This window comes from Brevibacterium sp. Z349TD_9, from assembly GCF_056173565.1.
In genome coordinates this window covers 1371950-1485268 of the sequence record NZ_CM149680.1, presented here as the reverse complement: position 1 = coordinate 1485268, position 113319 = coordinate 1371950, and the positions used below count along the sequence as shown (strand labels likewise).

Here is a 113319-nt window from a genome sequence, read left to right as displayed (position 1 = left end):
CTCCGGGATGGAGGTCGAAGTCGAGACCGTCGAGCACCGAACCGCCTCTGCGCTCGACCCGGAGTCCGCTGACCGAGAGCACAGGCCGGATGGTCGCTCCCGGTTCCACCGGTACTGCCTCTGCCGTATCTGTCTCATTCGGCCATGGCTTCGCCTGCGCGGACCCAGCCGGCTCCGGCTCGACCCGCTCTGGATTCGTCGACCCACCAGCTGGTGTGATCGTGGGGAGAGCGCTCCAGACGCCGTGAGAAGCCAGCGCATGCGGGGTCACTTCTGTCGGCTCGAGCGTCGCTGCGATGCGTCCGTTGCTGAGGAGGCTGATCGCCTTGCAGGCGGCGACCACCTCGTCGAACTGGTGGCCGGTGACAAGCACGGTGCCGCCGCTGGCGCGATGGTCCTCCAGCGCCGAGACGAGACCGGCCCGCATCATGGGGTCGAGGGAGAGCCCCGGCTGGTCGAGGACGAGGAGCGCCGGTTCCAGGGCGAGAAGACCGGCCAGGGCGACGAGCTGTCGCTGCCCTCCAGAGAGCGTCTCGAGTCGACGGTCCCACAGCGCGCCGACACCGAGCGACACCAGTGCCCGTTGCGCGGCAGCCCGTGCTGTCGCCGGGTCACGTCCGCGCAGGCGGCTCGGCAGTTGGACCTCGTCCCCGACCCGGCTGGCCATCCCGCTCAGCTGCGCCTCGGGGTCGTCGCCGAGCATGACGGCGTCTTCGACGGCGCGTGCCTCACCGTGGACCGTGCCCCGGTCGGCGAGCAGCCCGACGGCCAACCGACACAGTGTCGACGTTCCGGAGTTCTGTGGGCCGAGCACCGCATGCATCTCACCGGGGCCGAGGCGCAGGTCGAGACCTGCCAGGACCGGACGGTCGACGCCGCGGCAGGTGACGTCGACTCCGCTGAGGTCGAGCACGTTCATCGCAGTCCTCCGAGCATCTCTTCGGCACCTGGAAGGGGAAGCAGACCGATCACGGAGAGGACGATGAGGATGAGCGTGAGGACGGGACCGCCTCGGCGAAGGAGGCGTTGCCAATGACTGTCCGAATGGTCCTGGAGGGACACGGAATGGTCGGAGGCCGCGAATCCGCGCTGGTCGAGGACCTCGTGTCGTTGGTCGACGGTGACGAGGAGGGACGTGAACAGTCCGGTGACGATGCCGGGCAGCAGGCGGACGCGCACGGACCAGCGGTCGACAGCCCAGCCGCGGGCAGCGCGGGCGTCGAGGACCGTTCGGACCCGGCCACGAACGAGAGGGATGAGGTTGAGCGAGGACGCGCACACGTAGGCGATCGACGCCGGCAGGCCCAGGGCGATGAGACCGTCGAAGAGTCTCGCCGCATCGCTGCCGAGGCCGATGACCGCGCACAGGGCGACAAGCGCCGTCACCCGCAGCCAGAGTTGGACGGCGATCGCGAGCCCTTCGACACTCAACCGCACGGGTCCGGCCTGCCAGAGCACATGGACCTCGGCGCCGGGGTAGAACAGGCCCTGGACGAGGCCGACGACGATGAGCATCGGCACGCACAGGGCGGCGACAGTCGCCGCCCACGTCGTGACTTTCACGGTCGGCGAGGCCACTGCCGCGACAGCGGACCCGACGAGGACGATGAGCGGGATGACCGGGGACGGAATCCCGAACACGAGCACGAGCGCGCATCCGAGGACGATGATCTCGGTGGCCGGGTGCAGGCGCCGGGATCCCGTCTCAGTCAGAGCCGACGAGCTCATTCAGCGCTGGTCAGCGGCGCGGGCACGGCGTGAGAGGCTGTGGCCGGTGAAGGGATAGCGGTCGAGGATCCGCCTGGGCAGGGAACGGACGATGACGTAGGCGAGAGCGAAGATGATCGCCTTGTCGAGCACATCGGAGAAGAGGCTCTGGGCGATGGTCGCGGCGAGCATCTCCTGGCCCGTGGCCTGGAGGATGGCGACGACGCTCCCCGTGCCCGTCCCGAGTCCGCCGCCGAAGACGTAGGCGGCGACCGGGGCGGCGAGGGCCGCGGTGGGCACACCGGCGATCGCTCCGGCCAGGACGGCGAACCATGGAGTGCGGAAGGCGCCGAGCCGGGCGGCCCATCCGGCGGCGGCACCGATGAAGGCGGCTCCGGTGGTGAAGGCGATGACGCTGGGGTTGAGGGTGACTCCCCAGATGAGGTTCGAGAGGATTCCGGTGAAGGCCCCTGCGGCAGGACCGGCGAGGACGCCGATCATCACGGTGCCGATGGAGTCGAGGTAGAGCGGGATCGTGGTCATCGTGCCGACGATCTGGCCGATGACGATGTTGAGGGCGATCGCGACGGGGATGAGTGCGAGGGTGCTGCGGGGAATGAGCGGCAGGGTGCCTGCCGCGAGGAGGCCGCCGCCGACGAGGTAGCCGACCATGACCCACAGAGTGGTGTGGCCGAGATCGATGCCGAGGTTCGCAGGCTGGGTGAGGAGAACGGCGAGGTAGGTCGTGACGATGACGAGCGTGCCGAGGAGCGTGAGGGTGAGCGCGAGTGCGGGGATGCGGGTTTGTCCGGGACCAGTCGGTGCGGCTGGCCCCTGCCCAGAGAGGCTACGTGTTGGGCTGTGGTCGATCATGGTGCGGTCCTTCCTTGAGGGTGGCGCCGAGGTGGTCGAGGAAGGCGTCGGCATCGATCGTGCGGATGATCTCGACGTTCGGGTCCCTCCCCCACCGCCCCAGCCAATCGGCGACGGTTTCGCCTCGTGTGAGTGTACCGGTGAGTTCGACGTCGACCGGCGCCGTCGCTGTCGTGGCCCAGGGCAGGTTGTCTGCCGGCTGGTCGGGGGTGCGTGCCCACGCGAGGGCGCACGCGAGGACGAAGGGGTCGTGGATATGGGCGAGGTAGCCGAGTCCGTCCCAGTCGTGGAATTCGAAGTAGAACCGCAGAGCCTCGCTCATCTGCTCCAGCCACGCCTGCCAGATCGGGTCGGCATCGGTGTCGAGGATGCCGGCGAGGCGCTCGGGGGTCATCGCCACGGCTTCGGTCGCTTCGATCGGGGCGATGACGGGCAGCGCCAGGTCGGGGTCCTCGCTGCGGGCACGGTCGAACGAGGCGAGGACTGTCGCCAGCGCTTCGGGGTCGAAGGTGACGTTCCATTCGGTCGTCGGGTGCGTGTTGCCGCGGTAGTTGAAGGCCCCGCCCATGATGAACAGGCGCCGAAGAAGGTGAGGCAGGCGGGGTTCGATCGCGAGGGCGAGCGCGAGGTTCGTCGAGGGGCCGATGACGACGCCGATGAGCCGCCCGGGGTGGGCCCGCGCGGCATCGACCCAGGCCTGCGCCGCGGAGGTGGCGCTTAATGGCACCGTCGGTTCCGGCAGAGTGGCGTACCCGGCACCGGTCTGGCCGTGGGTGAGGTCCGCGTACTCGATGTCGGCGGTGTCGGGCTCCCCCACCGCCGATCCGGATGGAATCTGTGTGGCCGCTGATCTCTGGCGAGCCAGCGGCAGGGCATCGCCCGCGTGGACGGGGATGTCGTCGCGTCCGGCGAGCGTGAGCCATCTCCGCGTGTTCTCGACGACCTGCGCGGTGGGAACGTTCCCGCCCGAGGCGGCGATGCCGACGACATCGATGTCGTCCTGACAGAGCAGGTAGCCGAGGGCGATTGCATCGTCGATGCCGGGGTCACAGTCGAGGAAGAGCGGCAGTATCATGCGTCCATTCTGCCGGACCGCTCAAAGGCACTGGCTTCTCAGAACGGAGCGCGGACGCCGGGTTCCTCCGGTGGCTCCGTGTACCATCCCGGAGGCTCGGGGTTCCACGACTCCGCTCCCCAGCCCGGTCCAGTCGGTGTGGTCCAGCGTGGAGGTCGCTTGCCCCGCTGCCAGTTTCCGCACGGCTGGGTGGAGCCTCGCCGAACATATTGGCAGCAGAGATAGATCGCTGCCGGTGTCGGGGCGTCGACTCGTCCACGCCCGAACGGGTATTCGTCCTCCGCGAAACCGCCGATGTCGGCGTATCCGGCGTCACCGTCCATGCCGGGGAATCCGACTCCGTCGTCGTACCCAGCGGTGTCGATGTACGCACGCCGGTCCGACCAGACGAACTGATCGACGGTTCGGCCCGTCTTCACGTGGCTGTATCCGATGCCGCGTCCATCCCCTCTCGGGTCAGCGAACACTCCGATGTCGGTCAGCTCATCGGCATCCAACCGGCCGCCGATGTTCGCGGCGAAGATGCCCCGAGCCAGCAGCGGCCGTGGCGCGAAAGTGAAGACTTCGCGGAACAATTGACAGTCGCAGTGCTCTGCTCCCATTCCCCGCAGTCGCGGGATCAGTGCGGTGGCCCTCGGTGCCGTCTGCTCCCGGAAGCGCTCGGCGAAGCGATGGGTATCGTCGCACCCGAACTCTCCGAGCTGTCGATGGACGAAGCAGACGACGCATTCCCCCGGCAGGGGGTTGAACCGAGACTCTGAATCGTCGTCGTAGTGTTGCCTGATCTCTGGGTTCTCCGTGATGTTGTCCATGACCTCACGTTGCCATCCGGCACTGACATGAGAGAGATTCAGGTCACAGGGAGTTTCGAGTCGCGTCCGATTCTCCTTCCCCCGTATGCGATTGCTCGAGCCGCCCGCACCGGCCGCTGCCCCGGACAGCGCACCGGCCGCTGCCCCGGACAGCGCATCGGGCGCGGTCCCCGCGCGATCTGAGGAACCGGCGTCGACGACCACCGCCGCTCCATACACTGAGGAGATGACCATCCTCGTCATCGGCGAAGCCCTCATCGACATCGTCACCACCCCGGATGCCGCCGACCGGTACGCCCCGGGAGGGGCGCCGGCGAACGTCGCCCTCGGCCTCGGCCGCCTCGGCGACGAGGTCGCCCTGCTCACCGACGTCGGGGACGACTTCCACGGCGGCTTCGTCCTCGCGCACCTGCGCGCCTCGAACGTCACGGTCCACGCCACTCCACGCGGGGCGACGTCGACGGCACGGGCCGTGCTCTCGGCCGACGGCTCAGCCGAGTACGATTTCCATCTGCGCTGGGCACCCGACCCCTCGCCGATCACCGGCGGGGCCTGGGACGCCGTCCACATCGGGTCGATCGCAGCCTTCCTCCAGCCGGGCGCCGCAACGATCGACAGCCTCCTCGACGACCGCGGGGACGAGACGGCGCTGATCACCTTCGACCCGAACATCCGCCCCTCCATCATCGGCGACCGGGCAGCGGCCCTGCCCCGATTCGAGGAACTCGCCGCCAGAGTCGATGTCGTCAAGCTCAGCGACGTCGACGCCGAATGGCTCTACCCGGACCGCACCCACGAGGAGAGGATCGCACACATCCTCGACCTCGGGGCGGGACTCGTCGCCCTCACCCGCGGCGGGGACGAGGCGATCCTCGCGACCGCCTCGGCGACGGTGCACGTCCCCGCGCGGCGGGCCGACGTCGTCGACACGATCGGGGCCGGGGACACATTCATGGTCTCCCTCCTCCACGATCTCTGCAGGGCGACGGGCGCGCCGGCCGAACTCGACCGCGAGGAGCTCACCCGCCTCGGCGAGAACGCGGTGGGGCTTGCCGCGATCACGGTCAGCCGTGCGGGCGCGGACCTGCCGTGGAAGCGAGAGGTCGAGGACCGGCGGGGCAGCGAGTCGGTCTGAGCCTCCGCCTCACTCCCCCACAGCGGACACGAAGGCACGCCGGAGGACCTCGGAGGCACGCGGCCGCGCCGGATCAGGGCGCGGCGTGCCGAGATGGACCTCGCGCAGCTCGTCGATGAGGTCGGCGACGAGGTCGGGCGAGTCTGCGAGGATGCGCGCGCGGATCGTCAGCTCGGGGCTCGTCTCCCTGTGGCTCATCCCCCACGCGCCGAGGGCCACCATGACGGGCACGGTCTGGATCCCCGCCTCGGTGAGGGTGTAGGTGACGCGCTGCCCGCGAGGAGCATCGCCGCGGGTGAGCAGCCCTTCGGCGACGAGGCGCCGGAGCCGGTCGGCGAGGATATTCGAGGCGATGCCCTCATTGTTCTGCGTGAGCAGCTCGCGGAAGTGCCGCCGATCGCCGAAGACGATGTCGCGGAGGACGATGAGGCTCCACGCGTCGCCGAGCACCTCGACGGCGGCATTGATCGCACACCCCGACCGCGGTTGTCTGGCCACTTTCCCTCCCTCAGGTGATTGCACTTTGCAAGTGCATCATCCTACGCTGGACCCACAACCCCCGCCAACCGCTTGAGGAGCAATGATGGTCCGTACACGCGTGCACAATCTCTTCGTCTCACTCGACGGCTTTGCCGCCGGTGATTATGTCACCTTCGACGAGCCGATCGGCGGGGCCCGGGCGCTCTTCTCCCGCTTCGACGGGCGAGTCATCGACGGCGTCCAGGGCGCACCCGACGCGCCGGTCACCGTCGACCGGGCGCTGTTCAGCATGTGGGGTCAGGGCATCGGGGCCGAGATCATGGGCCGGAGGAAGTTCGGACCGCAGACGGGACCGTGGCCCGACGACGGATGGCGCGGCTGGTGGGGCGAGCAACCGCCCTTCCGCACGCCCTGCTTCATCCTCACCCATCACCCCCGGGAGCCGATGGAGTTCGCCAACGGCACCGTATTCCACTTCGTCGACGCCTCCCCCGCCGAGGCGCTCGAGATGGCGAAGACCGCCGCCGAGGGACTCGATGTCCGGCTCGGCGGCGGTCCGACCTCGGTCAAAGAATTCCTCGACGCCGACCTCATCGACTTCATCCACACCGTGACCGTGCCGGTCGTCCTCGGCACGGGCGTGCGGTTATGGGAGAACCCCGAGGTGCTGGACGACCGGTTCAGTCTCGAATCGGTGAGCACGGAGAGCGGGCTCACCCACCGGCTGTGCAATCGGATCAGCTGAGCGCCTCGGCGACGGGAACCGATCCGTCGTAGAAGTTCACCGTCTCGCGCACGGCGGCGTCCTCGGCGATGACGAAGGTGATGACGTCGGCGACGAGTTCGCGGGAGGTCACGCCCTGCCCTTCGGCCGGGGCCCGGCCGTCGATGTCGCCGCGCTCATCGGCGCGCACGATCTCGCCCGCCGACGGGTCGAGCGTGAGCCGGCCGGGACCGAGGATCGTGTAGTCGAGGGAGCTGTCCCGCAGGTACGCGTCGGCGCCGTGCTTGGCCTCGACGTAGGGGTAGAAGGAGTTCGACGGGTCGATGCGGTCGAGGTCGATGCCGACGGTGGCGTAGGAGACCATGACGAAGCGCTTGACTCCGGCTTTCTCGGCGGCGTCGACGGCCCGCTTCGCCGCCTCATAGTCGACGGCCTTCGTCCGTTCGGGGCTTCCTCCCCCGGCGCCCGCGGAGAAGACGATGGCCTTGGCCCCGGCGAACACCTCGGCGAGGGCATCGACGTCAGCGGTCTCGATGTCGAGGACGACCGGATGGGCGTCGGCGGCTTCGACGTCGGCGGCCTGATCGGGGTTGCGGATGACGGAGTCGACGGCGAAGCCCGCGGCGGTGAGCTTCGGGGCTGCGAGCAGGGCGACCTTGCCGTGTCCGCCGAGGATGACGACGCGATCTGGATCCGACATGTGCTTCTCCTTCGTTGACGATCGGTGATGCCCACAACAGCCGCAAGCGGCGTTGATTTATTCCCTCGCCGAGGCGGCAGGACCGGTCCGTGGCTCGCGCGGTCCGATGGTCCGTCGGCTGCGTACGCCCGGTTCGGGGCGATTCGACCCTGACAACCGCGTGTCGGCAGAGCACAATGGGACCATGACCATCAACGAGCTGTTCGCCGACTTCGCCCAGCGTCCCATCGATGCGGCCAAGGGCCTCCCGACCCTCACGCCCGAAGAGCTCAACGCCCATCCGGGCTCCCACCCCAACTCGGTCGCCTGGCTGCTCTGGCACATCGGCCGCGAGGTCGACGCTCAGCTCTCCGACCTCACGGGGAACCCGCAGGTCTGGGAGCACTACCGCGACCGATTCGACCTCGGAAAGATCGGTGACACGGTCGGCTACGGGCACACTCCGGGGCAGGCGGCGGAGATCGTCGTCAACGATCAGGGTCTGCTCGTCGACTACCTCAGTGCCGCCCTGCGTGCACTCATCGACTATGCCAACGGACTCTCGGCGGACGACTTCGACGCCGTCATCGACGACAGCTGGAATCCGCCGGTGACGCGCGGGGTGCGGCTCGTCTCGATCGTCGACGACGCGGCTCAGCACATCGGTCAGGCGGCGTACGCCGCCGGCCAGCTCCACTGACGACGGTCGGTTGCCGGCTCAGCCCATGGCGGCTCAGCCCATGCCGAAGAGGGTGGGAATCGCGATCGGTCCGGCTCCGAAGACGGCGATGACCGAAGCCATGGTGAGCAGGAAGAGGTCGTACTCCCACCCGTTGTCGGCGGCCCAGTACCTGCTGTGCCACCGGAAGTTCTGCATCGTGATGGTGATGAGCATGAGGACGACGACGCCGATGCCCGCCCACTGCGCGAGCACACCGGTGGCGAAGGAGAGCGCTGCGGCGAATTCGGCCATCGGCACGAACCACGCCAGCGGGAGCGGGAGTCCGTCGTTCTTCGCAAACGCTCTGACGTCCTTGAGCTTGAGCAGGGACTCGTGGAAGAAGGTGAAGGCGAGCACTGCGCGGACGAGGAGGAGAACGACACCGACGACCAGTGCCGGGACTTCGATCATGGGAAGGTGCCTTTCTGCTCTGGACTCTTCCTGCGCTGACCCGACCGAGTGTACTCGTGCCCTCGGGCGCCGAACGGGCGTCCTCAGAGCTCGGCGGTCTCGCCCATCACCGTCGTCCGATCCGGGGGCAGGTGGAGGACCTGGGTGCGGTTGGCCGAGGCCTTCTCAAGCGTGCGGAAGAGACTCTTCTGCCAGCGCGGCATACCGGTGCCGCTGCCGGGTTCGATGCGGAAGACGGAGATGACGTACATCGCCGACTTGGGATCGAAGTCGAGTTCCGGTGTCCTGCCGACCGCCTGCCGCAGGGCACTCGGGACGTCTTGGGAGTCGTTGAACCCGATGCTGTAGAGGATATGGACGATCCCGTCGTCGGAACGACCGAGGTCCGAGACGAGGACCCGCTGATCGTGTGGGACGTGGGGAACGCCGAGGTTCTTGATCGTGACGATGACGACGTGTTCGTGGAGGACGTGGTTGCATTCCACGTTGGAGCGCAGCGCCAGCGGGGCGGTGCCGGGGTTGCCGTGTGGGTAGACGGCCACCCCGGGCACGCGAAGGACGGGCGCGCGGCCGATCTCGTCGACGAAGTCCTCGATCGGGCCTTCCATCTCGGCTCGTCGGCCGAACATCAGCGCCGAGCCCTTCTTCCACGTAAGCATGATCGTGACCAGGACTGCGGCGATCGCCAGCGGCAGCCAGCCGCCGGCGGCGATCTTGACGACGTTGGCGGAGAAGAGGGCGAACTCGACGCCGCCGATCGTCAGGCCCGTGAGGACGACCCACGGCAGTCTCCACTTCCACACCTCGAGGGCGAGGAGGAGGAAGAGCGAGAGCTCGAGGAGGAGGGTCGCCGTGACGGCCAGACCGTACGCGGAGGCGAGCGCCTGCGAGGACCGGAAGGCGAGGACGAGCGCGAGCACACCGAGGAAGAGGATGGCGTTGACTGCGGGCACGTAGATCTGGCCGCTCTCCTGCCGGGAGGTCTGGATGACTTTGAGACGAGGCAGCAGGGAGAGACGTGTCGCCTGACGGGAGACGGAGAACGCTCCGGAGATCACGGCCTGGGAGGCGATGATCGTCGCGGCGGTGGCGAGGATGACGAGCGGCATCTGCGCCCAGCCGGGGGCGAGCCGGAAGAACGGGTTCTCGATCGTCGTGGGGTCGGCGAGGATCATCGCCCCCTGCCCGAAGTAGTTGAGGATGAGCGCGGGGAAGATGATGCTCAGCCAGGCGATGACGATCGGGCGTCGCCCGAAGTGCCCCATGTCCGCGTAGAGCGCTTCGACACCGGTGACGGCGAGGACGACGGCGCCGGCGGCGATGAAGGCGATGATCGGGCGGTCGACGGCGAAGTCAACGGCATAGGTCGGCGAGAGGGCCCGGAGGATCGTCGGGTTGGCGAAGATCTGCGGTGTGCCGAGCAGGGCGAGGACGAGGAACCAGATGAGCATGATCGGTCCGAAGGCTCGCCCGATGGAGCCGGTCCCCCAGCGCTGCACGGCGAAGAGGCTGGTGAGGATGACGACGGCGATCGGCACCACCCAGGGGCCGAGGTCGCTGCTGACGACATGGAGGCCTTCGACGGCGCTGAGCACGGACACGGCCGGAGTGATGAGGGAGTCGCCGTAGAAGAGTGCGGCACCGATGATCGCGAGCACCATGACGACCTTGACCCGCGACGACGTCGATCCGAGCTTCCGCTTGATGAGCGCGGCCAGTGAGAGGATCCCGCCCTCGCCGTTGTTGTCAGCGCGGAGGATGAAGCCGAGGTAGGCGACGGTGACGATGAGTGTGAGACACCAGAACACCATGGAGACGACGCCGAGGACGTCCTGCTCGGTCGGGGCCACCTCGTTGTGGTGGATGCTGAAGACCGTCTGCAGGGCATAGAGCGGAGACGTGCCGATGTCGCCGAAGACGATGCCGAGCGCGCCGAGCATGAGCGCGGGCAGAGGCGTCGTGTGGCGCGGGTGATCACGCGGCTCCTCCAAATCGGGCAGAGCCTGCGCTCGAGGACTCGCGGGGTCCCCTCCGGAATCGCCTCCCACGAGGAGTGATCCTTGCACTCTCCCCCGCGGTTTTCAATGGTTGGTCACATTCGGGCCCGCACTGCAACCCGACTGTGCTGTCTTCGTCATAGTGCGCGGGCTTCGATGACGAAGAGCCCCTGTGTTCCGTCGAAGGGTGTGCGCTGCCAGTCGCCGTGATGGAAATCTCCGCTCATCCCAGCACCGCCGTCCTCGCTCATCCCTTCCACTCCCGCCTGAGCAGACCGAACACCCACGAGTCGGAGACGACGCCGTCGACGATGCAGTCCTCGCGCAAAGTTCCCTCCCTCCGGAAGCCGAGCTTCTCGAGCACTCGCGCCGAGGCGGCATTGCGGGTGTCGGCTTCCGCCTGCACTCGATTGAGGTCGAAGGCTTCGAAGGCCCAGCGCAGTACCGCTCTGGCGACTTCGGTCGCGTATCCGTGCCCCCAGGACTCCTCGGTGAAGCAGGAGCCGAGCGATCCGCTGCGGAAGGCGGGGTTGAAGTTGTTGAAGGTGCACCAGCCGATGAACGATGAGTCCTCGGCACGCTCGACGGCCACACGTCCACCGGTGCCCTCATCGGCCATCGTCCGGCATCCGCCCAGGAACCGCTCGATCATCGTCCGGTCCCTCCACGGCGGCGAATCCCAGAATTCGAGGACCCGCGCATCGGACTGAAGCGCGAACAGGTCGTCGGAATCGTCACGAGTGAAGGGGCGCAGGCGCAGGCGTTCGGTCACCAACGTCGGTGTCGGCACAGGCATGACCTCATCGTGCCACATGCGGCCAGGCGACCGCCCTTGTGCATTGCCGCCGCCTGGCATAGGTTGGGCGGCACCACCACGGCAAGCGCGCTTGCATGATCAGGCCGAGGGCCACCTCGGCGAGAAGTCCGGTGCATCGGCACCGGCGACGGAAGGAACGAGATGTCCGAGACGACGCAGACCACTACCTCCGACGACGACCGCCAGCCGAAACCGGACCCGGCGGAGAACAACGCCTACTTCCCCTCCCCGTACTCGCTGTCCCAGTACACGGCGGACCGCACCGACTTCGACGGGCTGAGCACGGATGAGAAGTACACCGGCGGACGGTGGAAGGTCCTCGTCATCGCGACCGACGAACGCTACATGCTCATGCAGAACGAGACGTTCTTCTCCACCGGCAACCATCCCGTCGAGACCCTGCTGCCCCTCCACCACATCGCCGAGGCGGGCTACGGCATCGACATCGCCACCGTCAGCGGTGAGCCCGGGAAGTTCGAATGGTGGGCCTATCCCAAGGACGACGAAGCGGTGGGCTCAGCGTGGGAGGCGACGAAGGAGCAGTTCAAGGACCCGAAGAGGCTCGCCGAGGTCATCGAGCAGGGACTCGACGACTACGCCGCGATCTTCATCCCCGGCGGCCACGGGGCGATGAACGGGATCCCCGACAGCGCCGTCCTCGGTGAGGCGCTCGACTACTTCCTCGACAACGACCGGCTCATCATCACCCTCTGCCACGGACCGGCAGGACTCCTCGCCTCCGGAGTCGGGCGGGATGAGAACCCGTTCTCCGGGTACCGCATCGTCGCGTTCCCCGATTCGCTCGATCAGGGCGCGAACATCGACATCGGATACCTGCCGGGGAAGATGCCGTGGGCGCTCGGCGAAGCCCTGGAGAAGGCGGGCATCGTCGTCGAGAACACGGAGATGACGGGCGCGACGACCCGCGACCGGAACCTCCTCACCGGCGACAGCCCGCTCGCGGCCAACCAGTTGGGCAAGGATTCCGTGCAGGCGCTGCTCGAGAAGTTCGGGAGCTGAGGGCGCGGCGGTTCACTCTGTGATCGGCACCGGCCCGGATCGGCACAAGATGCTGGTCCGGGCCGTCAGAGGGTTCGGGCCGGGTTGCCGCGGTCAGGACGGGGTCGGCCCGGCATTCTCCGCGAGCTGCTCATTACCGTCGCTCTTCTTGTCCCCGAGCGGCGGGCGCCACACGAGGACGACAACGATGCCGACGAGGATGACCGCGCTGAGTACGAACGGCACGGGCAGGAGCGGGTCGATGAGCACGAGGATGCCGCCCAGCGGCACCGCAATGTTGACGATCCGGTCCGCGTTGGGCCGGATCGCGAGCACCCAGATGCCGAGGATGAAGACGGCGATGGGGATCGTGTAGGCGAACGACGCATACGGCTGCTGGAGTTCGCTCTCACTGGTGATCACGGCGATCTCGACTTCGATGCCAGCGGAGAAGGCTCCCGCGGCTGCGAAGATGAAATAGTGCCCGTAGCCGTAGGCGAGTGAGCTCGCCAACCCACCGATGACATCGTGGTGCGGTGGCCAGAAGTAGATCCACCAGAGGGCCGCTGTGGCGACCAGGGTGAGCACGGCGATGGAGATGAGGGGTGCGAGGGTGTCGGCGTCGTGGATGGCTTCGATGATGGCGTTCGACGAGGCAAGGAGGCTCTCGCCGAGGAGGATGAGCGTGAAGAGGCCGTACCGTTCCGTGATGTGGTGAGGGTTCCACGGCGTGTTCCCGGTGCGTTCGGCGATGATGGGGACGGCCACCTCGGCGAGGATGAGCACGGGCAGAGCAAAGGAGAAACCTCCTTCCGGCAGCAGCAGGGTCGAGAGCCACAGGAGCTGAACGATGCTCACTCCCACGGCGTAGATCCAGCAGGCCGAACGCGACGAATGCGCCGTGCCCGCCGCACGGACCCACTGCGCGACGAGGGCCAGGCGCATGACGACGTAGCCGATGATGACCAGCGTGAAGTCGCGCTCTTCGAACACCGGCCGGATACCTGAGGCGATGACGAGCACGCCGCCCATCTGCACGACCGTGAGCAGACGGTAGAGCCAGTCGTCGGTATCGAAGGACGTCGCGAACCACGTGAAGTTCATCCATGCCCACCAGATGCCGAAGAAGATGATGAGGTAGCTGGTGATGCCGTCGCCGATGTGCCCCTCGGTGAGCTGTTCGGCCAACTGGACGGAGGCGATGGAGACGGCGACGACGAAGACGAGGTCGAAGAACAGCTCGAGCGTCGAGGCGGAGCGGTGGGGTTCGTTGGGGTCGCGCGGACGCATCGGAATAAGGCGGGAGCGCGTCGGCGGAGGCGGGGTGGCGGTCGTGGCGACGATCATAACCCCACGGGGTTAGTTTTGTTACAGTATCGCCGAATATCGATATATTGGGCGATCCCACCAGCGGTCGGGGTCGAGGCTGTAGGGTGAGGTCTCCGCAGTCTTCCCGCCCACGGTACGCTCGCTGTGGCAGGGAAGGTCGACTGCCGCCTCGGCGAGGGGCGCGCGGGAAGCATCCCTGCCAATTGGAGTTGCCCTTTGAACTCGTAATAGACTGGCGGTGCGCTCCGGGAACGGAGCGACCGATGCCGGTGTCGGTGAGCAGACACCTTGCTCTGGTCGCCGTTCCCGCCGGTCGGTCAGACGACGGAAGGATCCGAGCCATGTCGACCCAGTACGCATTCTCCAGCCCATCACGTTACGTCCAGGGCAAGAACGCCCTCGCCGAACTTCCCACCTACCTCGAACCGCTGGGCACGAAGCCGCTGCTCATCGCCGATGACACGGTGTGGGGACTCGTCGATGGGACGATCGAATCGAGCTTCGCCGAGGCGGGACTCGATGTCGTCCGCGAATCGTTCAGCGGATTCGCGACCCCGGAGACCATCGACGGCCTCGTCTCGACGATCGAGTCGGGCGGCCATGACGTCATCGTCGGACTCGGCGGAGGGTCGGCGATCGACTCGGCCAAAGCGGCCGGGCACAAGGCCGGCATCAAATGGGCATCGATTCCCACGGCCGCTTCCTCGGACGCACCGACGTCCGGCCTGTCGGTCGTCTACACCGCGGACGGCGAGTTCCTCGAGTACCGGTTCTTCCACAAGAATCCCGACCTCGTCCTCATCGACACCCAGCTCGTCGCCAACGCCCCGGTGAACTTCCTCGTCGCCGGCATCGGCGATGCGCTGGCCACGTGGGTCGAGGCGAGGGCGACGGCACGCGGAACCGGCGAGACGATGTCCGGCGGACGGCCGACCCAGGCCGGGACAGCGCTGGCCCACCTGAGCTGGGAGATCCTCCACGAGAACGCCTTTGCCGCCCTCGACGCGGTCGATGCGAAGACCGTGACGCCGGCGCTCGAAGCCGTCGTCGAAGCCAACACCCTGCTCTCGGGTCTCGGCTTCGAGGCCGGTGGGCTCGCTGCGGCGCATGCGATCCACGACGGGCTCACCGCGGTTCCGCAGACGCATGGCCTCGCGCACGGGCAGAAGGTCAACGTCGGCACCCTCGCGCAGCTGATCATGGAAGGCGCCGACAGCGACGAGATCGAGGACTTCATCGAGTTCACGACCCGTGTCGGTCTGCCCAACACCCTCACCGAGGTGGGGCTCTCCCCCGATGACGAGAAGGAGCTGCAGGCGGTGGCGAAGGCCGCGACGGTGCCCGAGGAGACGATCCACAACATGCCGTTCCCGGTGACCCCGGAGATGGTCGTCGATGCGTTGCGCGCGGTGGAAGCCGTGTCGCGCAGGGTCCGTGCCGAGCGCGGACTGCCCGAGCCGAAGAAGTACGAGGCGAAGGGGCACTGAGGGGCTGAGGCGGTTGGCCGGCTGGGTGGTTCGGCCGGTCGGCGGGGTCCGGTCGGTCAGGGCTGGTTGGTCGGGCCCGGGGTCGTAGCTGATGCGGCGTCGGGCCCTTGGCCTGCAGGGTTGGCGGCCCAGCCACCGGTCCTGCGAGACTGGGGCGCGTGGTACCCGGCACTGTCAACGAACTCTCCGCGCACGATCGGATGATCCTCGACTTCGAGCGCTCGCAGCCGTCGACGGCGGCACGCCTGAGACTGTGCCAGCACATCGACCTTCCTGTCGAGCGTTACCCTGCGGTGCTCGAGGGACTCGCCGACACGGACGCCGCGTACTGCTACGCCCCTGCCGTCGTCGATCGGATCCGGCGCCTCCGGGCGGAGCGGTTCGCGTTCGAGCGGCAGAAGCGCCGGTGGAGGTCGTTCCTGCCGTAGCCGGGGCCCCGCCTGCAGCCGGATCGCCCGAGGGCCCGACCCGTCGGCCCCATCAGCGGATCAGTCGAACGTCGGCCGGAGATCGTCGGCGATCGAGTCGAAGTTGGCCGGTATGACCTTCCATCGGTCACGGTCGGTGTCTTCGAACGTCACCTCAAACCTGCCCGATTCACGGTCGAACTGCAGGAGCAGACCGACGGGCAGCGCCTCCCCCGCCCGATACCTGTCGTCGGTGAACTCCTTGACTGCCGACCTGAGCTCATACGGTGATGCGGTCACCCCGGTGTCGATGCCCTCCGCATCGAAGACGAATCCGAGGGCGCTGTTGACCTTCTCGTCGTCGAAGCCGAGGACCATTGACAGCGACGTCCACTCCTCGGGCGCCTGCTGCAAGTTGTCAGTGAGGGCACGGATGAGTGCGGTCGCGCTGTCGGACATGAGAGGCTCCTTGCGGGTGGTGGATGCGGATCGAGTTCAGTCTTCCGCAGAAGCAATCTGGAAGGACGCGCACCATTGCTAGCCGTAGTGCTTACTTCTTTGCACGCTTCAGACGGTGGAAATTCGCATGGCTGACTCTGACTCCCACCCAATCGTCATAGGTCGAGCGCCAGATATGCGGTCCGCATTTCGTCAGTGACATCGTCACCGAGAGTGCGAATCTGCGACAACGACGGCTGCTTCCCGTTGGTGTGCGCGCTGTACCGGGCAATGGCGTCAACGTTGGCGGCGGCGACCTCGCGACCGAGCATGAGGTCAAACGACCCCGCCGCGAATATCAGGAAGATGGCTGTATCGAAGTTGAAACTCCGGAATGGACTGAACTTTGCCGAGACACCGGCCGATCGCGAGCCCATTGCCTTGACCTGGATACGCACGCCGGTAGGTGTCGTGACGTCGTGTGACTTGGTCGAGTTCGGCTCAAGCACGCCGCCGCGAGCCCGAAGAACGATCTGCTCCGCGATGTCACCCAAAGGTTTGTTACTCGTGCGGACAAGGCCTCGCCGTTTGAATTCGGCAACGATACCAGCCTCGAGCCTGAGAAGTGATCGCACCCCCATCCGGGTGAGGTCGATCTCCGGATCTTCTGACTGGCTGCTCATTCTCACACCTTATTGGACCTGAAATCGACCACGTCCCGATACATACCAACCTCTCGTGATTGCTCACCATGCGCGACCGCGCAGGTCGACCGAACCCCCAGGCCAAGCGGCGACCTCAACCTCGACCGGGAGGATCAGCAAGGGCTGCCCGGGCGGGTCTTGGCTCGGCCGGCCTGACCTATCGATCGAACGCTCGGCAGCAGAAATCCGAGTCCAGCCGCACGAGGTGTAGAACGAGACCACTTCTTCGCGACAGCCGAGATAACCGAAAGCGATGCCGCGGGCCGTCTTCATCAACTGCGCAGCACTGGCCATGAGCCGACTCCCGACGCGCTCACGCCTCACAGCATCCGAGATCAGCACACCCCCGACACCAGCTATCTCGACCTCGCCGTCGCCGACGCTTACCCTCCGTCTCGACCAGCCGACATGACCGACAATTTCGCTGTTGATCTGCGCGATGACATGAACAGCATGCGGCGCATATCCGTAAGGCATGTCGGGATCCCACTCGCCGAAGTCGTCCAGGTACACGGCGTCGAAGAGCCGGCGTAGCCCTACGAAGTCGCTCGCGGTCAGCTCGGCGTGCGCGATGACATTGATCGCAATGTCCCGCACGCGCTACGCAACCCGCAGCGGGGTGATCGCCGCGATCTGCTCGCCCGCGGCGTCCTCCGCACGATCCAATTCGTAGTGGCTCTGCAGATTGATCCAGAACTCCGGAGACGTCCCGAAATACTTCGCGAGCCGCAATGCGGTATCCGCCGTGATCCCACGCTTGCCGTGCACGATCTCGTTGATCCGGCGCGGAGGCACTCCGATCGACACGGCGAGCTTATTCTGGGTGATCCCGAACCCTTCGATGAAGTCCTCCATGAGGACCTCACCTGGGTGGATCGGTTCGATCTTGTCAGTGGTAGTCAACGATCTCCACCTCCTCTGGTCCGGCGTCCGTCCATACGAAACAGATCCGCCACTGGTCGTTGATCCTGATGCTGTGCTGCCCGGCGCGATCACCCTTGAGCGCTTCGAGCCGGTTGCCCGGCGGAACACTGAGGTCCTCGAGCACCTCAGCTGAGCCCACCTGACGAAGCTTGCGCAATGCGACCCGATGAATCCTCGGATCGATCGACCGCACGCGCTCACGACGCCAGAGCCGTTCGGTCTCCTTGCTCCCGAACGATCTGATCACACGAGCAGTATATAACGCGACCCGTCAATAACGCTAGACGTTAAACCGGAACTCCACCACGTTATGGACAGAACTATCGTCACGAGCGCTCAAACTTGCGCGCGCTTGACAGGCCGGGTAGGATCGCGTCAAGTCCTTGATCACCGCGACCGCAAGGTGTTCGAGGAGGGATCACCCCACGTGGGCTGTGGTGAGCAGCGCATAGTCAGCACCGGGTAGCGCCGGGAACCACGTCGAGATTGAGATACAGACGACCCGGCAGGGAGTGACTTCTCCCGTAAGGCACGGAGGTCCCTCAGGGCCCAGTGGAGCATCGCGCACGGCGACCGGGAAAGTAGCCGGACAACTATTCCCCCGTCTCCGGACAGTTCAAGCTGTCTGGAGTTGTCATGGGGTACTCCCCGCCTCCCTCGTCCGACCTCACCCACTACCTCAACCTCACCGATGCCGTCGAACTTGGCTTCGGCGCGTATCAGACCCTTCGGCGATACATCGCCCAGGGCAAGCTTCCTGCGGTCAAGGTTGGAGGCCGCATCAAGGTTCTGCGGTCTGACCTTAATGCCCTCGCGGTCCCGAAGCGCCAGCCCACCTTCGAGGAGGTCGAGGCCGCCGCAGAACGTCTCGCCAGCTCCGCTCCCCCGCTGAGCGACGCCCAGGTCCGCCGCCTCAGCGCGATCTTCGGCGGTGCGGCATGAGCGCCGGGCTCGCGTGCACGAAAGACCTCTTCTTCACGCGCGACACCACTGAAACCCCTGGTAGAACGGCAATGGCGGCACCGCCGTATGGGGAGCAGCCCCATGACGCCGCCGCCGCCGATGCTCGCGACCCGGTCGATGCGGCGGGCTGGTCTCGGACAGTGGTGGCGGACTCGGCGACGTCGCGGAAGCACCCGGCCGAGTTCGAGGTCCTGACTCGTTCAATAGCACGCGGAGCGCGCGGCGCTGCCGGCTTCGGGCAGTACCCCTCGGTGGCCGCGATGTCCACGGATCAGGATTCCATCGTCATCGGCTTCGACACCGAGTTCGTGACTGTCGATCTGATGGATGCCGACCGCGTATGGGTCGGCGAGGACGAGCACATGGTGCGGAAGATTGTGTCCTATCAGTTCGCCGCGATTGACCCTCTCGATGATTCCCAGCTCCGGCTCTGCGTGGTCATCCCCCGGAGCTACAGGGGGCCGCGCGGCTCTCGTACGGCGCGACTGTCCTTCGAGAAGGGCCTTGAGATCGCAATCATGAGCCTGGGTCTTCATGAGCACAGGCTCGCAGTTGGGTGGACTGACAAGGGCGTCTCGGCGCAGTCTGCCATCGGTGACGACGGCAAGTCCCACCCCTCGGTGTGGTTCAAGCACAGTCCCGAGGGGACGCCCAGGGCGTTGCCGATCACTTTGGTCGCGCACTACCAGCACGCCGACCTGACTACTTTCGTCGACCGCCGGAAGGCGATCAACGTCTGGAACCAGGCGTATCCCGGTCGGTCGAAGACGCTGTCTGATCGTGCGGGTTGGGACGGTCGACGTGCCCGGTGGCTGGACGGTCGCGCCCCGGACATTCTCCGCACGGTGATCTCGGCCAGCGCGGGCATGGTGTCGACCAAGCCCGCCCGCATGGTGCTTTCCGGCGAGAACTGGCGGTGGAAGCTGCCGGTGGAAGTCTCGATCCGCGACACGATGGCGCAGAGCGGTGCTGAGCCGCTCAAGGCACTCGGTGCGGCGATCGGAGCGCCGAAGCTGGATGTTCCTAGTGACTGGATCACCCGGATGGACGAATACTTCGACGTGCATCCTGCGGAGTTCCTCGACTACGCGGCGAATGATGCCGTGATCGCTCTGGAATACGTGAGCCAGCTATACGGCGATCACCGTGCTGTCCCGTTGACCTTGCCCACTGCTGCGGCGAAGGCGGTGAAGGGCCTTATCCAGGACGAGCTGGGCGAGGGGCGCGACTTCAATACCGTCTTCGGCGGACTCCACAAGGGGGACTGCTGAGGGTTTAGTTGACTTCACGACTGGATAAGTTCCAGGAAGGATGGAAGTCATGCCAAAGATCTACACCGATGAGTTCAAGCAATCAGCTCTCGAGCTCCTGGGCGAGGGGATGACCCAGAAGCAGGTCTGCGCCGACCTCGGCATCTCGAAGTCAGCTCTCCAGGCCTGGGTCCGTGACTCCCGCCTGCGCGAGCACGGCCTCGAGCCCTCCCGTGATCCCGAGGAGTCACGCGCCCAGGCAGCAGCACTGAAGCGGATCAGGGAACTCGAGCGGGAGAACAAGATCCTCCGCGAGGCTGCAGCGTATCTCTCGCAAGCGAACTTGAAGCTCGGTGGTCATCACCCAAAATGATGTACCCGCTGGTCCTCGACCTTGCTGCCGCCGGGGTGCCGGTGGCAGTGGCCTGCCGGGTACTCGGCTTTACCAAGCAGGGTTTCTACAAGTGGTGCGCGAAACCTGTCTCTGACCGGGAACTCGAGGAGGCGCACTTGATCAATGCCGCCTACGACGTTCATACGGACGATCCTGAGTTCGGGCACCGGTTCATCGCTGATGAGCTCCAGGCGTGCGGATACAGCGCCTCTGAACGTCGTGTGTGGCGGCTGTGCTCGCAGCAGGAGCTGTTCTCCCACACGATCAAACGAGCCCGGAAGCACGGTAAGAAGCCCGGCCCGCCAGTGTGTGATGACCTCGTCGAACGCGACTTCACAGCAAAGGCAGTCAACGAGTTGTGGCTGACCGATATCACCGAGCATCACACCAGTGAGGGCAAGCTGTATATGTGCGCGGTCAAGGATGTGTTCAGCAACAGAATCGTCGGTTATGCCATCGATTCGAGGATGAAATCTCGTCTGGCTGTGGCGGCGATTGATGACGCTGTGGCTCGTCGTGGCGGACCGCGAGCCGTGGCAGGGTGTGTCGTTCACTCGGATCGCGGGTCGCAATTTCGCTCTCGTAAGTTCCAGCAGGTTCTACGGCGTTACGGGCTAGTCGGATCGATGGGTCGGGTCGGCGCTGCTGGTGATAATGCGGCGATGGAATCGTTCTTCGCTGTGTTGCAGAAGAACGTCCTCGACCGGGGCCGTTGGGACACGCGAGCGAGGTTGCGGACATCGATCGTCCACTGGGTCGAGCGGACCTACCACCGGAAGCGTCGGCAACGGCGTTTGGGTAAACTGACTCCGGTTGAATACGAGCTTGTTCACCACAAGGCCGTCGCTCTGGCGGCATAAACCCCGGAGTCAACTAAACCGTCAGCAGTCCCAGGTGACGAAGACCCGCGAGGGTGCTGCCGGTGTAGACGAGCAGCAGCTCGACTTCTACCGCGTCCGGGCGCTGGAGCCGATCGACGGTGCTGCGGCGACGTGGATCCATGCTGCGGCGATGAGCTTTAGAGGCGGGTACAACATGTCTGCCGAGCTTGGGCTGTTCGCGCGCGTGATCAGTGACTTCGATCTTCAGTCCTGCTACCCCACGTCCAGTTCGACGATTTGGGATGTCGACTACCAGCATCCCGATGGCGTGATTCTGAAGACGGTGAACAACGCCGACCTCACGCTGTCCGACTTCAAGAGCCCACTCACGCCGTTCCTCGGGTTCGTGAGCTTCGAGTTCCCGAGCACGGTCGCGTTCCCTTCGTTGCCGGTTCCGGTCGAGGGATCGATGGTCTATCCGCTCACAAGCGGTGGTGCTCGTGGGGTCTGGGCAACCGGTCCCGAGGTCTGGCTCGCCCTCACGCTTGGCGCGACTGTGACCTGTCAGATCGGCCACTTCGGACGGGTCCTCACCGATGAGCATGGTGAGCCCTCTCGGCTTCTCCGGGGTGCGTACAAGCAGCTCCTCGATGACCGTGCGCGGGCCAAGGCGGAGTTCGGTGCGAAGTCGTTCGAGCAGAACGTCCTGAAGCTGATGGCGAACTCTCCCTACGGCAAGCTGGCGCAGGGAGTTATGGGCCAGCGGGGCTGGGATGCCTGGGCGCAGGAACGTGATGCGGTCGGCGGGTCCGCGATCACCTCACCCTGGCACGCGTCCATGACTACCGGCCTCGTGCGCGCGGTTCTGCTTGCGACGCTGAACCAGCTTCACAACCTGGGCTACAGCACGCCGTCCTGCACTACGGACGGATTCATCACGGATGCCGATCTGGACGTGGTCGACAGCCTCGACCTTTTCGGGCTCGGTCCGATCTGGCGTGAGTCCCGGCTCGCGCTGACCGGTTCGCAGGGGATGTGGGAGCGCAAGCACCAGCAGACCGACCTGCTCAACATCACTACCCGGGCGAACTTCAGCCGACAGCCTGCCGGCGTCCTGGCACACGGTGGCTACAAGCTTCCAGACGGCATCGAGCAGGACAGCCAGGCCGACCGCGAGCTCATGTACGAGCTCATGGCGAGTCGTGAGGGCGCACTCCCGGTGACGATGAAGGTCTTTCCCTCGGTGCAGGAACTGACCCGCATCGACAACCGGCTGGACTTCGCGCCGCGCGTGGTCCACAAGGAGCAGACCATCGAGTTCGACCGAAAGCGCCGCCCCGTCCCCGATGGGATGTCGGTCGACGTCATCGACATCGACGGCGTCCAGCATGAGGTCGCCCATGTGCACACCGTGCCCTGGGATTCTCCCGAGCAGGCCACGTTGGGGCGTTCGGTCGACCAGGGCCTCAAGGAGTGGGACGACGGCCTCGGCGAACCCGTGTGGATTCGCTCCCCCGTTCGGCGGACTGTCGAGCAGTGGAAGGACTACTTTGCGCGGCTCGACGCTCTGCTCGATGAGGACGGTTCGATCGCCCATGCAGAGCAGCTGGAGCACATCGCCAAAGGCATCGTGATCGCCTTCCGCCAGGAGATCATCGACATCCCTTGGCTCCATCCGGGACAGCCTCTGGCAGACAGGCTCGATGCGTTCGAGGCATTCGGGCTGCCTCGCGTGAAGGAGCGGTTCTGGTCGCACGCCCGGTCGAAGGCCGAGCGCCAGATCGACATCGACCTGGAGGCGATCCGCCCCTACGTCAAGTGGATGCAGGCGATCGACCCCTTTGACGAGTCGGCTTCTGCTGGCGCTTCGTGAGGTGGTGACGATGAGCTACAGCCTCGGAGGACTTGCCTTCGCCACCAAGCAGAAAGTCGCCAACCACGCCAGTGCCGTGCTGAACCGAGCGGGGCTCGGGGAGGTCCTGCGCGGTTCCGATGAGTCGTTCGCCCGTGACCTCCTCGCCCACCATCCAGAGGCCGACCGCAAGCACGGCGCTGGCGTCTTCTGGATCACCGTCGCCCTCATCCCTGAGTGGGGCACGAGGAACTTTCTCGTCTTTCGGGAGGACGGGTCGATCGACAACTGGTCGATCAAGAAGTGCATCAACAACTTGCGACCGGAAGGTCACTGAACCGAAAGGCACTGACCATGAGCAACAAGACCACGACCAATCTCGACGCGCTGATCGAGCAGGAGCGCCGCCGTGCGTCCGAGCGCATCACCAAGCTCAAGCGTGCCGTCGCTGCCGAGCAGCGCCGCATCGACGAGAAGGTCATCGATCTGCTGCGCGACCAGAGCCCCGACCTCTACGACCGGCTCTCCGAGGAGGCGGCCGATGCCTTGGAGGCAGAGAAGGCGAAGAGGTCGAGGCGTGCGAAGAAGGCGGCATCGTCTTCGGGATCGGTGAACGACGGAACTGCCTCGCAGACGGTCGATCCCGAGCATGAGGAGGCGGCACAGTGGAACGGCTGACGACTCCGATCCGGGACTTGCGTCAGTGTCCCGGGACCCCCTCGCCCGCAGGGAGCGCAGCGACCGAGGACGAGGGCCAGCGGTTCTTGGAGGACATGAGCGTCAGCGAAATGTCCGACAAAAACCCTGCTGGCCGTCTTCCGTACGCCCCGGAGAGCGAGCCCGACTCCCCAAGCAGCGCTGGTCGGGCTCGTGCGGAGGGGTGTGCGGAAGACCCGGCCCTGGCAGCGGAGCAGCACCACGACCCCCAGGTGAACACCGGTCGTGGTGCTGCGCAGAGGGCAGGGTCGGCCGAGGCTCCGGTGGAGCCTCGGAACAGCCGTCGTCGGGAGGTCTCTCTCGACGTCCGGCTGACGGTGGCTGATCGCGATGCGATCCGCCGCCGTGCCCACGTGCTCAGCGTCAAGCCGAGCGCATGGGCTCGTGCCGTCATGCTCGACGCGCTGGACTCTAGGTCCTCGAAGGTCGATCAGCTGGAGAACAACGCGGGAGTGAAGGTGACTGCGCCTACGTCTCTTGCTCCGGCAGTAGAGCAGCTGCGTCGAGTTGGTGTGAACCTGAACCAGGCGCTCCGCAAGGGTGCTGTCGTCGATGACAGTCTCCTTCACGCGGTGATGGTTGCGGTGGACGAGGTGCGCGCCTCGCTCGGCGATCGGACACGGACATGAGCACCGTGAACGTCCGTCCCTCGACCAACGCTGCAGGAGCCGTTGGGTACATCCTCTACGGGCGTGACCCTGAGGTGCGAAAGGAGCTCATCAAGGTCGGATCGACGCGTGCAGCCGCGTATGCGATGTCCATGGTCGACGGCGGGACGACCCCGTCGGAGTTCATAGCGTGTGCCGAGGCGCACGCTGCTGCTCATGGTCGGACGAACCAGCTTCAGAGCTATGTGCTGGCGTTCCACCCCGACGAGTTCGACGTAACCTCCCAAGCCGACCTTGAGCGCATCCGGGACGTGGCCGTTGAACTCGCCGAACGCATGCACAGCGCTGACTACATTGTCGCGGTGCACGCTGACTCTGCCGGAGGCCATGGGCACGCGCACATCCTCGTCATCAACCACGACAACCTCACCGGTAAGAGCCTCCAGCGGTACACATCGTGGAAGCACGGACTGCGCCAGCTGAACGACGAGCTGATGGCAGACGAGGGCCTGCGGGTGCTCCCCGATCCCGCGGAACCGAAGCCCGACTGGGAGCTGCGGCGCGAGGACTTCGCGCCGGGCGGATTCGAGCAGGCCCTCGGGGACAAGATCTATGACGCACTGACCGACTCGCGCTCAACGAATCGCGAGGCGTTCGAGCACGTCCTCGCCGAGCGCGGGGTCAAGCTCGCGGTGACGAACCGCGACGGTTGGAGTTACAAGATGCGCCGGGATGACAACGGGAAGCTCGGACGGAAGAAGGCCTCGGCGCTGACACCCGAATTCACAGCCGGAGGTGCTCAAGAGATCTTCGACTATCACGCACAGAAGGGACAGGCTCATGGGAGCGCTGGACAGGATCAAGCAGGCCGACGAGCAGCAGAAGACTACGGAGCTCCTGGAGAACTTGATCTCACAGCACGACGCCAACATGCAGCAGATCGCGAAGCTGACGAACACCGTCGCCGACCTGACCGAGTACGTGAAGGTGATGGACGAGGAGCAGATGACGCGGCTGGATCGCCTGTCGACCTCGCGGCAGCTCGAGCTGCCCTCCACTCTGCCGCTCGACGCCGAGACGAAGAAGCGGCTGAACGAGATCGAGAAGACGCTGAGCGCCGTCGCGCAGCAGCTGAGCAGCAGCGAGGTCGTGAAGCTGCCCGACGGGTCCTCGGTCACCAGGGCGGACCTGGCCGCATACACGATGACACAGAAGATCAGCGAGGAGCTGAAGACGACGACTTCAGCCTCGGCTGACCTCGCCGAGGCCGTCCGTAAGCGCGGCCACGTCCGTATCGACACGGGCAAGCTCACCGAGCACGCTGTGAAGGTACTCGATGACCGACTTGCAGAGGCCGTCGAGGTTCCCGTCCAGAGGGTCGAGAAGACCGTCGAGGGGCTCGAAGAGCGGGTGGTCAGGCTCAGCTCCGAGAAGCTCGCCGAGCTTACCGGCCGCGCCCACGAAGTGGTCAGCGCCGTCGGGCGGGCCGAGCGGCGAGTCGAGCGACTCTCGGCGAGGGTCACCTGGGCGACGGTCGGTCGTATGTGCCTTGCCCTGGTCCCGTTCACCGTCGCGTTCATCATGCTCTCGGGGATGGTTGGCGGGATCACGCAGATGCTCGGCCTCGGACCGCTGCTCGGATGGGCCTGGGACTCGTTCGCCACCGCGAGTGCCTGGTGGGCGAAGGCACTCATTGCCCTCGCCGCCCTCGGCGGATGCGCTCTGTTCGCCTGGCTGCTCTGGTGGCTCGGAAAGAAGCTGTACGAGAGCTACCGCTGCTGGTAACCAACGGAAAGGGAGTGCCCCGTAGCCGAAGCTACGGGGCACTCTGAACTCAGTCGACGTCTGGGTCATCGCCGAACAATTCGGCATCGGTGTCGTGGTACCCGAGAAGGTCCCGCTGCTGGCGGATCAGCTCCACGGTTGTCTTGTGCAGGGCGAGGAGGTCATGGAGGTGAGCCTCCTCACCGCTCATCTCGGGGTTGCCGACCCACCAGCGAAACGACTCGGCGTGGCTGTAGGCGTTGGACTCAGCACTCATGATCGTTCCCTTCACAGGTCCCCGAAGACGTACACGGAGATCGCGTCGGCTCGGACAACCGTGTAGTCGTGTTCGAGGTCGCGTGTCCAGGCATCCCAGTTGAAGTAACGCAGAAGCTGTTCCGGGGCGTCCTGCGGGATGAGGCCGATCTCCTCGGCGAGGGTCTCGGCGTAGTCCCGGAAGCTGCCCCAGGTTCCGCAGAAGCGCTCTTCGAAGTCGGGAACAGACGGCAGGTCTCCGGTGCCTTCTGCGACATAACTGCCGGAGGCCGTCCAGGCGCGCAGAGCATCGCGCTGATGCTCGGGGACCGCGAGGAGGACGCGCGCCCACTCGGCGGCCTCCGACGGACTCATCTCGCCCGGGGCGGGGATGTTCTCGTGGTCCATGACCCACAGCTCCTCGCATCCAGGGCGCACGCGGTGAGCGCCGCTGTGGACGTCAGCAAGGGTGACTTCGTCGGCGGTCTCGGCAGCGAACCATTCGCCGACGAGACGAGCGTTGTTGTAGCAGGCGAGACAGCCGATCCAGGCGCGGGGCGTGGTGTCGGTGGTCGTTCGGGCGGTCATTGCGGGTCTCCTCCGTGGTTGAGGAGAGCGGCGGGCGCGACAGGCAGTCGTGCTCGGTGAATCGACGCGCTTACGCCACGTCGCCGCTCTCAAGAGGTCTCCCGGCCACGCTCCGCGTGGCTACCCAACCAGGTGGTCTACCTCCAGTTGACGACGACGGACTCGGTCCTGAACCCCTTGCGCCCGCGCGGCTGCGGGAGAAGCGTGATCGTGGCGAGTGCGTCGATGGTCTGACGCCGGAGGTCAAGTGACGCTTCCCGGAATGCGGAGGCAGGGTCATCGACGCCCAGGATCGGCGACAGCGCGCCTGCGCGGCCTTGCATGAGCTTTTCGGCTTCCAGCTCCTGGATCCGCGCTTCTGCGGCGTCCCGTACGCGCTTGAGGTCGCGGGCCTCGATGATCTCGGCGTCGTAGTCGGCCTCAGCGCGCAGAATGCGCGCCCGCTGGTCACTGATCGCCGAGTCGATGCCTGCCGCGTGCGGCCCGCCGTCCGGAGTCTCGACCATGACCCTCGCGTCCTTGCGCGCCAGACGCTTGGCGATGACCGTCATGACGAAATCGTCGATGGCCGCGCCCGAGCGGACGATGTGCCCTGCGCACTTGTAGCCGCGCGGTGCTCCGGTCACTTTCCTCCCGCACACCTCGCCGGTCTCCTCGTCGGCGTATCCGCACCGGTAGAGCCCGCTGCCAAGGTGCTTGCGCTTAGTCGAGCCGGATGTGTTCGTCACTCGCTCCGTATCGTCGAGGACTTGCTGAGCCTTCCACCACGTCTCGTCGTCGACGATCTGCTCCCACTGCCCCCGGATCGGCTCACCGGCGTCGTCGCGGAGGATCTGTGCCTTCCACATCCGGCGGCGCTTCCCGTCCGCCTGGGCGAACTTCGGCGTGTACGTGCTGAGGGCCGCGTAGCGCGGGTTCCGCAGGATGCCCAGCACGGTCGAGGGAGACCACGGACCATCCTCAACGATCGGTCGAGGTTCGAGGCCCTGCTGCTCGCGGGCGGCGGCGCGCTCGACACTCACGGTGTGCGTGTGCTTGGGAAGAGGCGAAAGGCCATCAATCTTCTCGGAGCCGCCGAGCGCCCGCGCGAGCGAACGCAGCGACTCGGGGTGCTCGATCCTGGTGAACAGGTCGTAGATCGCCCTCACGGCCTCTGCCTCGTGGGGAATCACCTCGCCGTCTACGGCGTAGCCGAGTGGGCGCATGCCCTTCGGAGCACGCCCCTGCATGGCGCGCTGACGCTGGGCGGCGGACTGGCGGGCGCTCTTGCGCTCCATCTCCGCGCGCGCCACGGCGGCCTTGATGCGTGCATACATACGTCCACCGTCGGTGGAGAGGTCGGCATCACCGTTGGCCGTGACGAGGGCGAGTCCGCGCAGCTCGGCAGCGTCGATCCAGTCCTCCAACTGCCGGGGCTGCCTGGTGAGCCTATCGAGGTCGTAGCAGATGATCGCGTCGAAACGTCCGAGCAGGTAGTCCGCAACCATGCGGTCGTAATCCGGACGGATCGCGGTTCGGTCGGTGGCACTCTTCGACTGGTCCACGTAGGTCTCGATGACGTCCCAGCGCCGGAACTGGGCGAGGTTCTCGCAGTCCTCGCGCTGGCGGTCGATGGCGAGTCCGTCCATCTCGCGGTCCTGGCTGATGCGAAGGTAGATGGCTGCGTGGCGGGGTGCGATGGATGGCTCGGTCATGAGTCGAGGATACAACTAGACGTAAGCCCCATTCAGACGCGAAGATGTCTCGCTCTTACATCTGCTCGAAGCATCGCGCCACTCCGCTGCGTAGTAGAGATCACGAATTATCGGCAGCTGGCTCTGCGCTGTCGTCGCGTCGCAGCCTCTTTTCCGTCTGATGCAGGAGTTCCCAGTAGACAAGGTCTGAGATCTCCTTAACAACCTGTCCTCTGCGGTGAGGGCTCTCAAAGAACTTCTCCAAGATGGTGTTCTGGGTGTCCTGGTGATCGAGCACCGCGTTGGTGACAGCCGTTTCCATCGTCTGGGACTCGCGGAACTGCTCCTTAGAGTTGGCGTTGACCTGATCCTTAATCGCTTCGTTCTGTACGAGGATCGTGACTACGCCCTGCACCCACGACTCCACTGAGCCGGGGTCGAAGTCCTCATCCTCGAACAGTGAGTTGATGTTGCCGAGGATCTCTTGCCACGCCACCATGTGCGGGTCGCGTGAACGTCCGCCGCCAACGCCCATCGGATTGAGCTTCTCTCCATCGCCGACGAGCGGAATAGCTCCTTCACTCTTTCGGGTCTGTTTGATGTGGGTTAGCTCGATGTTGTTGAAGTCCAGCTCCTCTGGGGTCTTGCGACCCGTGAGGCGGGGCCGCAGGAGGCGGAGGAACAGCGCGAGCTTCTCCAGGTCGGTGTCCTGGTAATCAACGATCTGCGACAGGAAGTCGTAGAGCCGCACGAACGAGCCGACGTCTTTGCGAAACAAGTCGAGCTCGTCGACTTCAGCCTTGGCTTTGTCGATCACTGCTGCGACGTAGCGGTCGTTGAACCTGTCGGCTGCCCGCTTCAGCGGTGCGGTGTGCTTCCCGTGATCCTTGTCGATGATGAACGCTCGCGCGAATTCGTCCACGTCGTCGCTGGTGTAAATCCCGACGGTCTCGATCTTTCGTGCGAGGTCATGTACGAGATCAGGGTCGGTAGTCTCTACGATCTCAGCAGTCCGGTAGTACGGCAGGAACGCTTCGAGGATCGTGTCGGCGTCGTTGACGAAGTCGAGAATGAACGTGGTGTCCTTACCTCGGGCGGGCAGGGTGCGGTTCAGGCGTGAGAGGGTTTGGACTGCTTCGATTCCATCGAGGCGCTTGTCCACGTACATCGCGCATAGCAGCGGCTGGTCGAACCCGGTCTGGTACTTGTTCGCCACGATCAACACCCGGAACTGGTCCCCGGCGAATGCCTGCGGGATGCCACGCCCGCGCAGGTCGGGGTTCGTGTTCGCTTCGGTGTAGGGCTCCTGCACGCCCGGCATGGTGTCCTCGATCTGCTCCGAGGTCAGGCTGCCGGAGAACGCCACCAGAGTGCCGAGCTCGTAGTCGTGCTTGTCGATGTAGGCGTCGATCGCCATTTTGTACTTTAGCGCGGCAGCACGGCTCGAGGTCACCACCATGGCCTTCGCGTGACCGTAGAGCAGGTGCGCGACATTCTCGCGGAAGTGCTCGACGATGATCTGCACCTTCTGGGCGATATTCGTCGGGTGCAGGCTCACCCACCGCATCAGACCCTTCTTCGCGGCGCCCTCATCCACCAGGTCATCCCCGTCCGCAGCGTCGCCGGTCTTGCGAGCGAGCTGGAAGGCGGTCTTGTAGGTGGTGTAATTACGCAGCACGTCTAGGATGAAGCCCTCCTCGATCGCCTGCTGCATCGTGTACACGTGGAACGGTGCCGGTTTCCCGTCCGCACCGGGGCGTCCGAACATCTCCAGCGTCTTGCCCTTCGGAGTCGCGGTAAACGCATAGAACGAGATGTTCTGTGCCGTAGCGCGGGCAGCCATCTCGGCAGCGAGCACGTCCTCGACGCTCACCTCGCCGCCATCCTCGAGCGCCTCGACCTCGGCCTGCGAGAGGACTTGGCGCAGTTTCTGGGCGCTCGTACCCGTCTGTGAGGAGTGGGCCTCGTCCGCGATCACCGCGAACTTCCGATCCGCGAGCCCACCCTGCTCTGCGAGGGCCTCCAAAACGAACGGGAACGTCTGCAACGTAACGATGATGATGAGCTTGCCGCTACTGAGCTCCTGAGCAAGAAGCGCCGATTTCGAGGAAGCCGATGCCTTACGGACCTCGTCAGCGTTGACCGTTCCCACAACGCCCTTGATGTCCTCAATCGACTTGATGGCTTTCTGCAACTGATCGTCAAGCACGGTCCGGTCGGTGACAACGATGACCGAATCGAACGTCTTCGAGTTATCGCTGTTGTGCAGATTCGCGAGACCGTGCGCGAGCCACGCAATCGAGTTCGTCTTCCCTGAGCCTGCCGAGTGTTGGATCAGATACTTCTTACCGGGACCCTCAGCCTGCGTGATGTCCAGCAGGCTGGTGACCGCCTCCCACTGGTGGAAGCGCGGGAAGATCATCTGCTGGCTACGCGAGCGAGCGCCGGTAATCGGATCGACCTTCTCGGTGATCTGCAGGTTGACGAAACGTTCCAGGATTTGCAGCCAGTTGTCACGCTGCAGCACCCGCTCCCACAGATACGACGTCGCAGCACCCTCAGGATTGACCGGATTTCCCGCACCCCCGTTGTTACCGAGGTTGAACGGCAGGAACACGGTGTTCGCACCATCGAGTTTCGTGGTCATATGAATCTCGTCCGTGGAGACCGCAAAATGAACCAGCGCACGGGCGCCGAACTTCAACAGCGGCTCACCCTTAGGCGGGCGATCCCTGCGGTACTGACGCACCGCATCATCAATCGACTGCGTGTTGTCCGTCTTCAACTCAGCCGTTGCAATCGGCAGACCGTTGACGAAAAACACCAAGTCGATGGAGTCCTGTGGGCGCTTCGCAGAGTGGTGCACCTGCCGGACCACGCGGAGTCGGTTCGCCTCGTAGTGTTCTTGAGCCCTGGGGTTCATTGAGGTCGCGGGCTTGAACGCGCACATCGAGAACTTCGCTGGAGTCCTCCTAAATCCTCCACGCAGCACCGCAAGCAGACCGCCTCCATGTTCGAGGGGCTGATCCAGTTCCTTCACCAGTCGCTCGAGCAGTAGCCGCTTAGCGAGCTCAGTCTCCACTTGGGATTCGGTGTCCGGCACGACGCGCGCCCACTGCTCAGGCTGCGTCGCCTGCAGCCAAGCAAACACATCCTCCGGGATCAGAGCCCGCTCTTGGTCGTATCCAGCGAACCCCTCCTCGTACAGCCAACCGTGTGCCGCGAGGTGCTCGCAGATCTCCGTCTCGAAACTCTTCTCGTGCTGAACACCCATGATCTTCTCCCTAAGCCTCGATCTGCCCCGTCACCGCAGCTGTAATCAACGCCGAACGCCGCTCCTGTAAAAGTCCAATTGCCCGCTCGATGGTGACCTTGGCATCAGCGAGCGCTGCTGCGCTTGCATCAAGTTCCGCAACAATCCCTTGCTGTTCTCTCCCGGCTGGTAGCGAAAGTGGGACCTGCCCGAAGGTCTGCCAATTTCGGAAGTCCACTGCTCGTTGACGGACGCTGGGTGCCTGAGTAGACAAAAATCCGCTATGCCCAAGGTAACGAAGTGAGTAGGCGATGAAGCGGAGATCATCATCCTCGTCACGGAGTCGACATACGTGATAGACGGGCGTGGACTGCCCATCGCTATCGGAGACGCCGACAGCACCGGCGAAGCCATCGAGGCCGTGGAACACGAGGTCGCCCGCTGCAATCCCTTGATACCCGGCCTCAGTCTCGGAGAACGTGAACCCTTCTTCACGACGGTTCGAGCGCAGCGTCACCTCACCATCACGAAACGCAGTAACGACGCCAGCCCCCGCAACCACTGGTCGGTCCATTTTCACAAGCAACCGCTTCAACGGGCGCGTCTTCACGGAAGTAAAGCCGGTGAAGGCAGCATGCCAGCGAGCCTCATTCCGAAGGTGGAGCAGGCCCAGGAGTTCGCGTTGTTTGGTTATGAGGTGGTCGATCTTCACCGTCTCCACATCAAGGAACCGAACAATCTGGTGTTGCTTCTCGAACGGCAAAAGCGGGAATGGAAGCTCTTTCAGCCCCTCCCATCCGAGGGATGCTCTGACTCCGTCCTCACCGAGGTTATTGAAGACTCGCCGAAAGTAGAGGTCCATGAAATACCAGTATGCGTAACGTGGAAGAACCTTCTCGGAAGGTTGAACTACGATGTATGCGGGACTTACGAGTCCTTCGTCGTCGGACAGGCCGACACGGCTCGTAGAGACGTTCTGGAGGTCAATGAGTTTGAACACAAGTTGACCCGGCTTCAGCAGCTGGTAGGAAGGGACTGCTGACGGTTTAGTTGACTCCGGGGTTTATGCCGCCAGAGCGACGGCCTTGTGGTGAACAAGCTCGTATTCAACCGGAGTCAGTTTACCCAAACGCCGTTGCCGACGCTTCCGGTGGTAGGTCCGCTCGACCCAGTGGACGATCGATGTCCGCAACCTCGCTCGCGTGTCCCAACGGCCCCGGTCGAGGACGTTCTTCTGCAACACAGCGAAGAACGATTCCATCGCCGCATTATCACCAGCAGCGCCGACCCGACCCATCGATCCGACTAGCCCGTAACGCCGTAGAACCTGCTGGAACTTACGAGAGCGAAATTGCGACCCGCGATCCGAGTGAACGACACACCCTGCCACGGCTCGCGGTCCGCCACGACGAGCCACAGCGTCATCAATCGCCGCCACAGCCAGACGAGATTTCATCCTCGAATCGATGGCATAACCGACGATTCTGTTGCTGAACACATCCTTGACCGCGCACATATACAGCTTGCCCTCACTGGTGTGATGCTCGGTGATATCGGTCAGCCACAACTCGTTGACTGCCTTTGCTGTGAAGTCGCGTTCGACGAGGTCATCACACACTGGCGGGCCGGGCTTCTTACCGTGCTTCCGGGCTCGTTTGATCGTGTGGGAGAACAGCTCCTGCTGCGAGCACAGCCGCCACACACGACGTTCAGAGGCGCTGTATCCGCACGCCTGGAGCTCATCAGCGATGAACCGGTGCCCGAACTCAGGATCGTCCGTATGAACGTCGTAGGCGGCATTGATCAAGTGCGCCTCCTCGAGTTCCCGGTCAGAGACAGGTTTCGCGCACCACTTGTAGAAACCCTGCTTGGTAAAGCCGAGTACCCGGCAGGCCACTGCCACCGGCACCCCGGCGGCAGCAAGGTCGAGGACCAGCGGGTACATCATTTTGGGTGATGACCACCGAGCTTCAAGTTCGCTTGCGAGAGATACGCTGCAGCCTCGCGGAGGATCTTGTTCTCCCGCTCGAGTTCCCTGATCCGCTTCAGTGCTGCTGCCTGGGCGCGTGACTCCTCGGGATCACGGGAGGGCTCGAGGCCGTGCTCGCGCAGGCGGGAGTCACGGACCCAGGCCTGGAGAGCTGACTTCGAGATGCCGAGGTCGGCGCAGACCTGCTTCTGGGTCATCCCCTCGCCCAGGAGCTCGAGAGCTGATTGCTTGAACTCATCGGTGTAGATCTTTGGCATGACTTCCATCCTTCCTGGAACTTATCCAGTCGTGAAGTCAACTAAACCCTCAGCAGTCCCGAATCAAATGATTCCGGCTGCAGGCCGTCATTCGCCCCTCGCGATCTGGGAAGCACACCGTTCATGGTTAACGACAGGCGTTGGTATGCGTCAGCATCTCCTGCACCTGGGATTTCCCGGAACTTTTCAAACAGGTACCCCACCGGAAGGATCTCTAGCTCGGCGTCGGCTGATGGAGTTCCAAACCAAGCTGGGAGGGGTTCCCCTCGGAACTTCAACATCACTCCGTCACCTCGTTCAGTAGCTCAAGAATCTCGCGGGTGACCTGGTGGAGCTCTTTATCAATCTCCTCAAGCGGGCGTGGTGGCTGGTAGCGGTAGAAGTAGCGGGTGAAGGGGATCTCGTAACCTATCTTGGTTTTCTTCTCATCCACCCAGACGTCGGGTACATAGGGTTTGACCTCGGTATCGAAGTAGGCCTTGATGGTGTCCTTGCGACCCTCATCCGCGTGGGTATGGGACTGATGCAGGGTTTGGTGACATCTGATCTGGCTTGTACACAGGCAAGCCTGGAAGGATAGACACCATGCCCCAGCCCTATCCGAAAGAGTTCCGCGATGACGTCGTCCGCGTGGCCTTGAACCGCGACGAGAAGACCACGATCGGACAGATCGCCAAGGACTTCGGCGTCCACGAAGGCACCATCGCGAAATGGCTCCGCCAGGCCGAGATCGATGCTGGTAACAAGCTCGGCAATACCACCGACGAATCCGCTGAACTGCGGGAGCTGCGGCGGCGGACTCGCCTGTTGGAGCAAGAGAACGAAGTCCTGCGCCGCGCGGCTGCGTATCTGTCGCAGGCGAATCTGCCGTCAAAAGGCTCTACCCGCTCGTGAGAGAGCTCGCCGTCGACGGTATTCCCGTGGCGGTGTCGTGCCGGGTCTTGAAGCTCTCGCGCCAGCCCTACTACCGGTGGTTGGCCACGCCGGTCCCTGAAGCCGATATCGTCGAAGCGTACCGGGCCAACGCCCTGTTCGACGCCCACTGCGACGATCCCGAGTTCGGATACCGATACCTCGCCGATGAAGCAGAGTCGGCCGGCCATCCCATGGCAGTGCGCACCGCGTGGCGGTTGTGTTCGACCAACTCCTGGTTCTCAGCCTTCGGCAAGGGCCGGGGTAAGAATGGAAAGAAGCCCGGTCCACCCGTCCACGACGACCTGTGTGCCGTGGTCGACGAGGACGGTCGGACCCGGCACAAGTTCACAGCCGATGGCGTGAACCGGCTCTGGTTGACCGACATTTCGGAACACCACACCGATGAGGGCAAGCTGTACCTCTGTGCGATCAAGGACGTCTACTCGGGCCGGATCGTCGGCTACTCGATGAGTGCGCGGATGAAGGCCCGGTTGGCTGTTGACGCTCTCGAGATGGCGGTGGCCCGCAGGGGTGGTGATGTGGGCGGATGCACGGTACACAGCGACCGTGGCAGTCAGTTTCGATCAAGGAAATTCACTCAGAGTCTGGCTTGCCACGGCCTTGTTGGGTCGATGGGCCGGGTCGGTGCTGCTGGCGACAACGCGGCCATGGAGTCATTCTTCGCCCTGCTGCAGAAGAACGTTCTCGACCGTCGCCGGTGGGTGAGTCGGGAGCAGTTGAGAATCGCGATCGTGACGTGGATCGAGCAGACGTATCACCGTCGTCGGCGGCAAGCCCGGTTGGGTCGTTTGACACCTGTCGAGTACGAAGCAATTATTGAGTCACCTGCAGTCGCAGCGTGACACCCGAATTGTCACCTCTCCTTGCATCAGTCCCTATTGCCGTTATAGGTGAACGGGACCCGTTCGGTGTCGCGCAGGCTCGCGTCGGGCTGCTTCTTGCCTCGGGCGTTCGTGATGACCCCGCCGTCGTCGCCGCGTTGAGGGCGTTCCACGGTGATGCTCCAGTAGGCGAACTCTTCGATCGGGACGATCTTGCAGTGCTCGGTCTCGGCATAGTCGGCGTAGAGTCGCACGATCGTGGCGCGGTTGCCTTCGGTGAGTTCACGGCCCTTGTCGCCGAGCTTCTTGCGCATTTTGGCATAGAACTCGGTGCCGTCGATCAGCTGCACTTTGCCTTGGCGCTCTTCGGGCTTGTTGTTATCCACAATCCAGATGTAGGTGGCGATACCGGTGTTGTAGAACATGTCAGTCGGCAGCGCCACGATCGCGTCGATGAGGTCGTGCTCGAGGAGCCACTTGCGGATATTTGACGGGCCGGACTCTGCGCCTCCGTTGAACAGAGGGGAGCCGTTCATGACGATGCCGCCACGGCCACCACCCTTGATCTTGGGGCGCAGCTTGCTCACTACGTGTTGGAGAAACAGCATCTGTCCGTCGCTGACGGCGGGCACGTTCTGCTTAGGCTTGTCACCGCCAGCGTAGAAGCGGGATGCGTTGCCGAGCTCTTTAAGGTCGTCCATGACGGCGGATTGGCTGGCTTTCCAGTCGTCGCCGTACGGTGGGTTCGACATGCAGTAGTCAAACGTCTGGCCAGCCAACTTGTCGTCGGCGAGGGTGTCGCCGAGCTGGATATTGCTGGAGTCGTACCCCTTGATGAGCAGGTCGGACTTGCACACGGCGTAGGAGTGGTCGTTCCACTCCTGTCCATAGAGTCGCAGTTGCGCTTGCGGGTTCAGTCCGGGCTTGTCGGAGCCGCCGATCAGGTGCTCTTCTGCGATGGAGAGCATCCCACCTGTGCCGACCGTAGGGTCATAGATCGACCGGATAGTGCCCGGAGTGCTCAGCGCCTCGTCGTCACCTTCGAAGACAAGGTCCACAAGGAGGCGGATGGCATCACGTGGGGTGAAGTGCTCGCCGGGCGCCTCGTTGGAGGATTCGTTGAAGGTGCGGATGAGGTATTCGTAGAGGTCACCCATCTCGGCGTTGGTGACCGTCTTGGGGTGCAAGTCGATGTTGGCGAAGCGTTCCACAACGATGTACAGAATGTTCTTTTCGGCCATCGTGCTGATCTCGTCGGCAAGCTTGAAACGCTCGAAGACGTCCATGTTGTCGGAGAACCCATTGACGTACTGTTTCAGGTTTGCTTCGAGCCCTTTCGAATCCCCGAGCAGGGACTTCAGTGTCCAGGGACTGGTGTTGTAGAAGGGCAGGCCGGTAGCGCGCCGGACCTGCGCGGACAGCAGTTCGGGACTGCTGACGGTTTAGTTGACTCCGGGGTTTATGCCGCCAGAGCGACGGCCTTGTGGTGAACAAGCTCGTATTCAACCGGAGTCAGTTTACCCAAACGCCGTTGCCGACGCTTCCGGTGGTAGGTCCGCTCGACCCAGTGGACGATCGATGTCCGCAACCTCGCTCGCGTGTCCCAACGGCCCCGGTCGAGGACGTTCTTCTGCAACACAGCGAAGAACGATTCCATCGCCGCATTATCACCAGCAGCGCCGACCCGACCCATCGATCCGACTAGCCCGTAACGCCGTAGAACCTGCTGGAACTTACGAGAGCGAAATTGCGACCCGCGATCCGAGTGAACGACACACCCTGCCACGGCTCGCGGTCCGCCACGACGAGCCACAGCGTCATCAATCGCCGCCACAGCCAGACGAGATTTCATCCTCGAATCGATGGCATAACCGACGATTCTGTTGCTGAACACATCCTTGACCGCGCACATATACAGCTTGCCCTCACTGGTGTGATGCTCGGTGATATCGGTCAGCCACAACTCGTTGACTGCCTTTGCTGTGAAGTCGCGTTCGACGAGGTCATCACACACTGGCGGGCCGGGCTTCTTACCGTGCTTCCGGGCTCGTTTGATCGTGTGGGAGAACAGCTCCTGCTGCGAGCACAGCCGCCACACACGACGTTCAGAGGCGCTGTATCCGCACGCCTGGAGCTCATCAGCGATGAACCGGTGCCCGAACTCAGGATCGTCCGTATGAACGTCGTAGGCGGCATTGATCAAGTGCGCCTCCTCGAGTTCCCGGTCAGAGACAGGTTTCGCGCACCACTTGTAGAAACCCTGCTTGGTAAAGCCGAGTACCCGGCAGGCCACTGCCACCGGCACCCCGGCGGCAGCAAGGTCGAGGACCAGCGGGTACATCATTTTGGGTGATGACCACCGAGCTTCAAGTTCGCTTGCGAGAGATACGCTGCAGCCTCGCGGAGGATCTTGTTCTCCCGCTCGAGTTCCCTGATCCGCTTCAGTGCTGCTGCCTGGGCGCGTGACTCCTCGGGATCACGGGAGGGCTCGAGGCCGTGCTCGCGCAGGCGGGAGTCACGGACCCAGGCCTGGAGAGCTGACTTCGAGATGCCGAGGTCGGCGCAGACCTGCTTCTGGGTCATCCCCTCGCCCAGGAGCTCGAGAGCTGATTGCTTGAACTCATCGGTGTAGATCTTTGGCATGACTTCCATCCTTCCTGGAACTTATCCAGTCGTGAAGTCAACTAAACCCTCAGCAGTCCCTTCAGGATTGTTCCCGAAGCGCTCCACCAACGGTCCGATGATTGCTTGGTGTTCTGCGAGAACGCAGTCGAGACGGCGCAGGATCGTCATGGGCAGGACGACGTTGCCGTACTGGCTGGCCTTGTACGGACCTCGCAACACATCGGCGGTGCCCCAGATAAATGCCCCAAGTTGACTCATCCGTTTTTCTTCTTTCAGTCCACTAGCGTGTATGACGTCGACGATGTCACGACCTGGCAATCAAGCGGATCGCGTTCAGCGCACAAGGCTGGCGAGCTCAACCAACCTGCAGTTGGCCTCCTGTTCGCCCTCGATGCCTTCGATATCGCCGCGGCAACGGGCTCATCAACGACGTCGTAGTCGTCGAACGAGTAGCACCGTGCCTAACCGAGCCTCTGGCAACTCGCTCATTCACCATGACGGTCTACTTCTTGCTCGGAGACGGAAGTCCTGTCCTGAACTCCACGACATCCCCGTCGACCATGACGTAATCCTTGCCCTCCATCCGGACCTTGCCGGCCGACTTCGCGGCAGCCATCGATCCGTTGGCGTCGAGATCATCGAAGGACACGACCTCGGCCTTGATGAAGCCCTTCTGGAAGTCGGTGTGGATGACTCCGGCCGCCTCGGGGGCGGTGGCACCCTTGGGGATCGTCCACGCCCGCGATTCCTTCGGCCCCGCGGTCAGGTAGGTCTGCAGGCCGAGCGTATCGAAGCCGACCCGGGCGAGCTGATCAAGCCCGCTCTCCTCCTGGCCCGTGGACTCGAGCATCTCGCGTGCCTCGTCCTCATCGAGCTCAGCGAGCTCGGATTCGAACTTCGCATCGAGGAAGATCGCCTCGACCGGAGCGACGAGCGCGCGCATCTCCTCCTTCTTCGCCTCATCGCCGAGCACCTCGTCATCGACGTTGAAGACATAGAGGAACGGCTTCGTCGTCATCAGCTGCAGCTCCCGCAGCGGTGTGACGTCGAATTTGTCCGCCTGCATCGCCTGGTAGAGCGTCCGCCCGCCCTCGAGGATCTCGGTCGCGGCATCCATCGCGGTGAGCAGCTCGGCAGGGGCGCGCTTGCCCTTGACGTCCTTCTCGATGCGCGGACGCGCCTTCTCCAGAGTCTGCAGATCGGCGAGGATGAGCTCGGTGTTGATCGTGTCGATGTCATCGGCAGGGCTGATCTTGCCGTCGACGTGGACGACGTCGTCATCGACGAAACCACGGATGACCTGGCAGATCGCATCCGCCTCACGGATGTTTGCGAGGAACTGGTTGCCCAGACCCTCCCCCTCCGAGGCACCGCGGACGATGCCGGCGATGTCGACGAAGTCGACGGTGGCGTTGAGGATCCGCTCCGAGCCGAAGATCTCCGCCAGACGGGTCAGCCGCACATCCGGCAGAGGGACGACGCCCACATTCGGCTCGATCGTCGCGAACGGGTAGTTCGCCGCGAGGACCTGGTTCTTGGTCAGTGCATTAAACATGGTCGACTTGCCGACATTGGGCAGTCCCACGATTCCGATTGTCAGTGCCACGGTAGTCAAGTCTATCCCGGCGCCGAGGCGGTCCCCGAATTCCTGCGTCAGTGCCGTCTGTCACGCTGAACCCATGAACGCAATCCCTGCCGCCGGCGTCACCGCCGCCTTCTTCCTGGCAATCGTCCTCGCAGCCGCGCTCGGCTTCCTCCTCGGCCGTGCCCTCACCCGCGCGCGCTACGTCGAGCGGCTCACTCGGGCCGAGACGACCTCGCAGATCCTGACGAATCGGACCGAGGACCTCGAAGCCGATGCCCAGATGGCCGGTGAGCTCACCGCGGCCATCGGCCCGCTCGCAGCCAGCGTGAGGCACCTCCATGAGAGTGTGCAGACTCAGGATCGGGCGCAGCTCGAGCAGATCACCCGCCTCAACGCGCAGATCTCCCACCTCAGCCAGCAGAACCTCCGCCTGCAGGAGTCGACCGGCTCGCTGGCCACCGCGCTCAACTCGACGACGCAGCGAGGCGACTGGGGCGAGGTGCAGCTGCGTCGCATCGTCGAATACTCAGGCCTCCTCCCCCACGTCGACTTCGACACCCAGGTGAGCACCCAGCGCGACGGTCAGCGCCACCGACCGGACATGATCGTCCATCTGCCCGGCGGGGGCACGATCGTCATCGACGCGAAGACGCCGCTCTCGGCGCGCATCGGAGAGGACGCCGAGGCCGACGCCGACGGCAGCCATGCCCGCGCCCTGCTCCGCCATATTGACTCGCTCGCGTCCAAGGAGTATTGGAGGGCCTTCGATTCCGCGCCGGACTTCGTCGTCTGTTTCGTCCCCACCGACGGGCTGCTCTCCGCCGCGGCGGCGACGTACCCGAAGATGATCGACCATGCGCTCGGCAAGAACGTCGTCCTCGCCTCCCCGGCTACCCTCCTCGTCCTCCTCAAGACCGTCGCCCTCAACTGGCGACAGGCGGACATGAGCACCTCGGCCGCGGAGGTGCTCAAACTCGGCACCGAACTCTACGAACGGGTCGGCACCCTTGTCTCGCACCTGTCGAAGATGGGATCGAGTCTCGATCGCTCGGTCGAGGACTACAACCGGTTCGTCTCGTCGTTCGAATCGCGATTCCTCGTCACCGCGCGCAAATTCCCAGCGACCGGAATCGTCAGCGACGAGCTGAGCGCCGTTGCCGAACTGGATTCCCGCAGCCGCGGGATCAGTGCCGAAGAGCTCTCACGGCCGCGCTTCGGCGACCAGGATCCGACTGCTCTGAGGAGGCGGCATACCGGCACGGAATGACGACGATGTCCGGGTCGTCACAGATCAGCCCGGACCCTGGAGTCCGAACGAGCCCGGAGGAGTTCCAGACAAGCGACCGGGTGCACTGCCCCGGTCGGGGTCTCAGATGATGTCGTGCTGACGATCGGCGCCGTCGCGCTTGTTCGACGTCTTCTGACCGGCCGCTTTGAGGTCCTTGCGCAGCTCACGCGGCAGGGAGAACATGAGGTCTTCCTCCGCGGTGACGACTTCCTCGACCGAGGCGAAGCCGTAGTCGGCGAGAAGCCCGAGCAGATCCTGCACGAGCCCGTCGGGCACGCTCGCACCCGAGGTGACGCCGACGGTGGCGACGTCGTGGAACCAGGTCTCGTCGACCTCGCGGGCGAAGTCGATGCGGTGAGCGGCCTTCGCCCCGTGTTCGAGGGCGACCTCGACGAGACGCACGGAGTTCGAGGAGTTCGCGGAACCGACGACGAGGACGAGGTCGGCCTGCGGAGCGATCTTCTTCACCGCGACCTGACGGTTCTGGGTCGCGTAGCAGATGTCATCGCTCGGCGGATCCTGGAGCTGGGGGAAGCGCTGCCGGAGGATGTCGACGGTCGCCATCGTCTCGTCGACGCTCAGCGTCGTCTGCGAGATCCATACGAGCTTGTCCGTGTTCTCGACCTCGACGGTCTTCGCTTCCTCAGGGTTCTGGATGAGCGTGATGTGCTCGGGAGCCTCGCCCATCGTGCCCTCGACCTCTTCGTGGCCGGCATGGCCGACGAGGAGGATCTGGTACCCGTCACGGGCGAAGCGCACGGCCTCCCGGTGGACCTTCGTCACCAGCGGACAGGTCGCGTCGATCGTCGCAAGATCACGGGCGGCCGCCTCGGCGTGGACAGCTGGGGAGACGCCATGGGCGGAGAACACGACACGGGCACCCTTGGGCACCTCGTCGGTCTCGTTGACGAACACGGCACCGCGCTCGGACAGCGTCTCGACGACATGGCGGTTGTGGACGATCTCCTTGCGCACGTAGACGGGTGCGCCGTAGTGCTCGAGGGCTCGCTCAACCGCGATGACAGCGCGGTCGACTCCGGCGCAGTACCCGCGCGGAGCGGCGAGCAGCACCTTCTGGTCGCTGCCGGCAGGCGTCCGGATGTCCTCCGGGGCGATGCGCTTGCGCGGGATCGTGGGCATGGGAACAGATACGGCAGTCACGGTCCCAGTCTAGGTCTCCTGTCTGAACGTCGGCCACAAAGGTGAACCATTCCACACGCAGGCCACACGCACAGGCGGGCAGTCCCCTCATGTCCGCACCGTTCGCTAGGCTGGGCCGGGACAAGGAGAAGTGATGGCGCAACGCATATCGGGAACACCCGGGACGCTCGGCGAGTCGGTCGACCCGCAGGAGCTGCCGGCCACCGCCGCCGAGACCACGGCGGAGAATCCGTGGCCGCTCAGCCTGCTCTCGAACAAGATGAAGACCTACATCGACCGGATGTCGAGCGTGTGGGTCGAGGGCCAGGTCGTCGAACTCAACCATCGCGGCAAGGCGAGCTACCTCACCCTGCGCGACACCGACGTCGAGATGTCCCTGCCCGTCCAGATCTGGAAGAACGTCCTCGACCGCACGGGTGCCGAACTGTCCGAGGGCAGCCACGTCGTCGCGAATCTCAAGGCGGACTTCTGGACGAAGACCGGGCGTCTGACGATGCGGGCCAACGACATCCGCGCCGTCGGCCTCGGTGAACTCCTCGCCCGGCTCGAGAGGCTGAAGAAGCAGCTCGCCGCCGAGGGCCTCTTCGACCCGGCCAGGAAGAAGCGCCTGCCGTTCCTGCCCAACCGGATCGGGCTCATCACCGGCCGGGACTCCGATGCGCAGAAGGACGTCGTCCGCAACGTCCACATCCGCTGGCCCGCCGCTGAGTTCGAGATCCGCAACACCGCCGTCCAGGGCCCCGATGCGGTGCCCGGGGTGATGAAGAACCTCGCCGAACTCGACGCCGACCCGGAGGTCGACGTCATCGTCATCGCCCGCGGCGGCGGCAGCATGGAGGATCTCCTGCCGTTCTCGAACGAAGCACTCGTCCGCGCCGTCTCGAACGCCACGACCCCGGTCGTCTCCGCGATCGGGCACGAGGCCGACCGACCGATCCTCGACGAAGTCGCCGACCTGAGGGCCTCGACACCGACCGATGCCGCGAAGCGCATCGTCCCCGATGTCGCCGAGGAGGCACTCGGCATCCTCAACGCCCGAGCCCTCCTCGACGCCGCCGTCAACCGCATCGTCGACCGCGAGCAGGAGATGCTCACCGCGGTGCGCTCACGGCCGGTGCTCGCCGAACCGCAGACGATGGTCGACGCCCGCGAGGACGAACTCCGCGTCATCCGCCGCCGCAGCCTCCAGGCGACGATCGGCCTCGTGGGCAATGCGCAGAACGAGATCACCCACCTTCGCTCGCAGGCGCGGTCGCTCTCGCCGCTGCGCACTCTCGAACGCGGGTATGCCGTCGTCCAGACGGCGAACGGCACCGCCGTGCGCGACGCCGCCGAGGTCGAGGTCGGCTCCCCCATCCACGTCCGTGTCGCCCGCGGACGCTTCGATGCCGACGTGACGAAGATCGACGACCAGACCGAAGAAACGAGGAACTGACCATGACCGAACCGGTGACCGGACAGGACGAAGCCGACATCAGCACGCTCAGCTACGAACAAGCCCGTGAAGAGCTCGTGGCCACCGTGCGCAGGCTGGAAGCGGGCAACCTCCCTCTCGAGGAGTCCCTGCGACTGTGGGAGCGCGGCGAATCACTCGCCGATCGGTGCCAGGCCTGGCTCGACGGGGCTCGCGAACGACTCGAGAAGGCGCGCGAGGACGCAGGCGACGAGGACTGAAGCCCGCTGAGCTCTCAGCCCGCGCGGACAGAGCAGCGACAGCCCCCGCGGACTGAGCCGCGAGAGCTCACCCGAGCTGAGCGGCGACCTGATCGGCGAAGGAGTTGATCGTGTCCGGTGCGGCGATGGCCTTGAGGACGACGAACATGTCGCCCTGCGACGTCACCCAGTACTCCTTGGCATCCTCCGTGCGATAGACCTGGAAGGTGCTGCCGCTGACCTCGACGGTCTCTGCGGCCGTGGCGCCCTCGACCTTGCCTTCAGCCCACTTCTCCGAGGCACGAGCCTGCTCGAGGCTCACCCACTGGTCGTCGGGGCCAAGGAACGAGAGGTACCAGGACGACGAGTCCGAGCCCTTGATCGCATCGAGGTTCGCCTCGTTCGACGTCCACCCCGTGGGGACGTCGGGGACGATGAGATCGAAGTCGCTGTTCTCCTGTGACTGCTCGGCGATCGCCTTGTAGTCGACGACCCGCTCGGAATCGACCTCCGGCTGCGGCGCCATGAGGAGGACGACGACGACGAGGGCCATGCACGCCGCGATCGCCACGGTCATGTTCACCCAGTTCGACTTCTTCCGCAGCAGGCGCATCTCCTCCCGGGACCCGGGAAGGACGACTCCGGACTGGTCGGACATGGAAACTCCCTTGACAGCGGCTGGCGCCGCTTCGTCGATGCTGCGGACATTCACTCCCCCATTGTCCCCGCGCGAGCGCCCGTGAGCCAATCCGCTCACCTCTCCCGTGCCCACGATCACAGCAGGAGCGCCTGCTCCTGCAGTTCCGCTCACCCGCTCCGCTGTCCCTCCGGCGTCAGCGAGGGTGGCACAATTGGAGGCATGAGTGACTCCCAGGACGCAGTTGACGTGAAATCGCATCATGACCGGGGCCGAGTGGACGCCGATGCGCCACCGGTCGCAGTGACCGACGAATGGTCCCAGCAGGCCCAGGTGGGAGCCGGCGCACCGGACCGCAACCTCGCCCTCGAACTCGTGCGCGTCACCGAAGCCGCAGCCATCGCCGCCGCCCCCTGGGTCGGTCGCGGTGACAAGAACGCCGCCGACGGCGCAGCCGTGGCCGCGATGCGCAATGTCATCTCCTCTGTCCGCATGGCCGGCACCGTCGTCATCGGGGAGGGCGAGAAGGACGAAGCGCCGATGCTCTTCAACGGCGAACAGGTCGGCGACGGCGGCGGCGCCCGCTGCGACGTCGCCGTCGACCCCATCGACGGCACCCGCCTCACCGCCCTCGGCATGCCCAACGCAATCTCCGTCATGGCCGTCACCGAAGACGGCGCAATGTACGATCCGTCCGCCGTGTTCTACATGGAGAAGCTCGTCACCGGCCCCGATGCCGCCGACGCCGTCGACCTGCGCCTGCCGATCGCCGAGAACATCCGCCGCGTCGCCAAGGCCAAGGGAACGAAGGATCCCGCCTCGGTGACCGTGATGATCCTCGACCGCCCCCGCCACGAGGAGACGATCGCCGCGATCCGCGCCGCCGGAGCCCGCATCCGCCTCATCACCGACGGCGACGTCGCCGGCGCGATCGCCGCCTGCCGCCCCGACACCGGGGTCGACATGCTCATGGGCATCGGCGGTACCCCCGAGGGCATCATCACCGCCTGTGCGATCAAGGCGCTCGGCGGAGTCATCCAGGGCCGGCTGTGGCCCCAGGACGACAGCGAACGCGACGCCGCGGCCAAGGCCGGACTCGACGTCGACCAGGTGCTCGGCACCGACGACCTCGTCACCGGCGACAACTGCTACTTCGTCGCCACCGGCATCACGCAGGGCGACCTGCTCAACGGCGTGAAGTTCCAGGGCGGGCACGTGACCACGCATTCGCTGGTCATGCGCTCGAAGTCCGGCACGGTCCGTTCGGTCTTCGCCGAGCACCAGGCCGCGAAGACCCACTCCTACGTCGAGGCCGCCGAAGAGGCGGCCCGCCGCGGACTCGTCTGAGCACGACGCCCCATCCACCACCGGAAGCAGGTCAGGACGCAATGCCCAACCAGGCTTGGAAGCGCTTGCAGGAGGGCAATCGCCGCTTCGTCAGCGATGAGCCCCAACACCCCAACCAGGACACTGCCCGCCGTGAGGCGGTCAGTGCCGACCAGACTCCGTTCGTCTCCCTCTTCGGCTGCGCCGACTCCCGCGTCGCCGCCGAGATGATCTTCGACGTCGGCCTCGGCGACATGTTCGTCGTCCGCAACGCCGGACAGGTCGTCGACCCCGTCACCCTGGGTTCGCTCGAGTACGGTGTCGAGGTCCTCGGCACCCCTCTGCTCGTCGTCCTCGGCCACGACAGCTGCGGTGCGGTCACGGCGGCCTACAACGCCTATGACACCGGCGACACCCCGCCCGGGTTCATCTCCGACGTCGTCGCCCGCATCCTGCCCACGGTCGCCCGTGCCAGGAAGAACAACCGCACCACCGTCAACGAGACCGTCGTCCAGAACACCATCGACACGGTGGAGAAGATCATGCAGCTCTCGACGCTGATCTCCCGCGCCGTCGAGGAGGGCCGACTCATCATCGTCGGCATGACCTACCAGCTCCACGACGGTCACACGACCGTCGTCGCCCAGTACGGAGGCGACGAGGCCGCGGTCTCGACCTTCGCCTCCTGACCCGTTCCGCGCATCCGGCGGGAGGACTCGCCGGAAGACGCGGGCACACTCATCACCGAAAGGACTGTTCAACGCATGAGCGAAGAGTTTCGCATCGAACACGACACGATGGGAGAGGTGAAGGTCCCCAAGGACGCCCTCTACAGCGCGCAGACGCAGCGTGCCGTCGAGAACTTCCCGATCTCCGGCAAGACCCTCGAACCGGCCCACATCCACGCCCTCGCGCAGGTGAAGAAGGCCGCGGCGAAGGCCAACCTCGAACTCGGAGTCCTCGACGCCGACCGTGCCGAAGCGATCCAGAACGCCGCCGACGAGGTCATCGCCGGCAAGTACGATGCCGACTTCCCGATCGACGTCTTCCAGACCGGGTCGGGCACCTCGTCGAACATGAACACCAACGAGGTCCTCGCCTCGCTCGCGACGAAGGCCCTCGCCGACAAGGGCATCAGCGTCCACCCCAACGACCACGTCAACGCCTCGCAGTCGTCGAACGACGTCTTCCCCACCTCGGTCCATGTCGCGGTGACGAAGGCACTCGTGGACACGCTCATCCCAGCCATGGACACCCTAGCGACCTCGCTGGAGAAGAAGGCCGAGGAGTTCGCCTCGGTCGTCAAGTCCGGTCGCACGCACCTCATGGACGCCACTCCGGTCACCCTCGGCCAGGAGTTCGGCGGATACGCCGCGCAGGTCCGCTACGGCATCGAGCGCATCGAGTCGGCACTCCCCCGCGTCGCCGAGGTCCCGCAGGGCGGCACCGCCGTCGGCACGGGCATCAACACCCCTGACGGCTTCTCCGCCCGCGTCGTCGAACTCCTCGCCGAGGAGACCGGCCTGCCGATCACCGAGGCCCGCAACCACTTCGAGGCGCAGGCCAACCGCGACGGCCTCATCGAGGCCTCGGGCCAGCTGCGGACGATCGCCTACGGCTACATGAAGATCTGCAACGACCTGCGGTGGATGGGGTCGGGTCCGAACACCGGCCTCGGCGAGATCGCCATCCCCGACCTCCAGCCCGGCTCCTCGATCATGCCCGGCAAGGTCAACCCGGTCATCTGCGAGGCGACGATCCAGGTCGCAGCCCAGGTCATCGGCAACGACACCACGGTGGCGCTGTCGTCGACGAACGGCGCGTTCGAACTCAACGTCGGCATCCCCGTCATGGCCTCGAACCTCCTCGAGTCGATCCGCCTGCTCGCCAACGCCTCGACGGTGATGGCAGAGAAGATGATCGACGGGCTCACCGCGAACGTCGAGCGCGCCCGCTTCCTCGCCGAGGCGAGCCCCTCGATCGTCACGCCCCTGAACAAGGTCATCGGCTACGAAGCGGCGGCGAAGATCGCCAAGCACGCCGTCGCCAACAAGATGACGGTCAAGGAGGCGACGATCGACCTCGGCTTCGTCGAGAACGGATCGATCACCGAGGCCGACCTCGACAAGGCCCTCGACGTCACGACGATGATCGGCTCCTACAAGTAGGACCCGCGCCCGGGTGCTCCCTCCGCCTCGGCGGGGCTCCTCCGCCTCGGCTGGGCTCCTCCGCCTCTGCGGCGTCGGCGCAAACAGAAGTGGTCACAGAACCGCGGGATTTCGCCCGAATCGGCGAGAACTCCTCGGTTCTGTGACCACTTTCTGCTTCTGGAGTGGGCTGGGCCGGCGGCCCCAGGACCGCCCAATCCTGGGGCCGCCGGGCCTTACGACCGGAACGGATCGAACTCCTCGAGCACGTCGGTGACCAGCGCCGCGATCTCCGAACGCTCCGAGCGGGTGAGCGTGACATGCGAGAAGAGGTCGTGGCCCTTGAGCTTCTCGATCACCGCGGCGATCCCGTCGTGGCGTCCCACTCGGAGATTGTCGCGCTGGGCGACGTCGTGGGTGAGGACGACCTTCGAGTTCATGCCGATGCGCGAGAGCACCGTGAGCAGGACGTTGCGCTCAAGCGACTGCGCCTCGTCGACGATGACGAAGGCATCGTGGAGGGAGCGGCCGCGGATGTGCGTGAGCGGCAGCACCTCGAGGAGGCCGCGGTTGGTCACTTCGTCGATGACGTTCTTGCTCACGAGCGCGCTGAGCGTGTCGAACACCGCCTCCGCCCACGGGTTCATCTTCTCGCCCTCGCTGCCGGGCAGGTAGCCGAGGTTCTGGCCGCCCACGGCGTAGAGCGGGCGGAAGACCATGATCTTCGAGTGCTTGTTCTCCTCGAGGACCTTCTGCAGTCCCGCCATGAGAGCGAGCGCGGACTTCCCCGTTCCGGCTCGACCTCCCAGCGAGACGATGCCGAGATCGTCGTCGAGGAGCATGTCGATGGCCACCCGCTGTTCGGCCGAGCGACCGTGGACTCCGAAGATGTCACGATCCCCCCGCACGAGTGTGACCTGGTTGTTCGCCCGCACCCGCCCGAGGGCCGACCCGCGCGGCGAGGTGATGACGACCCCGGTGTTGACGACCTCGTCGGCGACGGCATCGGTGGTGATCCGCCCGGAATCGTAGAACTCCGACATCTCCTCGTCCCCGAGCGCGAGTTCGCTCATCCCCGTGAACCCCGAATCAGTCGCGAGCTCGGCGAGGTACTCCTCGGCCTGGAGGCCGAGCGCCGAGGCCTTGACGCGCATCGGCACGTCCTTCGTCACGACGACGACGTCGTGGCCCTCGGCCGCGAGGTTGCGGGCGACGGCGAGGATGCGGGTGTCGTTCTCCGACCGGTCGAACCCGACGGGCATCGTCGACGCGTCGACGTGGTTGAGTTCGACCCGCAGCGTGCCCCCTGCCTCGCCGACGGGGATCGGTTCGTCGAGGCGGTCGAAGTCGGATCGGAAATCGTCGAGGATGTGCAGTGCCTTGCGGGCGGTGAAGCCGAGCTCAGGATGGTGCCGTTTGGCCTCCAGCTCGGAGACCACGACGAGAGGGATGACGATGTTGTGCTCGGCGAATCTCAGCAGTGCTCCCGGATCCGAGAGAAGCACCGAGGTGTCGAGGACGTATGTGTGGACCTTTTCGGCCATGGGGACCCCTGTGGCGTACGTAGCGCCGAGGTCCGAGTCCTGACATCACCCGGACCCCGGGTTGGTGTCGACCAACTACTGCCAACCTATCCCCGATCACACCGTGGGCACGCAGCGGCACGCGCATTCGGGCAAGTCGCGTCGTGAACTTCGCATGAATGGCCGCGGTCCGAACGTGACCGCGTGTGTTAGCTTCGCGGTATGCCGGATGCGATCTTCGACAACCCCCAGCTCGTCGCGGTCTACGATGCCTTCGACGGCCCCCGTGACGACCTCGACCTTTATGAGGCGATCGCCGCGGAACTCGGTGCCGGCACGGTCATCGACCTCGGGTGCGGAACCGGGGTCTTCGCCCGCAGGCTGGCCCGGACCGGGATCCGAGTAATCGGGATCGATCCCGCCCAGGCCTCGATCGACTTCGCCGAGGCGGTCGCCGCGAAGGAGTCCCTGTCAGTCGACTTCCGGTCGGGCACCTCGGCCGACATCCCCGCGATCGACGCCGACCTCGTGACGATGACGGGCAACGTCGCCCAGGTCTTCCTCGGCCTCGATGAGCTGCGCGGCGTCTTCGCCGACTGCGCCCGCGGGCTGCGACGGGGCGGCCACCTCGCCTTCGAGTCCCGGATCCCCGAGACGAAGCCGTGGACGGACTGGGCGGACCGGCAGCCGAAGACCCTGGAGGTCGAAGGCATCGGCGAGGTCACCGAGACGTTCGTCCTCGGACAGGTCGACCTGCCCTTCGTCTCCTTCACCCACCTCTACCGCTTCGCCGCCACCAGCGACACCATCGGATCCCGCTCCCGACTGCGGTTCCACGGGAAGGCGGAGATCGCCTCGGCGCTGGAGAAGGCGGGCTTCGCCGTACGCGAGATCAGGGACGCACCGGACCGGATCGGACGGGAATGGGTCTTCCTCGCCGAGAGACTGTGACGATCCCACCGCCGCGCATGAGCATCGGACTCACAGACGCAGCGCGGATCCACCGCCTCGCGAGAATGCGCGGCTACCGTCCGAAACGGCGCTGGCGCAGGCCGTAGTCGCGCACTGCCCGGAGGAAGTCCGTGCGTCGGAAGTCGGGCCAGTACGTTTCGCAGAAGTAGAACTCCGAGTACGCCGACTGCCACATGAGGAACCCGGAGAGTCGCTGCTCGCCTGAGGAGCGGATGATGAGGTCGGGATCCGGCTGGCCCTTCGTGTAGAGGTGGGCGCCGATCTGCTCTGGTGAGAGTTCGGCGATGATCGTCTCGAGGTCCGTGCCCTCGTCCTGCCGGGTGCGCAGCAGCGATTTGACCGCGTTGACGATCTCCTGTCGCCCCCCGTAGCCGACGGCGACGTTGACGCGCATTCCGCCCTCCCCCGAACAGCTCGCCGCTTCCAGGCGCTGCCGCAGGTCGGGTGGGAGGATCTCGAGGTCCCCGACGAGCTGGACCCACACGCCGTCGAGCTTCGCGATCCGCTCGACCATGTCGGAGATGATCTCGATGAGCACGGCGACCTCGTCGGCGGAGCGGGCGAGGTTCTCCTTCGAGAGGACATAGAGGGTGACGATCTCGACGTCGACCTCCTGGCACCAGCCGAGGAACTCGACGATCTTGTCCGCTCCCGCACGGTGCCCGTCGGCGGTGGTCGCTCCGAACTCCTTCGCCCACCGCCGGTTGCCGTCGGTGATGACACCGACATGCCTGGGGACGGGCACCGAGGTCTCGAGCTCGCGCAGCAGTCTCCGCTCGTAGAGACGGTAGAGCAGGCTCACCGGTCGTGCCACGACGTCCTCATTCCCATTCCTCGCCGGTCGGTCGAACACCATACAGAGTACTATCCCCGAGCGCGCTGACCTGCGGCTGCCGCGAAGGCGCGGACACGGAACGCACATGACCACCACATGAGCCGTTGGCCCGGCTGCCAGGAGACCCGGATAGATTGGGGTCATGAATGCTCCCGTCACGGACCCGCCCGCGCTCGATCAGCCTGCGAATCCGCCGCGGGAGCCCCGCTATCCCCTCCGCGTCGCCCGCCGCCGCTCGGCGCTGCGCAGCGAGCTCGGCAAGCTCGCCGGCCAGGTCAAACCCAAGCTGCGGGGATGGTTCCATGCCGGTGCGTTCCCGCTGGCGATGATCGGCGGCTTCGCCCTCGTCATCATCTCCCCGACGATCGAATCGCGGCTGGCAGCCTCGATCTTCGCGGTCACCGGCATGCTCCTCTTCGGCACCTCGGCGGTCTACCACCGTGGCCGCTGGCGGACCAAGGCTCGCCTCATCCTCCGCCGTCTCGACCACGCGAACATCTTCCTCATCACCGCGGGCACGTACACTCCGCTGGCCGTGCTCATGCTCGACACGCAGCAGGCGATCGTGCTCCTGTCCGTCCTCTGGGGTGCCGCAGCCCTCGGGGTGGCGTTCCGGACGATCTTCACCACCGCGCCGAGGTGGCTCTTCGTTCCCATCTACGTCGGCTTCGGCATCGCCGGAGTCGGCTACATCCCGCAGATCTGGGCGACTCTGCCCGCGGTCGGCATCCTCGTCGTCGCCGGCGGAGTCTGCTACATCGCCGGAGCCGTCATCTACGGCATCAAACGGCCGAACCCCTCACCGAAATGGCTCGGGTTCCACGAGATCTTCCACATCCTCACGATCGCCGGCTACGGCTGCCATCTCGCGGCCCTGCTCGTCGCGGCGGTCGCCGCGTACTGAGACGGCGCACCCTGGACAGGGCGCGACCTGAGACGAGACGAAGCGGACTGTCCCGGCTGCGGCTCTGAGAGCGCCGCCGAGCTCACTCGCTCGGGGCTTCGGCGGACTCAGCTGCGGTCGGTGCCCTCAGGACGTGGGGTCTCCCCCGCCGGCCTCTCACCGTCGTCGGCGCTGTCACGGTCGGCTGCCTCGGCGGGCGACTCTCCACGGTCGGCCCCCGTGTCCGGCTCGTCATCGCGTACGGCCTCCGGCGCGTTAGCCCCGGAAAGCGTCGACTGGTTGGGCACGGCATACTTGCGCAGCGGAATCGGGTAGGCGTCGCTGGCGCGCGAGCGCGCACGCACCCGCCGCACCCGCTTGAGCGCGTCGCGGATGAGGAAGATCGCCACGACGACGATCGCGAACGTCGTGAGGAAGCCGATCGTTCCCGGGGTGACGAGGTCGGGATCAGGTCCCCCGCTCGGCGTCTCCGTCGCGGCGAGGACCGAGAGGGGGGCCGGCAGGGTCGTCACGGATACGGCAGAGAGGCTCATGCGCTCTCCTCCTCACGGTCGTCGGCGTCCGAGGCGGACGGCAGCATCCCCTCGGCGGGAACCTGGCGACCGTCGTCGAAGCGGACGCCGGCGAAGAGATCGGACTCTTGGAAGTCCTCCCCCGGTCTCAGCGGCTCACGGTCGGTGTCGTCGACCGCGAGTTCGAACTCCTCGGTCGGCCAGTACGTGCGCGCCGCCTGCCGGGACGCGGAGAAGAACCCGCCTTCGGGATCGATCTGCGTCGCATGCGAGAGGAGCGCGCGATCGCGGGCGTCGAAGTACCCGCGGCAGTCGATGCGGGTCGAGAGCCAGTTGGGGCGTTCGGCGGCGCGCTTGCGGAAGTCGTCGATGTGCTCGGCGAACGGAGACTCGAGGCCGGCCTCGAGCATCTTCTCGTGGATCGTGATCCACTTCTTCGTCGACAGATCCTGGTTGTAGTAGACCTTCTGCACCGACCACGGGGCGCCGAGTTCGGGATGCGCGTCGGGATCGGCGGCTGCGGCGACGGCTGCCATGGTCACGGCGTGGTTCTTGATGTGATCGGGGTGCGGGTAACCGCCGAGCTCGTCGTAGGTGGTCACGACCTGCGGACGGAACTGGCGGATGATGTGGACGAGTGGGAGCATCGCGATCTCAGTCGGCACCCGGTAGAAGCATCCGGCGGGGATCTCCTCGTCGAAGTCCCCCTCCGGCAGACCCGAGTCGACGTGACCGACCCAGACGTGCTCGGCCCCGAGCGCCGAGGCCGCCGCCGCCATCTCCTCACGGCGGAGGCCGGCGATGTCCCGGGAGGCCTTCGGAGACTGGAGGAGAGCCGGGTTGAGGATGTCTCCGGCCTCGCCGCCGGTCATCGTGGCGATGAGGACACGCGCGCCGAGGTCAGCGTACTTCGCACTCGTGGCCGCGCCCTTCGACGACTCGTCGTCAGGGTGCGCGTGGACGGCCAGCAGTCGCAGCCCATCGTATGGAAGCGCAGACATGTCTCGATGGTCCCCTCTCGGTTCGGCTGTGAGCCGTTCCTCACTCTGTCCGTGCCTGAGCAGGATCGCCGCACACGGATCGACTACTCTAGGTTAGTGCGCGAAGGCGACAGATGAGGAATTCAATGACTGAGGTTACAGCCGCAGAACCGCAGGGCGACCGATACGGGCGCGCCCGCACCCCGCGACGCCGCCTCAGCCGCAGGGCGACTTACCTCGCCGCAGCCGCCATCGCCGTCACCGTCGTCGTCATCGGCATCTTCGCGTTCCAGCCGTCGACGACTCCGACCGACCCCAAGACGCTCGGCTACACGGTCAACGACTCGGCGAGCACGACGGTGAGCGTGGGGATCTACCCCGACCGTGAGCGCAGCGTCCACTGCATCGTCCAGGCCACCAACAGCAACGAGGCGATCGTCGGCTTCACGGAGGTCAGCCTCCCCGCCGACCCACAGGCCGACCCCACTTCGGCCCAGGGACTCACCGTCGAGGTCGCGACCACACAGCTCGCCGCCTCGGGGCACGCCGACGCCTGCTGGTTCGAGTGAGGCGGGTGCCCTCACCTGCGTGAGGCACACCCCGCCCGAGGCACACCCCGGCAGAATGCAAATCCGCTTGCCTCCTCGGCACCCGACCGACTGCCGCGTCCGCGCAAGGTGCCTTTTCGAGCCCCTGGCGCGGACGGCGCGCGTCCTCCCAGACGGCGACCGGTGTGTGCAGAACAGCGAACCGCTGTCCGAATCGTGACCCAGATCATCGAAATCCTGCCCAGATGGGTTAGAATGTAGTTTCATTCACCACCCGGGCGTACCCCACGCCCGGTTTTTCGTTGCCTGACATGCCGTCAGTGCACCGAACCGAAGAAGGAGAAGTCATGACCGAGGATGTCACCCAGGAAGAGACATGGTTGACCCAGGAAGCCTTCGACCGCCTGTCGAAGGAACTTGAACACCTCTCCGGACCGGGACGTGCAGAGATTGCTGAGAAAATCGAAGCCGCCCGCGACGAGGGTGACTTGAAGGAGAACGGCGGCTACCACGCGGCACGCGAGGAGCAGGGCAAGCAGGAGGTTCGCATCCGCCAGCTCGAACAGCTCCTGCGCTCGGCGAAGGTCGGATCGAGCGAGAGCGACGGCAAGACCGTCTCCCCCGGATCCGTCGTCACGGCGAAGGTCGCGGGCAACGAGATGCGCTTCCTGCTCGGCAGCCGTGAGATTGCCGGCGACTCCGACATCGACGTGTTCTCGGAGAAGTCGCCGCTCGGCGCGGCCGTGCTCGGCACCTCCGTCGGGGACAAGACGAGCTACGAAGCTCCCAACGGCAAGGAGATCGCCGTCGAGGTGACGAAGATCGAGGCGTTCTCGGGCTGAGTCGACCTCAGCAGTCGGGTGCCGACCCCGACGCACACAGACCGGAGGGCGGGTGCACACTGCACCCGCCCTCCGGTCTTCTCTCTGCGCGCAGTGGTCGCAGTGCGCGGTCTCTGTTCCTGTCCGCAGAACTGAACGACAACCGCTCGGTCTGAGACCGTACGCGCTGGTCCGATCCAGCGCGCACGGATCAGAACCGAGCGGTTGCCTCGTCGAGGTCGGTCAGGACCGCCGCGGGCGCGGCTGGTCGCCCGAATCGCGGCCGCCATCGACCGCGCCACTCGAGGGGTCACTGTCAGCGGCGCCCTCTCCGGGGCCCGACGCGGAACCGCGCTCCTGCGCGGAGTCGTGGATCGCCTCGGCGAGCCTGTCCTCCGCTTCGTCGAGGACCGCTCCCGCCTCCGTGTCCGCCTCCGTGGCCTCCGGCGGCGCGGATCCGCCGCGAGGGCCGTTCGCGTGGACGATGTAGGTGACGACCGTGTTGAGCACCGCGATCGCCGGAACCGCGAAGAGCGCACCGACGATGCCGAAGAGGAAGCCGCCGGCAGCGACGGCGAGGACGACGGCGAGCGGGTGGACGGAGACGGCCTTGCCCATGAGGAACGGCTGGAGGACGTGACCTTCGAGCTGCTGGACGCCGATGACGACGGCGAGCATGATGATCGCGGCGACCGGCCCGTTGGAGACGAGCGCGACGACGACGGCGACGACACCCGAGGCGATGGCGCCGACGATCGGGATGAACGAGGAGAGGAAGACGAGCAGGGTGAGCGGGAGGACGAGCGGGATCCCGAGGATCGCCGCACCGATGCCGATGCCGATCGCGTCGACGCCGGCGACGAGGATCTGCACCCGCACGTACTGCGTGAGCGTCGTCCATCCGCGCTGAGCGGCACCGATCGCCACGGGCTGGGCGGGCAGCGGGAGGAGGTTCATCACCCAGCGGAAGATCCGCTTGCCGTCGTAGAGGAAGAAGAACGTCGTGAACAGGCACAGGAGCAGGCCGGCGAGGAAGGATCCGACCGAGGAGGTCGCCTGCAGCGCACCGCCGAGCAGCTCCGAGCTGTTGGACTGGAGGAACTGCGTCGCCGATTCGATGCCGTCGTTGATGTAGCCCGAGATCGTCCGCGAGTCGATGCCGAACGGGTTCTGCGAGAGCCAGTCGCTGATGCTCGAGAAGCCGGCCATGACCTGCGTGACGAGGTCGGGCATCCCCGAGTAGATCTGCTGGCCGACGAGGGTGAAGAGCCCGGCGACGAGGATGATGAACCCGAAGAAGGCGATGATCGTCGCGAGCACCCGCGGCATCCCCTTCTTCACGAACCATCCGGTCAGCGGGCCGAGGAGGGCGGCGAGGAGAAGGGCGATGAGGACGGGCAGGAGGACATGCCAGACCTTCGAGAGCAGCCAGAATCCGACGCCGATCCCGATGAGGACGACGATCGAACGCCACGACCAGGCTGCGGCGACGCGCAGTCCCGGGGAGACGTAGGGCTCGGATCCGGCCTCGACGCGGGAATGGGCGATCGCCTCGGGGCTGATCTCTCCCGCGTGGCCTTCATCGCGGTCGGGTCGGCCTGCGCTCTCGCCCCGTCGCTTCGACGTCCAGGCGCCGCGCAGCCGGTACTGTGATGGCGTGTTCTCGTTCTCTGACATGCTCCAACAATAGTTGGTCTCCACGCACCGCAGGTGGAATGATGACCGGAGAGGGAGGGTGATTCTTGTGGGAAAGCGCATGCTCTACGCCGTCGCCACCATGACAGGCACAGCTGTCGGAATCGGAGCGTCGGCGGCAGGCCTGCTCCGGCACCAGGCCTCGTCCCTGCGACGGGGGTTCGACGACGACACCGACCGTCCCTTCCCCTCCATCGCCGAGGTGGTGCCCCCACCCGCCGGCACCGCAGCCGACGCCGGTCCGGCCACCGGTGACGATGATCCGGCGACCCTGGCCGTCATCGGCGATTCGTGGGTGTGCGGGATCGGCATCGACGATCCCCACGACGCCCCGGCCATGCTCATCGCCCGCGGGCTCGCGCGACTGCTCGGCACCTCGGTGCGCGTCGAGTCGACGGCGCGGCCGTCGGCGCTCTCCGACGATCTCGCGGCACAGGTCGTTGAGACCCTGCGCTCGACTCGTCTCTCCCGCCAGGGGTCCGACTCGCCACGGTCCGTTCAGCGTCGGTTCGCGATCATCTCGATCGGCACCGGCGACGTCATCCACCCCATCCACGGACCCATCGGCATCCCGGCCCTCAACCAGGCGATCAACCGCCTCCAGCGCGAAGGTCGGTACACGGTCTTCGTCCTCGTCTGCCCCAACCTCGGCGGGCTGCCGGGTCTGCGCGACCCGCTGAAAACGGTGCTCCGCCGCTCCTCACGTGTCCTCGCAGGATCGCAGTGGCTCGCCGCGCTCGCGGCGCGAGCGGTGCCGCTGCAGGCGACCGGATCACTGACCGGAACGACCCGGAAATCGCTGCTCAACGAATCCGGGCGCTTCCCCAGCGCTCTCGGCTACGCACAGCTCGCCTCGACCGTGCTCGCGGCCATCGCCGAACGCATCGACGCCCGCATCGCCGTCGACCGCGCCCATGACATCCCCGACGACACGCGCGAGGCGTCCGCGGACGCCGAGGCTGCGGACACCCCGACCGATGCCGCAAACGCTCCGGCCGACGCCGCGACACCCGCCCAAGCGAGCCCCGCCGAAGCAGGAGGGTCCGACCGGTGATCCCCGTCGTCCTCGCCTCGCAGTCACCGTCGAGGCGCGAGATCCTCACGGCCTCGGGCATCGATCCCACCGTCATCGTCTCCGAGGTCGATGAGCACGCGATCGAGGAGACGTTCACCGGGTCCGTCGGCGACCTCACCACCGCGCTCTCTGCGGCCAAGGCGCAGGCCGTTCTCGACCGCATCGAAGGCATGGAGCCCGACGATCTCCCCGAGTCCCTGCGCGAGGCGGCCACGGCCGTCGTCATCGCCGGCGATTCGCTCCTCGAGCACAACGGCCAGGCGATCGGGAAGCCGGGCACTGCCGAACGCACCCGCGAGATCTGGGCGGACATGGCGGGGGCGTGGACGACGCTGCACTCCGGGCACACGCTCGCCCTGCTCGAGCGGGCAACGACCGCTGAGCGCTTCGCGGCCCGCGACCTGCGCTCGCGCCGCTCGTCGACCGCCGTGCTCATCGGCACCCCCACCCCTGCCGAGCTCGAGGCCTACATCGCCACCGAAGAGCCGTTCCACGTCGCCGGGGCACTGACGATCGACGGGTACGGCGGAGCGTTCGTCGAGCGGCTCGACGGCGACCATCTCACCGTGCTCGGGCTCAGCCTGCCCGTTGTGAGGGAACTCGCGCAGGACATGGGCCTCTTCTGGCCCGATCTCTGGTCCTCCCGGGGTTAGACTCGGACAGGTCGAGCGGACACGCCCGAACACCTTGAAGTTTTGCGCTCAGGTTTTTATCGGTGGCCTACAAAGAGTTGGCGGCAATCCCTAAATTGATCTGTGATCATACAAAAGGAGCGCCATGACCACAGTCCTCCCCGACGAGACGACCGCATCGCTGTCCACGCACGTCCCCACGGCCCCAGTGCGCCGCATCCTCATCGCCAATCGCGGTGAGATCGCCCTGCGCATCATCCGGGCGGCCCACGATCTGGGACTCAAGGCGATCGCCGTCTACACCCGAGCCGATGCGGACGCCGAGTTCGTCTCGCTCGCCGATGACGCCTGGCTGCTCGAGGGCACCGGCGCTGGGGAGACCTACCTCGACATCGACAAGATCCTCGCCCTTGCCAAGCGCTCCGGGGCCGACGCCATCCACCCCGGCTACGGCTACCTCGCCGAGAACGCCCTCTTCGCCCAGGCCGTCATCGACGCCGGGCTCACCTGGGTCGGGCCTCCCCCGGCTGCCATCGAACTCCTCGGCGACAAGTCCGGTGCCCGTGAGGTCGCCGAGGCGGTCTCCGCCCCGGTCGCACCCGGCTCCGACGGCGCCGTCGCCGATCTCGCCGAAGCCGCCGAGGTCGCCGAGCGCATCGGCTACCCCGTCGTCATCAAGGCCGTCCACGGCGGCGGCGGCCGCGGCTTCCGCGCCTGCGCAAGCGCTGACGACCTCGAGACCGCCTACGCGGCCGCGACCCGGGAGGCACTCGCCGCCTTCGGTCGCGGCGAATGCCTCATCGAGAAGCAGATCGTCCACCCGCGCCACATCGAGACCCAGTGCCTGGCCGACTCGTTCGGCAATGTCCGCGTCCTCTCGACCCGTGACTGCACGCTCCAGCGCCGCAACCAGAAGATCGTCGAAGAGGCGCCGGCCCCGTTCCTCACCGAGGAGCAGGAGCGCATCGTCACCGAGGCCTCGATCCGCGTCCTCGCCCACGTCGGCTACGTGGGTGCCGCCACCTGCGAGTTCCTCCTCGGCACCGACGGCACGATCATCTTCATGGAGGCCAACGCCCGCATCCAGGTCGAGCACACCGTCACCGAGGAGGTCACGGGAGTCGATCTCGTCGGCTGGCAGCTGCGCATCGCCTCGGGCGAACGCCTGCCCGATGCCTTCCCCGCCGTCCGCGGACACTCCATCCAGTTCCGCATCAACGCCGAGGATCCCACGACCTTCTTCCCCGCCACCGGCACCGTGAAGAACTACCGGGCACCGGCCGGACCCGGTGTGCGGCTCGATTCGGGCATCGGCGAGGGCAGCGTCGTCGGCACCGACTTCGACCCGATGCTCGCGAAGCTCATCATCACCGGCGCCGATCGCGATCAGGCACTGGCCCGGTCCCGGCGGGCGCTTGCCGAATACCGCATCGACGGCGTCTCGACGCTGCTGCCGCTGCACCGCGTCCTCGTCTCCGAACCGGCCTTCGCCGGGGACTTCGACGTGTGGACCAACTGGCTTGAAACCGCGTTCGTCAACCCGCTCGCCACACCGAACACAGGAGATCACATGAGCACCTCTGCTGACAGCTTCAGTGTCGTCGTCGAGGTCGACGGTCGACGGATGACGGTCTCGGTTCCCAAGGACGTCATCTCCGACCTCGGACATGTGCCGAGCCCGAGCGTGCCGCGCCGCAAGCGCAACCTCCGCCGCAAGGGCGCTCAGCTCGCCGACGAGTCGAATGCGCTCAACGCCCCGATGCAGGGCACGATCGTCTCGGTCGCCGTGTCCGCCGGCGACGTCGTCGAAGCCGGTGACACGCTCGCCGTCATCGAGGCGATGAAGATGGAACAGCCCCTCAAGGCCGGCCACTCGGGCACGGTCTCCGAGGTCCTCGTCGACGCGGGCACCGCTGTGAAGTCGGGTGAGCCGATCATCCGCTTCGCCGCCTGAGACCCGGTCTCTGCCCCGCTGCCCGGATCACCGACGCAGGTCGGTGATCCGGGCACCGATGTATTCGGACTCGGCGTCGTTGCCCGGGCACTCGAGGGCCTCGTTGAATGCCTCTTCGGCGTCGGCGTCGCGACCGAGCTCGCGCAGGGTGATCGCCCGTGCGATGTGGAACGGCCGGTGACGGCGCAGCCGGGGTTCTGAGGCGAGGGCGTCGAGGGCGGTCAGCGCCGCGCCGGGACCGTCGACCCGCCCGCGGACCACGGCGAGGTTGAGGGCGACGACCGGGGAGGGGTCGAGCCTGACAAGCATCCGGTAGAGGACGAGGATCTGGGCCCAGTCGGTGTCTTCGTAGGTGGCAGCCTCTGCGTGGAGGGCGGCGATCGCCGCCTGCACCGTGTACGGCCCGGCGCCCGGGCGACCGGCCGCGGTCCGCGCGAGACCGAGCCCCTCGGCGATGAGGGTGGAGTTCCAGTCGGCCCGATCCTGCTCGGACAGCGGGATCGGCGAACCGTCGGCGGCGATCCGCGCCGCCGCCCGCGCTCGGGTGAGCAGTAGCAGAGCGAGGAGACCGAGCGCCTCCGTCGATTCGGGCAGGAGCCGCACGAGGAGGCGGCTGAGCCCGATCGCCTCCTCCTGGACGTCGACGCGGGCATGGGACGGACCGGTCGAGGCGGTGAATCCCTGGGTGAAGACGAGGTAGACGGCGCGGAGCACCCCCGGCAGGCGCTCCTCGAGCTCGGTGGGTCCGGGTCGGCCGAAGGGGATGCCGGTGGCTGTGATCCGCTTCTTCGCGCGCACGATCCGCTGCTGCATCGCCGTCGTGTCGACGAGGAAGGCCGCCGCCACCTCGGCGGTGGTCCAGCCGGCGAGGAAGCGAAGGATGAGCACGATCCTCTCGCCCTCGCGCAGAGTGGGATGGGCGCACGTGAAGAAGAGCCCCAGCCGTTCGTCGGGGATGTCGACTGAGCTCAGGGCCTCGCCGAGGCGGTCGGCGTGGTCCTCGTGGTCCCCCGGCTGGGTCTCGTCCTCGATCCGGAGGCGGGCAAGGCTGCGTGCGCGGGTCGCATCGGTGCGGATGAGGTCGATCGCGCGGTTCTTCGCCGTCGTCATCAGCCACGCCTGTGGACGCTGTGGGACGCCGCGGGCCGGCCAGGACTCGACGGCACGGACCATGGCATCGGCCAGAGCCTCCTCTGCGAGGTCGAGGTCGTGGAACTTCGTCGCGAGAGCGGCGAGCAGCCGCCCGTGGTCCTCGCGCCCGATGGCGGTGAGCACCAGGGCGGCGTCCGTCCCGGCGGTGTCCATCAGTAGTCGGCGACCGGCCCGATCTCGATGTGCCCGGCGCGCGATCCGGGGCTCCGCTTCGCCCAGGCGATCGCGTCGTCGATCGTCGGGACCTCGATGACGTAGCTGCCGCCGACGAATTCGCCGGATTCGGCGAACGGCCCGGAGGTGACGACGGAGTCGCTGACCCGCACCCCGTGTTCGGGTCCGTCGAGGGCGAAGCCGCCGACGACGATGCCCGCGTCGGTGATCTCCTTGTCGAAGGCCATGAACTCGGCCGGGTCGGGACCGCCGTCCTCGCCGCAGTCGGCGTCGGTGACGTTGCCCATGAGCAGCAGTGCGTACTTCATGTCTCTCTCCCTTGGTCCGAGGCTCCTGGCGGGAGCCTATCGATGTCGGGCGGAGGTGCCTGACACCACTCTGACGTATCGGGGAGGGCGAAATCGACAGCTGCGGGAGGGAAATTCCCTAGAGGTGCCGGTGGAGTCGGCGCGATGCCTCGGTCAGCGAGCCGCTGAGCGAGGGATAGACGACGAAGGAGGCCGAGAGCTGGTCGACAGTGAGGCGGTTCTCCACGGCTATGGTGATGGGGAGGATGAGTTCACTGGCGCGCGGGCCGACGACGACGCCGCCGAGGATCGATCCGGAGCCGCGCCGGGCGAAGATCTTGACGAAGCCGTCCTCGATGCCGAGCATCTTCGCCCTCGGGTTCGTGTCGAGCGGGAGCATGACGGTGTCGATGTCCGTGGGGTTCTCGCGGTAGTTCTGCTGTGTGAAGCCGACGGTCGCGATCTCTGGAGCGGTGAAGACGTTCGAGGCGACATTGCGCAGCTTGAGCGGCTGCACGGCATCGCCGAGAGCGTGCGACATCGCGATCCGGCCCTGCATCGCCGCGACCGAGGCGAGCGGGAGGACGCCGGTGCAGTCGCCCGCGGCATAGATGCCCGGACGCGAGGTGCGGGAGACGCCGTCGACGACGATGTGTCCCGACTCGCTGACCTTGACCCCGGCGGCTTCGAGTCCGAGGTCGGCGGTATTGGGGATCGAGCCGACGGCCATGAGGCAGTGCGAACCTTCGACCCGGCGGCCGTCGGCGAGAGTGACTTCGACCCCGTTCTCGGTGCGCTTGACCGATTCGGCACGGGAGCGGGAGAGAACGTTCATGCCCTTGGCGCGGAAGACGGACTCGAGGACGTCTGCGGCGTCCTCGTCCTGCCCTGGCAGGACCTTCTCGCGCGAGGAGACGAGGGTGACGTTCGCTCCGAGCGCGCGATACGCCGAGGCGAACTCGGCACCCGTGACACCGGAGCCGACGACGATGAGGTGTTCGGGCAGCTCTTCGAGTTCGTAGAGCTGCGTCCACGAGAGGATCCGCTCGCCGTCGGGCTTCGCGGTGTCGAGTTCGCGGGGGTGGGCGCCGACGGCGAGCAGGATCGTCGAGGCGCGCAGCGTGTACTCGGTCCCGTTCTTCTCGACGACTTCCACCCGGTCGCGGTCGACGAGCTTCGCGCTGCCCTTGATGACCTTGACGCCGGCGCGGATGAGCCCGTCGTGGATGTCGTCGGCCTGAGCGTCGGCGAGGGAGAGGATGCGCTCATTGACGGCTTTGAGGTCCGCGACCACCCGGTCGTGGTCGGGGGTCTCCTCGTGGTCGTCGTCGGCGGCGGTGATCCGGATGCCGAGGCTCGCCGAGCGCGTGATCTCATCCATCATCTCCGCCGTGGCGATGAGGGACTTCGAGGGCACGACGTCGGTGACGACGGCGGCACCGCCGCAGCGATTGCGTTCGATGAGCATGACGTCGGCGCCGAGCTGGGCGGCGGCGAGAGCGGCTTCGTAGCCGCCGGGGCCTCCGCCGATGACGACGACGCGATCTGCTGCGGATTCAAATTCTTCGTTCACGGCTCAATCCTCTCAAATCGCCGGGGCCTGGGCGAATGAGCACTCCGGGTGCTCCTGGGCGGTGCCGACGAGCACCCTCGCGGTGAGGCTCAGGCCTCGGTCCCCTCGGCGGCGTCGGACCCGGCGGCCGATCCCGCACCGGCGGCGGTCGCCTCGGCGAAATCGACAACCTCGGCGGTGTCGCGGTGGAGGGCGGAGAGGGTGACGTAGGACTGTGCGTTCGCCCGGACCTTCTCGACCGCGTCGTCGCTCATCGCCCGGCGCACCTTGCCGGGGACGCCGGCGACGAGCGAGCGAGGTGGGATGTCGGTGCCCTCGAGCACGACGGTGCCGGCGGCGATGAGGGATTCGGTTCCGATGTGGGCGTCGTTGAGGACGGTCGCGTGCATGCCGATGAGGACGTCGTCGTCGACTCTCGCGCCGTGGACGAGGGCCTGGTGGCCGATCGACACCCGCTTGCCGATGACGACGGGTTTGCCCTCGTCGGTGTGCATGACGGTGTTGTCCTGGACGTTCGAGTCCTCGCCGATCGTGATCGGCGCCTTCTCGGCCCGGAGCACGCAGCCGTAGAAGATGCCGGCGCCCCGCTTCACGTGGACGTCGCCGACAAGGGTGGCTCCGGCTGCGACGAATGCTCCGGGATCGATCTGCGGGGTGTGCCCTCCGACCGAGATGATGCGTGCCTGCGAATCCGTCATGAGTCCTCCATCGGTTCTCTCGTCCTCGTGTGAGTGTTCTGTGCTCGCGCTCTCGGGTGCCGGGCCTCGTCGGCGAGAGCGCACGACGTCGTGCGCACCGGCTCACTCGGCGCGGTGCCGGACCACGGGATGGGACCGTCACCGCTGTCAGTCTACCCACCCCGTCGGCGGCGTCCCGGCGGTCGGATTCCCGGCCGCACCGCGCGCGTCACGCGGGTCCTCGACTTCATGTCTGCGGCGGGTGCCATTCACTTCGAGGACACCCGGCTTCTGCAGAGTGAGACGCGCGATGGACGGATTTGCGTCGAGGACCCCATAGCAGGAGAATGGGCAGAATATTTGTCAGAAACTTCACACTGCCAGACTCTTGTGTGCCCAAAACGGTTATGTGAACCTTGACTGTGAGAGTGAGCGCGCCTCTGTTGACGTGCGCGCACACCAGGTTTCACCCATCTCCGTCGAAAGGTCACCATGGATTGGCGACACCGTGCAGCGTGCCTCAATGAGGATCCGGAACTGTTCTTCCCCATCGGGAACACGGGACCAGCCCTGCTTCAGATCGAAGAGGCCAAGACTGTGTGCCGTCGCTGCGAAGTGGCCGAGACCTGCCTCCAGTGGGCACTCGAATCCGGACAGGATGCGGGCGTCTGGGGCGGACTGAGTGAAGACGAGCGCCGCGCGCTCAAGCGCCGGGCCGCCCGGGCACGTCGCGCAGGCTGACCGCGCGGAACCCGCACCCCCATTCTTCGTCAGAGTCCCCTGCTTCGACCGCGATCACCGTGATCGGAGCTGGGGACTCTGTCATGTCCGCACGCCTGCCGCGACGGCACAACCGCCCGAGCACACCGCACTCTTCGCGCCACACCGCACGCGCGTCTGCACATCGCACGCGTGGCGCCACGACATACCCGCAGCGCCACACCGCACGCGCAGCCCAGCACCTCAGCGGCGCAGCGACACAACCTCCCCGTGCACGTGGATGATTCTGCGCTACGGGTGCGGGATGGCGCAGCGGGCGCTCGGTGCAGGACGGCCCATGAGTGGATGATTCGGGCCTGCGCGTGCTCAGTCGTACGAGTCGGGACGCAGCGGCACGTCGAGGATCGCCTCGGTGCCGCCGCCGTCGCGCTCCCGCCACTGGATCGAACCGGCGAGGTCCGCGGAGACGAGAGTCCGCACGATCTGCGTGCCCAGACCGTTGCCCGGGCTCTGCGCGTCACCGAGTCCGACCCCGTCGTCGGCGATCGTGACATGGAGGTGGTCCCCGTCGCGTTCGGGGATGACCCACACGTGCCCTTCGAGGGTCTCCCCCGGTCCGAGGCTCTCCTGCTTCTCGAGCGGGAAGCCATGCTCGATGGCGTTGGTGATGAGCTCGGTGATGGCCAGCGCCAGGGAGGTCGCATCGGCTGAGGAGATCGTCCCGAAGCTGCCGCGTCGCTGGAGGCTGACCTGGACGAGCGGACTCGTCAGCTCCGGGGTGAGCCGAAGCCCCTTGTCGACGACCTCGTCGAAGTCGACCTCCGATTCCACTCCCTGACTGAGCACATCGTGGACGACGGCGATGATCGAGACCCTCCGCATCGCCTCCGACAGCGCAGCCTTCGCGGCAGGGTTGTCGATGCGCCTCGTCTGCAGGCGCAGCAGCGCGGAGACCGTCTGCAGGTTGTTCTTCACCCGATGGTGCATCTCCTTGATCATCGCGTCGCGGGAGAGCAGCTCGCGCTTGCGCCGCCTGATCTCCGAGACGTCGCGGGCGAGCACGATCGCCCCGGTCCGCTGCCCGTCGTCGGTGAGCGGGATCGCCCGCAGCGACACGCTTGTGCGCCCGACCTCGAGCTCGGTGCGCCAGGGCGCGCGGCCGGTGAGCACGAGCGGCAGCGTCTCGTCGACCTGTCGGAGCTCCGTGCTCAGAGTCGAGACCACCTCGGCGAGGTAAGCGCCCTCGATCTCGCCCCCGTGCCCGAGACGGTGCATGAGCGAGACCGCGTTCGGGGAGGCGTACTGGACGCGTGAGTCACGGTCGAGGACGAAGATGCCGTCACCGACCCGCGGTTCGCCGTGGCGGACTCCGCTCGGCGCCTCACGGTCGGGGAACGCCCCCTGCGCGATCATCGTGAGCAGAGCCATCGCTGCCTCACGGTAGTGCTTCTCCAGACGTGACGAACCCCGCCGGCGCAGATCTTCCGAGTAGCGGACGAGGATCGCGATCGTCTCCCCGTGGCGGACCAGCGGCACCGCCTCCGCACACACCTCGGTCTCCTCGGTGCCCACGCCCACGCCGAGGCACTTCGCCGGTGCGACCTCGGTCACGAGCTCCCCCGACCGCACCGCGGCGCCGAGGAGGTCCTTCTCCAGACCCGTCGCCCGAGCACCGAGGAGGTCCCGGTTGAACAGCGTCGGGCCCGTGGTCGGCCGCGCATGCGCGACGACCGTGTACGCCCCGGATGCCGAGGGTACCCAGAGCACGAGGTCGGCGAAGGAGAGATCGGCGATGAGTTGCCAGTCCCCCACGAGGAGGTGGAGGTACTCGACATCGGCCTCGTCGGTGATGCCTTCGGCGGCGAGCTGTTCGTTGAGCACGGTGTCCCTCTCGGTGGTCCTCGTCAGCGGTCCGGCGAATCGTCAGCGGGCTCGGGGTCCGACCCCGAGCCCGCTGAGACGAACGCTATCATCAGGCGCTGTGCTCGGACTCCCAGGCCGAGGACCGCACCACACCGCGCATCATGCGCAGGAGCACCGACAGGGGCGCCTGCGTGACGGTCTCCAGCGCGAGGACGGTCTCGATGGTCTCGAGCACGCGGGCGGCGACCGTCTCGTTGCGTTCGAGCCATTCGCTCAGCCGCTGCTTCGCACGTTCGTCGGGGCTGCCCGAGATCGGCGAGTCCGTGGCCGCGATGACGGAGCCGGCGACCGAGAGGATCGCGGAGTAGAAGTCGTCGCGCAGGGAACCGCGGGCCAGCGCCGACCAGCGGTCGGAGCGGTCGAGGTCTCCGATGAGCGCGAGCACCTGCGAACCCGAGAACATGTCGTTGACGGCGTAGTACACCTCGGCGACATCCTCGGCGGACTCGTTGGTCCGCGCTGCGAGCTGGGTGATGTCGAGGAGGGCGAACTCGTCGAGCAGAGCAGCCGCGCGCCATGCGAGCTCCTCGGGCACACCGTCGTCGATGTAGCCCTGTGCCTTGGCCTGCATCGCCTCGGCGTCGAAGCCGTCGACGAGGTCGGGCACACGCGAGCGCAGGGCGGCGACGACCTTGCCGTAGTTCTCGATGCCCGAATCGACGTCGAGGGTGTCCGGGGCCTGCTGGACGAGCCAGCGCGAGGACCGGTCGAGCAGCCGCACGTAGTCGTGCTGGAGCCGGACCTGGACCTCGGTCGGCACCTGGTTGTCGAGCGCGGTGATCGCGTCGAAGAAGTCGTCGAGGCCGAAGATCTCGGAGACGACGACGAAGACGCGTGCGATCTGCGGCACCGAGGCAGGAGTCTCCTCGAGCATCCGGTAGACGTAGGTGAGTCCGCCGCGGTCGACCATGCGGTTGACGAGCTTCGCCGTGGCGATCTCCCGATGCAGCGGGTGCTCGGGGATGAGCTCCCCGTACTGCTCGACGAGAGCGTCGGGGAAGTAGCCTGCGAGCTCCCGCTGCATCCAGGCCTCATCGGGCACGACGCTGTCGAGGATCTCATCGGCGGCGTGCATCTTCGCGTACGCGAGCAGCACCGCGAGCTCCGGGGAGACGTACGAGCTGAACTCGCGCTTCGCAAGCTCCTCGGCATTGGGCAGGAACTCGACCTGGCGGTCGAGGTCGGCGTGCTTCTCGAGGTAGGCGAGCATGCGGCCGTAGGTGCCCGACATCGCCTCCGTCTGCGACCTGGCCTCGCCGAGGAGGACGTTCTGCGAGTAGTTGTTCGCGAGCACCCGTTCGGCGACGTCGTCGGTGAAGGAGAGCAGCACCTTCTCGCGGTCCTCGGCGGCGAACGCCCCCTTCTGCAGGAGGGTGCGCAGCAGCAGCTTGATGTTGACCTCGTGGTCGGAGCTGTCGACGCCGGCGGAGTTGTCGACGGCGTCGGTGTTGATCGCGACCCCGTTCAGTGCCGCTTCGACGCGTCCGAGCTGGGTCACGCCGAGGTTGCCGCCCTCGCCGATGACCCGTGCCCTGACCTCGTCGCCGTTGATCCGGATGGCGTCGTTCGACTTGTCGCCGACGTCGGCGTGGCTCTCGTCCGAGGACTTGATGTACGTGCCGATGCCGCCGTTGTAGAGCAGGTCGACCGGCGCGGCGAGGATCTCGGACATGAGCTCGGCAGGGCTCCGCTTGCCGGGCTCGACGCCGATGGCGGCGGCGGCCTCGGGGCTGAGGTCGATCGACTTCGCCGACCGCGAGTAGACCCCGCCGCCTGCGGAGATGAGATCGCGGTCGTAATCCTGCCAGCTCGAGCGCGGCAGGTCGAAGAGGCGACGGCGCTCGACGAAGCTCGCTGCGGCGTCCGGGTTCGGGTCGATGAAGATGTCGCGGTGGTCGAAGGCGGCGACGAGGCGGATGTGCTCGCTGCGGAGCATGCCGTTGCCGAAGACGTCCCCGCTCATATCGCCGATGCCGACGACGGTGAAGTCGTCGACGTCGGTGTTGACGCCGAGCTCGCGGAAGTGGCGTTCGACGGACTTCCACGCACCGCGGGAGGTGATCGCCATCTTCTTGTGGTCGTAGCCGACCGAACCGCCGGAGGCGAAGGCATCGCCGAGCCAGAAGCCGCGGCGCTCGGCGATCGCGTTGGCGACGTCGGAGAAGCGGGCGGTGCCCTTGTCGGCGGCGACGACGAGGTAGTAGTCGTCACCGTCATGGCGCACGACGCGGTCGGGATGGACGACCTGCTGGGTGCCGTCGGAGGCGTAGACGAGGTTGTCGGCGACTTCGAGGAGGCTTTCGATGAAGACCTCGTAGGCGGCCTGGCCTGCGGCCATCCACGCATCCCTGTCGCTCATCGGAGGCAGCTGCTTGGGGAAGAATCCGCCCTTGGCGCCCGTGGGCACGATGAGGGCGTTCTTGACCATCTGTGCCTTGACGAGGCCGAGGACCTCGGTGCGGAAGTCGTCTCGCCGGTCCGACCAGCGCAGGCCGCCGCGGGCGACGGTGCCGAAGCGCAGGTGCACGCCCTCGACCTGCGGGGAGTACACCCACATCTCCAGCGCCGGCTTCGGCTTCGGGACGAAGCTGAGCTCGGTCGGACGGATCTTGAGCACGAGCGCCGTCGGCAGCTCGCCCGAGGCGTTCTGGAAGTAGTTCGTCCGCAGGGTGGCCCGCAGGAGCTCGAGGGAGGACCGCAGCACACGGTCGGCGTCGAGGCTCGCGACGTCGCCGAGAGCGGTCTCGATCGCTTCGTCGAGCCTCGCCATCTCCGCGTCGCGCCCGGCGTCGTCGGCGTCCGGATCGAACTTCGCGAAGAAGTAGTCGACGAGGAGGCGGGAGATCTCCGGGTTGTCGCTGTAGACCTCGCCGACATAGGCGTCGGAGTAGGTGAACCCGGCCTGGCGCAGGTACTTCCCCAGCGCCCGGATGATCGTCACGTGCTGCCAGTCGAGTCCCGCGACGACGAGGCGGTCGAAGACTCCGGCCTCCTTGCGGCCCTCCCACCCGGCGATGAAGGCCTCGGCGACCCGGTCGAAGTCAGCGTCGTCGAGGTCGCGGTCGAACCGCAGACCGAAGTCGTAGATGTAGCGATGGGTGCCGTCGGCGAGGTCGAGCTCGTAGGGCCGCTCGTCGAGCACGGTCGCGCCGAAGGCCGTGAGGTAGGGCAGCACCTCGGACAGGCCCACGCGTCCGTCGCGGTAGAGGGCGAGGCGGATCGGCGCGTCGTCGACGTCGTTGGGGCGGTAGAGGCGCACCGCCGGACCCTCACCGGATTCGATCGCCTCGAAGCGGGCGACGTCGGCGACGGCGTCGGCGGGTGTGTGGTACTCCCCGTATCCAGGCGGGAAGGAGCGCGACCACAGGTCGGCACGGGCCAGGGCCGTCCCGCTGTCCCCGCGTTCGGCGGGAGCGAGGAACGCGTGGACGTCCTCGGACCACGAGCGCACCGCGGCGACGATGCGCTTCTCGACGGTCTCCGGATCGATCTGGGGCAGTTCGGCGTCGCGGGCGACGCGGGCGACGAAGTGGATGCGGGCCAGCGCCGACTCGGTGAGGAGGACGTCGAAGTCGACGCTCTCGGCGTTGTAGAACTGGCGCAGGACCTCCTGGACGCGCACGCGTGCCGCGGTGTCGTAGAGGTCGCGGGGCATGTAGAGGATGACGGAGACGAAGCGCTGGTAGGGGTCGGTGCGGACGAAGACGCGCGACTGGCGGCGCTCCTGCATGTCGACGATCTGCATGACGACGTCGAAGATGTCCTGCGTGTCCTCGTGCATGAGGTCATCGCGCGGGTAGGTCTCGAGGATGCCGAGGAGTTCGTTGGCCGAGTGCGAGCCGGTGGGGAACCCGCTCGCGGAGAGGATCTTGCGCACCTTGCGGTTGATGACCGGGATGTTGAGGACGCTGTCGTTGTAGAACTCGGGCTTGAACACGCCGACGAAGCGGCGTTCGCCGACGATCTCGCCGGTCTCGTCGAAGGTCTTCACCCCGATGTAGTCCATGAACGATCCGCGGATGACGCGGGAGCGCGAGTTCGCCTTCGTGAGCACGAGGACGTGCGGTTCGAGCGCCTTCTCGGCCACGGCGTTCGACAGCGGGGACTTCGCGAGCGGACGCAGGGCCGAGATCCCCAGAGACGTGTGCTCGATCGGTTCGAGGCTGCTTGCCTCCGCGTCGTGGCGGTAGTCGTACTCGCGGTAGCCGAGGAACGTGAAGTGGCCGTCGAGCCAGGTGAGCAGCTCGGCGGCGGCTTCGGCCTCGGAGGCGAGCTCCGGACGCGGCGGCTTGGCATGGAGTTCGGCGGCGATCGACTTCGCCTTCTCGGCCATCGCGGTGGCGTCCTGCGCAGCGGCGGCGACGTAGTCGAGGACGCTGCGCAGCTGATCCTCGAGGGCCGCGAAGTCCTCCTCGGGGAGACGGTCGATCTCGAGCCGGATCCACGACTGCTGTTCGGGGTGGTCGGCGTCCGCCTCGGCGGCGTCCTCGCTGATGACCGGCAGGCCTGCGGTGTCCGCGGAGACGGCGGGCGCCTCGGCGGGTGAGAGCACGGTGAGGTCGCCTCCGCGGCCGTCGACGGCGATGATCGGGTGGTGGACGAGGCGGATGGCACGCCCGCTCGCGGCGAGGTCGGAGACGATCGACGAGACGAGGTGCGGCATGTCGGGCAGCACCATGGCGATCACGGTGTGGTTGTCGAGGAACTCCGGTGAGTCGACCGACGGGTTGTAGATCCGAATGGCGGGAGTGGTGCCGTCATAGTCGATGCCGAGTGCGTAGTGGGTCGCTGCCGCCGCCGCGAGAGCCTCCGCCCCAGCCTCGGCGGTGCCCGGCTCGAACCGGGGGTAGTACGCTTCGATGAAATTCTCGGGGGCGCCCTGCCCCTTCTGCTTCCTCCACTCTCCAGCAATGTCCGAATATGAGACCTGAGACACCTTTACACCTCTACGATCAGCGCACAATTATTGTCGCCGGCTCGTCTGCGGGCCGGCATCCCCAACACTATGCCCAATCGGCGACAAAGGCACGCCGGTCAGCGTGCCGTGATGGGAGCCTGACCTGCTGGCAGACTGGGACCATGCGAACTCTCACACTCAGCCACGACTACACGATCGGACTCACCGATTTCCTCGCCCTCCTCGCCGATGCCGCGACGTGGGAGGCGCTCGGCTCGGAGGCGAGCACCAAGCGGGTCGATCCCGACACCGAGGTGACGGTGCGGACTGCGGTTCCGGCAGGGGAGCTGCCGCCGACGCTGGCCGCACAGCTGCCCTCGGGAGCGGAGCTCGTCGAGATCTACATGGTCCCCGGCGACGTCATCGGGGACGCGGCTGAGGTGAGGATGACCGCCCGGGCGGCCGGCGTGCCCGTCGAGATCGACGCCCTCATCTCCCTGACCGCGCAGGGCACGGGGACGGCGCTGACGATCCGGGCGGAGATCAGCTCCTCGGTTCCGCTCTTCGGTCCGATGATCGAGCAGGCCCTCGTCCCCATCCTCGAGGCCCGGCTCAGGGAGCGGCTCGAGCGGCTCGCCGAGCGCTGAGGCGCCCCGCCCGCAGCTGTGTGGGCTCAGCCGCGGGCGCCCAGGAGGTCGTCGAGTTCGCTGCGGTCGTACCAGAGGAGATCGGACTCGCCGAGGCGGTCCTCGGCTGACCCGATGTCACCGGCACTCAGTGCCTCGTCCCAGACCTCGGCCTCGTCGAGGTGGAAGCTCGCCACCGCATCCATGTCGACTCCCTCGAGGGTGAGGAGGTCGAAGCCCTCGGCGAGCGGCTGACGAGCCGCCGCGGCGGGCGCGTCGTAGGCGACGACGACGCGCGGCGATGGCGGCTGGGCGCCGAGTGCGTCGACGGCAGCCAGGGCGGCGGCGATGCCCATCGCGGCGAACTCGCGTTCCTCGATGTCGTCGGCGCGCAGCCCGGAGACCGTCGCATCCGGGGCGACGGCGATCGTCGCCGTGAGACCTGCGCCGAGTGCGGCCAGGGTCGTGGGAATGTAGCAGCGAACGGCCATGCCCCCATCCTAGGGTGTGCGCAGACGCTCGCGCCTGCGCACCCGCCTGCGGGCCGGCAGCAGGAGTGCGGCGGCCTCCCCGATCTCCCGGGAGAGCACCGACCGCGGATTCGCCTCGAGCAGCGTCCGCCCCGCCAGCAGGGCGGCGTCGACCGTCGCCCGGTCGTCGCTGAGGACGAAGTCGGGAGCCCGCCCGGCGAACCGTTCGAGTGCTTCGCTGATCCGCCGCTGGGCGGGCGCCCCGACCGCCGAGGCACGCACCTTCGTGATTCCGATCCGCATCCGCTCCCGCACCTCCTCGGCCCGGTCGGTGCCGAGGAGGCGCACGAGCTTCTGCAGACCGATGGGGTCTCCTGCGGCGAGGACGACGACGGTGTCGGCGGCCTCGAGGGCGGCCCGGGTCGCGCAGTGGCGGTCGTAGAAGGGATCGGCGAACTCGTCGTCGGGGTCGATCCGATCGGAGACGTCGACGATGACGAGGTCGTAGAGTCCCGCGAGGTCGGTGAGGACGGACCGGAGCACGGCACCGCGCACCTCCGGCCAGCGCTCGGGTCGCGTGAGTCCCGTGACGACGTGGAGGTCATCGCGGACGACGGCGTGCGGCACCGCTGCGACCTCGGTGGGCGGCGACTTCTCCGCGGTGAGTCGGCACAGGCTCGCCAGGTGGGAGGACTCCTCGGTCAGGCCCAGCGTCGTCGCCACCATCGCGCCCACCGTGTCGGCATCGACGATGACGCAGCGGTGCCCGCGTCGGGCCGCATGATCGCCGAGGTTGACGGCCGTGAGGGTGCGTCCGGGAGACGACCCGGTCCCCCACACGGTGACGATCCGACCGGCAGCCCGGGCCCGACCCGGCGGAGTCGTCGGCCGGGGAGGGACGATGGCGCTGCGGGTGACGTCGTCGAGCGCGCGGGCGACGGTGGCCTCATCGGCGGTCGCCGGCACGGAGGCGGTGATGCCGAGACGCCCGAGCGCTGCCGTGTCCGCGCCGACGCCGAGCACCTTCGTGCCCGTCGCAGCGATCTGGGCGACGACCTCCGCGTCGAGACCCGGGAAGTACTCCCCGACGATCGCGATGTCGGCGGCACCGGTGCGGCACAGGGCGAGGAGTTCGATCTCGTCGGCGGGTCGGGCGACGACGTCGACGTCGTCGAGGTCGCTGAGGAGTTCGAAGAGGATGAGGTCGAATTCGAAGTCGACGGCGAGGAGCACCTGGGTCATGGCGCTCCCACCGCTCCGGGCGCCCCGACCACGGAGAGGACGCTGCCGCCGTCGAGTGCGGCCAGCACCTGCGCCAGCGCCTCGGTGGGGACGAACACCTCGATCCGCGCCCCGTCGCCGACTCCGAAGCTGCCGACGTCTCGGGTGATGTGGGCGACCGGGGCCGCGCTGACGAGCTGTTCCGGTTCGGCCTCGGCCTCATCGAGCCCTGAGGAGTCGGGCTGTGCCCACACATCGACGAGGCTGCCGGTGTCGACGACGGAGGGCACCGAGCCGGGCACGTCGATCGCGACGATCCGACCCTCGAGTTCGGCCATCGGCGCCACCGCCGAGGCCGGGACGAGTTCGCCGGGGGCGATGACCGTGCGCACGCTCGTATCCGCAGGCAGCGCGGTCTCTGCTGAAAGGTACTTCTCCCCGACGTCGGCGAGGTTGACCTCGGCGACGACGAGGTCGTCGGCGCTCACCGCCTGACCGGGGACGAGTGCCGCCGCACTCGCCCAGACCCTGGTCGTCGCCGTCGCAGCCCCGACGAGGAGATAGGTCGCGACGATCGCCGCGATGACGAGGACGGCACCGACGAGCAGGCGCGCATCGGTCCAGCGGGGAGGGCGAAAGCGTCTCGAGAGCTCCATTGCATCTCCGATTCGGCAGAATTTTCCATGACAGGAACTGCTTGTGAGTGATAGTATCGAACACCAAACGAGGTCAAAGCAATGATTTCGGTAAAATCAGTCGTCGCGTGGAACTTGGGAGAACCCTCATGGTCGTCGAAAACCGCTTCCTGCCGCTCACCGATGTGGCCGAGCTGCTCAATGTCTCGATCGCTCAGGCCCGTGCCCTCGTGCGCACCGGCGATCTCCGCGCCATCAAGGTCGGCGGCCGCGGGCAGTGGCGCGTCGAGAAGGCCGAGATCGAGGCCTACATCCAGCGGATGTACGAGAGGACCGAGCACGAGATCAAGGCCGGCCTCATCGACGACTGACCGTCGGTCGGCTCCGAGTGACCGTGCGGTCAGACGGCCCACCGGGCTCCGCCGCGCCTCTGCCGCACGCGCGTCGCGCAGACCGCTCGGCCGCCTGCTCATCGATCCCGTCCGCCGCGCGCTAGGCAAAGGGGTTCACCTTCGTCTGCACCGCCGCGATGCGTGCGAGCGGGACGATCCGCCCGGCGATCTCGGCGTAGTCGGCGGCGACCATCTCGAGGTGCCCGCGGACCGTTCCGCGGGAGGCCCTGAGTTCGATGGCGATCTCCTCGTGCATCGCCGCGAGCCGACGCAGAGCCGAGGCCATGCCGAGGCGCTCGAGGACGTCCTCATCCCGACGATGCCTGCGGGTGCCGACTCGGAGTTCGAACACGCCGGCCAGTGAGACGATCGTCGTCTCAGCGGCGGTGAGGACGATGATCCCCGCCCCGAGGGACGTCAGCCTCCCCGTGATCTCGCGGCTGTCGGTCGAGACCCGGATCTCGTGTCCGAGCGCTCCGCGCAGACGCTCGAGGAGCGTGCGCTCGGCGGCATGGGAGGCGAGCTCATCGGCGAGTTCGCCCCGACGGGCGTGACGCTGCTGCCATGCGTGCATGGCTTCGAGGTCGTCGAGGAAGGCATCGATGCGCTCATCCATACGGTGAAGCTTGCCCGAGGCGGTCGCACCGCGCAAGAGCCGACGACGAAACTACAGCGGAGTAGTTATCCCGGGACTGTTGACATCAAACTTCATCAAACGTCAATATAGTCGAACATCACCTATCAAGGATGTTCGACATGTTTCTTCTTGCGCTCTGTGCCATCACCTGGCTCGCTCTGCTCGGGTCGTCGGTGTCCCTGTGGGTCCTGCTCGAGCGGCCGCTCGGAGCGAGCGACCTCGTCATCCTCGTGCTCGTCACCACGGCCGCCGCTGCGTTCGCCCGGCTCGGCCTCATCTCCCTGCTCGGTCTCGCGCTGCGGATCCTCCCGCACGGCCGAGTGCGCTCGTGGGTCTCGGCGCTCGCACTGCGCTGGGCGCCGCGCCTGCTCGGATCGACCATCCTCGCCGCCGTCGCAGTCACCGGCACCGCGGTGACCGGCTCCGCTGCCGACCGGGTCCGTGATCCGAGCGCCGAGGCGGTGTCTGCGACCGCAGCCCTCGACCCCGACCGAGCACCCGATCCGGGGTGGCCGACGATCCCCGCGGACCCGCGGGATCCGGGATGGCCGACGACCGGCCCGGACGATGACGATCGCCTCGGCGATCCCCCACCCCCGACGGACCCACCCGACGGGCCCGAGGCCTCCGACGGCGACGGGACCGCTGACGATGCGGACGAGGCCGATGACCGCGATGGATCCGATTCCCCGCGCACGCACGTCGTCACTGCCGGTGAGAGCCTGTGGTCGATCGCGGGCGGGCTCATCGGGGCGGGCGACTCGCAGGCCGAACTCGTCGCTGACATCTACGCGGACAACCGGGAGGCGATCGGGCCCGACCCCGATCTCATCATGCCCGGACAGCGATTGGTCATCCGCTCATGACCGCCCCTCTCGTCCTCAGCCGTCCTCGCCGCGCCGCGCACAGGGCATCCGTCCCGCGACCGCCGACGACACCCGTCGAACCGATCGCCGACGACGCCGACCGCATCGCCGCAACGGCGACGTCGCTGGCCGTCGCCTGTCTCGAGATCTTCGCCGGAGTGCGGAGGAGCGAGTCGATCGGCCGCTGGGTCGATGCGGAACTGCTCGCGAAGATCGACCGGCGCGCGCGGCTGCGTGCGGAGATCGCCCCGGTCTCCACGGTCCGCGACCACGGCGCCGCACGCACACTGCAGGCGGAACGGGTGCGGGTCTGCCGCGTCCACGCGACCGTCGCCGAAGCGACGGTCATGGTCCGCACCCAGTCTCGGTTCCGGGCTGTCGCGGTCCGCCTCGAGCTCATCGCGAACCGGTGGACGATGACGGCTCTGGAGACGATGTGACGATCGCCCCGAGACGGCTCTCGGGGCGATCATCGGACTCAGCGCAGTCTCAGCGCTTGGCCTTCTTCTTCGCCCGGCGCTGCGCGCGGTTGGCCGGCTGCGGTGTTTCGTCGGAATCGGAGGAGTCCTCGGAGACCGCGGTGCCGCCGTCCTCGGAAGGCGCCGAGAGCTGCATCTTCGGGGTCGTGTGGCGCAGCTCCGCCGCATCGACCTCGACCTCGTCGTCCTCCCCGCCGCTGCCTTCCTGGCGGTTGACGGTCACCTGCAGGGTGTCGGTGAGGCGGACGACGTCCTCCTTGATCCCGTCCTGCATGGTCGTGAACATCTCGAAGCCCTCGCGCTGGTATTCGACGAGGGGATCGCGCTGGGCCATCGCCCGCAGCCCGATGCCGTTCTTGAGGTAGTCCATCTCGTAGAGGTGCTCGCGCCAGCGACGGTCGATGACCGAGAGGACGACGCGGCGCTCGAGTTCACGGGTCGCCTCCTCGCCGAGCTCCTCCTCCCGCTGGGCGTAGAAGACCTCGATGTCGGACTGGATCTCCGCATTCAGGCGGTTCTTCGTGAGGTTGCCCAGTCCTCCGACCTCCTCGGCGAGGTCCTCCTCGGTGATCGAGGGGGTGTAGATCTTGCCGAGGGCCTCGAAGAGCTCGTCGACCTTCCACTCCTCGACGGGTCCGGTCGTCGCCGCCTGGACGTAGGCGTCGATGACCTGCTCGCGGAAGCTCGCGACCTGGTCGGCGAGATCCTCACCGTCGAGCACCTTCCGCCGCTCGTCGTAGATGACGGTGCGCTGCCGGTTGAGGACGTCGTCGTACTTGAGCACGTTCTTGCGCTGTTCGGCGTTGCGCTGCTCGATCTGCGTCTGGGCCGAGAGGATGGCGCGGGTGACCATCTTCGATTCGAGCGGAACGTCATCGGGGACATTGGCCGTGGCCATGATCCGCTCCGCCGCTCCCGAACCGAACAGGCGCATGAGGTCGTCGGTGAGCGAGAGGTAGAACCGGCTCTCGCCCGGATCCCCCTGGCGTCCCGAACGGCCGCGCAGCTGGTTGTCGATGCGCCGCGACTCGTGGCGTTCGGTGCCGAGGACGTAGAGTCCGCCGAGTTCGACGACCTCTGCGGCCTCCGCCTCGACCTTCTCCTCCGCCTCGGCGAGGACCTCCTGCCACTGCGCCTCGTACTCCTCGGCGTCGTCGACGGGGTCGAGCCCGCGCTTCTCCATCTCGGACACGGCGATGAACTCGGCGTTGCCGCCGAGCATGATGTCGGTGCCGCGGCCAGCCATGTTCGTCGCCACAGTGACCGCGCCCTTCCGGCCGGCCAGCGCGACGATCGCCGCCTCACGCGCGTGGTTCTTGGCGTTGAGGACCTCGTGGCGCACCCCGCGCTTGGCGAGGTGCTTCGAGAGGTACTCGCTCTTCTCGACGCTCGTCGTGCCCACGAGCACCGGCTGACCGGTCTCATGGCGTTGGACGATGTCGTCGACGACGGCGTCGAACTTCGCGACTTCGTTCTTGTAGACGAAGTCCGGCTGGTCGACGCGCTGCATCGGCTTGTTCGTCGGGATGGGGACGACGCCGAGCTTGTAGGTCGACATGAACTCCGCGGCCTCGGTCTCGGCGGTGCCGGTCATGCCCGAGAGCTTGTCGTAGAGCCGGAAGTAGTTCTGCAGCGTGATCGTCGCCAGGGTCTGGTTCTCGGCCTGGACCTTGACCTTCTCCTTGGCCTCGATCGCCTGGTGCAGGCCCTCGTTGTAGCGCCGCCCCTTGAGCACACGTCCGGTGTGCTCGTCGACGATGAGGACCTCGCCGTCGAGGAGGACGTAGTCCTTGTCCTTCTTGAACAGCTCCTTGGCGCGGATGGCGTTGTTGAGGAAGCTGATGAGCGGAGTGTTCTCCGCGTCGTAGAGGTTGCCGATGCCGAGGTAGTCCTCGACGCGCTCGATGCCGGGTTCGAGGACGCCGACGGTGCGCTTCTTCTCGTCGACCTCGTAGTCCCGGTCGGCCTTGAGGCGGCCGACGACCTTGGCGAACTCCTCATACCATCGGTTCGCGTCGCCCTCGGCGGGGCCGGAGATGATGAGCGGGGTGCGGGCCTCGTCGATGAGGATCGAGTCGACCTCATCGACGATGGCGAAGGAATGGCCGCGCTGGACGAGCTCCTCGGCCGACCACGCCATGTTGTCGCGGAGGTAATCGAAGCCGAACTCGTTGTTCGTGCCGTAGGTGATGTCCGCGGCGTACTGCTTCCGTCGCTCGTCGGCGGGCATGTTCGCCTGGATGCAGCCCGTCTCCATCCCGAGGAAGCGGAAGACGCGGCCCATGAGCTCCGACTGGTAGGTCGCGAGGTAGTCGTTGACGGTGATGATGTGGACGCCGCCGCCGGTGAGCGCGTTGAGGTAGGCGGGGGCCGTGGCCACGAGCGTTTTGCCCTCACCGGTCTTCATCTCGGCGATGTTGCCGAGGTGGAGTGCGGCTCCGCCCATGAGCTGGACGTCGAAGTGCCGCATGCCCAGTGTCCGGCCCGAGGCCTCGCGCACCGCGGCGAAGGCCTCCGGCAGCAGCGAGTCGAGTGATTCGCCGTCCTCAACGCGCTTGCGGAAGCGGTCGGTCTCCTCGCGCAGCTCGGCGTCGGACATCTCGCCGAACTCGTCGGACAGCGCATTGATCGCGTCCGTGTACCGGCGGAGCTTCTTGAGCGTGCGGCCCTCACCGGTGCGCAGAAGCTTCTCGAGGATATTAGCCACTTCTCTCCTAAACGGCGCTGGACGCCTGACGACAACTCGAACGACTGTATAGTCCCTAGCTTAATGGCACGTGAGTGCCCGCCACATCCAGTGCGTCCGCCCCGAGCCACCTCCCCATCGCCGAAAGCTCCGCCACGAGCTCGTCGCAGTGCTCCTCGCCGGGCTCCCAGGTCACCCGGTGGGCGCGGAGGACCCCGGCCGCCCGATCGCGGTGGAGGTCGACGCGTCCGACGAGTCGATCGCCGAGGAGGAAGGGCAGGACGTAGTATCCGTGGACCCGCTTCGCGGCCGGGGTGTAGATCTCGATCCGGTAGTGGAAGCCGAAGAGCCATTCGATGCGCCGTCGGTAGAAGACGAGGGGGTCGAAGGGGGCGAGCAGCGCCCGCGCCGCGACGGTGCGCGGAGTCCTCGCCGCGTGCCACTTGAGCGCCGGAGTGCCCTCGACGTCGACCTCGACGAGCTCCCCCGTGGCGAGGAGGACCTCGATGGCCGCATCGGTCGGGGCCTGCAGCTGGCGGAAGTAGTCGGCCAGACAGTCGGGTCGGGCGACCCCGAGGGCGCGGGCGGCGATCCGGGTGAGCGCGAGGACGTCGTTGTCCTTGCCCGAGATCCCCCGTCGGCGCGCCGCGTCCGATGTGCGCAGACCGAGCTCGGGGTCGGCGTCCGTGCCGTAGGACAGCGGAGTCTCCCCGAGCAGGGGGCTGACGTCGCGGGGCAGGGCGTAGAGGCGTTCGAAGTGGTCGTTGCGTCCGGCCGCGCTCACTGCTCCCGCCGCGAACAGGGCCTCGAGCGCCATCTTCACCTGACTCGGATTCCAGCCCCAGTGGCCGCGGTGGCGTTCGGGGATCTCGTGGTCGACGAGCTCGGCGGCGGTGCGCGCGGTCTGCGGACCCGCTGCCAGTGCGTCGAGGAGTGCTGACTGCAGGCGGCGGAACTCCTCTCCGGTCTGCGGGTCGCGCTGCCCGTAGTCGTTGCGCCACCATTCGGCGCGGCTGCGGTCGAAGTGCCGCCAGGTCTCCGGGGGGGGGGGGGGGGGGGGGACGAACGCCGCGGCGTGCGCCCAATACTCCACGCCCATCCGCGGCGCACGGTAGAGCAGACGGTCGAGACGGGCGCGCTCGTAGGGTCCGAGCCGGGAGCAGAAGGGAAGGTAGTGGGAGCGCACGACCCGGGCGACGGAGTCGATCTGCGCCAGCCCCATCCGGGCGAACGTCGCCTTGAGATGACGAGCGGTGACCTGCTCCGGTCGCGGGCGGTCGAGGCCGGTGGCGGCGATCGCGGTCCTCCGCGCCGCTGCGAGAGACATTCGCTGCATGGGCCCACCCTAGGCCACGGCACCGACACGGCGGTCTCGGCACTCTTGTGAGCGCGCCGGTCCGGCGGGCATCGAGAGCCGGGGACGAGCGATGACCGAACGGCTGAGGCGGATCGGCCGAACGGCCGAGGTGGGAGGGCTTCCTGCCGGGAAGGATGGGAGACCCAAGCGGACAACTGCACAGAACAGGACATCACCATGAAGAAGGTCGTCATCGCCCTCACGCCACCCTCTCCGTCTTCGCCGTCGGCATCGGCGCGCTCTTCCTCTGGGAGTACCGGTCGAAGGCCCAGCTCGAGGCACAGGTCGAGGACTACCTCGGCGCCTGCGATCTCTCCCCGACGGCGATGGACGTCCGCGGCCGCCCCTACATCCTCTCCGCGATGTCGGACCGGGCGGAGCTCACCTACGTCGACATCGCCCCGCAGCCGGGCATGACGAAGGACCAGCTGCTCATCCAGGAGCTCAAGGACGGCAGCGCCGAGCGCGTCCGCCGCTTCGTCACCTTCGCCTACCCCTCGCAGGATGCCGCCCCGATCACCGAATCGGACGGGTCCTTCTCGGATCGCGCGCGCATCGACGGCACCCCGGTGACGTTCTCGGGAACCGCCGCCGACGGCACGCTCACGGTCTTCGCCGACGGCCGACCCATGGGTGAGCTCAGGCTCCCGCGCGACGTCGCACTCCGGGGCGTGTTCGCCAACGAGGCCGGGGTCGCCGCCGAGCTCGAATACGCCGCGAACCTCTGCGGATGAGTCAGCCGCGGCGACTAGACTGGGACGCGATGAAGACCGTCCTGCCCTGGCTGTGGATCGCGCCGCTGCCGCTCACCCTCCTCCTCGATGTCACATCGGACGGAGGCTGGCCGATCCTCGTCGGCAACCTCGTCGCCGTCACGGTCGCGCTGCCCGCGCTCTGGCTCGGGCAGCGCGCCGCCGCACCGCGTCCCGCCTTCCTCCGCCTCGCTGCCGCAGCACTCATCGTCGCAGCCGGCGTCGTCGCCGTCTCCCAGCTGCTCAGCCTCACAGTGCTCTGGCTCTCGCTCGTCGCCCTCGCACACCTCTCCCGCCGCTTCACCGACCCGCTGTCGGTGGGCCTCCTCACCGTCCTCGCCCTCACCGCGGTCGTCGTTCCCGGTCTCATCCCCGGCGACGGCCTCACCTTCGCCTTCGGTGCCTCGACGCTCGTCGTCGCGGCACTGGCTCTGGGTCTGCTCATGCGGATGTTCGACCGTTCCCTCCATCAGCGCCAGGCCACCGCCGCCGAGGCGGAGCGCCGTCGCATGGCCACCGACCTCCACGACCTCGTCGCCCACGAGGTCACCGGGATCGTCGTCCTCGCCCAGGCCGCCTCGCGCGCAGAGGATCCGTCCGTGCTGCGGGCAGCGCTCGGGCGCATCGAGGAATCGGGGTCGCGTGCCCTCGAGGAGATCCGCTCCCTCGTCGCCTCCCCGGCCGGCACCGCCGCCGCGGCACCGACGGCACCGACCGCGCCGACCGCTGCGGGACCCGAGGCGCTCGAGCGGCGCCTCGAGGAGTTCGGCGCCAGCGACGACGCCTCGACGCAGAGCGGCATCGACCTCCCAGAGCCCGTGCCGACCGCCGTGTGGGCGACGCTCGACCGCGTCCTCGTCGAGGCTCTGACGAACGTCCGTCGGCACGCGGGCCCGGGGGCGCACGTGTCCATGACGATCGCGAGCTCTCCCGACGCCGTCGCCCTCACCGTTGAGAGCACCGGAGGCCTCGGCGGCATCGGCCGCGGCGGCGGGACCGGTCTGCACGGTCTGCGGACCCGGGTCGAGGACCTCGGCGGGGACTTCGCTGCCGGCCTGATCGACGGTTCCTGGCGGCTGCGCGCCCGACTCCCGCTCGCCGCAGCCCCTCCGTCCGGCGGCACCCTCTCGCCCGGCGACGCCCCGTCGCCCGGCGGCGCCCCGTCCGCACATGCCCGCCCCCACACCCCCGAGAGCGGAGACCGCCCATGATCAGAGTCCTCGTCGTCGACGACCAGGAGATGGTGCGGATGGGCTTCACGCTCATCCTCGACGCCGATCCTGAGATGACCGTCGTCGGCCAGGCCGCCGACGGGGTCGAGGCGATCGGTCTGGCGAAGTCCGAGGATCCCGATGTCATCCTCCTCGACATCCGCATGCCCCGCCTCGACGGACTCGCAGCCCTCCCCCGGCTCACCCCGCTGGCGAAGGTCATCATGGTGACGACCTTCGACGACGAGGACTACGTCGACTCCGCACTCGCCGGCGGAGCCAGCGGCTTCCTCCTCAAGGACGCCGGCCCCGACCTGCTGCTCGCCGGGGTCCGTGCCGCGGCCGCCGGCGACGCCCTCATCTCCCCCTCGCTCACCCTCGACCTGCTCAGCCGTCGCACGGGGTCGGCCCCTGCCCACGACGACCGGGTCGCGCGGCTGAGCGACCGCGAGGCCGAGGTCGCCCGCCTCGTCGCGACCGGACGGACGAATCAGGAGATCGGGGCCGAGCTCTTCATCTCCCTCGGCACCGTCAAGACGCATCTGGCGAACATCCAGGCGCAGCTGGGGGCGCGCAACCGGGTCGAGGTCGCCGCTGCGATGTGGGAGTCGGGAGCGATGAATCAGCCGAACGGCTGAGTGCCTCCGGCCACGCGGCCGATCGAATCCGCCTCGGCGCCGACGAGGATGGATCCCATGAACTCAGAACCGATGACACTCTCATCCCACGACGTCACTGCCGCCCCGACGCGGCGCCCCCGCCGCATCGCCGCCCTCGATGTCCTGCGCGGCTTCGCCCTGTGCGGGATCATCCTCGTCAACCTGCCGCCGCTCTTCGGGCTCAGCTCCGTCACCGCCGACGGCGAGGTCCTCCCCCTCTACGCACTCAGTCAGGACCTCGTCCAGAACCGCTTCTTCCCGATCTTCTCGTTCCTCTTCGGCATCGGCTTCGGCATCATGTGGCTCTCGGCCAGCCGTCGCAGCCCCCGCCCTCGCCTCGCGCTGCTGCGCCGATTCCTCTTCCTCGGCGTCCTCGGCGCCCTCCACATGCTCCTGCAGCCCGGCGAAGCGCTCCTGCCCTATGCGATCGCCGCGCTCGTCGTCCTCCTGCCCTCGACGTGGATCCCCTCCCGCCTGCTCGCGCCGGTGACGGCCTCCGTCGGTGCGCTCCTCCTTCTCGCCGGCGTCGCGACCGGCGGCGGTATGGCCATCATCCCGGGACTCTTCCTCGTCGGCTTCGCCAGCGGCTACACCGACCTCGTCCGCCGCAGCCTGGCGCGCCCCGGTCTCCTCGCCCTCACCGGGGGCCTGGCCGCCGCCGTCACGGTCGCAGGCTTCCTCCTCACGGACTTCCAGACCCGGCAGATCGACCAGTGGATCAACGCCTCACTCGGCATGACGATGGCTCTGAGCTTCGTCACCGGCATCATGCTCCTCATGCGCACCCCCGCCGAGGCGGTGCTCACCCCCGTGCTCGCCCCGCTGGGTCGGATGGCGCTGAGCAACTACATCGGCGCAACCCTCCTCCTCGTCGGCGTCCGCTTCCTCGTCCCCGACCTCGCCGCGTTCGACGACCAGGGCGGCTACCTCGCCGGACTCGTCGTCTGCGCCGGGATCCTCGCCCTCCAGATCGTCGTCTCCGCGCTGTGGCTGCGCGTCTTCTCGCAGGGCCCGCTCGAGCGCCTCTGGCGCCTCGTCACGTGGGGTCGCGGCAGGACCGAGAGCGCTCCCGCGTCCGCGCACTGACAACCGAAGGGCGGCCATCCCCGTGGGGACGGCCGCCCTGTCCGTGCGCCGACTCGCAGTCGGTGCCGGCGCGCCCGAGCGCGCAGGCTCGACGTCTCAGTCCGTCAGCGCCTCTTCCGGGGCGAGCTCCTCATCGAGGGCGATGACGCCGTAGCTCCAGCCCTTGCGGCGGTAGACGACCGAGGGCTTCTGCGAGGCCTCGTCGATGAAGAGGTAGAAGTCGTGTCCGACGAGCTCCATCCGGTTGAGCGCCTCCTCGATGCCGATCGGGGCGGCAGCGAACGACTTCTCACGAAGGACGACCGGGGAGTCGCCCTCGGCCTTGATCCGTCCGTTCGTCCGATCGGGGCCTGCGGCCGCGTCGGTCTCGGCGGACTCCGTCCCACCGTCTGTGGGGACGATCGGGTCGGCCACGGGCATCTTCGCGAGCGCCTCAGCGGTCGACTCCTTGCGGTGATGGCCGGCACGGGACACCTTGTTCCGGTCTCTGGCCCGTCGGAGTCGTTCGACGAGCTTCGCCCAGGCGAGGTCGAGGGCGGCGTACTTGTCACTGGCCATCGCCTCGGCGCGGATCACCGGACCCTTCGCCACGACGGTGAGCTCGACCCGCTCACTCGTCTCCGGCTGCCGCGTGTTCTTGTCGTGAGCGACGTGGACCTCGACACGCTGCGCCCTCGGTGCGAGCTGCTCGACCTTGGCGATCTTGTCTTCGATGTGCGCGCGAAAGCTGTCGGAGATGGTCAGTTGGCGTCCGGTGACAACAATGTCCATGATGGGTCCTTAGCGACTCGTTCTTCGGAGGAATCCGATCCCATTCCCTTGGATGGGTAAACACCGTTATACAGTAAAGGGAGAGACAAATCGAGTGCCCCCACGGCCGAGCCCGATGACCGCGGCTGCAGTGGGCCTGACCTGCACCGATGTCAAGACGCGTGTGCTTTCGGCCAAGGTTGCGCCGGTGGTCGAGAAATCGTCGACGAGCAGCGTCGTCGGCATTTCCCGGCCGATCTCGGCGGCGTAGTCGGGAATGAGGAATTGCGACTGCCGGGCATTCTCCGCCCGGGCGTGGGCGCCGAGTCCGACCTGATCGTGTCGTCGCCTCGCGACGAGGACGTCGGCGACGACGAGCGAGAGCTCCGGTGAGAGCGCTGCCGCGCGGCGCGCGAGGACTGCGGTGTGCGACCCGCCGCGACGCCGCTTCGCCTGCTCCGAGCTCGGGGCGGGCACGACGCGCACCGGGCCGCCGGAGTGGCCGACGAGGTCGAGGGCCGCGACGATCGAACGGGCGAGGCCGAGCGCGAGGGGGTCGAGGATGTCGCGCCGCCCATTGTCCTTGAAATTGACCACCATGTGGGACAGGCGCGAATTGTATTCCGAGACCCCGACGACGGGCAACGTGGCGTACCGCGTCTCCATCGCCCGCGGGATCCCGCCGAGGAGCTGGAGGCACGTCGTGCACAGCGAGACGGTCTCCCGCCCGCATCCCGCGCAGCGCCGCGGCAGGAAGAGTTCGGAGAGCTCGCTGAGCAGACCCATGTCCGTCCTCAGCCGGGGTAGGCGGGATCCTTGGCGGTGACGTCGATGAGCTTCTGCCACGCGTTGGAGTTGTACGAGTAGATCTCCCCCGCGCTGCTCGTGACGAGGATCGATCGACCGTCCTCTCCGGCGGCGATGCGGTCCCCGCCGCCGGGCAGCTGTCCGAGCTGCTCGGGTGGTCCGGAGACGCCGACGCGGTAGGGCTGGACGGTCTCCCCCGGCAGCTGGGCGAGTGCGGCGAGCGAGGTCGAGCCCGCCCAGGAGATGTCCCTGATCTCCGTGAAGTACGAGCCGACCTGGAGCGGGGCGTCGGCGAGCGCGGACGACGGGTTGCCCGCCCGGTCGCGGGGAATGCCGACGACGTCGATGCGCGCGGGCTCGCTGCCCTGCCGGCTGAGCACCGCGAGCCGTGTGCCGTCGCGGGAGACCTCGAGGTCGAGCAGGTCCCGACCGGAGAGGAAGTCCGCGGACACCCGGTAGACCTCGTCGTCGCGGCCGACGGCGATGATCTCGCCCTTGTTCTTCCGCTCCCCCGTCCAGATCGTGTTGAAGCGGTCGATGCTCGGGCCCTCGAGCGACTCACCGCTGAGCACGGTGCGCGCTTCGGACGAATCGGCTTTGAGACGGCGGAGGTTCTTCCCGCCCTCGGAGAGGTAGGAGTAGATCGAGTCGTCGAAGGACACGGCCGGGTCGCTCGCCTCGGCGCCCTTGAGGTCCGGACTGTTCTCCACCCTCGCCACGGTCGTGCCCGAGATCCGGGAGATCCGGTTCTCGGCGATGACGACCGGCGGTCCGTCGACCTGGACCGAGGAGTCGGTCTTCGGCTGCAGGCTCTCCGAGACGACCTGACCGCCGATGCTCAGCTCGACGCTCGAGATCGAGGGGATCGCTTTGAGGGTGGAGGAGATCTGCTGGCGGATGAGCCCCTTCTCCCTGTCCGTCGGTGCCGGGGTGAGGTTGCCGAGCGAGACTCGGGCGACTCCGCTCTCGATGGTCACGACGTTCGAGTCGGCGAGCTTCGCCCCGTCGGGAGCCGCTGTGACGACGGCGCCGGCGAGGTAGGGGGCGGGACCGGCGAGGAGTTCGTTGATGATCGCCGTCGGCGTCGACGAGGAGCGGAGGAACCACCGCGAGTCGGGCACGAGATAGGAGAAGTCGGAGGTGAAGAACTCGAGCGAGTAGTTGAGGAAGATCGTGCGGAACGTCGTGCGGGAGACGAGGAGTCCGTTGGGCGCCGAGGAGATCCGCCACTCCCCGTTCTCCTGCCGGAGGGAGAACTCGAGGTTCGACCGCGTGTTCGGCGTCGCCGAGGAGAAGACCCCTGAGGAATCGACGATGCCGACGACGGGGGCGGACATCGTCAGCGTCTTCTGATCCGAGGTCACCTCGTAGTTGAGGGAGTCGATGTCCGTGTCGCCGGGGAGCACGGAGACGGAGGCGAGCGGATTCCACTCCTGGGCCTCGGCCTCGGTGAGGAACGACTTCGCGACGGCGAAGTTGTTGCCGGTTCCGGCACCCGCGGCGAGGAAGCCGCGGACGATCTCACCGACGCTGTCGCCGGGTTTCGGCCCGTCGGGGATGCGCGCGCTGTCGGCGCCGGGGTCGTTCGATCGGGCCTCGAGGTGCCCGACGGGTGAGCTCGTCGGGATCGACGAGCACGCCGAGAGCACGAGCCCGAGCAGCACAGCGAGGACGATGGCGGCGAGTCGCCGCAGGTGTCCGGTCGTCGTCATGGGCGTCCCTCCTGTGTCTCCGCGGGCGGTTCCTCGACCGTGCCGGTCGCTGCCGTCGCCGGCTGCTGTGCCGCCGCGTGCCGTGCCCCCGACTGCTCCGGGGCGGTTGCGGCGGCAGCGGGCGCTGCCTGCGCGGTGCGACCGCCCGACCTCTCCGGCGCAGCGTCCGCGTCGGGTTCGGTCTCGACGACGATCGGGATCGATCCGGTCTGGATCCGCACCGAACCGTCGGATGACAGCGGCCCGGCGACGAGCGCGGCACCGCGGATCTGGGCGTCGCGCGGCGGCAGAGGCAGCGGCGAGGAGGTGATCTCCTGGTCCGGTCGCCGGGGGATCGTCAGCCGGAAGCACGACCCCTCCCCCGGGTTGCCCCACACCTGGAGCCAGCCGTTGTGGAGGTGCGCGTCCTCGAGCGAGATCGCCAGGCCGAGGCCCGAACCGCCCAGGGTCCGCTTGCGCGCGGGGTCGGCCCGCCAGAACCGGTCGAAGACGTGCTCGACCTGCTCCTCGTTCATGCCCACGCCGTGGTCGCGCACGCTCACCGCCACCGCCTCGGCGTTCGAGGCGACGTAGACGTCGATCGGCTTGCCCTCGCCGTGCTCGATGGCGTTGACGACGAGGTTGCGGATGATCCGGGTGATGCGCACGCGGTCGATCTCGGCCATCACCGGCGACGAGGGGGCGTGGACGACGATGTGCGTCGACATCTGGTCGGCGACCATCGAGACGTTCTCGATGACCGAGGTGACGATCGCGCAGACGTCGACGGGTTTGGCGACGAGGGCGGCGGCGCCGGCATCGTAGCGGGAGATCTCGAGCAGGTCCGAGAGCAGGCTGTCGAAGCGCTCGGCCTGCGAGTTGAGCAGCTCGGCGCTGCGGGCGGTGACCGGGTCGAGGTCGTCGCGGGCATCGTAGATGAGGTCCGCGGCCGCGCGGATCGTCGCGAGCGGCGTGCGCAGCTCGTGGGAGACGTCGGAGACGAACTGCCGCTGAAGCACGGACAGCCGTTCCATCTGCTGGATCTGGTGCTGGAGGGTGTCGGCCATGTCGTTGAAGCTCTCCCCGAGCACGGCGATCTCGTCGTTGCCGTGGACGGGCATCCGCTCGTCGAGGTCGCCGTCGGCGATGAGCCTGGCCACCTCGGCGCCGGTGCGCACGGGGGTGACGACGAGCCGGGTGACGATCCACGCGACCGCGCCGACGAGGACGACGAGGACGAGGGCGGCGACGAGCATCGAGCGCTGGACGAAGTCGAGCGTGTTCTGCTGCTCGCGGAGGTCGCCCAGGTAGTAGAGCTGGAACTGCCCCGCACCGGGGATCGTCAGCTCCTGGGTGATGAGCAGGCCCGGTCCCGCATCGCCGGGCAGACTCACCGACTGGTAGAGCATGTCATCGGTAGGGGCCTGTCCGATGGCCGCCTGGAGATCGTCGCTGACGGGCATCGCCGACACGGAGCCTGCGGAGGAGTCCATGCCCGCGCTGATCGTCGAGAACGCGGAGTTCGGGTCCTTCGGCTCGAGCGAGAGCGCGTAGACGGACCCGGTCGACCGGTTGTAGATCGACGACAGCTGCGCTGAGAGGTTCTCCTGGGTGATCGCCTGCCCGTCGGCGGGGGCGACGCTGCGCAGCTCGGAGACGATGTTCGACGCCTGCCCGGAGAGCGAGTCGAGTCGGGTGTCGAAGAGTCCGCGGGAGATCTGCTGGGACATGTACGTCCCGACGCCGAAGATCGCCACCGAGGTGAGGATGATGGTGAGGACGACGATGCGGACCTGGAGGGAATAGCTGAAGGACCTGCGGACGAACTCCCAGAACGTCTTCAGACTCTCAGCGGTGGTGCGGAGGGCTCCGCGCACGGCGGAGGAGGGTTTCACGCGGCTCGGCCTGCCTTGTATCCGACGCCGCGCACCGTGACGATGATGTCCGGCTTCTCCGGGTCACGTTCGATCTTCGAGCGCAGACGCTGCACGTGGACGTTGACGAGGCGGGTGTCCGCCGCGTGCCGGTATCCCCAGACCTCCTCGAGCAGGGTCTCCCGGGAGAACACCTGCCACGGCTTGCGAGCGAGCGCGACGAGGAGGTCGAACTCGAGCGGGGTGAGCGAGATCGGCGCCCCGCCCTTGGTCACGGTGTGGCCGGCGACGTCGACGACGACATCGCCGACGGTGAGCAGTTCGGGGGCCTGGGGTTCGGAGATCCGCAGGCGCGCGCGCACGCGTGCGATGAGCTCCTTGGGCTTGAACGGCTTGGGCACGTAGTCGTCGGCACCGGATTCGAGTCCGAGGACGACGTCGACGGTGTCGGACTTCGCGGTGAGCATGATGATGGGGACGGACGAGACCTCGCGGATCTCACGGCACACTTCGAGTCCGTCCTTGCCCGGGAGCATGAGGTCGAGGAGGACGAGATCGGGTCCCACCTTCTGGAACTCGTCGAAGGCCTGGTCGCCGGTCGCGCAGAAGAAGGGCTCGAAGCCCTCGCTCTTGAGCACGATTCCGATCATCTCGGCCAGGGCCGTGTCATCATCAACTACGAGGATACGCGCGTTCATACCCCTATTGTCGCCCAAAGTCCGGTGAAGTTTCGACCATGACACTCTCCCCCTGACTTCCATGGCAGGATTGAGGGTGATGGGACGCACGAACGCATGGACTTCGCAGGTCAACTGGCATACGGGCCGGTGGCAGACCCGCGGTCCCGCTCCCGGTCCGCAGCCGTGGTCACCGCCGCTGAGGCGAGGGATCCTCGCGAAGCGGCCCCTGACGTTCTTCGAGGTCCTCGACTCCGGCTTCCGCCTGCTCCGCTTCGCCCCCGGACCGGCGATCGGCGCCCCGCTCATCGTGCTCAGCCTCTGGACCCTCCTGCTCACCGCAGTCGGCACCGGTCTCGCCCTCACCTTCCTCCCCTTCCTCCGCGACCTCATGGGCAACGACGAGGCGCTCTCCGGGTTCTCCCTCCTCGCCCAGCTCGGGTCGTTCGTCTTCAGCCTCCTCAGCCTCGGCCTCGTCCACTTCCTCGCCGGGCTCACCGTCCCCGCCGCTGAGGCCTCCTTCGGGGCGAGGCGGATGGGGTTGGCCGAATCATGGCGGGCGCTGCGCGGCCGGCGGTGTCGTCTCGTCCTCGCCGCCGGACTCATCACCGGCATCGACCTCGGACTCCTCCTCGTCCTCCTCGTCCCCGCGACCCTGCTCAGCCTCGCCGAGGCGACCGTGCCCGCCGTCGTCGTCGGCGTCCTCTCCCTCCTCCTCTGGGTCTGCGCGGTCGTCTGGGTCAACCTCCGCCTCGCACTCGTCGGCACGGCCATCGGCGCCGAGGGGCTGCGCGTGCCCGCGGCCGTGGCCCGGTCATGGCGGCTCACCGGTCGCGGCCTCTGGCGCCTGCTCGGTCAGCTCGGTCTCGGCTACGTCCTCTCCAACCAGCTCATCCAGCTCATCCTCAGCCCGTTCCTCCTCGTCGTCACCACCCTCGCCGTCATCGGCCTCGCCGCCGCCGAGGGCGACGTCGCGGTGATGACCGCGATCGGCATCGTCGTCGGGGCAGTCGTGCTCGCCCTGACGACGATCTCCTCGGCTGTCCTCTTCGGCTACTTCTCGTGCCTCGTGTGCGCGTGCTACTTCGATGCCAGGATGCGCGGCGAGGGCTACGACCTCGTCCTCATCCGCGGTGAGGAGGAGCGCAGCGCATGAACACTGCCGCCGTCCTCGCCGCCGCCCCCGTCGACCGCGACACCGGGCGGAGGTGGCTCGAGGAGGAGCTGCGCCGCGACGAGTACTCCGCGACCGACCTCACCCCGCTCGAACGACTCGGCCGCTGGGTCGACGACATGCTCTCCGGGCTCGTCTCCGCCGCTCTTAGCGGGAACTCCCCGTGGCTCCTCCTCCTCGTCGTCCTCGCCCTCGCAGCGATCGTCGTCCTCATCGTCTGGCGGGTCCGGCGCCTCGGCCTGCGCCGGGTGCAGGTGCCCGTGAGCGCCTTCGACGCCGTCGTCGCCGCCCCGCAGCCGCAGCCGTGGCGACAGAGCGCGCAGGCCGCAGCGGACCGCGGGGACCTCCGCACCGCCGTCGCCGACCAGGCACGCGCGATCTTCGCCGTCCTTGCGCTGCGCGGCGTCGTCGACCTCGACGACGCGGCCACCGCGAGCGAACTCGCCCGCACCGCAGGCCGGGCCGTCCCCTCCCGTGCGGAGGACCTCGACCGGGTCGCCGAGGTCTTCAACGACCTCGTCTTCGGCGAGGAGTCGGCACCGCAGCGTTCGGACGACGAACTGCGCGCGCTCTTCGCACAGTTCGTCAGCCTCGACGCCGCTCTCTCCCGCCTCCCCGCGGGCCCACAGACGGGAGCGCTGCGATGAGCGCCTCCCTCGACGTCGCCGCCCGCGGCACCCACAACGCCCCCACCGTGGGTCTGCGGACCCGGATGCGCTCGGCCGGGGTGTGGATCGTCGGCGTCGCCGTCGTCCTCCTCACCGTCATCGTCACGATGCTCCTCGGCGACGACGGACAGCCAGCCGACCCCCTCCACTTCGATTCGACGCAGCGCGACGGCACGAAGGCGCTCATCGAGACGCTGCGCGACCACGGCACGCAGGTGAGCACGACAGAGGACGCCCAGGAGGCCCGGGAGGCCAGCGCCGTGCCGGGTACGACGCTGCTCATCCTCACCGGCGCCGAGGGACTCTCCCGGGGCGACGTCGACGGCCTCACCTCGGCGCTGGCCTCCCAGGGCAACCGGCTCGTTCTCGTCGACCCAGGCGTCGCGGTCGCACGCTTCACCGCGCGCCTCGCCGCCGACGCCGACTCCGACCCGCTCGCCCAGCCCGATGCGACCTCCCCGCCCGACTGCCCGCTGCCCGCGGCCCGTGCCGCCGGCGAGGTGAGCACCGGGCAGACCCGCTACGAGCCGGTCGACGGCGCCACCGTGTGCTATCCCTTCACCGGTCCGGGCGTCGACGAGCAGACGAGTCCTGCGGGTCAGCTCGTCGTCGACGACGGCGGCCGGTTCCCCGTCACCGTCCTCGGCAACCCCGCATGGGTGAGCAACGGGACGATCACCGAGGACGGCAACGCGGCGCTTGCCCTCTCGACGCTCTCGCAGACCGACCGCCTCGTCGTCTACTACCCGCGCCCGGACGCCTCCGGGGACGCTCCGCCGTCGACGCTCGACTACGTGCCGGACTGGTTCATCGCCGGCACCGTATGGATGCTGCCCTGCCTCATCGTCGTCCTCCTCGTCGCCGGCCGCCGCTTCGGCCCGCTCGCCGTCGAACGCCTCCCCGTCGTCGTCCCCGCCGTCGAGACCGTCCACGGTCGTGCCGCACTGGCCGAACGCAGCGGCGACCGCCTCGGCGCCCTCCACGCCCTGCGCACCGCCGCCCTGCTGCGCATCGCGCGCCGACTGGCACTGAGCTCGGAGGCCGGGCGGGAGGAGATCCTCGCCCGGATGAGCGCGACCACCGGACGCGACCCCACGCAGCTGAGAACGGTGTTCGTCACCGCGGTCCCTGCCGACGACCGCGAGCTCACCGCCCTCGTCGACCTCATCAGCACCATCGAAAGCGAGATCCCATGACCACAGGCCCTCACCCGCACGACCAGGCTCCCCCGGCACCCGCCCGGCCTCCGATGCCTCCCGCCGAGGCGACCCCGCGTTCCCCCGCCGGAGACGCAGCTCCCGGGCAGGGCGGCGACCCCGACCCGCTGCGGGCGGCCTTCGCCGCTGTGCGCGCGGAGATCGGGAAGGCCGTCGTCGGGCAGGACGATGCGGTCACCGGACTGCTCCTCGCGCTCCTGTGCCAGGGCCACGTCCTCCTCGAAGGTGTGCCCGGCGTCGCGAAGACCCTCCTCGTGCGCAGCTTCGCCACTGCTGTCGACCTCGACCACACCCGCATCCAGTTCACCCCCGACCTCATGCCCTCCGACGTCACCGGCTCCCTCGTCTGGGATGCCTCGGCGTCCGACTTCGAGTTCCGTCCCGGCCCAGTGTTCACCAACGTCCTCATCGCCGACGAGATCAACCGCACCCCGCCGAAGACGCAGTCGGCACTGCTCGAGGCGATGGAGGAGCACCAGGTCTCCGTCGGCGGGCGCTCCCGCAGCCTTCCCGAGCCGTTCCTCGTCGCCGCCACACAGAACCCGCTCGAGTACGAGGGCACGTACCCGCTGCCCGAAGCCCAGCTCGACCGGTTCCTCTTCAAGCTCGTCCTCACCCTGCCCGATCGCGACTTCGAGTACGAGATCCTCGACCGCCATGCCCGCGGCTTCGACGCCTCCCAGCTCACGGCCGCAGGGCTGAGGCCCGTCCTCGACGCCGCGATGATCGCCCGGGCCCGCTCGGCGATCGCCGGCGTCCACATCGCCCCGGAGATCATCTCCTACATCGTCGACCTCGCCCGGGCCACCCGGGAGGCGCCGTCGCTGGCCCTCGGCGTCTCCCCGCGCGGGGCGACGCGGATGCTCGCCGCCGCCCGGGCGTTCGCGTGGCTGGGCGGGCGCGACTACGTCACCCCCGACGATGTGAAGTTCCTCGTCCCGATGACGCTCGGCCACCGGGTCATCCTCCGTCCCGAGGCGCAGATGGACGGCCTGAGCGTCTCCCACGTCCTCGACTCGATCGTCGCGACGACCGATGTGCCCCGCTGAATGACCCCGCGCCTGCTCCTCCTCACGGTCTCAGGGATCGTCCCGGTCATGCTCGCCCCCGGCTGGCAGAGCCTGGCGATCACCGCCGGTGTCATCGTCGTCCTCGCCGTCATCGACCGGTTCGCAGCGCCCTCGCCGGCGCTCGTGCGCCTGCAGCGGACCCCGGGTCCGATGGTCCGCCTCGGCGACGACACCCGGTCGACGCTCACCCTCGTCAACGACTCCGATCGGCCGATCCGGCTGCGCGTGCGCGATGCGTGGCCCCCGAGTGCGGGTGCGCACGAGACGAGGACCCGCCTCACCCTGCCCCCGCACGGGACCCGTGAGATCACCACGGTGCTCTCGCCGAGGCGGCGCGGGGCTCTGGCAGCCGACCGGGTCACCCTGCGCACGACGAGCGTCCTCGGGCTCATCGCCCGGCAGAGGAGCGTCGACGTCCCGGCGACGGTCCGCGTCCTCCCGCCCTTCGTCTCCCGCCGGGAGCTGCCCTCGAAGCAGCAGAAGCTGCGCGAGCTCGACGGCCGCTCGGCGGTGATGATCCGCGGCATGGGCACCGAGTTCGATTCGCTGCGCGACTACGTCGACGGCGACGACGTCCGCTCGATCGACTGGCGGGCCAGCGCCCGCGCCCAGGACCTCGTCGTCAAGACGTGGCGACCCGAGCGCGATCGCCGCGTCGTCATCGTCGTCGACTCCTCGCGGCTCGCGGCCAGGCGCAGTGGAGAGGGCACGGTCTTCGACGCCGCCCTCGAATCGGCCCTGCTGCTCACGGCGCTTGCCGCCGGGGCCGGTGATCGCGTCGACGTCATCGTCGCCGACGCTCGGGTGCGGGCCACAGCGTCGAGCCACCGCGCCCACGATCCCGTCCACGACCTCTCCGTGGCGCTCACCCCCGTCGACCCTGAGCTCTATGACGCCAACTGGGAGCAGATCGCCTCGGCCGTGCTCTCATCGACCCGGCAGCGTGCGCTCGTCGTCCTCGTCACCGCCCTCGACGAGGCGACCGTGGCCGAGGAGATCCTGCCCGTGCTGCCCGCCCTCATGGCCCGGCACCGGGTCGTCGTCGCCGCCGTGAGCGATCCCGAGCTCGACGATCTCAGCGCCCGTCGCGGCGATGCGAGCGAGGTCTACACCGCCGCGGCCGCCGCCACCGAGATCCTCACCGTCCGGGCTGTGCGCTCGCGACTGCGCGGCCTCGGCGTCGACTCCGTGGCCGCGGTCCCCGACGATCTCCCCGGGGCCCTGGCCGACCTCTACATCCGGCTGAAGACGAGCGGGAGGCTCTGAGCTCAGCGGTCGGTCGCGACGATCTGGTAACCGGCTTCGTGGGCGTCGAGGTCGGCCGACAGCTGTGCGCGGGAGGACCGCCTGCCGAGGACGGCAGCGTAGACGACGACGGCGGCCGTGTAGGCGATGCCGATGGCGATCTTGACCAGCGGTGGGAGCGGGTTCGGGGTGACGAAGCCCTCGATGAGGCCGGAGAGGAAGAGCATGATGACGAGTCCGCCGGCGACGACGAGCAGGGAGCGGGCCTCGGTTGCGAGCTTCGTCCGCCGCAGCTGCGGGCCCGGGATCACCCACGCGAAGAAGAGCCGGAGACCGGCGGCCGCGGCGAGCAGGATGCAGCTGATCTCCGGGATGCCGTGCGGGAGGATGTAGAGGAAGAAGTCCGCTCCCCGATCGAACTCGAACATCATCGCTGCCGAGAAGCCGACGTTGACGGCGTTGAGGACGAGCCCCTGGACGACGAAGACGCCGGTGACGCCGAGGAGGACGAACTGGACGGCGATCCACGCGTTGTTCGTCCACACGCCCACGGCGAAGAAGCCGTTCGGGTTCTCCTTGTAGTACTCGACGAAGTCGTGTTCGGCGAACTGCTGCCGGGAGGCGCGGTCGCCGAAGGTCTCGAGCACTTCGGGGTGAGTGCCCGCCCATACCCCGGAGAGCACGGAGACCGAGAGGAAGAAGACCGCGACGGCGACGAAGTCCCAGCGCAGCCGGTAGAGCGACAGCGGCAGGGCGACGACGAAGAAGCGGCTGAGTCCCGAGAGCCCGCCGGCGGGGACGGAGGAGAGGTGGGTGCGCGCCCGGTGGACGATCGTCGAGAGCCGCGCGGCCTCGAGGGAGTCCGGGGCCACCGTCATGATCTGCGAGAGGTCCTTCGACGCCGCCCGGTAGAGGACGAGGAACCGCTCAGCCTGCGCCGGATCGAGCCGGTTGCGCTTGGCCAGGGCCGACAGCTCCCTCCACTGGTCCCCGTGCATCTCGGCGAGCAGGTTGGGATCCATGCCTCCACCCTAGACGATGCCGCCCCGGCATCGGGCCGCCGTGGAGCAGGTGTGCCAGGATGGTGGTGTGAGCACTCTGGTGACAGGCGAGGCCGTCGAACTCAGCGTCCAGCCCGCGGCGCTGGCCGCCCGCGCGCTCAGCTGCCTCATCGACGCCGTCGCCTACACGCTGGTCAACATCGGACTGCTCGTCGCGACGTTCTGGCTGCTCCTCCAGCTCCGGTCGCTCAACGGGCTGCTCCTCACCGCGGTGATGACGATGATGACGGTCGCCGTCTTCGTCCTCCTCCCCCTCCTCGTCGAGGTCCTCACCCGCGGGAGGTCGCTCGGCAAGCTCATCCTCGGCCTGCGGATCGTCCGTGACGACGGTGGGGCGGTCCGCCTCCGGCACTCCTTCGTCCGCGCCCTGCTCTGGCAGTTCGAGGTCATCGGGACCGGCGGTGGGATCGCCGCACTCTCGGGACTCGTGTCCCCGCAGACGAAGCGCCTCGGCGACTACATGGCCGGCACCATCGCGGTGAGCGAACGCGCGACTCCCCCTCCTCCGGTGCACACGCACGTCGCCCCGCAGCTCGTCCCCTGGCTTGCGGAGACCGACGTCTCCGCGGTGCCGGCCGGCCTGCGCCGCCGGATCGTCCAGTTCCTCGCCGTCGCCCCCGGGCTCGGCCACGAGTCACGCTGGCAGCGGGCGATCGAGCTCGCGACCGAGCTTAACCCCTACGTCGCCCCGGCTCCACCCGAAGGGACGCTGCCCGAGCAGTTCCTCGCCGCCGTCGTCGCCCGCCAGCGCGTGACCGACCGGGACAGGGCCCACCGCCGAGGTGCGCAGGCCGAGTCCTTCCGCGCCGGGGTCGACCGGCTGCCGCACGGCCTGCGGCTGAGCGCCGACCGGCAGCGGTAGCGGCGCTCAGTACCGGTAGTGGTCGGGCTTGTACGGCCCGGCGACGTCGACGCCGATGTACTCGGCCTGCTCCTTCGTCAGCTCGCTCAGCTGCGCCCCGAGCGCGGGCAGATGGAGCCGGGCGACCTTTTCGTCGAGCTCCTTCGACAGCCGGTGCACCGCATCGTCGTAGTCCGACCCTCGGGTCCACAGCTCGATCTGAGCGAGGACCTGGTTGGAGAACGAGGCGCTCATGACGAACGAGGGATGCCCGGTGGCGTTGCCGAGGTTGAGCAGCCGACCCTCGGAAAGGACGAGGATCTGCGTCGTTTCCCGTCCGAGTCCGGCCTCCGTCGGCACGGGGATGGTCCATTCGTGGACCTGCGGTTTGATCTCGACGACGCTCACCCCGTCGACGCGACGCAGGCCGGCAAGGTCGATCTCGTCGTCGAAGTGGCCGACGTTGCCGACGATCGCTCCCGGTTTGAGGCTGCGGAGGACGTCGACGTCGACGACGCGGGTGTTGCCGGTCGTCGTGATGACGATGTCGGCGACCTCGGCGACGTCGGGCAGGAGAGCCACCTGGTAGCCGTCCATCGTCGCCTGGAGTGCGCAGATCGGGTCGATCTCGGTGACGACGACGCGCGCCCCCTGACCGCGCAGCGCTTCGGCCGCGCCCTTGCCGACGTCCCCGTAGCCGACGACGACGGCGATCTTGCCGCCGATGAGGACGTCGGTGGCCCGGTTGAGGCCGTCGGGCAGGGAATGGCGGATGCCGTAGCGGTTGTCGAACTTCGACTTCGTCACCGAGTCGTTGACGTTGATCGCGGGGAACGGCAGGCGTCCCGCCTCGGCGAGGCGGTAGAGGCGGTTGACACCTGTCGTCGTCTCCTCGCTCACGCCCTGGATGCCCTCGGCCAGGCGGGTGAAGCGGCCGGGAGCCGCGGTCATCGCCGTCTCGAGCTGGGCGAGGAAGGCCCGATACTCCTCGGGGGCGTCCTCCCCGGCGGTGGGGACGCGGCCGGCGGCTTCGTCGGCCGCACCTTCGAGGACGTACATCGTCGCATCCCCGCCGTCGTCGAGGATGAGGGTGGGTCCTTCGGCGAAGTCGAAGATCCGGTCGGCCGCCCACCAGTACTCCTCGAGGCTCTCGCCCTTCCATGCGAAGACCGGGACCCCGGACGGCGCCTCCGGGGTGCCGTCGCCGACGACGACGGCGGCCGCGGCCTCATCCTGGGTGGAGAAGATGTTGCAGCTGGCCCAGCGGACCTCGGCGCCGAGGGCCACGAGGGTCTCGATGAGCACGGCCGTCTGCACGGTCATGTGGAGGCTGCCTGAGATCCTCGCCCCGGCCAGCGGGGCGGAGGCGGAGTACTCCTCGCGCAGCGCCATGAGGCCGGGCATCTCGCGTTCGGCGAGCCGGATCTGATGGCGTCCCGCCTCGGCGAGGGAGAGATCGGCGACCTTGAAGTCGGTGGGTGCGAGCACGGGTCCTCCTTGGGATTTCGGGACGTTGGGGGCAGCGGTCAGGCGACGCGGCCTTCGACGATGTCGGTGGCGCGGGCGGTGAGCTCGCGCATCCGGGCGTCGTCGGGGGCCTCGACGTTGAGCCGGACCAGGGGTTCGGTGTTCGACTTGCGCAGGTTGACCCACCAGTCGCGGCCCTGCAGGCTGATCCCGTCGAGGTCCTCGACGAGCTCAGGGGCGAACCGGGGCGCGGCGGCGGCAAAGGCTTCGAGCACGGCGTCGGGGTCGGCGACGGTGAAGTTGATCTCCCCGGACTGCCGGTAGGTGTCGTAGGCGGCGACGAGACGGGAGGCGAGCCCGTCGGCCTCGGCGAGGGCGGCGATGAGGTGGCATGCGGCGAGCATGCCGGAGTCCGCGCCGTAGAACTCCTCGAAGTAGAAGTGCGCGGAGTGCTCGCACGCGAAGACCGCACCCTCCTCGCGCATGAGGGTCTTGATCCCCGAGTGGCCCACCTTCGAGCGCACCGCGCGGCCCCCGGCGGCGGTGATCGCCTCGGGCACGCTGCGGGAGGTGATGAGGTTGTGGATGACCGTGGGTTCGTCGCGACCCGCCGCTCGGGCGCGGGCGATCTCCCGTTCGGAGACGAGGGCGCCGACCGCCGAGGCCGACATCGTCGCCCCGGTCTCATCGATGAAGAAGCAGCGGTCGGCGTCGCCGTCGAAGGCGAGCCCCAGGTCGGCGCCGTGCTCGCGCACGGCGGCCTGGACGTCGACGAGGTTCTCCGGCTTGAGCGGGTTGGCCTCGTGGTTGGGGAACGTCCCGTCGAGTTCCGTGTAGAGCCCGATGATCTCGAGTCGGGTCGCCGGCAGCCCGGCGTCGGTGCCGAAGACCTCGCCGATGAGGCGCCCGGCCATGCCGTTTCCGGCGTCGACGACGACGGTGAGGTCCGCGACCTCGTCGAGGCGGGTGAGCTCGCGGATGCGCTGCGCGTACCGGGTGCGCACCGAGGCGGCCGCGGATTCGTCGACGGAGACCGCCGGGGTCCCCACCGCAGGGTCGGGGGCGTTCGGGGCGAGGTCGCAGATGCGGCCGAGTCCGGTCTCGAGGCTCACCCCGCCGGCGCCGGGGGCGCAGATCTTGATCCCGTTGTAGTCGGCGGGGTTGTGGCTCGCGGTGATCATCGCCCCGGGCAGGTCGAAGATCCCGGAGGCGAAGTAGAGCTGGTCGGTCGAGCACAGGCCCAACAGCACGGCCCGCGATCCCGCGGCCTCGACTCCGGCGGCGAAGGAGCGGGCGAAGCCCGGGGAGCTCGGGCGCATGTCGTGTCCGATGACGACCTCGCCGCTGCCGTGGATCTCGCCCATCGCCGAGGCGGTCGCCCAGCCGAGGGCGAAGAGGACGTCGTCGTCGAGCTGGTCGGGGATCCGTCCCCGGATGTCGTAGGCGCCGACGGCGGTGTCGAGGGCGCGGGAACGGGAGGCGGAGAGGGTCTCACCTGACATGGGGGTCCTTCGGTTCGTGCGCGGAGAGGCTCAGGGGCCGATGATGCGCAGGTGGCCGTGCTTGCGAACGGCGGGGGCGGGCTCGTCGACAGGGGTCGGACCGTCGGGGCGCGGTGTCGTCGTTCCCGCCGCTTCGCGGACGGCGTCGGCGATCGCGAGGAGGTCGTCGTGGGTGCGCTCGGGCGGTTCCTCACCCGTCCCGATGCGGATGAGCTGCCAGTCCACCGGCGGGGTGAGCCTCGCGGCGTGGTCGGCGCACAGGTCGTGGGCGCCGGGTTCGGCGCGCCGGGCGAGGGGACCGATGACGACGCAGGCGTCCGCGTGGACATAGGTCATGGTCGCGGTGGCGCTGCGCGAGCAGCTGACTTTCGAGCACGTACGCAAGGCTGACACAGTACTGAACTCTACACGCTGGCCCCGTCCGTTCCGGGCAGGCGCCGCCGGGTGCGAGCCGATGGGATCGCCTCGGTAGAATGACGGGCTATGAGCACGCGCCGCAGACGGGATCGCCACGGCCGGGGACTGCGCTCCCCGCTCCACCGCGCCGACGTGCCCGCACGCGAGACGCGGGCGCAGAGCTTCGCCCGCCTCGCCGCCGAGGAGTTCGCCCGGCACCGGGCCAGGGACCCTGAGCTGCTCGCCGACGTCGTCCTCGCCGTCGACGCGGTGCCTCCGGCGGGGTCGGATGAGCCGAGCTTCGGGCGGGTGTTCCCTGCGACCCCGCACCGGCGGACCCACATCGTCCTCTACCGTCGCCCGATCGAGTACCACAGCCTCGGCGGCAGCAGGGAGAGCCTCATCGCCGAGGTGCTCGCCGATCAGGTCGACCTGCTCCGCGGAGCGTGAGCGGACCGCGTCAGCGGAGCCGGATGTCGCGGTAGGCGACGCCGGCGGGGGCGGGCGCGGGCATGACCGCCGAGACCCCGGTGTCCGAGGTGACAAGGAGGCTCGCATGCACACCGCCGGTCACCGTGCCGGAGGCGTTCGCTGCCCCGATGACGAGGGCGCGGACGGCATCCGGGGAGATCTCGGCCGGGTTGAGTCTCGTCGTCGTCGACTCCTCGAGGTCGACGGTGCGGGGGTCGGTGAGGGAGCCGTCGTCGCGCATCCCCGCCACCTGCACCTGACCCTGTCCGGGTGAGAGGAAGAGCTCTGCCGAACCGGTGCGCGGCAGCGCCATGAGCTGGGTCTCGGCGAGGTCGTCGGTCGCGCTCAGCGTCGCGAAGTCCCCCTTGCCGCTGTCGTCGTTCGTCGCGACGATCCCCGAGGCCTGGACGGTCCGGTCCGAGGAGACGACGATGCTCGCGGCGTCGAGCTCCCCGAGATCGGCTTCGGCCACACCCTGGGCGACGACGGTGAGCGAGGAGCGCGGGAGGTCGATCTCCCCGTCGGGACCGTAGGCCTTGAGGTCGACCTCGGCGAGGTCGTCGCTCGGGTTCGCCACGCGCACCCGCACGCTCTTGCCGCTCATGCCGGTGAGGACCTGTTCGGAGTCCGCCCCGGCCCCTGCGGCGGCGAGGTCGATGCCCTGCGGGGTGAGGCCGTCGAGTTTCGTCTCCTGGACGGAGCCGGCGAGCACTCCCCCGTCGACGGAGACGTCGACGGCGAGCTCCTCGGCCCCGGCGGCGAGCCCGGCCAGGCGCACGGCCCGCTGGGATCCGGCGCGGATGCTCAGCTCCGTCGGCTCTCCCCGGGCGCCGGCGGCCGTCATCATCTGCACGCGGGCTTGGACGGGCGCGGAGCCGGGGTTGCTCAGCAGCAGCTGCGAGTTCGAGCCCGGCTGGCCGGAGCCGGCGAGGATCCGGAAGTTCGAGGCCGGTTCCGCACACGTGAGCGTCGCCAGGCCCGTGAGGTCGCCCGAGGTGCCTTCGACGGTCTCGAGAGCCGTCGTCAATGCGGGCGCTCCCGGGCGTGCGAAGCCGGTGACGATCTTCGTGCCCGCCACCGGGTCGTCGCCGGAGACGAATCCCGCCGAGGCGGGCTGGTCGAAGTCCGGGCCGCCCCCGAGGTCGGCGACCCGCAGTCGGGCGGCCGAGACCGAGCCGTCGGCGGCGCTGATCGGCGCCGAGGCGGCGAGGACGCGGGTGCTCACGTTCGAGTCGTCGACGAACTCCGCATCGGTGCCTTCGGCGGCTTTGTCGGTGAGCAGGGGTCCCGGGCAGATCACCCTGGTGTCGGCCGTGGGCATCCGCACCTGCTCCGGGCTGCGGTCGAGGGTGCCCGAGGTGATCGGGGCGAGGAACGAGGTGGTGGCGACGATGACGCCGGGAACGGCGATCGCCGCGAAGGTGACGATGCTGCGGCTGAGCTTCATGGCCTCTCCCTCGTCAGTGTCCGCGAGTGGGTGGCAGCGCTGCGGTTCGGGCGCTCCTCCGAGTCGGCGGGCCGCCCGGCGTCCGAGGAGTCCGCGGTCTCGGCTGCGTCGGGGTCGCCTGCTCGGCCGGTGTCGGTGCCGCCGGTCTCCGCCTGTGACAGAGTCCCTCCGTCGTGCGCCTCTTCGTCGCGCGTCTCTTCGTCGCGCGTCTGCCCGTCCCGATCGCTGGAGCGGGCCTCGCCTCCTCGACCGCCCGCCCGCGGGCGGTGGCCTCCCGTGCGGCGGGTGCCGATCGGCAAGGCGACGATGAGGCAGACGAGACCGAGCACCCATCCGGCGATGACACCGGCGCTGACCAGTGGGGATCCCTCGTCGAGGTCGACGGTGCCCCCGGCGGCGGGCAGCGAGAACTCCGCATCCCATGCCGCGCTCGGCTCGGCCGGCCGCGGCAGGGTCTGATCGCCGATGGCGGCCTCGAGGTCGGGGGCGTTCTCAGCGACGATGAGCGTGCGTCCCTCGGCGCCCGCCGGGACTTCGATCCGTCCGTCGACGATCGGTGCCGTGGACAGCGTCCCATCGGGCTCGGCGATGAGGAAGCGTCCGCTGTAGGGCTTGTCGACCTGCCAGAGGGTGCCCGTCTCGGTCGGACCGACCTCGACGAGTCCGGTGGCTGCGGCCACGGAGCTGCGCAGTCCGTCCTCTCCCGAACCGACGAGGACGAAGTCGACGCCGAGGCGGCCGAGGAGGTCGCGGACGTCACCGGCGTCGTCGGCGGACAGGGCGGCCGCGGCCTGGGCGATGAGGACCTTGTCCTCGCCGATCGGCAGCGGGCGACGCTGCCCCGGAGGGCCGCCGACCGCCTCGGCGGAGAGCACCGTCGAGGTGCCGAGAGCGGTGCCGTCCGCGGTTGAGATGAGGGTGGCGATGACCTCGCCGTCGACGGCGTCGAGGCGCAGGGTGCGCGCCTCGGTGTCTCCGGCCCCGCGGTCGGCGGCCAGGGCCGGGACGGTCCCGTGCTCGGCGGTGGCGACGGTGTCGTTCGAGGTGAAGGCGGGTCCGACGCCGAGCATCGCGAAGCCGAGGGCGGCGAGGACGACGAGTCCGGTGAGCACGCGCATCGGCGCCCGTGACCGCCCCCGGGAGCCGGCGGCGAGACGGTCGGCGCCGAGGGCGAGCAGAGCGATGGCCCCGAGGCTCGTCAGCGTCAGACCGGCCGCAGGGTAGGACCCGATGAGGGCGAAGGGCCCGACCTGCGCGGGGAGGTGGACCTGAAGGGTGGCCAGGGCGAGCCCGGCGAGGTAGAGCCCGACCGTCCACGTGAGGACCGGCAGGGGGATGCGGGCCTCGATGAGCGTGAGGAAGGCGAGGACGAGCATGGGCACGACGACAGCCGGAGCCCACAGACCCACGGTCGCCGCAGCAGCCGAGCTGAGGCCGAGGGCGTCGGCCGCGGCACCGAGCCAGCCCAGGTCGAGCGGGGCGGGGAAGCCGACGGCGAGCAGGTAGGTCGGTGGCGCGCCCGGGGCGAGCGTCTGGCCCGGCGTGACGAGCAGGGTGCCCGGCTCGGTGATGACGCCGAGGAGCCACGGCCATGCGAGCACGAGCGTGGGGGCGAGCAGCCAGAGGTGGCGCAGCCCCTGCCGGGTGGCGAGGAGGACGACGGTGAGCACGAGGCCGATGACGAGCAGGAGCGGGCTGCCGGCGATGAGGACGAAGAGGAGGAGCCCGGCTCCTGCGGCGGCGGAGACCGACCCGGTGCGCAGGCTGCGGGTGAGAGCGATGACGAAGAGCGGGGCGGCGATCCAGACGACGATGACGCCGAGGCGACCGGCGGACAGTCCGGTGAGGAAGAGCGGGGCTGTGACCCAGAGGAGACCTGCGAGTCCCCGCACCCAGCGACCGTGGACGAGCATTCCGGCTGCGGCGTAGGCGGCGATCGCGGCGCCGACGGGGGCGAGCAGGATGAGCACGCGGACCGTGAGGTCGAGGTCGCCGAGGAAGGGCAGACCGAGGACGGCGAGGACGAGCTGGAGCGGATCGGCGGGGACGTCTGTCCCGGTGCCGACGTCGAGCCTGCCTCCGAGGAGGCGGGCGATGAGCTCGCCGTAGCCGACGTCGGTCGAGCCGAGCGCGCCGCCGACGAGGTGGCCGGGACCGAAGAGGCGGTGCGAGACGATGCCGGAGAGCACGCCGGAGACGAGGATGAGGTACGTGAGCGGGTGGGTGAAGATGCCGGCTCCCCCGCTCACCTCGAGGCGGGAGAACGAGTCGATGGCCTCTTCGGTGTCGCCGACCTGGTGGAGATCGGCCTCGTCGCGCACGTCGTCGACGCCGACGCCGGAGGCGGTGCCCTCGACCATGCTGCGGCGTTGGACGGCGAGCTCGTCGGAGTCGGCGTAGAGCGCCGAGAGGTGCGCGCTGTTCGCCCGCCTGCCGAGGCGACCGCGCTTGCCGTTCGCCCTCCGCAGACGTCCGGTCGCGCGGACATCGGAGGGCAGGCCGAGGAGCGCGGAGAAGTGCCAGCGGGCGGTGCGCGGGTCGTTGCCGAGGAGGGCGAGGAGGGCACGGCCGATCCGGGTGAGCGCGAGGCCGAGGACGAGCGCCGGCAGACCGGGACGAGCGAGGCTGAGACGGTACCGCTGTTCGGAGCGGATCTGGCCCGACGAGCGCGGCGGGCGGGCAGAGGACCCGAGTTGGGCCGCCTCGGCGGCGGAGACCTCGAGCCGGGCACGGGGGGCGACGACGACGCGTTTGCCGAGGTCGCGGAAGCGGCGCGAGAATTCGATCCCGCGGTAGGCGGGGCCGAGCACCCGACTCGGCGCCCCGACCCGGGAGAGTTCGGCGGTGGCGATGAGCATGCCGGGCAGGTCGAGGGCGAGGGTCTCGCCGACGCCGTCGCGCTGGCCCTGGTCGACCTCGCCGGTGCCCACGGGGTTGACCCGCTCCCCCGCCGAGGTGGTCGTCACGCCCGCGGAGACGATCCGGTCCGACGCCATGAGCTTGGGGCCGACGGCGGCGATCGATTCGGTGGCGCTGATCGCCTCGACGAGTTCGTCGAGGCAGCCCGGCTCGGGCCGGGAGTCAGGAGTGAGGAACCACAGGTACTCGCTGCCCGAGACGGCCGGCAGGGCGAGCGCCTCGGTGACGGTGAGCCCCCCGAGATCGACGACGGGGATCTCGGGGTGGATCCGGTGCAGAGCCGTCTCGAGCTCGGCACGGCGGGAGTCGTCGCCGGAGACGACGACAGTGACAGCAGGCCTCACACGACTCGCTTCTTGAGTCGGCGGCGTTCGCGCTCGGACATGCCGCCCCAGATCCCAAACCGTTCGTCGTTGGCCAGGGCGTACTCGAGGCATTCGGAGCGGACCTCGCAGGACTCGCAGACCCGCTTGGCCTCACGTGTCGAGCCGCCCTTCTCCGGGAAGAAGGCCTCGGGATCGGTCTGGGCGCACAGCGCCTGGTCCTGCCACGAGAGCTCTCCGTCTCCGGCGGCGCCGAGGAGCAGCGACAGCGGTGACACTGCGGTATCGTCGACGGGAAGCGGTGTGAGATCGTTCGGGTCGATGGCCAGCGGGTCCGGCAGCGTGTCCGGTGTCCTGGCGCCGGGTTCGACGAACCAGTCGCCGGCGCTGCGGGAGGTCACTCCCGGTATCGCGGAGTGCTCCTCCTGTTCGAGCCTCTTTCTCTGTGCGCTCTGCACGATGTTCCCCTTTCTCACGCTCAGCGTGTTGTGCCTTCCGAATCCGAGAATTCGTGCTAAGCGCGTTCCCCTTAGGTATAAATTACACGCGTGTCATTACTGTCGAGTCAAGCCCTCTTGGAGTATCGGGGCGGCCCCGGTGACCGTATTCGAACACACCTTCACATGCACACGCGCCCCCGACACAACATATGGTGCGGTGAGGCCCCCGCCCCACTATCCGTGGTGTCGCGACGGGGATTCTGTGAGAATTTCGGATTCGTTCGGCAGGGATGGGAATATGGAGGGATGAGCCACGGAACCGGAGCGAGGGCGGGCATGAACGACAGACTGCTCACGGTCTACGCCCCGCCGGTCGACGAGGACATCCGCCCGGGATCGGACCTCGCGGCGATCCTCGTCACCAGCCTGCGCCGCAACCGCATCGACCTCAAGGACGGTGACATCCTCGTCATCGCCTCGAAGGTCGTCTCGAAGGCGGCCGGACGGCTGGCGAGCGTGGCCGACCGCACCGAGTTCGAGGAGCTCGTCGCCCGCTCCTCGACCCACCTCGTCGCCGAGCGCAGCTACGCCTCGGGCACGACCGTCCAGGTGGTGCGGACCCGAACGGGCACCGTCCAGGCCGCTGCCGGCCTCGACCAGTCGAACTCCGGAGGCGACGTCGTCCTCCACCCGCTCGATGCCGACCGCTCGGCCGACGAGCTGCGCTCGCGTGTCGAGGAGGCCTTCGCCGTGCGCATCGGGGTCGTCGTCTCCGACACGACCTCGCGGCCGTGGCGGGTGGGCGTCGGCGACATCGCGCTCGGCCTCTCCGGCTTCTCGGGCCTCGACGACCAGCGCGGTCTGCCCGATGACGACGGACGGCTGCAGTCGGTGACCGTGCGCGCCGTCGCCGACGAGATCGCCGCGGCCGCCGACCTCGTCAAGGGGGCGGCCAGGGGTCTGCCGATGGCGCTCGTGCGCGGAGCCGGCGGCTATCTCGACAACGGCGGCGACGGTGCGAGCGCACTGTGCCGCGACCGCGCCGAGGACTGGTTCCGCTACGGCCACGTCGAGGCGATCCAACGGGGTCTCGGGGTCGAGACCGTGCCCGGGCGCCCAGCGGCCGGCGACGGCGGCGACGACATCCTCGAGCGGGTCTCACGGGCCGTGCGCGTCGTCCGCGGCGGGATCTCCCGGACGCCTGGACACGCGGCGTGGCGGATGCGCATCGAGGGCTCGGGGTCGCGGATCGTCATGAGCCCCTCGGACTCCCCGGCGGTGACGCAGGCCGACGGGCCGCCGATCCTCGAGGCGATGGTCGGACTCGGCTCCCTCGTCGAACGGATGCACACCGCGCTCTTCGCCGAGGACCTCTCGGCGACGACGAAGTGGCAGTGGGCCGACGGGGAGCTCGGAGCCTTCCCCCGCGGCGTGATCATCGACATCGGACTCCTCACTCCCTGAGCCCCCGACACAGTCCCTCCCAGCGACACAGTCCCTCCCAGCGACGAAAGCAGGTTCCCTGGTCCTCTCCCGCCTCAGCCGCACCGGCGGTCCCGTCCTCCTCTGGCGCGGCCCCGAATACGACCGCCTCGACCTCACCGGCCCGGTCATCGCCAACTGGGTCCACAAGGGAGTCGGCCTCTTCGGCGACTACGACCTCGGTCCCGACTTCACGCTTTTCGTCCCCTCGCCGGCCGGTCTCCACTGGCGTGAGCTCGTCGCGATCCTCAGCGTGCTCCTCGGCGGCGGCCGTGTCGTCCTCGGCGGGCCCGGCCAGGCAGCCGGCAACCAGGAGGCCGCCGAGGGACCGCCGGCGATCGACCCGGCGATCGTGCCCGATGGGGACTTCCACGCCTTCGTCGCCGCGGGCGTCGAATCGGACCCGGCGATCGCCTCGGCGGAGGAGATCTTCGTCTTCAACCCTCCCGCGCTGGCCCTGAGCACCCCCGTCGACGCCGATCTCATCGACGTCAACTCCGCGATCCGCGCCTACCCCGACGTGACCTCGGGGCGGCTCGACCGCTCCGGCGTCCTCGTCGTCGCCGGCCCCGGTGCCGAGCCGACGGAGGTCGCCTGGGCCGAGGCCGAGGAGGCGGGGACCGGTCGGCCCGCGGGGATCCTCGTCTCCCACTCGACCCCGCTGGCCGGGCAGTGGCCGGAGTTCCTCGGCCACCTCCTCGGCGGGGGTGAGACGCTCCTGGCCACAGGCGTGGATGAGGCCCACATCACGGACCTCGCGGGAACCCTCGGGGAGGTCCGTGGCAGACTGGGCTCATGGACAAAGTAGTTGACACGCCCGCAGAAGCGGTGGCCGATATTGCCGATGGATCGTCGATCGCCGTGGGCGGTTTCGGGGTCGTCGGAGTCCCCGAATTCCTCATCCGCGCGATCCGGGACCAGGGAACGACCGACCTCGAGGTGATCTCCAACAACGCGGGCGTCGACGGCCGCGGACTCGGCGTCCTCCTCGCCGATCACCGGCTGCGCCGGATCATCGCCTCCTACGTCGGGGAGAACAAGGAGTTCGCCCGGCAGTACCTCTCCGGTGAGCTCGAGGTCGAGCTCACCCCGCAGGGCACGCTCGCGGAGAAGCTGCGGGCCGGGGGCGCGGGGATCCCCGCCTTCTACACGGTCACCGGCGCCGGCACCCAGGTCGCCGAGGGCGGCATGCCGTGGAAGTACGACTCCGAGGGCAACGTCATCAAGGAGTCCCCGGCCAAGGACACGCGCGTCTTCGACACGTTCGGGGAGGAGCAGCAGTACGTCCTCGAGGAGTCGCTCGCCCCCGACTACGCACTCGTGCGGGCGGCGATCGGCGATCGGCACGGCAATCTCGTCTTCCACTCCTCGGCCCGCAACTTCAATCCCCCGGCCGCGCAGGCGGGACGGATCACGATCGCCGAGGTCGAGAAGCTCGTCGAACCCGGTGAGATCGACCCGGACCAGGTCCACGTCCCCGGCGTCTTCGTCCACCGGGTCGTCCCGCTCACCCCCGAGCAGGTCGCCGACAAGCCGATCGAGAAGCGCACCCTGCGCCCCACCCCTGAAAGCGCCTGAGGAGAGCCCCTATGTCACTGACCCGCAACCAGATGGCCGCGCGTGCGGCGCAGGAGCTCGCCGACGGCAGCTACGTCAACCTCGGCATCGGCATGCCCACACTTGTGCCGAACTACGTTCCCGACGACGTCCACCTCGTCCTCCAGTCGGAGAACGGCCTCCTCGGCGTCGGACCCTACCCGACCGAGGACGAAGTCGACCCCGATCTCATCAACGCGGGCAAGGAGACCGTGACGATGCTGCCCGGCGCCTCGTACTTCGATTCGGCGGCGAGCTTCGGGATGATCCGCGGCGGCAAGATCGACGCGGCGATCCTCGGCGCGATGCAGGTCGCCGTCAACGGCGACATCGCCAACTGGATGATCCCGGGCAAGATGGTCAAGGGCATGGGCGGGGCGATGGACTTGGTCCACGGTGCCAAGCGCGTCATCGTCGTCATGGACCACGTCGCCAAGGACGGCTCCCACAAGCTCCTCGAGGTCTGCGACCTGCCGCTGACCGGCAAAGGCGTCGTCGAGCGCATCATCACCGACCTCGCCGTGCTCGACGTCAGCGGGAACGCCTTCACCCTCGTCGAGCTCGCCCCCGGAGTCACCGTCGAGGAGGTCAAGGAGAAGACCGGCGCCGAGGTGATCGTCGACGGCGAGATCCCCACCGTCGACGTCCCCAACGTCTGAGCCCGCGCGGCTGAGCGGCGCTGCGGCTGAGCGGCGCTGGGCCCCAACGCCGTTTCGAGGACGTTCAGTGTCGATTTCTGATTCCAGAATCGACACTGAGCGTCCTCGACTCGTTTCTGTGCAGAGGCTCAGCTCGGGTGGTGCCGCGAGACATCCCTGTAGGCGCGAAACATCCACCTGTGCGCAATCCCTACCCGTGGGCGATCATCATCCCCATGTGCTGTCCACGATCATCATCCCCACGCGCACAATTCATCCCCGCACGCGCAATCCTCACTCGAGGGCGCGAAGCATCCCGGGAGCGTCACAGACAACCGGCAGTCGCACACACCGCTCTCGCAGCCGCAAATCCTCCCCACGCGCGCGTAGGACGAGACGCTTGGGGTGAGGGGATGCGCGCTGGACCGGCCTCGCACCGCTGGGACGCTGAGGGGACGATGCCCAGACGAGAGGGACGCTGCTCAGGCGAAGGGCAGCGCCGGGTCGAGGCCTGTGGTCGCGACGAAGAGGTCGCCGTGCCCGTCGGCGGTGACCGCAGGCTCGTTCGCGCCGATGAACACGCTCTGGCCACGGGTCAGCGTCGTCGACGCGCCGACCGAGGTCAGGGTGATGGTGCCGGAGGTGCACAGGGCGATCGCCGCGCCTCGGCGCTCGATGCGCTTGAGTCGGGGGCAGCGCAGCGCCTGGAGGGCGAAGTCCTCGGTCGCGCCGGTGAGCACGCCGTCGCGGTCGGGTTCGAGCAGCGTCGGTGCGCTCGCAGCGAACGAGGCGATGCGCGTGAGTTCGGGGATGTCGACGTGCTTGGTCGTCAGTCCCCCACGGAGCACGTTGTCGCTCGAGGCCATGATCTCGATGCCGGTGCCGCCGAGGTAGGCGTGGAGGATGCCCGAGTCCATGGCCAGCGCCTCGCCGGGCTGGAGGTGGACGCGGCAGAGCATGAGGGCCACGAGCACCCCGGGGTCGCCGGGGTAGTCGGCGACGAGTTCGCGGAACGTCTGCATCGGGTCGAAGGCGGTGCCGATCTGCGAAGCGTGGCCGCGCGGCGGCGTCGCGAAGTCCTGGTCGGCGATCTCGGTGACGAGCTGCGGCGCCCGCACGTCGCCGAGGAGACGCTCGACCGTCCGGGCAAACGCTTTGGTCTCGCTCAGTCCCTTGAGGGAGGAGAGGATCTCCCCGAGGAAGTCGAGCGCGGAGACGCTCAGCGACAGCGAGAGGAAGCGTTCGAACGTCGCCCGCACAGCTTTGCGGGGACGGAACCCGGAGAGGGCGTGGAATTCGGTGAGCGCGTAGATGAGCTCGGGCTTGGCAGAGGCGTCCTTGTAGTTGCGGTCGGGCGCGTCGAGGTCGGGACCCGTCTCCTCTTCGCGCGCGAAGCCCTCTGCGGCCTGGGCAGGGGTGGGGTGGACCTGGATCGAGAGCGCACGCTCGGCCGAGAGGACCTTGAGGAGGAACGGCAGGCGCGGGCCGAAGGTCTCGAGCGAGTCCCGTCCCAGCAGGCCTTCGGGATCGCCGGCGATGTATTCGATGAGGTTGGGTCCGAGGTCGGTCCGCCCTTCCGCCCGAACGTCGACCGACGAACTCGAGCCGACCCGCCCGTAGCCCGACGATGCGTGCCGACCGCTGCCGGCGGCGAGTTCGAGGCGGGACGGGCTGAGCGGATGCGCACCGAGCCACAGCTCCGCGCACGGCGTTCCGTCCGGGACGGTGCCGAGGATCGCGGGGATCGCGTCCGGGGTTCCCCAGTCGAAGTTCTTCACCGTGTTGGTCAGCCGTCGCACAGGCTCCGCCCCTTTCTCTCGCCCGCTGGTGCCTATCACTCAACCGTAGCGTGCGCCCGCCCCGCTTTCCGGCGAAGACGCTGTGACTTCATCTCCTGTTCAGTCCTGTACATCAAGAGTTCACCACAGGACAGGTTGCCGGCAAGGGGGTTCGCCTCAGGTGCTGTGGCGGTTCCCCGCCGAGGTGGTCGGCCCGTCACCCTCGCCCCGCCGACGCGACCCCGTGGCCCCGCCGAGGTGGTCGGCCGCCCCAACCGTCGGACTGCCTCATCCTGGCCCGAGCAGTCGTGAGGTGCCGGTGCGCAGTGGACGAGAGTCACCGTGGGCGGATGCGAGCGGGCCCCGCAGCACGATCGTGCTGCGGGGCCCGCTTCACTGACTTCCGGGCGGCTGAGCCTCAGCCGACGACGCGGATGACCTTGGCGCCGCGGCCGAGCATCCACTCGTAGCTGCGCTTGGCGGTGTTCGTCCGGGTCGAGCCGGCATCGTACATCTGGCCCTTGGTCTCGGAGATGATTCCGATGTGACCGGGGATCCAGATGAGGTCGCC

108 protein-coding genes and 1 pseudogene (2 of these 109 only partly in view) are annotated in these 113319 nt (G+C 67.7%); 49 read left to right on the top strand and 60 right to left on the bottom strand.

The window, feature by feature from the left end; all coding sequences use genetic code 11:
- The 5 genes in view from AC0VYB_RS06665 to AC0VYB_RS06645 are tightly spaced (at most 38 nt apart) and all read right to left on the bottom strand, a layout consistent with a single transcriptional unit that may run on beyond the window.
- Positions 1-919, bottom strand: partial view of an ATP-binding cassette domain-containing protein gene (locus AC0VYB_RS06665; RefSeq protein ID WP_063250991.1) — the 5' portion only. Its footprint begins 617 nt before the window's first position; the window shows 919 of its 1536 coding nt (coding positions 1-919); it begins with the start codon at positions 917-919; the stop codon falls past the left edge of the window.
- Positions 916-1728: an energy-coupling factor transporter transmembrane component T family protein gene (locus AC0VYB_RS06660; RefSeq protein WP_009375002.1), complete on the bottom strand. Its 813-nt coding sequence runs from the start codon at positions 1726-1728 to the stop codon at positions 916-918. The genes AC0VYB_RS06665 and AC0VYB_RS06660 overlap by 4 nt, the downstream gene beginning before the upstream one ends.
- On the bottom strand, positions 1729-2580 hold the full coding sequence (locus AC0VYB_RS06655) for a hypothetical protein (protein ID WP_009374999.1): 852 nt from the start codon (positions 2578-2580) through the stop codon (positions 1729-1731). It lies immediately after the preceding gene.
- Positions 2555-3655 (bottom strand): nucleoside hydrolase, encoded by a 1101-nt coding sequence (locus AC0VYB_RS06650; RefSeq protein WP_009374997.1) that lies wholly within the window; start codon positions 3653-3655, stop codon positions 2555-2557. The genes AC0VYB_RS06655 and AC0VYB_RS06650 overlap by 26 nt, the downstream gene beginning before the upstream one ends.
- A gap of 38 nt (positions 3656-3693) precedes the next feature.
- Positions 3694-4467, bottom strand: a complete 774-nt coding sequence (locus AC0VYB_RS06645; protein ID WP_009374995.1) for a DUF2695 domain-containing protein — start codon at positions 4465-4467, stop codon at positions 3694-3696.
- Between the two features lie 226 nt (positions 4468-4693).
- Between AC0VYB_RS06645 and AC0VYB_RS06640 the strand changes: the two genes are divergently transcribed.
- Positions 4694-5602 (top strand): carbohydrate kinase family protein, encoded by a 909-nt coding sequence (locus AC0VYB_RS06640; protein WP_101624925.1) that lies wholly within the window; start codon positions 4694-4696, stop codon positions 5600-5602.
- 9 nt (positions 5603-5611) lie between these two features.
- On the opposite strand, the gene AC0VYB_RS06635 is transcribed toward AC0VYB_RS06640, so the two are convergent.
- Entirely contained in the window at positions 5612-6100 is a 489-nt protein-coding gene (locus AC0VYB_RS06635) for a winged helix-turn-helix transcriptional regulator (protein ID WP_101624924.1), read from the bottom strand.
- An 85-nt stretch (positions 6101-6185) separates the two neighbouring features.
- Between AC0VYB_RS06635 and AC0VYB_RS06630 the strand changes: the two genes are divergently transcribed.
- On the top strand, positions 6186-6827 hold the full coding sequence (locus AC0VYB_RS06630; RefSeq protein ID WP_101624923.1) for a dihydrofolate reductase family protein: 642 nt from the start codon (positions 6186-6188) through the stop codon (positions 6825-6827).
- Here the strand turns inward: AC0VYB_RS06630 and AC0VYB_RS06625 are convergent.
- Positions 6820-7506, bottom strand: coding sequence for an SDR family oxidoreductase (locus AC0VYB_RS06625; protein WP_131248605.1), 687 nt, complete (start codon positions 7504-7506; stop codon positions 6820-6822). The genes AC0VYB_RS06630 and AC0VYB_RS06625 overlap by 8 nt on opposite strands.
- A 184-nt stretch (positions 7507-7690) precedes the next feature.
- Between AC0VYB_RS06625 and AC0VYB_RS06620 the strand changes: the two genes are divergently transcribed.
- Complete coding sequence (locus tag AC0VYB_RS06620; protein ID WP_101624921.1) at positions 7691-8185, top strand: mycothiol transferase; 495 nt, start codon at positions 7691-7693, stop codon at positions 8183-8185.
- 33 nt (positions 8186-8218) lie between these two features.
- Here AC0VYB_RS06620 and AC0VYB_RS06615 read toward each other — a convergent pair whose 3' ends face one another.
- The 3 genes from AC0VYB_RS06615 to AC0VYB_RS06605 all read right to left on the bottom strand — a co-directional run bounded on the left by AC0VYB_RS06615 (position 8219) and on the right by AC0VYB_RS06605 (position 11410).
- Entirely contained in the window at positions 8219-8617 is a 399-nt protein-coding gene (locus AC0VYB_RS06615; RefSeq protein ID WP_063251000.1) for a DoxX family protein, read from the bottom strand.
- Positions 8618-8700: 83 nt separating this feature from the next.
- The gene (locus AC0VYB_RS06610; RefSeq protein WP_313451168.1) at positions 8701-10608 is read right to left on the bottom strand and encodes a potassium transporter Kup; all 1908 of its coding nucleotides are present in this window, start codon (positions 10606-10608) and stop codon (positions 8701-8703) included.
- A gap of 253 nt (positions 10609-10861) precedes the next feature.
- Positions 10862-11410, bottom strand: coding sequence for a GNAT family N-acetyltransferase (locus AC0VYB_RS06605; RefSeq protein ID WP_475385101.1), 549 nt, complete (start codon positions 11408-11410; stop codon positions 10862-10864).
- 162 nt (positions 11411-11572) lie between these two features.
- Here AC0VYB_RS06605 and hchA point away from each other — a divergent pair, with 162 nt between their 5' ends.
- Positions 11573-12451 carry a glyoxalase III HchA gene (gene hchA, locus AC0VYB_RS06600; protein ID WP_063251003.1) on the top strand — a complete coding sequence of 293 codons (879 nt, stop codon included), beginning with the start codon at positions 11573-11575 and terminating at the stop codon, positions 12449-12451.
- Positions 12452-12544: 93 nt separating this feature from the next.
- Here the strand turns inward: hchA and AC0VYB_RS06595 are convergent, their stop codons facing one another.
- A complete protein-coding gene (locus tag AC0VYB_RS06595; RefSeq protein ID WP_040341108.1) occupies positions 12545-13720 on the bottom strand; it encodes a low temperature requirement protein A in 1176 nt (391 codons plus the stop codon).
- A gap of 380 nt (positions 13721-14100) precedes the next feature.
- Here AC0VYB_RS06595 and AC0VYB_RS06590 point away from each other — a divergent pair, with 380 nt between their 5' ends.
- Together AC0VYB_RS06590 and AC0VYB_RS06585 are read left to right on the top strand one after the other, a co-directional pair.
- Positions 14101-15246: a glycerol dehydrogenase gene (locus AC0VYB_RS06590; RefSeq protein WP_009374936.1), complete on the top strand. Its 1146-nt coding sequence runs from the start codon at positions 14101-14103 to the stop codon at positions 15244-15246.
- A gap of 158 nt (positions 15247-15404) precedes the next feature.
- Positions 15405-15674, top strand: a complete 270-nt coding sequence (locus AC0VYB_RS06585) for a DUF3263 domain-containing protein (protein WP_095375740.1) — start codon at positions 15405-15407, stop codon at positions 15672-15674.
- A gap of 60 nt (positions 15675-15734) precedes the next feature.
- Here AC0VYB_RS06585 and AC0VYB_RS06580 read toward each other — a convergent pair whose 3' ends face one another.
- The 5 genes from AC0VYB_RS06580 to AC0VYB_RS06560 form a co-directional block, all read right to left on the bottom strand.
- Complete coding sequence (locus AC0VYB_RS06580; RefSeq protein ID WP_101624913.1) at positions 15735-16112, bottom strand: hypothetical protein; 378 nt, start codon at positions 16110-16112, stop codon at positions 15735-15737.
- Between the two features lie 155 nt (positions 16113-16267).
- Positions 16268-16774, bottom strand: coding sequence for a DUF6998 domain-containing protein (locus AC0VYB_RS06575; RefSeq protein ID WP_193338759.1), 507 nt, complete (start codon positions 16772-16774; stop codon positions 16268-16270).
- A 63-nt stretch (positions 16775-16837) separates the two neighbouring features.
- Positions 16838-17392, bottom strand: a complete 555-nt coding sequence (locus tag AC0VYB_RS06570) for a GNAT family N-acetyltransferase (protein WP_197931745.1) — start codon at positions 17390-17392, stop codon at positions 16838-16840.
- A gap of 3 nt (positions 17393-17395) precedes the next feature.
- Positions 17396-17698, bottom strand: a complete 303-nt coding sequence (locus tag AC0VYB_RS06565) for a HigA family addiction module antitoxin (protein ID WP_095375736.1) — start codon at positions 17696-17698, stop codon at positions 17396-17398.
- Complete coding sequence (locus tag AC0VYB_RS06560) at positions 17685-17966, bottom strand: type II toxin-antitoxin system RelE/ParE family toxin (RefSeq protein WP_101624910.1); 282 nt, start codon at positions 17964-17966, stop codon at positions 17685-17687. The genes AC0VYB_RS06565 and AC0VYB_RS06560 overlap by 14 nt, the downstream gene beginning before the upstream one ends.
- 389 nt (positions 17967-18355) lie before the next feature.
- Between AC0VYB_RS06560 and AC0VYB_RS06555 the strand changes: the two genes are divergently transcribed.
- The 9 genes and pseudogenes from AC0VYB_RS06555 to AC0VYB_RS06515 all read left to right on the top strand — a co-directional run bounded on the left by AC0VYB_RS06555 (position 18356) and on the right by AC0VYB_RS06515 (position 26109).
- A complete protein-coding gene (locus AC0VYB_RS06555; protein ID WP_009374917.1) occupies positions 18356-18661 on the top strand; it encodes a helix-turn-helix domain-containing protein in 306 nt (101 codons plus the stop codon).
- Positions 18658-19953, top strand: a complete 1296-nt coding sequence (locus AC0VYB_RS06550; RefSeq protein WP_475385100.1) for a hypothetical protein — start codon at positions 18658-18660, stop codon at positions 19951-19953. The genes AC0VYB_RS06555 and AC0VYB_RS06550 overlap by 4 nt, the downstream gene beginning before the upstream one ends.
- A 49-nt stretch (positions 19954-20002) precedes the next feature.
- Positions 20003-21186, top strand: a protein-coding gene (locus AC0VYB_RS06545; RefSeq protein ID WP_414017399.1) for an IS3 family transposase whose coding sequence is annotated in 2 segments (ribosomal slippage) — positions 20003-20260 and positions 20263-21186 — 1182 coding nt in all. Because the reading frame shifts where the segments join, the coding sequence is not laid out codon by codon here.
- 34 nt (positions 21187-21220) lie between these two features.
- Positions 21221-23020 (top strand): hypothetical protein, encoded by a 1800-nt coding sequence (locus tag AC0VYB_RS06540; protein ID WP_475385099.1) that lies wholly within the window; start codon positions 21221-21223, stop codon positions 23018-23020.
- A gap of 10 nt (positions 23021-23030) precedes the next feature.
- A complete protein-coding gene (locus tag AC0VYB_RS06535) occupies positions 23031-23336 on the top strand; it encodes a DCL family protein (protein ID WP_094394865.1) in 306 nt (101 codons plus the stop codon).
- A 17-nt stretch (positions 23337-23353) separates the two neighbouring features.
- The gene (locus AC0VYB_RS06530; RefSeq protein ID WP_125106242.1) at positions 23354-23677 is read left to right on the top strand and encodes a hypothetical protein; all 324 of its coding nucleotides are present in this window, start codon (positions 23354-23356) and stop codon (positions 23675-23677) included.
- Positions 23678-23772: 95 nt separating this feature from the next.
- Positions 23773-24345 (top strand): plasmid mobilization protein, encoded by a 573-nt coding sequence (locus tag AC0VYB_RS06525; protein WP_197931744.1) that lies wholly within the window; start codon positions 23773-23775, stop codon positions 24343-24345.
- A pseudogene (locus AC0VYB_RS06520) lies at positions 24342-24824 on the top strand (relaxase/mobilization nuclease domain-containing protein); the annotation flags it as partial. The gene AC0VYB_RS06525 and the pseudogene AC0VYB_RS06520, both read left to right, overlap by 4 nt.
- A 340-nt stretch (positions 24825-25164) precedes the next feature.
- A complete protein-coding gene (locus tag AC0VYB_RS06515) occupies positions 25165-26109 on the top strand; it encodes a hypothetical protein (protein WP_197931743.1) in 945 nt (314 codons plus the stop codon).
- A gap of 49 nt (positions 26110-26158) precedes the next feature.
- On the opposite strand, the gene AC0VYB_RS06510 is transcribed toward AC0VYB_RS06515, so the two are convergent.
- From AC0VYB_RS06510 to AC0VYB_RS06480, 7 genes are all read right to left on the bottom strand, one after another.
- Complete coding sequence (locus tag AC0VYB_RS06510) at positions 26159-26365, bottom strand: hypothetical protein (RefSeq protein ID WP_232254073.1); 207 nt, start codon at positions 26363-26365, stop codon at positions 26159-26161.
- A gap of 11 nt (positions 26366-26376) precedes the next feature.
- A complete protein-coding gene (locus tag AC0VYB_RS06505) occupies positions 26377-26931 on the bottom strand; it encodes an antirestriction protein ArdA (protein WP_197931741.1) in 555 nt (184 codons plus the stop codon).
- Positions 26932-27068: 137 nt separating this feature from the next.
- Positions 27069-28625 (bottom strand): recombinase family protein, encoded by a 1557-nt coding sequence (locus AC0VYB_RS06500; RefSeq protein ID WP_197931740.1) that lies wholly within the window; start codon positions 28623-28625, stop codon positions 27069-27071.
- Between the two features lie 100 nt (positions 28626-28725).
- Positions 28726-31878, bottom strand: coding sequence for a type I restriction endonuclease subunit R (locus AC0VYB_RS06495; RefSeq protein WP_197931739.1), 3153 nt, complete (start codon positions 31876-31878; stop codon positions 28726-28728).
- Between the two features lie 10 nt (positions 31879-31888).
- Positions 31889-32719 carry a restriction endonuclease subunit S domain-containing protein gene (locus AC0VYB_RS06490; RefSeq protein ID WP_475385098.1) on the bottom strand — a complete coding sequence of 277 codons (831 nt, stop codon included), beginning with the start codon at positions 32717-32719 and terminating at the stop codon, positions 31889-31891.
- 201 nt (positions 32720-32920) lie between these two features.
- Positions 32921-34104, bottom strand: a protein-coding gene (locus AC0VYB_RS06485; RefSeq protein ID WP_414017399.1) for an IS3 family transposase whose coding sequence is annotated in 2 segments (ribosomal slippage) — positions 32921-33844 and positions 33847-34104 — 1182 coding nt in all. Because the reading frame shifts where the segments join, the coding sequence is not laid out codon by codon here.
- A 280-nt stretch (positions 34105-34384) separates the two neighbouring features.
- Complete coding sequence (locus AC0VYB_RS06480) at positions 34385-34537, bottom strand: hypothetical protein (protein WP_475385097.1); 153 nt, start codon at positions 34535-34537, stop codon at positions 34385-34387.
- 152 nt (positions 34538-34689) lie between these two features.
- Between AC0VYB_RS06480 and AC0VYB_RS06475 the strand changes: the two genes are divergently transcribed.
- Positions 34690-35882, top strand: a protein-coding gene (locus AC0VYB_RS06475; protein WP_435382378.1) for an IS3 family transposase whose coding sequence is annotated in 2 segments (ribosomal slippage) — positions 34690-34974 and positions 34977-35882 — 1191 coding nt in all. Because the reading frame shifts where the segments join, the coding sequence is not laid out codon by codon here.
- Positions 35883-35908: 26 nt separating this feature from the next.
- Here the strand turns inward: AC0VYB_RS06475 and AC0VYB_RS06470 are convergent.
- The 4 genes from AC0VYB_RS06470 to ychF form a co-directional block, all read right to left on the bottom strand.
- Positions 35909-37147, bottom strand: a complete 1239-nt coding sequence (locus AC0VYB_RS06470; protein ID WP_475385096.1) for an HsdM family class I SAM-dependent methyltransferase — start codon at positions 37145-37147, stop codon at positions 35909-35911.
- A gap of 173 nt (positions 37148-37320) precedes the next feature.
- A protein-coding gene (locus AC0VYB_RS06465) for an IS3 family transposase (protein WP_414017399.1) occupies positions 37321-38504 on the bottom strand; the annotation gives its coding sequence in 2 pieces (ribosomal slippage) (positions 37321-38244 and positions 38247-38504; 1182 coding nt in all).
- Positions 38505-38525: 21 nt separating this feature from the next.
- Positions 38526-38744: a type I restriction-modification system subunit M N-terminal domain-containing protein gene (locus AC0VYB_RS06460; protein WP_475385095.1), complete on the bottom strand. Its 219-nt coding sequence runs from the start codon at positions 38742-38744 to the stop codon at positions 38526-38528.
- Between the two features lie 244 nt (positions 38745-38988).
- Positions 38989-40092 (bottom strand): redox-regulated ATPase YchF, encoded by a 1104-nt coding sequence (gene ychF, locus AC0VYB_RS06455; protein ID WP_197931736.1) that lies wholly within the window; start codon positions 40090-40092, stop codon positions 38989-38991.
- Positions 40093-40165: 73 nt separating this feature from the next.
- Here ychF and AC0VYB_RS06450 point away from each other — a divergent pair, with 73 nt between their 5' ends.
- Entirely contained in the window at positions 40166-41338 is a 1173-nt protein-coding gene (locus AC0VYB_RS06450) for a DNA recombination protein RmuC (RefSeq protein WP_063249399.1), read from the top strand.
- Between the two features lie 102 nt (positions 41339-41440).
- Here AC0VYB_RS06450 and AC0VYB_RS06445 read toward each other — a convergent pair whose 3' ends face one another.
- Complete coding sequence (locus AC0VYB_RS06445) at positions 41441-42499, bottom strand: 4-hydroxy-3-methylbut-2-enyl diphosphate reductase (RefSeq protein ID WP_063249401.1); 1059 nt, start codon at positions 42497-42499, stop codon at positions 41441-41443.
- 154 nt (positions 42500-42653) lie between these two features.
- On the opposite strand from AC0VYB_RS06445, the gene xseA reads away from it, so the two are divergent.
- Together xseA and AC0VYB_RS06435 are read left to right on the top strand one after the other, a co-directional pair.
- Positions 42654-43955, top strand: a complete 1302-nt coding sequence (gene xseA, locus AC0VYB_RS06440) for an exodeoxyribonuclease VII large subunit (RefSeq protein WP_197931735.1) — start codon at positions 42654-42656, stop codon at positions 43953-43955.
- A gap of 2 nt (positions 43956-43957) precedes the next feature.
- Complete coding sequence (locus AC0VYB_RS06435; protein WP_063249403.1) at positions 43958-44194, top strand: exodeoxyribonuclease VII small subunit; 237 nt, start codon at positions 43958-43960, stop codon at positions 44192-44194.
- Between the two features lie 67 nt (positions 44195-44261).
- Here AC0VYB_RS06435 and AC0VYB_RS06430 read toward each other — a convergent pair whose 3' ends face one another.
- On the bottom strand, positions 44262-44831 hold the full coding sequence (locus tag AC0VYB_RS06430; RefSeq protein WP_063249404.1) for a DUF4245 domain-containing protein: 570 nt from the start codon (positions 44829-44831) through the stop codon (positions 44262-44264).
- 201 nt (positions 44832-45032) lie between these two features.
- On the opposite strand from AC0VYB_RS06430, the gene glpX reads away from it, so the two are divergent.
- From glpX to AC0VYB_RS06415, 3 genes are all read left to right on the top strand, one after another.
- Positions 45033-46157: a class II fructose-bisphosphatase gene (glpX, locus tag AC0VYB_RS06425; RefSeq protein WP_063249405.1), complete on the top strand. Its 1125-nt coding sequence runs from the start codon at positions 45033-45035 to the stop codon at positions 46155-46157.
- A 41-nt stretch (positions 46158-46198) separates the two neighbouring features.
- A complete protein-coding gene (locus AC0VYB_RS06420; RefSeq protein WP_063249406.1) occupies positions 46199-46825 on the top strand; it encodes a carbonic anhydrase in 627 nt (208 codons plus the stop codon).
- A gap of 75 nt (positions 46826-46900) precedes the next feature.
- Positions 46901-48304 (top strand): class II fumarate hydratase, encoded by a 1404-nt coding sequence (locus tag AC0VYB_RS06415; RefSeq protein ID WP_063249408.1) that lies wholly within the window; start codon positions 46901-46903, stop codon positions 48302-48304.
- Between the two features lie 215 nt (positions 48305-48519).
- On the opposite strand, the gene AC0VYB_RS06410 is transcribed toward AC0VYB_RS06415, so the two are convergent.
- The gene (locus AC0VYB_RS06410; protein ID WP_009374891.1) at positions 48520-49827 is read right to left on the bottom strand and encodes a PhoH family protein; all 1308 of its coding nucleotides are present in this window, start codon (positions 49825-49827) and stop codon (positions 48520-48522) included.
- 201 nt (positions 49828-50028) lie between these two features.
- On the opposite strand from AC0VYB_RS06410, the gene AC0VYB_RS06405 reads away from it, so the two are divergent.
- A complete protein-coding gene (locus AC0VYB_RS06405) occupies positions 50029-50757 on the top strand; it encodes a class I SAM-dependent methyltransferase (protein WP_009374890.1) in 729 nt (242 codons plus the stop codon).
- A 73-nt stretch (positions 50758-50830) separates the two neighbouring features.
- On the opposite strand, the gene AC0VYB_RS06400 is transcribed toward AC0VYB_RS06405, so the two are convergent.
- Positions 50831-51592 (bottom strand): isoprenyl transferase, encoded by a 762-nt coding sequence (locus AC0VYB_RS06400; protein ID WP_009374889.1) that lies wholly within the window; start codon positions 51590-51592, stop codon positions 50831-50833.
- Between the two features lie 163 nt (positions 51593-51755).
- Between AC0VYB_RS06400 and trhA the strand changes: the two genes are divergently transcribed.
- The gene (gene trhA, locus AC0VYB_RS06395; RefSeq protein WP_009374888.1) at positions 51756-52517 is read left to right on the top strand and encodes a PAQR family membrane homeostasis protein TrhA; all 762 of its coding nucleotides are present in this window, start codon (positions 51756-51758) and stop codon (positions 52515-52517) included.
- A 107-nt stretch (positions 52518-52624) separates the two neighbouring features.
- Here trhA and AC0VYB_RS06390 read toward each other — a convergent pair whose 3' ends face one another.
- Together AC0VYB_RS06390 and mca are read right to left on the bottom strand one after the other, a co-directional pair.
- Positions 52625-53050: a hypothetical protein gene (locus tag AC0VYB_RS06390; RefSeq protein WP_009374887.1), complete on the bottom strand. Its 426-nt coding sequence runs from the start codon at positions 53048-53050 to the stop codon at positions 52625-52627.
- Positions 53047-54030: a mycothiol conjugate amidase Mca gene (mca, locus tag AC0VYB_RS06385; RefSeq protein WP_009374886.1), complete on the bottom strand. Its 984-nt coding sequence runs from the start codon at positions 54028-54030 to the stop codon at positions 53047-53049. Before mca ends, AC0VYB_RS06390 begins: the two co-directional genes overlap by 4 nt.
- 125 nt (positions 54031-54155) lie before the next feature.
- Between mca and AC0VYB_RS06380 the strand changes: the two genes are divergently transcribed.
- Together AC0VYB_RS06380 and greA are read left to right on the top strand one after the other, a co-directional pair.
- On the top strand, positions 54156-54578 hold the full coding sequence (locus AC0VYB_RS06380; RefSeq protein WP_009374885.1) for a DUF4307 domain-containing protein: 423 nt from the start codon (positions 54156-54158) through the stop codon (positions 54576-54578).
- 326 nt (positions 54579-54904) lie between these two features.
- Positions 54905-55399 carry a transcription elongation factor GreA gene (greA, locus tag AC0VYB_RS06375; RefSeq protein WP_009374884.1) on the top strand — a complete coding sequence of 165 codons (495 nt, stop codon included), beginning with the start codon at positions 54905-54907 and terminating at the stop codon, positions 55397-55399.
- A 222-nt stretch (positions 55400-55621) separates the two neighbouring features.
- Here greA and AC0VYB_RS06370 read toward each other — a convergent pair whose 3' ends face one another.
- Complete coding sequence (locus AC0VYB_RS06370; protein WP_063249414.1) at positions 55622-57055, bottom strand: AI-2E family transporter; 1434 nt, start codon at positions 57053-57055, stop codon at positions 55622-55624.
- Positions 57056-57122: 67 nt separating this feature from the next.
- Between AC0VYB_RS06370 and AC0VYB_RS06365 the strand changes: the two genes are divergently transcribed.
- The 3 genes from AC0VYB_RS06365 (at position 57123) to AC0VYB_RS06355 (ending at position 60734) form a co-directional block, all read left to right on the top strand.
- Positions 57123-58127, top strand: a complete 1005-nt coding sequence (locus tag AC0VYB_RS06365) for an SGNH/GDSL hydrolase family protein (protein WP_009374882.1) — start codon at positions 57123-57125, stop codon at positions 58125-58127.
- Positions 58124-58801 carry a Maf family protein gene (locus tag AC0VYB_RS06360; RefSeq protein ID WP_009374881.1) on the top strand — a complete coding sequence of 226 codons (678 nt, stop codon included), beginning with the start codon at positions 58124-58126 and terminating at the stop codon, positions 58799-58801. The genes AC0VYB_RS06365 and AC0VYB_RS06360 overlap by 4 nt, the downstream gene beginning before the upstream one ends.
- A gap of 124 nt (positions 58802-58925) precedes the next feature.
- The gene (locus AC0VYB_RS06355; protein WP_009374880.1) at positions 58926-60734 is read left to right on the top strand and encodes an acetyl/propionyl/methylcrotonyl-CoA carboxylase subunit alpha; all 1809 of its coding nucleotides are present in this window, start codon (positions 58926-58928) and stop codon (positions 60732-60734) included.
- A 27-nt stretch (positions 60735-60761) separates the two neighbouring features.
- Here AC0VYB_RS06355 and AC0VYB_RS06350 read toward each other — a convergent pair whose 3' ends face one another.
- The 4 genes from AC0VYB_RS06350 to AC0VYB_RS06335 all read right to left on the bottom strand — a co-directional run bounded on the left by AC0VYB_RS06350 (position 60762) and on the right by AC0VYB_RS06335 (position 64618).
- Positions 60762-62039 (bottom strand): RNA polymerase sigma factor, encoded by a 1278-nt coding sequence (locus AC0VYB_RS06350; RefSeq protein WP_009374879.1) that lies wholly within the window; start codon positions 62037-62039, stop codon positions 60762-60764.
- Entirely contained in the window at positions 62039-62368 is a 330-nt protein-coding gene (locus AC0VYB_RS06345; RefSeq protein WP_009374878.1) for a YciI family protein, read from the bottom strand. The genes AC0VYB_RS06350 and AC0VYB_RS06345 overlap by 1 nt, the downstream gene beginning before the upstream one ends.
- 118 nt (positions 62369-62486) lie before the next feature.
- On the bottom strand, positions 62487-63920 hold the full coding sequence (locus AC0VYB_RS06340) for an NAD(P)H-quinone dehydrogenase (protein WP_009374877.1): 1434 nt from the start codon (positions 63918-63920) through the stop codon (positions 62487-62489).
- A gap of 89 nt (positions 63921-64009) precedes the next feature.
- Positions 64010-64618: a gamma carbonic anhydrase family protein gene (locus AC0VYB_RS06335; protein ID WP_063249416.1), complete on the bottom strand. Its 609-nt coding sequence runs from the start codon at positions 64616-64618 to the stop codon at positions 64010-64012.
- A 471-nt stretch (positions 64619-65089) separates the two neighbouring features.
- On the opposite strand from AC0VYB_RS06335, the gene AC0VYB_RS06330 reads away from it, so the two are divergent.
- Positions 65090-65338 carry a WhiB family transcriptional regulator gene (locus AC0VYB_RS06330; protein ID WP_009374875.1) on the top strand — a complete coding sequence of 83 codons (249 nt, stop codon included), beginning with the start codon at positions 65090-65092 and terminating at the stop codon, positions 65336-65338.
- Between the two features lie 345 nt (positions 65339-65683).
- Here the strand turns inward: AC0VYB_RS06330 and AC0VYB_RS06325 are convergent, their stop codons facing one another.
- Together AC0VYB_RS06325 and AC0VYB_RS06320 are read right to left on the bottom strand one after the other, a co-directional pair.
- Positions 65684-67198: a sensor histidine kinase gene (locus AC0VYB_RS06325; RefSeq protein WP_009374874.1), complete on the bottom strand. Its 1515-nt coding sequence runs from the start codon at positions 67196-67198 to the stop codon at positions 65684-65686.
- Positions 67199-67289: 91 nt separating this feature from the next.
- Entirely contained in the window at positions 67290-72176 is a 4887-nt protein-coding gene (locus AC0VYB_RS06320) for an NAD-glutamate dehydrogenase (RefSeq protein ID WP_063249417.1), read from the bottom strand.
- 143 nt (positions 72177-72319) lie between these two features.
- Here AC0VYB_RS06320 and AC0VYB_RS06315 point away from each other — a divergent pair, with 143 nt between their 5' ends.
- Entirely contained in the window at positions 72320-72784 is a 465-nt protein-coding gene (locus AC0VYB_RS06315; protein ID WP_009374872.1) for a DUF2505 domain-containing protein, read from the top strand.
- Positions 72785-72810: 26 nt separating this feature from the next.
- Here the strand turns inward: AC0VYB_RS06315 and AC0VYB_RS06310 are convergent, their stop codons facing one another.
- Genes AC0VYB_RS06310 through AC0VYB_RS06300 form a run of 3 tightly spaced genes read right to left on the bottom strand, consistent with a single transcriptional unit; the run spans position 72811 to position 75110 of the window.
- Positions 72811-73254 (bottom strand): DUF6912 family protein, encoded by a 444-nt coding sequence (locus AC0VYB_RS06310; RefSeq protein WP_009374871.1) that lies wholly within the window; start codon positions 73252-73254, stop codon positions 72811-72813.
- 9 nt (positions 73255-73263) lie between these two features.
- Positions 73264-74475 (bottom strand): CpaE/TadZ family protein, encoded by a 1212-nt coding sequence (locus AC0VYB_RS06305; protein ID WP_009374870.1) that lies wholly within the window; start codon positions 74473-74475, stop codon positions 73264-73266.
- Positions 74472-75110 (bottom strand): hypothetical protein, encoded by a 639-nt coding sequence (locus tag AC0VYB_RS06300; RefSeq protein ID WP_009374869.1) that lies wholly within the window; start codon positions 75108-75110, stop codon positions 74472-74474. The genes AC0VYB_RS06305 and AC0VYB_RS06300 overlap by 4 nt, the downstream gene beginning before the upstream one ends.
- Positions 75111-75238: 128 nt before the next feature.
- On the opposite strand from AC0VYB_RS06300, the gene AC0VYB_RS06295 reads away from it, so the two are divergent.
- Positions 75239-75460 carry a helix-turn-helix domain-containing protein gene (locus tag AC0VYB_RS06295; protein WP_009374868.1) on the top strand — a complete coding sequence of 74 codons (222 nt, stop codon included), beginning with the start codon at positions 75239-75241 and terminating at the stop codon, positions 75458-75460.
- Positions 75461-75581: 121 nt separating this feature from the next.
- Here AC0VYB_RS06295 and AC0VYB_RS06290 read toward each other — a convergent pair whose 3' ends face one another.
- The gene (locus AC0VYB_RS06290; protein WP_009374867.1) at positions 75582-76097 is read right to left on the bottom strand and encodes a hypothetical protein; all 516 of its coding nucleotides are present in this window, start codon (positions 76095-76097) and stop codon (positions 75582-75584) included.
- A 140-nt stretch (positions 76098-76237) separates the two neighbouring features.
- Between AC0VYB_RS06290 and AC0VYB_RS06285 the strand changes: the two genes are divergently transcribed.
- Positions 76238-76984 (top strand): LysM peptidoglycan-binding domain-containing protein, encoded by a 747-nt coding sequence (locus AC0VYB_RS06285; protein WP_119296547.1) that lies wholly within the window; start codon positions 76238-76240, stop codon positions 76982-76984.
- Positions 76981-77424, top strand: coding sequence for an Rv3235 family protein (locus AC0VYB_RS06280; protein ID WP_119296548.1), 444 nt, complete (start codon positions 76981-76983; stop codon positions 77422-77424). The genes AC0VYB_RS06285 and AC0VYB_RS06280 overlap by 4 nt, the downstream gene beginning before the upstream one ends.
- Before the next feature lie 49 nt (positions 77425-77473).
- On the opposite strand, the gene secA is transcribed toward AC0VYB_RS06280, so the two are convergent.
- Both secA and AC0VYB_RS06270 read right to left on the bottom strand, forming a co-directional pair.
- Positions 77474-80170: a preprotein translocase subunit SecA gene (secA, locus tag AC0VYB_RS06275; RefSeq protein ID WP_009374864.1), complete on the bottom strand. Its 2697-nt coding sequence runs from the start codon at positions 80168-80170 to the stop codon at positions 77474-77476.
- Positions 80171-80225: 55 nt separating this feature from the next.
- A complete protein-coding gene (locus tag AC0VYB_RS06270; RefSeq protein ID WP_475385094.1) occupies positions 80226-81485 on the bottom strand; it encodes a winged helix-turn-helix domain-containing protein in 1260 nt (419 codons plus the stop codon).
- Positions 81486-81640: 155 nt separating this feature from the next.
- Between AC0VYB_RS06270 and AC0VYB_RS06265 the strand changes: the two genes are divergently transcribed.
- From AC0VYB_RS06265 to AC0VYB_RS06250, 4 genes are read left to right on the top strand one after another with little or no spacing between them, the layout of a single operon-like run.
- Positions 81641-82240, top strand: a complete 600-nt coding sequence (locus tag AC0VYB_RS06265; protein ID WP_119296551.1) for a hypothetical protein — start codon at positions 81641-81643, stop codon at positions 82238-82240.
- Between the two features lie 29 nt (positions 82241-82269).
- The gene (locus AC0VYB_RS06260) at positions 82270-83469 is read left to right on the top strand and encodes a sensor histidine kinase (protein ID WP_162909067.1); all 1200 of its coding nucleotides are present in this window, start codon (positions 82270-82272) and stop codon (positions 83467-83469) included.
- Positions 83466-84107 carry a response regulator gene (locus AC0VYB_RS06255; protein WP_095375711.1) on the top strand — a complete coding sequence of 214 codons (642 nt, stop codon included), beginning with the start codon at positions 83466-83468 and terminating at the stop codon, positions 84105-84107. Before AC0VYB_RS06260 ends, AC0VYB_RS06255 begins: the two co-directional genes overlap by 4 nt.
- A gap of 57 nt (positions 84108-84164) precedes the next feature.
- Positions 84165-85214, top strand: coding sequence for a DUF418 domain-containing protein (locus AC0VYB_RS06250; RefSeq protein ID WP_119296575.1), 1050 nt, complete (start codon positions 84165-84167; stop codon positions 85212-85214).
- Positions 85215-85310: 96 nt separating this feature from the next.
- On the opposite strand, the gene hpf is transcribed toward AC0VYB_RS06250, so the two are convergent.
- From hpf to mtrA, 5 genes are all read right to left on the bottom strand, one after another.
- Entirely contained in the window at positions 85311-85985 is a 675-nt protein-coding gene (gene hpf / locus AC0VYB_RS06245; protein ID WP_009374858.1) for a ribosome hibernation-promoting factor, HPF/YfiA family, read from the bottom strand.
- Positions 85986-86051: 66 nt separating this feature from the next.
- The gene (locus AC0VYB_RS06240) at positions 86052-86750 is read right to left on the bottom strand and encodes a ComF family protein (protein ID WP_095375709.1); all 699 of its coding nucleotides are present in this window, start codon (positions 86748-86750) and stop codon (positions 86052-86054) included.
- An 8-nt stretch (positions 86751-86758) separates the two neighbouring features.
- Positions 86759-88483, bottom strand: coding sequence for an LpqB family beta-propeller domain-containing protein (locus AC0VYB_RS06235; protein WP_009374856.1), 1725 nt, complete (start codon positions 88481-88483; stop codon positions 86759-86761).
- Positions 88480-90357 carry an MtrAB system histidine kinase MtrB gene (gene mtrB / locus AC0VYB_RS06230; RefSeq protein ID WP_131248368.1) on the bottom strand — a complete coding sequence of 626 codons (1878 nt, stop codon included), beginning with the start codon at positions 90355-90357 and terminating at the stop codon, positions 88480-88482. The genes AC0VYB_RS06235 and mtrB overlap by 4 nt, the downstream gene beginning before the upstream one ends.
- On the bottom strand, positions 90354-91034 hold the full coding sequence (gene mtrA, locus AC0VYB_RS06225; RefSeq protein ID WP_009374854.1) for an MtrAB system response regulator MtrA: 681 nt from the start codon (positions 91032-91034) through the stop codon (positions 90354-90356). The genes mtrB and mtrA overlap by 4 nt, the downstream gene beginning before the upstream one ends.
- 79 nt (positions 91035-91113) lie before the next feature.
- On the opposite strand from mtrA, the gene AC0VYB_RS06220 reads away from it, so the two are divergent.
- The 5 genes from AC0VYB_RS06220 to AC0VYB_RS06200 are packed head-to-tail and all read left to right on the top strand — an operon-like array spanning position 91114 to position 96408.
- On the top strand, positions 91114-92169 hold the full coding sequence (locus AC0VYB_RS06220; protein WP_475385093.1) for a hypothetical protein: 1056 nt from the start codon (positions 91114-91116) through the stop codon (positions 92167-92169).
- Positions 92166-92834, top strand: coding sequence for a DUF4129 domain-containing protein (locus AC0VYB_RS06215; RefSeq protein WP_009374847.1), 669 nt, complete (start codon positions 92166-92168; stop codon positions 92832-92834). The genes AC0VYB_RS06220 and AC0VYB_RS06215 overlap by 4 nt, the downstream gene beginning before the upstream one ends.
- Positions 92831-94051 (top strand): DUF4350 domain-containing protein, encoded by a 1221-nt coding sequence (locus tag AC0VYB_RS06210; protein WP_009374845.1) that lies wholly within the window; start codon positions 92831-92833, stop codon positions 94049-94051. The genes AC0VYB_RS06215 and AC0VYB_RS06210 overlap by 4 nt, the downstream gene beginning before the upstream one ends.
- Entirely contained in the window at positions 94048-95121 is a 1074-nt protein-coding gene (locus tag AC0VYB_RS06205; RefSeq protein WP_009374843.1) for an AAA family ATPase, read from the top strand. Before AC0VYB_RS06210 ends, AC0VYB_RS06205 begins: the two co-directional genes overlap by 4 nt.
- On the top strand, positions 95122-96408 hold the full coding sequence (locus tag AC0VYB_RS06200; RefSeq protein ID WP_063249426.1) for a DUF58 domain-containing protein: 1287 nt from the start codon (positions 95122-95124) through the stop codon (positions 96406-96408).
- Positions 96409-96410: 2 nt separating this feature from the next.
- On the opposite strand, the gene AC0VYB_RS06195 is transcribed toward AC0VYB_RS06200, so the two are convergent.
- Entirely contained in the window at positions 96411-97409 is a 999-nt protein-coding gene (locus tag AC0VYB_RS06195; RefSeq protein WP_063249427.1) for a stage II sporulation protein M, read from the bottom strand.
- 67 nt (positions 97410-97476) lie between these two features.
- Here AC0VYB_RS06195 and AC0VYB_RS06190 point away from each other — a divergent pair, with 67 nt between their 5' ends.
- Complete coding sequence (locus AC0VYB_RS06190; RefSeq protein WP_063249429.1) at positions 97477-98310, top strand: RDD family protein; 834 nt, start codon at positions 97477-97479, stop codon at positions 98308-98310.
- Between the two features lie 6 nt (positions 98311-98316).
- On the opposite strand, the gene ahcY is transcribed toward AC0VYB_RS06190, so the two are convergent.
- The 3 genes from ahcY to AC0VYB_RS06175 are packed head-to-tail and all read right to left on the bottom strand — an operon-like array spanning position 98317 to position 101651.
- The gene (gene ahcY / locus AC0VYB_RS06185) at positions 98317-99777 is read right to left on the bottom strand and encodes an adenosylhomocysteinase (protein ID WP_475385092.1); all 1461 of its coding nucleotides are present in this window, start codon (positions 99775-99777) and stop codon (positions 98317-98319) included.
- Positions 99778-99815: 38 nt separating this feature from the next.
- Complete coding sequence (locus AC0VYB_RS06180) at positions 99816-101258, bottom strand: phosphohexomutase domain-containing protein (protein ID WP_101624564.1); 1443 nt, start codon at positions 101256-101258, stop codon at positions 99816-99818.
- Between the two features lie 30 nt (positions 101259-101288).
- Positions 101289-101651 carry a DUF3499 domain-containing protein gene (locus AC0VYB_RS06175; RefSeq protein ID WP_257957740.1) on the bottom strand — a complete coding sequence of 121 codons (363 nt, stop codon included), beginning with the start codon at positions 101649-101651 and terminating at the stop codon, positions 101289-101291.
- A gap of 90 nt (positions 101652-101741) precedes the next feature.
- Here AC0VYB_RS06175 and AC0VYB_RS06170 point away from each other — a divergent pair, with 90 nt between their 5' ends.
- Positions 101742-102104 carry a metallopeptidase family protein gene (locus tag AC0VYB_RS06170; RefSeq protein WP_009374829.1) on the top strand — a complete coding sequence of 121 codons (363 nt, stop codon included), beginning with the start codon at positions 101742-101744 and terminating at the stop codon, positions 102102-102104.
- A 10-nt stretch (positions 102105-102114) separates the two neighbouring features.
- On the opposite strand, the gene AC0VYB_RS06165 is transcribed toward AC0VYB_RS06170, so the two are convergent.
- From AC0VYB_RS06165 to AC0VYB_RS06155, 3 genes are read right to left on the bottom strand one after another with little or no spacing between them, the layout of a single operon-like run.
- Positions 102115-103572, bottom strand: a complete 1458-nt coding sequence (locus tag AC0VYB_RS06165; protein WP_259824206.1) for a DUF5719 family protein — start codon at positions 103570-103572, stop codon at positions 102115-102117.
- Entirely contained in the window at positions 103569-106835 is a 3267-nt protein-coding gene (locus AC0VYB_RS06160; RefSeq protein WP_009374825.1) for a glycosyl transferase family 2, read from the bottom strand. The genes AC0VYB_RS06165 and AC0VYB_RS06160 overlap by 4 nt, the downstream gene beginning before the upstream one ends.
- Positions 106832-107272 (bottom strand): WhiB family transcriptional regulator, encoded by a 441-nt coding sequence (locus tag AC0VYB_RS06155; protein ID WP_269447355.1) that lies wholly within the window; start codon positions 107270-107272, stop codon positions 106832-106834. Before AC0VYB_RS06155 ends, AC0VYB_RS06160 begins: the two co-directional genes overlap by 4 nt.
- A 318-nt stretch (positions 107273-107590) precedes the next feature.
- On the opposite strand from AC0VYB_RS06155, the gene AC0VYB_RS06150 reads away from it, so the two are divergent.
- The 4 genes from AC0VYB_RS06150 (at position 107591) to AC0VYB_RS06135 (ending at position 110991) form a co-directional block, all read left to right on the top strand.
- Positions 107591-108718, top strand: a complete 1128-nt coding sequence (locus AC0VYB_RS06150) for a coenzyme F420-0:L-glutamate ligase (RefSeq protein WP_232252568.1) — start codon at positions 107591-107593, stop codon at positions 108716-108718.
- A gap of 271 nt (positions 108719-108989) precedes the next feature.
- On the top strand, positions 108990-109544 hold the full coding sequence (locus AC0VYB_RS06145; RefSeq protein ID WP_232252567.1) for a hypothetical protein: 555 nt from the start codon (positions 108990-108992) through the stop codon (positions 109542-109544).
- Complete coding sequence (locus AC0VYB_RS06140) at positions 109532-110314, top strand: CoA transferase subunit A (protein ID WP_040340918.1); 783 nt, start codon at positions 109532-109534, stop codon at positions 110312-110314. The genes AC0VYB_RS06145 and AC0VYB_RS06140 overlap by 13 nt, the downstream gene beginning before the upstream one ends.
- 11 nt (positions 110315-110325) lie before the next feature.
- Positions 110326-110991, top strand: coding sequence for a CoA transferase subunit B (locus AC0VYB_RS06135; protein WP_009374820.1), 666 nt, complete (start codon positions 110326-110328; stop codon positions 110989-110991).
- A 461-nt stretch (positions 110992-111452) separates the two neighbouring features.
- Here AC0VYB_RS06135 and manA read toward each other — a convergent pair whose 3' ends face one another.
- Both manA and AC0VYB_RS06125 read right to left on the bottom strand, forming a co-directional pair.
- On the bottom strand, positions 111453-112769 hold the full coding sequence (gene manA, locus AC0VYB_RS06130; RefSeq protein WP_475385091.1) for a mannose-6-phosphate isomerase, class I: 1317 nt from the start codon (positions 112767-112769) through the stop codon (positions 111453-111455).
- A 397-nt stretch (positions 112770-113166) separates the two neighbouring features.
- Positions 113167-113319, bottom strand: the 3' portion of a protein-coding gene (locus AC0VYB_RS06125) for an NlpC/P60 family protein (protein ID WP_475385090.1). 2454 nt of this gene lie beyond the right edge of the window; 153 of the gene's 2607 nt are visible here — the last part of the coding sequence; its start codon lies beyond the right edge, outside the window; the stop codon is at positions 113167-113169.

Bases quoted from the DNA above. Each gene is read 5' to 3' on its own strand.
- AC0VYB_RS06660 (WP_009375002.1), bottom strand. From the start codon at position 1,728: ATGAGCTCGTCGGCTCTGACTGAGACGGGATCCCGGCGCCTGCACCCG.
- AC0VYB_RS06655 (WP_009374999.1), bottom strand. From the start codon at position 2,580: ATGATCGACCACAGCCCAACACGTAGCCTCTCTGGGCAGGGGCCAGCC.
- AC0VYB_RS06650 (WP_009374997.1), bottom strand. From the start codon at position 3,655: ATGATACTGCCGCTCTTCCTCGACTGTGACCCCGGCATCGACGATGCA.
- AC0VYB_RS06645 (WP_009374995.1), bottom strand. From the start codon at position 4,467: ATGGACAACATCACGGAGAACCCAGAGATCAGGCAACACTACGACGAC.
- AC0VYB_RS06640 (WP_101624925.1), top strand. From the start codon at position 4,694: ATGACCATCCTCGTCATCGGCGAAGCCCTCATCGACATCGTCACCACC.
- AC0VYB_RS06630 (WP_101624923.1), top strand. From the start codon at position 6,186: ATGGTCCGTACACGCGTGCACAATCTCTTCGTCTCACTCGACGGCTTT.
- AC0VYB_RS06625 (WP_131248605.1), bottom strand. From the start codon at position 7,506: ATGTCGGATCCAGATCGCGTCGTCATCCTCGGCGGACACGGCAAGGTC.
- AC0VYB_RS06620 (WP_101624921.1), top strand. From the start codon at position 7,691: ATGACCATCAACGAGCTGTTCGCCGACTTCGCCCAGCGTCCCATCGAT.
- AC0VYB_RS06615 (WP_063251000.1), bottom strand. From the start codon at position 8,617: ATGATCGAAGTCCCGGCACTGGTCGTCGGTGTCGTTCTCCTCCTCGTC.
- AC0VYB_RS06605 (WP_475385101.1), bottom strand. From the start codon at position 11,410: ATGCCTGTGCCGACACCGACGTTGGTGACCGAACGCCTGCGCCTGCGC.
- hchA (WP_063251003.1), top strand. From the start codon at position 11,573: ATGTCCGAGACGACGCAGACCACTACCTCCGACGACGACCGCCAGCCG.
- AC0VYB_RS06595 (WP_040341108.1), bottom strand. From the start codon at position 13,720: ATGCGTCCGCGCGACCCCAACGAACCCCACCGCTCCGCCTCGACGCTC.
- AC0VYB_RS06590 (WP_009374936.1), top strand. From the start codon at position 14,101: ATGTCGACCCAGTACGCATTCTCCAGCCCATCACGTTACGTCCAGGGC.
- AC0VYB_RS06580 (WP_101624913.1), bottom strand. From the start codon at position 16,112: ATGTCCGACAGCGCGACCGCACTCATCCGTGCCCTCACTGACAACTTG.
- AC0VYB_RS06575 (WP_193338759.1), bottom strand. From the start codon at position 16,774: ATGAGCAGCCAGTCAGAAGATCCGGAGATCGACCTCACCCGGATGGGG.
- AC0VYB_RS06555 (WP_009374917.1), top strand. From the start codon at position 18,356: ATGGGGTACTCCCCGCCTCCCTCGTCCGACCTCACCCACTACCTCAAC.
- AC0VYB_RS06550 (WP_475385100.1), top strand. From the start codon at position 18,658: ATGAGCGCCGGGCTCGCGTGCACGAAAGACCTCTTCTTCACGCGCGAC.
- AC0VYB_RS06535 (WP_094394865.1), top strand. From the start codon at position 23,031: ATGAGCTACAGCCTCGGAGGACTTGCCTTCGCCACCAAGCAGAAAGTC.
- AC0VYB_RS06530 (WP_125106242.1), top strand. From the start codon at position 23,354: ATGAGCAACAAGACCACGACCAATCTCGACGCGCTGATCGAGCAGGAG.
- AC0VYB_RS06525 (WP_197931744.1), top strand. From the start codon at position 23,773: ATGAGCGTCAGCGAAATGTCCGACAAAAACCCTGCTGGCCGTCTTCCG.
- AC0VYB_RS06515 (WP_197931743.1), top strand. From the start codon at position 25,165: ATGGGAGCGCTGGACAGGATCAAGCAGGCCGACGAGCAGCAGAAGACT.
- AC0VYB_RS06510 (WP_232254073.1), bottom strand. From the start codon at position 26,365: ATGAGTGCTGAGTCCAACGCCTACAGCCACGCCGAGTCGTTTCGCTGG.
- AC0VYB_RS06505 (WP_197931741.1), bottom strand. From the start codon at position 26,931: ATGACCGCCCGAACGACCACCGACACCACGCCCCGCGCCTGGATCGGC.
- AC0VYB_RS06500 (WP_197931740.1), bottom strand. From the start codon at position 28,625: ATGACCGAGCCATCCATCGCACCCCGCCACGCAGCCATCTACCTTCGC.
- AC0VYB_RS06495 (WP_197931739.1), bottom strand. From the start codon at position 31,878: ATGGGTGTTCAGCACGAGAAGAGTTTCGAGACGGAGATCTGCGAGCAC.
- AC0VYB_RS06490 (WP_475385098.1), bottom strand. From the start codon at position 32,719: ATGGACCTCTACTTTCGGCGAGTCTTCAATAACCTCGGTGAGGACGGA.
- AC0VYB_RS06470 (WP_475385096.1), bottom strand. From the start codon at position 37,147: ATGGACGTCTTCGAGCGTTTCAAGCTTGCCGACGAGATCAGCACGATG.
- AC0VYB_RS06460 (WP_475385095.1), bottom strand. From the start codon at position 38,744: ATGAGTCAACTTGGGGCATTTATCTGGGGCACCGCCGATGTGTTGCGA.
- AC0VYB_RS06450 (WP_063249399.1), top strand. From the start codon at position 40,166: ATGAACGCAATCCCTGCCGCCGGCGTCACCGCCGCCTTCTTCCTGGCA.
- AC0VYB_RS06445 (WP_063249401.1), bottom strand. From the start codon at position 42,499: ATGCCCACGATCCCGCGCAAGCGCATCGCCCCGGAGGACATCCGGACG.
- xseA (WP_197931735.1), top strand. From the start codon at position 42,654: ATGGCGCAACGCATATCGGGAACACCCGGGACGCTCGGCGAGTCGGTC.
- AC0VYB_RS06435 (WP_063249403.1), top strand. From the start codon at position 43,958: ATGACCGAACCGGTGACCGGACAGGACGAAGCCGACATCAGCACGCTC.
- AC0VYB_RS06430 (WP_063249404.1), bottom strand. From the start codon at position 44,831: ATGTCCGACCAGTCCGGAGTCGTCCTTCCCGGGTCCCGGGAGGAGATG.
- glpX (WP_063249405.1), top strand. From the start codon at position 45,033: ATGAGTGACTCCCAGGACGCAGTTGACGTGAAATCGCATCATGACCGG.
- AC0VYB_RS06420 (WP_063249406.1), top strand. From the start codon at position 46,199: ATGCCCAACCAGGCTTGGAAGCGCTTGCAGGAGGGCAATCGCCGCTTC.
- AC0VYB_RS06415 (WP_063249408.1), top strand. From the start codon at position 46,901: ATGAGCGAAGAGTTTCGCATCGAACACGACACGATGGGAGAGGTGAAG.
- AC0VYB_RS06410 (WP_009374891.1), bottom strand. From the start codon at position 49,827: ATGGCCGAAAAGGTCCACACATACGTCCTCGACACCTCGGTGCTTCTC.
- AC0VYB_RS06405 (WP_009374890.1), top strand. From the start codon at position 50,029: ATGCCGGATGCGATCTTCGACAACCCCCAGCTCGTCGCGGTCTACGAT.
- trhA (WP_009374888.1), top strand. From the start codon at position 51,756: ATGAATGCTCCCGTCACGGACCCGCCCGCGCTCGATCAGCCTGCGAAT.
- AC0VYB_RS06390 (WP_009374887.1), bottom strand. From the start codon at position 53,050: ATGAGCCTCTCTGCCGTATCCGTGACGACCCTGCCGGCCCCCCTCTCG.
- mca (WP_009374886.1), bottom strand. From the start codon at position 54,030: ATGTCTGCGCTTCCATACGATGGGCTGCGACTGCTGGCCGTCCACGCG.
- AC0VYB_RS06380 (WP_009374885.1), top strand. From the start codon at position 54,156: ATGACTGAGGTTACAGCCGCAGAACCGCAGGGCGACCGATACGGGCGC.
- greA (WP_009374884.1), top strand. From the start codon at position 54,905: ATGACCGAGGATGTCACCCAGGAAGAGACATGGTTGACCCAGGAAGCC.
- AC0VYB_RS06370 (WP_063249414.1), bottom strand. From the start codon at position 57,055: ATGTCAGAGAACGAGAACACGCCATCACAGTACCGGCTGCGCGGCGCC.
- AC0VYB_RS06355 (WP_009374880.1), top strand. From the start codon at position 58,926: ATGACCACAGTCCTCCCCGACGAGACGACCGCATCGCTGTCCACGCAC.
- AC0VYB_RS06350 (WP_009374879.1), bottom strand. From the start codon at position 62,039: ATGGACACCGCCGGGACGGACGCCGCCCTGGTGCTCACCGCCATCGGG.
- AC0VYB_RS06345 (WP_009374878.1), bottom strand. From the start codon at position 62,368: ATGAAGTACGCACTGCTGCTCATGGGCAACGTCACCGACGCCGACTGC.
- AC0VYB_RS06335 (WP_063249416.1), bottom strand. From the start codon at position 64,618: ATGACGGATTCGCAGGCACGCATCATCTCGGTCGGAGGGCACACCCCG.
- AC0VYB_RS06330 (WP_009374875.1), top strand. From the start codon at position 65,090: ATGGATTGGCGACACCGTGCAGCGTGCCTCAATGAGGATCCGGAACTG.
- AC0VYB_RS06315 (WP_009374872.1), top strand. From the start codon at position 72,320: ATGCGAACTCTCACACTCAGCCACGACTACACGATCGGACTCACCGAT.
- AC0VYB_RS06310 (WP_009374871.1), bottom strand. From the start codon at position 73,254: ATGGCCGTTCGCTGCTACATTCCCACGACCCTGGCCGCACTCGGCGCA.
- AC0VYB_RS06305 (WP_009374870.1), bottom strand. From the start codon at position 74,475: ATGACCCAGGTGCTCCTCGCCGTCGACTTCGAATTCGACCTCATCCTC.
- AC0VYB_RS06300 (WP_009374869.1), bottom strand. From the start codon at position 75,110: ATGGAGCTCTCGAGACGCTTTCGCCCTCCCCGCTGGACCGATGCGCGC.
- AC0VYB_RS06295 (WP_009374868.1), top strand. From the start codon at position 75,239: ATGGTCGTCGAAAACCGCTTCCTGCCGCTCACCGATGTGGCCGAGCTG.
- AC0VYB_RS06290 (WP_009374867.1), bottom strand. From the start codon at position 76,097: ATGGATGAGCGCATCGATGCCTTCCTCGACGACCTCGAAGCCATGCAC.
- AC0VYB_RS06285 (WP_119296547.1), top strand. From the start codon at position 76,238: ATGTTTCTTCTTGCGCTCTGTGCCATCACCTGGCTCGCTCTGCTCGGG.
- AC0VYB_RS06280 (WP_119296548.1), top strand. From the start codon at position 76,981: ATGACCGCCCCTCTCGTCCTCAGCCGTCCTCGCCGCGCCGCGCACAGG.
- AC0VYB_RS06270 (WP_475385094.1), bottom strand. From the start codon at position 81,485: ATGCAGCGAATGTCTCTCGCAGCGGCGCGGAGGACCGCGATCGCCGCC.
- AC0VYB_RS06265 (WP_119296551.1), top strand. From the start codon at position 81,641: ATGGGAGACCCAAGCGGACAACTGCACAGAACAGGACATCACCATGAA.
- AC0VYB_RS06260 (WP_162909067.1), top strand. From the start codon at position 82,270: ATGAAGACCGTCCTGCCCTGGCTGTGGATCGCGCCGCTGCCGCTCACC.
- AC0VYB_RS06255 (WP_095375711.1), top strand. From the start codon at position 83,466: ATGATCAGAGTCCTCGTCGTCGACGACCAGGAGATGGTGCGGATGGGC.
- AC0VYB_RS06250 (WP_119296575.1), top strand. From the start codon at position 84,165: ATGAACTCAGAACCGATGACACTCTCATCCCACGACGTCACTGCCGCC.
- hpf (WP_009374858.1), bottom strand. From the start codon at position 85,985: ATGGACATTGTTGTCACCGGACGCCAACTGACCATCTCCGACAGCTTT.
- AC0VYB_RS06240 (WP_095375709.1), bottom strand. From the start codon at position 86,750: ATGGGTCTGCTCAGCGAGCTCTCCGAACTCTTCCTGCCGCGGCGCTGC.
- AC0VYB_RS06235 (WP_009374856.1), bottom strand. From the start codon at position 88,483: ATGACGACGACCGGACACCTGCGGCGACTCGCCGCCATCGTCCTCGCT.
- mtrA (WP_009374854.1), bottom strand. From the start codon at position 91,034: ATGAACGCGCGTATCCTCGTAGTTGATGATGACACGGCCCTGGCCGAG.
- AC0VYB_RS06220 (WP_475385093.1), top strand. From the start codon at position 91,114: ATGGGACGCACGAACGCATGGACTTCGCAGGTCAACTGGCATACGGGC.
- AC0VYB_RS06215 (WP_009374847.1), top strand. From the start codon at position 92,166: ATGAACACTGCCGCCGTCCTCGCCGCCGCCCCCGTCGACCGCGACACC.
- AC0VYB_RS06210 (WP_009374845.1), top strand. From the start codon at position 92,831: ATGAGCGCCTCCCTCGACGTCGCCGCCCGCGGCACCCACAACGCCCCC.
- AC0VYB_RS06205 (WP_009374843.1), top strand. From the start codon at position 94,048: ATGACCACAGGCCCTCACCCGCACGACCAGGCTCCCCCGGCACCCGCC.
- AC0VYB_RS06200 (WP_063249426.1), top strand. From the start codon at position 95,122: ATGACCCCGCGCCTGCTCCTCCTCACGGTCTCAGGGATCGTCCCGGTC.
- AC0VYB_RS06195 (WP_063249427.1), bottom strand. From the start codon at position 97,409: ATGGATCCCAACCTGCTCGCCGAGATGCACGGGGACCAGTGGAGGGAG.
- AC0VYB_RS06180 (WP_101624564.1), bottom strand. From the start codon at position 101,258: ATGTCAGGTGAGACCCTCTCCGCCTCCCGTTCCCGCGCCCTCGACACC.
- AC0VYB_RS06170 (WP_009374829.1), top strand. From the start codon at position 101,742: ATGAGCACGCGCCGCAGACGGGATCGCCACGGCCGGGGACTGCGCTCC.
- AC0VYB_RS06165 (WP_259824206.1), bottom strand. From the start codon at position 103,572: ATGAAGCTCAGCCGCAGCATCGTCACCTTCGCGGCGATCGCCGTTCCC.
- AC0VYB_RS06150 (WP_232252568.1), top strand. From the start codon at position 107,591: ATGAACGACAGACTGCTCACGGTCTACGCCCCGCCGGTCGACGAGGAC.
- AC0VYB_RS06140 (WP_040340918.1), top strand. From the start codon at position 109,532: ATGGACAAAGTAGTTGACACGCCCGCAGAAGCGGTGGCCGATATTGCC.
- AC0VYB_RS06135 (WP_009374820.1), top strand. From the start codon at position 110,326: ATGTCACTGACCCGCAACCAGATGGCCGCGCGTGCGGCGCAGGAGCTC.